Origin of the sequence: Pseudovibrio exalbescens DSM 16456, from assembly GCF_000422785.1 — a bacterium.
GTDB lineage: Bacteria > Pseudomonadota > Alphaproteobacteria > Rhizobiales > Stappiaceae > Pseudovibrio > Pseudovibrio exalbescens.
This window is the reverse complement of sequence record NZ_AUGS01000015.1, coordinates 1-111,291: the sequence shown is the minus strand read 5'-3', so window position 1 is coordinate 111,291 and position 111,291 is coordinate 1. Positions and strand designations below refer to the sequence as shown.

The 111,291-nt window shown below is 55.2% G+C and carries 113 protein-coding genes, 2 tRNA genes and 1 pseudogene; 78 read left to right on the top strand and 38 right to left on the bottom strand.

All coding sequences use genetic code 11. The annotated features are described in order from the left end of the window. Positions 1 to 159: 159 nt before the first annotated feature. Both msrB and msrA read left to right on the top strand, forming a co-directional pair. The gene (gene msrB / locus G512_RS0111470; RefSeq protein ID WP_028481844.1) at positions 160 to 606 is read left to right on the top strand and encodes a peptide-methionine (R)-S-oxide reductase MsrB; all 447 of its coding nucleotides are present in this window, start codon (positions 160 to 162) and stop codon (positions 604 to 606) included. After that, positions 603 to 1,109 carry a peptide-methionine (S)-S-oxide reductase MsrA gene (msrA, locus tag G512_RS0111465; RefSeq protein WP_028481843.1) on the top strand — a complete coding sequence of 169 codons (507 nt, stop codon included), beginning with the start codon at positions 603 to 605 and terminating at the stop codon, positions 1,107 to 1,109. The genes msrB and msrA overlap by 4 nt, the downstream gene beginning before the upstream one ends. 3 nt (positions 1,110 to 1,112) lie before the next feature. On the opposite strand, the gene G512_RS0111460 is transcribed toward msrA, so the two are convergent. The 3 genes from G512_RS0111460 to lepA all read right to left on the bottom strand — a co-directional run bounded on the left by G512_RS0111460 (position 1,113) and on the right by lepA (position 4,036). Then, positions 1,113 to 1,490, bottom strand: a complete 378-nt coding sequence (locus tag G512_RS0111460) for a DCC1-like thiol-disulfide oxidoreductase family protein (protein ID WP_028481842.1) — start codon at positions 1,488 to 1,490, stop codon at positions 1,113 to 1,115. Positions 1,491 to 1,515: 25 nt separating this feature from the next. Continuing rightward, positions 1,516 to 2,100 (bottom strand): PhnA domain-containing protein, encoded by a 585-nt coding sequence (locus tag G512_RS22975; protein ID WP_028481841.1) that lies wholly within the window; start codon positions 2,098 to 2,100, stop codon positions 1,516 to 1,518. A 130-nt stretch (positions 2,101 to 2,230) separates the two neighbouring features. Further along, positions 2,231 to 4,036, bottom strand: coding sequence for a translation elongation factor 4 (gene lepA / locus G512_RS0111445; RefSeq protein ID WP_028481840.1), 1,806 nt, complete (start codon positions 4,034 to 4,036; stop codon positions 2,231 to 2,233). A gap of 262 nt (positions 4,037 to 4,298) precedes the next feature. Here lepA and G512_RS0111440 point away from each other — a divergent pair, with 262 nt between their 5' ends. Further along, on the top strand, positions 4,299 to 4,829 hold the full coding sequence (locus G512_RS0111440; RefSeq protein ID WP_028481839.1) for a GNAT family N-acetyltransferase: 531 nt from the start codon (positions 4,299 to 4,301) through the stop codon (positions 4,827 to 4,829). A gap of 41 nt (positions 4,830 to 4,870) precedes the next feature. Here G512_RS0111440 and mepA read toward each other — a convergent pair whose 3' ends face one another. The 3 genes from mepA to G512_RS0111425 form a co-directional block, all read right to left on the bottom strand. Beyond that, positions 4,871 to 5,836, bottom strand: a complete 966-nt coding sequence (gene mepA, locus G512_RS0111435; RefSeq protein WP_028481838.1) for a penicillin-insensitive murein endopeptidase — start codon at positions 5,834 to 5,836, stop codon at positions 4,871 to 4,873. Between the two features lie 83 nt (positions 5,837 to 5,919). Next, positions 5,920 to 6,975, bottom strand: a complete 1,056-nt coding sequence (locus G512_RS0111430; protein ID WP_028481837.1) for a patatin-like phospholipase family protein — start codon at positions 6,973 to 6,975, stop codon at positions 5,920 to 5,922. Between the two features lie 456 nt (positions 6,976 to 7,431). Then, positions 7,432 to 8,232, bottom strand: coding sequence for an alpha/beta hydrolase (locus G512_RS0111425; protein WP_028481836.1), 801 nt, complete (start codon positions 8,230 to 8,232; stop codon positions 7,432 to 7,434). Between the two features lie 60 nt (positions 8,233 to 8,292). Between G512_RS0111425 and G512_RS20875 the strand changes: the two genes are divergently transcribed. From G512_RS20875 to G512_RS20870, 5 genes are all read left to right on the top strand, one after another. Beyond that, positions 8,293 to 9,519, top strand: a complete 1,227-nt coding sequence (locus G512_RS20875; protein WP_407636266.1) for a glycosyltransferase family 4 protein — start codon at positions 8,293 to 8,295, stop codon at positions 9,517 to 9,519. Positions 9,520 to 9,708: 189 nt separating this feature from the next. Further along, positions 9,709 to 10,251 carry a translation initiation factor IF-3 gene (infC, locus tag G512_RS0111415; RefSeq protein WP_073833084.1) on the top strand — a complete coding sequence of 181 codons (543 nt, stop codon included), beginning with the start codon at positions 9,709 to 9,711 and terminating at the stop codon, positions 10,249 to 10,251. 276 nt (positions 10,252 to 10,527) lie between these two features. Beyond that, positions 10,528 to 10,725 carry a 50S ribosomal protein L35 gene (gene rpmI / locus G512_RS0111410; protein WP_028481834.1) on the top strand — a complete coding sequence of 66 codons (198 nt, stop codon included), beginning with the start codon at positions 10,528 to 10,530 and terminating at the stop codon, positions 10,723 to 10,725. A gap of 29 nt (positions 10,726 to 10,754) precedes the next feature. Further along, a complete protein-coding gene (gene rplT, locus G512_RS0111405) occupies positions 10,755 to 11,111 on the top strand; it encodes a 50S ribosomal protein L20 (RefSeq protein WP_028481833.1) in 357 nt (118 codons plus the stop codon). Positions 11,112 to 11,367: 256 nt separating this feature from the next. After that, positions 11,368 to 12,846: a methyl-accepting chemotaxis protein gene (locus G512_RS20870; protein WP_051269245.1), complete on the top strand. Its 1,479-nt coding sequence runs from the start codon at positions 11,368 to 11,370 to the stop codon at positions 12,844 to 12,846. Positions 12,847 to 12,875: 29 nt separating this feature from the next. Here the strand turns inward: G512_RS20870 and G512_RS0111395 are convergent, their stop codons facing one another. The 6 genes from G512_RS0111395 to G512_RS0111370 form a co-directional block, all read right to left on the bottom strand. After that, positions 12,876 to 13,286, bottom strand: coding sequence for a GNAT family acetyltransferase (locus G512_RS0111395; protein ID WP_228130504.1), 411 nt, complete (start codon positions 13,284 to 13,286; stop codon positions 12,876 to 12,878). Between the two features lie 50 nt (positions 13,287 to 13,336). Continuing rightward, positions 13,337 to 13,795, bottom strand: coding sequence for a YtoQ family protein (locus G512_RS0111390; RefSeq protein WP_028481831.1), 459 nt, complete (start codon positions 13,793 to 13,795; stop codon positions 13,337 to 13,339). A gap of 31 nt (positions 13,796 to 13,826) precedes the next feature. After that, positions 13,827 to 14,480 (bottom strand): DUF2799 domain-containing protein, encoded by a 654-nt coding sequence (locus G512_RS22155; protein WP_051269244.1) that lies wholly within the window; start codon positions 14,478 to 14,480, stop codon positions 13,827 to 13,829. Positions 14,481 to 14,642: 162 nt separating this feature from the next. Continuing rightward, on the bottom strand, positions 14,643 to 15,506 hold the full coding sequence (locus G512_RS0111380; RefSeq protein WP_028481830.1) for an SDR family oxidoreductase: 864 nt from the start codon (positions 15,504 to 15,506) through the stop codon (positions 14,643 to 14,645). 26 nt (positions 15,507 to 15,532) lie between these two features. Further along, positions 15,533 to 16,372, bottom strand: coding sequence for a TrmH family RNA methyltransferase (locus tag G512_RS0111375; protein WP_028481829.1), 840 nt, complete (start codon positions 16,370 to 16,372; stop codon positions 15,533 to 15,535). Further along, positions 16,369 to 17,328 (bottom strand): class I SAM-dependent methyltransferase, encoded by a 960-nt coding sequence (locus G512_RS0111370; protein ID WP_028481828.1) that lies wholly within the window; start codon positions 17,326 to 17,328, stop codon positions 16,369 to 16,371. Before G512_RS0111370 ends, G512_RS0111375 begins: the two co-directional genes overlap by 4 nt. A 306-nt stretch (positions 17,329 to 17,634) precedes the next feature. Between G512_RS0111370 and G512_RS0111365 the strand changes: the two genes are divergently transcribed. The 4 genes from G512_RS0111365 (at position 17,635) to G512_RS0111350 (ending at position 22,344) form a co-directional block, all read left to right on the top strand. Beyond that, entirely contained in the window at positions 17,635 to 18,318 is a 684-nt protein-coding gene (locus G512_RS0111365; RefSeq protein WP_028481827.1) for an SRPBCC family protein, read from the top strand. A gap of 275 nt (positions 18,319 to 18,593) precedes the next feature. After that, entirely contained in the window at positions 18,594 to 19,082 is a 489-nt protein-coding gene (locus G512_RS0111360) for a (2Fe-2S)-binding protein (protein ID WP_028481826.1), read from the top strand. 84 nt (positions 19,083 to 19,166) lie between these two features. Further along, entirely contained in the window at positions 19,167 to 21,530 is a 2,364-nt protein-coding gene (locus G512_RS0111355; RefSeq protein ID WP_028481825.1) for a xanthine dehydrogenase family protein molybdopterin-binding subunit, read from the top strand. Between the two features lie 13 nt (positions 21,531 to 21,543). Continuing rightward, entirely contained in the window at positions 21,544 to 22,344 is an 801-nt protein-coding gene (locus tag G512_RS0111350) for an FAD binding domain-containing protein (protein ID WP_028481824.1), read from the top strand. Positions 22,345 to 22,419: 75 nt separating this feature from the next. On the opposite strand, the gene G512_RS22150 is transcribed toward G512_RS0111350, so the two are convergent. The 3 genes from G512_RS22150 to G512_RS0111335 all read right to left on the bottom strand — a co-directional run bounded on the left by G512_RS22150 (position 22,420) and on the right by G512_RS0111335 (position 28,086). Then, positions 22,420 to 24,444 (bottom strand): methyl-accepting chemotaxis protein, encoded by a 2,025-nt coding sequence (locus tag G512_RS22150; protein ID WP_051269243.1) that lies wholly within the window; start codon positions 24,442 to 24,444, stop codon positions 22,420 to 22,422. Between the two features lie 230 nt (positions 24,445 to 24,674). After that, positions 24,675 to 27,110 (bottom strand): methyl-accepting chemotaxis protein, encoded by a 2,436-nt coding sequence (locus tag G512_RS0111340; RefSeq protein WP_036489592.1) that lies wholly within the window; start codon positions 27,108 to 27,110, stop codon positions 24,675 to 24,677. Between the two features lie 214 nt (positions 27,111 to 27,324). Further along, positions 27,325 to 28,086 (bottom strand): SDR family NAD(P)-dependent oxidoreductase, encoded by a 762-nt coding sequence (locus tag G512_RS0111335; RefSeq protein ID WP_028481822.1) that lies wholly within the window; start codon positions 28,084 to 28,086, stop codon positions 27,325 to 27,327. Between the two features lie 115 nt (positions 28,087 to 28,201). On the opposite strand from G512_RS0111335, the gene G512_RS22415 reads away from it, so the two are divergent. Both G512_RS22415 and bfr read left to right on the top strand, forming a co-directional pair. After that, a complete protein-coding gene (locus G512_RS22415) occupies positions 28,202 to 28,411 on the top strand; it encodes a (2Fe-2S)-binding protein (RefSeq protein WP_073833082.1) in 210 nt (69 codons plus the stop codon). 54 nt (positions 28,412 to 28,465) lie between these two features. After that, positions 28,466 to 28,951 carry a bacterioferritin gene (gene bfr / locus G512_RS0111330; RefSeq protein ID WP_028481821.1) on the top strand — a complete coding sequence of 162 codons (486 nt, stop codon included), beginning with the start codon at positions 28,466 to 28,468 and terminating at the stop codon, positions 28,949 to 28,951. Between the two features lie 48 nt (positions 28,952 to 28,999). Here bfr and hrpB read toward each other — a convergent pair whose 3' ends face one another. The 4 genes from hrpB to G512_RS0111310 all read right to left on the bottom strand — a co-directional run bounded on the left by hrpB (position 29,000) and on the right by G512_RS0111310 (position 33,934). Continuing rightward, positions 29,000 to 31,459, bottom strand: a complete 2,460-nt coding sequence (gene hrpB / locus G512_RS0111325; protein ID WP_028481820.1) for an ATP-dependent helicase HrpB — start codon at positions 31,457 to 31,459, stop codon at positions 29,000 to 29,002. Positions 31,460 to 31,525: 66 nt separating this feature from the next. Further along, complete coding sequence (gene glk, locus G512_RS0111320; RefSeq protein ID WP_028481819.1) at positions 31,526 to 32,536, bottom strand: glucokinase; 1,011 nt, start codon at positions 32,534 to 32,536, stop codon at positions 31,526 to 31,528. A 30-nt stretch (positions 32,537 to 32,566) separates the two neighbouring features. Continuing rightward, entirely contained in the window at positions 32,567 to 32,989 is a 423-nt protein-coding gene (locus G512_RS0111315) for a methylglyoxal synthase (RefSeq protein ID WP_028481818.1), read from the bottom strand. A gap of 132 nt (positions 32,990 to 33,121) precedes the next feature. Then, entirely contained in the window at positions 33,122 to 33,934 is an 813-nt protein-coding gene (locus G512_RS0111310) for a DUF1194 domain-containing protein (protein WP_028481817.1), read from the bottom strand. Between the two features lie 616 nt (positions 33,935 to 34,550). On the opposite strand from G512_RS0111310, the gene G512_RS0111300 reads away from it, so the two are divergent. The 23 genes from G512_RS0111300 to G512_RS0111185 all read left to right on the top strand — a co-directional run bounded on the left by G512_RS0111300 (position 34,551) and on the right by G512_RS0111185 (position 57,567). After that, positions 34,551 to 35,534, top strand: a complete 984-nt coding sequence (locus G512_RS0111300; protein ID WP_028481816.1) for a sugar-binding transcriptional regulator — start codon at positions 34,551 to 34,553, stop codon at positions 35,532 to 35,534. Positions 35,535 to 35,592: 58 nt separating this feature from the next. Further along, the gene (locus G512_RS0111295; RefSeq protein ID WP_036489588.1) at positions 35,593 to 36,585 is read left to right on the top strand and encodes a BMP family lipoprotein; all 993 of its coding nucleotides are present in this window, start codon (positions 35,593 to 35,595) and stop codon (positions 36,583 to 36,585) included. A gap of 174 nt (positions 36,586 to 36,759) precedes the next feature. Beyond that, positions 36,760 to 38,334 (top strand): ABC transporter ATP-binding protein, encoded by a 1,575-nt coding sequence (locus tag G512_RS0111290; protein WP_228130502.1) that lies wholly within the window; start codon positions 36,760 to 36,762, stop codon positions 38,332 to 38,334. Positions 38,335 to 38,431: 97 nt separating this feature from the next. Continuing rightward, positions 38,432 to 39,535 carry an ABC transporter permease gene (locus G512_RS0111280; protein WP_028481813.1) on the top strand — a complete coding sequence of 368 codons (1,104 nt, stop codon included), beginning with the start codon at positions 38,432 to 38,434 and terminating at the stop codon, positions 39,533 to 39,535. A 10-nt stretch (positions 39,536 to 39,545) separates the two neighbouring features. Continuing rightward, positions 39,546 to 40,514, top strand: coding sequence for an ABC transporter permease (locus G512_RS0111275; RefSeq protein WP_028481812.1), 969 nt, complete (start codon positions 39,546 to 39,548; stop codon positions 40,512 to 40,514). Then, complete coding sequence (gene cdd / locus G512_RS0111270) at positions 40,514 to 40,909, top strand: cytidine deaminase (RefSeq protein ID WP_028481811.1); 396 nt, start codon at positions 40,514 to 40,516, stop codon at positions 40,907 to 40,909. The genes G512_RS0111275 and cdd overlap by 1 nt, the downstream gene beginning before the upstream one ends. A 10-nt stretch (positions 40,910 to 40,919) precedes the next feature. Further along, a complete protein-coding gene (locus G512_RS0111265) occupies positions 40,920 to 41,726 on the top strand; it encodes a purine-nucleoside phosphorylase (protein WP_028481810.1) in 807 nt (268 codons plus the stop codon). A 14-nt stretch (positions 41,727 to 41,740) separates the two neighbouring features. Continuing rightward, the gene (gene deoC / locus G512_RS0111260; protein WP_028481809.1) at positions 41,741 to 42,520 is read left to right on the top strand and encodes a deoxyribose-phosphate aldolase; all 780 of its coding nucleotides are present in this window, start codon (positions 41,741 to 41,743) and stop codon (positions 42,518 to 42,520) included. A 1-nt stretch (position 42,521) separates the two neighbouring features. Continuing rightward, complete coding sequence (deoA, locus tag G512_RS0111255; RefSeq protein ID WP_028481808.1) at positions 42,522 to 43,838, top strand: thymidine phosphorylase; 1,317 nt, start codon at positions 42,522 to 42,524, stop codon at positions 43,836 to 43,838. 103 nt (positions 43,839 to 43,941) lie between these two features. Continuing rightward, complete coding sequence (locus tag G512_RS0111250; protein WP_028481807.1) at positions 43,942 to 45,162, top strand: phosphopentomutase; 1,221 nt, start codon at positions 43,942 to 43,944, stop codon at positions 45,160 to 45,162. A gap of 145 nt (positions 45,163 to 45,307) precedes the next feature. After that, positions 45,308 to 46,312, top strand: a complete 1,005-nt coding sequence (locus G512_RS0111245) for an adenosine deaminase (RefSeq protein ID WP_028481806.1) — start codon at positions 45,308 to 45,310, stop codon at positions 46,310 to 46,312. A gap of 87 nt (positions 46,313 to 46,399) precedes the next feature. Continuing rightward, positions 46,400 to 47,662: a GTP cyclohydrolase II gene (locus G512_RS0111240; RefSeq protein WP_028481805.1), complete on the top strand. Its 1,263-nt coding sequence runs from the start codon at positions 46,400 to 46,402 to the stop codon at positions 47,660 to 47,662. Continuing rightward, positions 47,652 to 48,893 carry a URC4/urg3 family protein gene (locus tag G512_RS0111235; protein WP_028481804.1) on the top strand — a complete coding sequence of 414 codons (1,242 nt, stop codon included), beginning with the start codon at positions 47,652 to 47,654 and terminating at the stop codon, positions 48,891 to 48,893. Before G512_RS0111240 ends, G512_RS0111235 begins: the two co-directional genes overlap by 11 nt. 126 nt (positions 48,894 to 49,019) lie before the next feature. Further along, positions 49,020 to 49,649 (top strand): uracil phosphoribosyltransferase, encoded by a 630-nt coding sequence (gene upp, locus G512_RS0111230; RefSeq protein ID WP_028481803.1) that lies wholly within the window; start codon positions 49,020 to 49,022, stop codon positions 49,647 to 49,649. A gap of 104 nt (positions 49,650 to 49,753) precedes the next feature. Next, positions 49,754 to 50,419: a phosphoribosylanthranilate isomerase gene (locus G512_RS0111225; RefSeq protein ID WP_028481802.1), complete on the top strand. Its 666-nt coding sequence runs from the start codon at positions 49,754 to 49,756 to the stop codon at positions 50,417 to 50,419. Positions 50,420 to 50,552: 133 nt separating this feature from the next. Continuing rightward, positions 50,553 to 51,470: a ribokinase gene (locus G512_RS0111220; RefSeq protein ID WP_028481801.1), complete on the top strand. Its 918-nt coding sequence runs from the start codon at positions 50,553 to 50,555 to the stop codon at positions 51,468 to 51,470. Positions 51,471 to 51,499: 29 nt separating this feature from the next. After that, the gene (locus G512_RS0111215) at positions 51,500 to 52,006 is read left to right on the top strand and encodes a retropepsin-like aspartic protease family protein (protein WP_051269241.1); all 507 of its coding nucleotides are present in this window, start codon (positions 51,500 to 51,502) and stop codon (positions 52,004 to 52,006) included. Between the two features lie 128 nt (positions 52,007 to 52,134). After that, positions 52,135 to 53,070, top strand: a complete 936-nt coding sequence (locus G512_RS0111210) for an aldose epimerase family protein (protein ID WP_028481799.1) — start codon at positions 52,135 to 52,137, stop codon at positions 53,068 to 53,070. 69 nt (positions 53,071 to 53,139) lie between these two features. Continuing rightward, a complete protein-coding gene (locus tag G512_RS0111205; protein WP_028481798.1) occupies positions 53,140 to 54,174 on the top strand; it encodes a histone deacetylase family protein in 1,035 nt (344 codons plus the stop codon). A 164-nt stretch (positions 54,175 to 54,338) separates the two neighbouring features. Beyond that, positions 54,339 to 54,758: a DUF805 domain-containing protein gene (locus G512_RS20855; protein ID WP_028481797.1), complete on the top strand. Its 420-nt coding sequence runs from the start codon at positions 54,339 to 54,341 to the stop codon at positions 54,756 to 54,758. Between the two features lie 100 nt (positions 54,759 to 54,858). Then, a complete protein-coding gene (dapE, locus tag G512_RS0111195) occupies positions 54,859 to 56,028 on the top strand; it encodes a succinyl-diaminopimelate desuccinylase (RefSeq protein WP_028481796.1) in 1,170 nt (389 codons plus the stop codon). A 27-nt stretch (positions 56,029 to 56,055) separates the two neighbouring features. Continuing rightward, positions 56,056 to 56,646 carry a hypothetical protein gene (locus G512_RS0111190; protein WP_143181367.1) on the top strand — a complete coding sequence of 197 codons (591 nt, stop codon included), beginning with the start codon at positions 56,056 to 56,058 and terminating at the stop codon, positions 56,644 to 56,646. 93 nt (positions 56,647 to 56,739) lie between these two features. Continuing rightward, a complete protein-coding gene (locus G512_RS0111185) occupies positions 56,740 to 57,567 on the top strand; it encodes a DUF2189 domain-containing protein (protein WP_036489584.1) in 828 nt (275 codons plus the stop codon). Here G512_RS0111185 and truA read toward each other — a convergent pair. The 4 genes from truA to def form a co-directional block, all read right to left on the bottom strand. Next, positions 57,564 to 58,397, bottom strand: coding sequence for a tRNA pseudouridine(38-40) synthase TruA (gene truA / locus G512_RS0111180; protein ID WP_028481793.1), 834 nt, complete (start codon positions 58,395 to 58,397; stop codon positions 57,564 to 57,566). The two genes, G512_RS0111185 and truA, sit on opposite strands and share 4 nt — an antisense overlap. Positions 58,398 to 58,563: 166 nt before the next feature. After that, complete coding sequence (locus G512_RS0111175; protein ID WP_036489582.1) at positions 58,564 to 59,103, bottom strand: GNAT family N-acetyltransferase; 540 nt, start codon at positions 59,101 to 59,103, stop codon at positions 58,564 to 58,566. A 43-nt stretch (positions 59,104 to 59,146) separates the two neighbouring features. Further along, the gene (gene fmt / locus G512_RS0111170) at positions 59,147 to 60,088 is read right to left on the bottom strand and encodes a methionyl-tRNA formyltransferase (protein WP_028481791.1); all 942 of its coding nucleotides are present in this window, start codon (positions 60,086 to 60,088) and stop codon (positions 59,147 to 59,149) included. A gap of 156 nt (positions 60,089 to 60,244) precedes the next feature. Next, positions 60,245 to 60,769 (bottom strand): peptide deformylase, encoded by a 525-nt coding sequence (def, locus tag G512_RS0111165; RefSeq protein WP_028481790.1) that lies wholly within the window; start codon positions 60,767 to 60,769, stop codon positions 60,245 to 60,247. A gap of 160 nt (positions 60,770 to 60,929) precedes the next feature. Between def and G512_RS0111160 the strand changes: the two genes are divergently transcribed. The 14 genes from G512_RS0111160 to G512_RS0111095 all read left to right on the top strand — a co-directional run bounded on the left by G512_RS0111160 (position 60,930) and on the right by G512_RS0111095 (position 74,503). Beyond that, on the top strand, positions 60,930 to 61,679 hold the full coding sequence (locus G512_RS0111160) for an SDR family oxidoreductase (RefSeq protein ID WP_028481789.1): 750 nt from the start codon (positions 60,930 to 60,932) through the stop codon (positions 61,677 to 61,679). 68 nt (positions 61,680 to 61,747) lie between these two features. Continuing rightward, positions 61,748 to 63,022 (top strand): DNA recombination protein RmuC, encoded by a 1,275-nt coding sequence (locus G512_RS0111155; RefSeq protein WP_028481788.1) that lies wholly within the window; start codon positions 61,748 to 61,750, stop codon positions 63,020 to 63,022. Positions 63,023 to 63,131: 109 nt separating this feature from the next. Next, a complete protein-coding gene (locus tag G512_RS0111150; protein ID WP_028481787.1) occupies positions 63,132 to 63,557 on the top strand; it encodes a VOC family protein in 426 nt (141 codons plus the stop codon). 11 nt (positions 63,558 to 63,568) lie between these two features. Then, positions 63,569 to 64,561, top strand: coding sequence for a carbon-nitrogen hydrolase family protein (locus tag G512_RS0111145; protein WP_036489580.1), 993 nt, complete (start codon positions 63,569 to 63,571; stop codon positions 64,559 to 64,561). Between the two features lie 50 nt (positions 64,562 to 64,611). After that, positions 64,612 to 65,556, top strand: coding sequence for a 2-hydroxyacid dehydrogenase (locus G512_RS0111140; RefSeq protein WP_028481785.1), 945 nt, complete (start codon positions 64,612 to 64,614; stop codon positions 65,554 to 65,556). 98 nt (positions 65,557 to 65,654) lie between these two features. Further along, on the top strand, positions 65,655 to 65,861 hold the full coding sequence (locus tag G512_RS22970) for a Flp family type IVb pilin (RefSeq protein WP_036489577.1): 207 nt from the start codon (positions 65,655 to 65,657) through the stop codon (positions 65,859 to 65,861). Positions 65,862 to 65,952: 91 nt separating this feature from the next. Further along, positions 65,953 to 66,474, top strand: coding sequence for an A24 family peptidase (locus tag G512_RS0111130; RefSeq protein ID WP_028481784.1), 522 nt, complete (start codon positions 65,953 to 65,955; stop codon positions 66,472 to 66,474). A 210-nt stretch (positions 66,475 to 66,684) separates the two neighbouring features. After that, a complete protein-coding gene (cpaB, locus tag G512_RS0111125) occupies positions 66,685 to 67,461 on the top strand; it encodes a Flp pilus assembly protein CpaB (RefSeq protein ID WP_028481783.1) in 777 nt (258 codons plus the stop codon). A gap of 4 nt (positions 67,462 to 67,465) precedes the next feature. Next, a complete protein-coding gene (locus tag G512_RS0111120) occupies positions 67,466 to 68,914 on the top strand; it encodes a type II and III secretion system protein family protein (protein ID WP_081657456.1) in 1,449 nt (482 codons plus the stop codon). 13 nt (positions 68,915 to 68,927) lie between these two features. Continuing rightward, on the top strand, positions 68,928 to 69,662 hold the full coding sequence (locus G512_RS0111115) for a CpaD family pilus assembly protein (RefSeq protein ID WP_081657455.1): 735 nt from the start codon (positions 68,928 to 68,930) through the stop codon (positions 69,660 to 69,662). A 12-nt stretch (positions 69,663 to 69,674) separates the two neighbouring features. Then, positions 69,675 to 70,964, top strand: a complete 1,290-nt coding sequence (locus G512_RS20845) for an AAA family ATPase (RefSeq protein WP_143181365.1) — start codon at positions 69,675 to 69,677, stop codon at positions 70,962 to 70,964. A 31-nt stretch (positions 70,965 to 70,995) separates the two neighbouring features. Further along, positions 70,996 to 72,510: a CpaF family protein gene (locus G512_RS0111105; protein WP_028481780.1), complete on the top strand. Its 1,515-nt coding sequence runs from the start codon at positions 70,996 to 70,998 to the stop codon at positions 72,508 to 72,510. After that, on the top strand, positions 72,503 to 73,519 hold the full coding sequence (locus G512_RS0111100; protein WP_036489573.1) for a type II secretion system F family protein: 1,017 nt from the start codon (positions 72,503 to 72,505) through the stop codon (positions 73,517 to 73,519). Before G512_RS0111105 ends, G512_RS0111100 begins: the two co-directional genes overlap by 8 nt. A 9-nt stretch (positions 73,520 to 73,528) precedes the next feature. Continuing rightward, on the top strand, positions 73,529 to 74,503 hold the full coding sequence (locus G512_RS0111095) for a type II secretion system F family protein (RefSeq protein WP_028481778.1): 975 nt from the start codon (positions 73,529 to 73,531) through the stop codon (positions 74,501 to 74,503). Between the two features lie 3 nt (positions 74,504 to 74,506). Here the strand turns inward: G512_RS0111095 and G512_RS0111090 are convergent, their stop codons facing one another. Then, positions 74,507 to 75,310, bottom strand: a complete 804-nt coding sequence (locus G512_RS0111090) for a tetratricopeptide repeat protein (RefSeq protein ID WP_051269237.1) — start codon at positions 75,308 to 75,310, stop codon at positions 74,507 to 74,509. 232 nt (positions 75,311 to 75,542) lie between these two features. Between G512_RS0111090 and G512_RS0111085 the strand changes: the two genes are divergently transcribed. The 9 genes from G512_RS0111085 (at position 75,543) to G512_RS0111045 (ending at position 83,823) form a co-directional block, all read left to right on the top strand. Continuing rightward, the gene (locus G512_RS0111085) at positions 75,543 to 76,925 is read left to right on the top strand and encodes a leucyl aminopeptidase family protein (RefSeq protein WP_051269235.1); all 1,383 of its coding nucleotides are present in this window, start codon (positions 75,543 to 75,545) and stop codon (positions 76,923 to 76,925) included. Between the two features lie 109 nt (positions 76,926 to 77,034). Beyond that, the gene (locus G512_RS0111080) at positions 77,035 to 77,385 is read left to right on the top strand and encodes a MarR family transcriptional regulator (protein ID WP_028481775.1); all 351 of its coding nucleotides are present in this window, start codon (positions 77,035 to 77,037) and stop codon (positions 77,383 to 77,385) included. 26 nt (positions 77,386 to 77,411) lie between these two features. Next, positions 77,412 to 78,287 (top strand): C40 family peptidase, encoded by an 876-nt coding sequence (locus G512_RS0111075; RefSeq protein ID WP_036489569.1) that lies wholly within the window; start codon positions 77,412 to 77,414, stop codon positions 78,285 to 78,287. An 81-nt stretch (positions 78,288 to 78,368) separates the two neighbouring features. Beyond that, entirely contained in the window at positions 78,369 to 78,869 is a 501-nt protein-coding gene (locus G512_RS20840; protein WP_036489567.1) for a pilus assembly protein N-terminal domain-containing protein, read from the top strand. Between the two features lie 26 nt (positions 78,870 to 78,895). After that, positions 78,896 to 79,438 (top strand): TadE/TadG family type IV pilus assembly protein, encoded by a 543-nt coding sequence (locus G512_RS0111065; protein ID WP_028481773.1) that lies wholly within the window; start codon positions 78,896 to 78,898, stop codon positions 79,436 to 79,438. Positions 79,439 to 79,485: 47 nt separating this feature from the next. Next, complete coding sequence (locus G512_RS0111060; protein ID WP_143181364.1) at positions 79,486 to 80,112, top strand: TadE/TadG family type IV pilus assembly protein; 627 nt, start codon at positions 79,486 to 79,488, stop codon at positions 80,110 to 80,112. Between the two features lie 257 nt (positions 80,113 to 80,369). Further along, on the top strand, positions 80,370 to 81,788 hold the full coding sequence (locus G512_RS0111055) for a bifunctional enoyl-CoA hydratase/phosphate acetyltransferase (RefSeq protein ID WP_028481771.1): 1,419 nt from the start codon (positions 80,370 to 80,372) through the stop codon (positions 81,786 to 81,788). After that, positions 81,788 to 82,969, top strand: a complete 1,182-nt coding sequence (locus tag G512_RS0111050; protein WP_028481770.1) for an acetate/propionate family kinase — start codon at positions 81,788 to 81,790, stop codon at positions 82,967 to 82,969. Before G512_RS0111055 ends, G512_RS0111050 begins: the two co-directional genes overlap by 1 nt. Before the next feature lie 236 nt (positions 82,970 to 83,205). Continuing rightward, complete coding sequence (locus tag G512_RS0111045; protein ID WP_028481769.1) at positions 83,206 to 83,823, top strand: HAD family hydrolase; 618 nt, start codon at positions 83,206 to 83,208, stop codon at positions 83,821 to 83,823. Between the two features lie 54 nt (positions 83,824 to 83,877). Here the strand turns inward: G512_RS0111045 and G512_RS0111040 are convergent, their stop codons facing one another. The 11 genes from G512_RS0111040 to rpmH all read right to left on the bottom strand — a co-directional run bounded on the left by G512_RS0111040 (position 83,878) and on the right by rpmH (position 93,499). Next, a complete protein-coding gene (locus G512_RS0111040) occupies positions 83,878 to 84,351 on the bottom strand; it encodes a DUF4265 domain-containing protein (RefSeq protein WP_028481768.1) in 474 nt (157 codons plus the stop codon). A gap of 108 nt (positions 84,352 to 84,459) precedes the next feature. Then, on the bottom strand, positions 84,460 to 85,311 hold the full coding sequence (gene dapD / locus G512_RS0111035; RefSeq protein ID WP_028481767.1) for a 2,3,4,5-tetrahydropyridine-2,6-dicarboxylate N-succinyltransferase: 852 nt from the start codon (positions 85,309 to 85,311) through the stop codon (positions 84,460 to 84,462). Between the two features lie 115 nt (positions 85,312 to 85,426). Continuing rightward, complete coding sequence (locus G512_RS0111030; RefSeq protein ID WP_028481766.1) at positions 85,427 to 86,320, bottom strand: LysR substrate-binding domain-containing protein; 894 nt, start codon at positions 86,318 to 86,320, stop codon at positions 85,427 to 85,429. Positions 86,321 to 86,469: 149 nt separating this feature from the next. Then, on the bottom strand, positions 86,470 to 87,201 hold the full coding sequence (locus tag G512_RS0111025) for a pyrimidine 5'-nucleotidase (RefSeq protein WP_028481765.1): 732 nt from the start codon (positions 87,199 to 87,201) through the stop codon (positions 86,470 to 86,472). A gap of 90 nt (positions 87,202 to 87,291) precedes the next feature. Beyond that, complete coding sequence (argB, locus tag G512_RS0111020; RefSeq protein ID WP_028481764.1) at positions 87,292 to 88,179, bottom strand: acetylglutamate kinase; 888 nt, start codon at positions 88,177 to 88,179, stop codon at positions 87,292 to 87,294. A 135-nt stretch (positions 88,180 to 88,314) separates the two neighbouring features. Next, positions 88,315 to 89,253 carry an EAL domain-containing protein gene (locus tag G512_RS20835; protein ID WP_028481763.1) on the bottom strand — a complete coding sequence of 313 codons (939 nt, stop codon included), beginning with the start codon at positions 89,251 to 89,253 and terminating at the stop codon, positions 88,315 to 88,317. Positions 89,254 to 89,501: 248 nt separating this feature from the next. Next, positions 89,502 to 90,149 carry a ribosome biogenesis GTP-binding protein YihA/YsxC gene (yihA, locus tag G512_RS0111010; protein WP_036489563.1) on the bottom strand — a complete coding sequence of 216 codons (648 nt, stop codon included), beginning with the start codon at positions 90,147 to 90,149 and terminating at the stop codon, positions 89,502 to 89,504. A gap of 47 nt (positions 90,150 to 90,196) precedes the next feature. Next, on the bottom strand, positions 90,197 to 90,835 hold the full coding sequence (locus G512_RS0111005; protein WP_028481761.1) for a CatB-related O-acetyltransferase: 639 nt from the start codon (positions 90,833 to 90,835) through the stop codon (positions 90,197 to 90,199). Positions 90,836 to 91,054: 219 nt separating this feature from the next. Then, on the bottom strand, positions 91,055 to 92,866 hold the full coding sequence (gene yidC / locus G512_RS0111000; protein ID WP_028481760.1) for a membrane protein insertase YidC: 1,812 nt from the start codon (positions 92,864 to 92,866) through the stop codon (positions 91,055 to 91,057). Further along, the gene (gene rnpA, locus G512_RS20830; protein ID WP_081657454.1) at positions 92,856 to 93,299 is read right to left on the bottom strand and encodes a ribonuclease P protein component; all 444 of its coding nucleotides are present in this window, start codon (positions 93,297 to 93,299) and stop codon (positions 92,856 to 92,858) included. The genes yidC and rnpA overlap by 11 nt, the downstream gene beginning before the upstream one ends. A 65-nt stretch (positions 93,300 to 93,364) precedes the next feature. Then, the gene (rpmH, locus tag G512_RS22410) at positions 93,365 to 93,499 is read right to left on the bottom strand and encodes a 50S ribosomal protein L34 (RefSeq protein ID WP_073833078.1); all 135 of its coding nucleotides are present in this window, start codon (positions 93,497 to 93,499) and stop codon (positions 93,365 to 93,367) included. Positions 93,500 to 93,907: 408 nt separating this feature from the next. Between rpmH and G512_RS20825 the strand changes: the two genes are divergently transcribed. The 6 genes from G512_RS20825 to G512_RS20820 all read left to right on the top strand — a co-directional run bounded on the left by G512_RS20825 (position 93,908) and on the right by G512_RS20820 (position 98,907). Beyond that, complete coding sequence (locus G512_RS20825) at positions 93,908 to 94,741, top strand: TVP38/TMEM64 family protein (protein WP_051269233.1); 834 nt, start codon at positions 93,908 to 93,910, stop codon at positions 94,739 to 94,741. Positions 94,742 to 94,765: 24 nt separating this feature from the next. After that, a complete protein-coding gene (locus G512_RS0110985; protein ID WP_028481759.1) occupies positions 94,766 to 96,187 on the top strand; it encodes a dihydrolipoyl dehydrogenase family protein in 1,422 nt (473 codons plus the stop codon). Positions 96,188 to 96,267: 80 nt separating this feature from the next. Beyond that, complete coding sequence (locus G512_RS0110980; RefSeq protein WP_208975001.1) at positions 96,268 to 97,797, top strand: sensor histidine kinase; 1,530 nt, start codon at positions 96,268 to 96,270, stop codon at positions 97,795 to 97,797. 201 nt (positions 97,798 to 97,998) lie between these two features. Then, positions 97,999 to 98,075 (top strand) — tRNA-Arg (locus G512_RS0110975). An 80-nt stretch (positions 98,076 to 98,155) separates the two neighbouring features. Next, positions 98,156 to 98,232 (top strand) — tRNA-Arg (locus G512_RS0110970). Positions 98,233 to 98,310: 78 nt separating this feature from the next. Further along, positions 98,311 to 98,907, top strand: a complete 597-nt coding sequence (locus tag G512_RS20820) for a nitroreductase family protein (protein ID WP_051269231.1) — start codon at positions 98,311 to 98,313, stop codon at positions 98,905 to 98,907. A gap of 2 nt (positions 98,908 to 98,909) precedes the next feature. On the opposite strand, the gene mog is transcribed toward G512_RS20820, so the two are convergent. Beyond that, a complete protein-coding gene (gene mog / locus G512_RS0110960) occupies positions 98,910 to 99,434 on the bottom strand; it encodes a molybdopterin adenylyltransferase (protein WP_028481757.1) in 525 nt (174 codons plus the stop codon). A 272-nt stretch (positions 99,435 to 99,706) separates the two neighbouring features. Here mog and G512_RS0110955 point away from each other — a divergent pair, with 272 nt between their 5' ends. Continuing rightward, positions 99,707 to 100,258, top strand: a complete 552-nt coding sequence (locus G512_RS0110955) for a heme NO-binding domain-containing protein (protein WP_051269229.1) — start codon at positions 99,707 to 99,709, stop codon at positions 100,256 to 100,258. A 5-nt stretch (positions 100,259 to 100,263) separates the two neighbouring features. Then, complete coding sequence (locus tag G512_RS20815; protein WP_051269228.1) at positions 100,264 to 101,625, top strand: ATP-binding protein; 1,362 nt, start codon at positions 100,264 to 100,266, stop codon at positions 101,623 to 101,625. A 9-nt stretch (positions 101,626 to 101,634) separates the two neighbouring features. Here G512_RS20815 and G512_RS0110945 read toward each other — a convergent pair whose 3' ends face one another. Beyond that, entirely contained in the window at positions 101,635 to 102,093 is a 459-nt protein-coding gene (locus G512_RS0110945; RefSeq protein ID WP_081657453.1) for an NUDIX hydrolase, read from the bottom strand. A 350-nt stretch (positions 102,094 to 102,443) separates the two neighbouring features. Here G512_RS0110945 and kynU point away from each other — a divergent pair, with 350 nt between their 5' ends. The 6 genes from kynU to G512_RS0110915 all read left to right on the top strand — a co-directional run bounded on the left by kynU (position 102,444) and on the right by G512_RS0110915 (position 108,544). Next, complete coding sequence (gene kynU / locus G512_RS0110940; RefSeq protein WP_407636265.1) at positions 102,444 to 103,673, top strand: kynureninase; 1,230 nt, start codon at positions 102,444 to 102,446, stop codon at positions 103,671 to 103,673. Positions 103,674 to 103,918: 245 nt separating this feature from the next. After that, on the top strand, positions 103,919 to 104,692 hold the full coding sequence (locus tag G512_RS0110935) for an ABC transporter ATP-binding protein (RefSeq protein ID WP_028481753.1): 774 nt from the start codon (positions 103,919 to 103,921) through the stop codon (positions 104,690 to 104,692). After that, positions 104,689 to 105,414: an ABC transporter ATP-binding protein gene (locus G512_RS0110930; protein WP_228130501.1), complete on the top strand. Its 726-nt coding sequence runs from the start codon at positions 104,689 to 104,691 to the stop codon at positions 105,412 to 105,414. The genes G512_RS0110935 and G512_RS0110930 overlap by 4 nt, the downstream gene beginning before the upstream one ends. Before the next feature lie 4 nt (positions 105,415 to 105,418). Then, positions 105,419 to 106,291 (top strand): branched-chain amino acid ABC transporter permease, encoded by an 873-nt coding sequence (locus G512_RS0110925; protein WP_028481751.1) that lies wholly within the window; start codon positions 105,419 to 105,421, stop codon positions 106,289 to 106,291. Between the two features lie 11 nt (positions 106,292 to 106,302). Continuing rightward, a complete protein-coding gene (locus G512_RS20810; protein ID WP_081657451.1) occupies positions 106,303 to 107,295 on the top strand; it encodes a branched-chain amino acid ABC transporter permease in 993 nt (330 codons plus the stop codon). A 46-nt stretch (positions 107,296 to 107,341) separates the two neighbouring features. Next, entirely contained in the window at positions 107,342 to 108,544 is a 1,203-nt protein-coding gene (locus tag G512_RS0110915; protein ID WP_028481750.1) for an ABC transporter substrate-binding protein, read from the top strand. A 63-nt stretch (positions 108,545 to 108,607) separates the two neighbouring features. Here G512_RS0110915 and hemP read toward each other — a convergent pair whose 3' ends face one another. Beyond that, positions 108,608 to 108,766: a hemin uptake protein HemP gene (hemP, locus tag G512_RS22405; RefSeq protein WP_073833076.1), complete on the bottom strand. Its 159-nt coding sequence runs from the start codon at positions 108,764 to 108,766 to the stop codon at positions 108,608 to 108,610. A gap of 390 nt (positions 108,767 to 109,156) precedes the next feature. Between hemP and G512_RS0110905 the strand changes: the two genes are divergently transcribed. The 4 genes and pseudogenes from G512_RS0110905 to G512_RS22795 form a co-directional block, all read left to right on the top strand. Next, positions 109,157 to 109,873 carry a MotA/TolQ/ExbB proton channel family protein gene (locus G512_RS0110905; protein WP_051269226.1) on the top strand — a complete coding sequence of 239 codons (717 nt, stop codon included), beginning with the start codon at positions 109,157 to 109,159 and terminating at the stop codon, positions 109,871 to 109,873. Beyond that, positions 109,874 to 110,281 (top strand): ExbD/TolR family protein, encoded by a 408-nt coding sequence (locus G512_RS0110900; RefSeq protein ID WP_028481748.1) that lies wholly within the window; start codon positions 109,874 to 109,876, stop codon positions 110,279 to 110,281. It begins immediately after the preceding gene. Further along, on the top strand, positions 110,278 to 110,676 hold the full coding sequence (locus G512_RS0110895) for an ExbD/TolR family protein (protein WP_028481747.1): 399 nt from the start codon (positions 110,278 to 110,280) through the stop codon (positions 110,674 to 110,676). The genes G512_RS0110900 and G512_RS0110895 overlap by 4 nt, the downstream gene beginning before the upstream one ends. Next, positions 110,666 to 111,291, top strand: a pseudogene (locus G512_RS22795) (hypothetical protein); the annotation flags it as partial. The gene G512_RS0110895 and the pseudogene G512_RS22795, both read left to right, overlap by 11 nt.

Here is a 111,291-nt window from a genome sequence, read left to right as displayed (position 1 = left end):
TCGGTCCGCCTGCTGGATCCCGGCCCGGGGACCGGGATGACAGGGGCTGTGGAGGTTTTGTCTTTTCGAGGGCCCTCTTCACAACATTGTTTCTCCGCCAGCGTTTCCCCATATGGTATGGAACCACCGATGAGTTTCGCCCTAACGGATGGAGGGACGATGGCCTATACCAAGTCACCGGATGCGTTAAACAATTTGACGCCGGAGCAACACTATGTAACCCAGCAGAACGGCACGGAGCGGCCGTTTACGGGCAAGTATAACGACCACAAGGAGCCGGGCATCTACGTGGACATCGTGTCCGGCGAGCCGCTGTTTGCGTCCTCGGCCAAGTTCGAAAGCGGTTGCGGCTGGCCCAGCTTCACCAAGCCCATAGAACCCGCCCACATTCAGGAACTGAACGACACCAGCCATGGCATGGTGCGCACCGAGGTTCGCTCCACCCATGGAGACAGCCATCTGGGGCATGTGTTTCCTGATGGGCCGAAAGAGCATGGCGGCCTGCGTTATTGCATCAATTCGGCTTCATTGCGATTTATCCATCGTAACGACATGGAGGCCGAGGGCTACGGGGCCTATCTCGATCAAGTGGAGGACGTGACATGAGTGAACGAGCCGTATTGGCAGGCGGGTGCTTTTGGGGCATGCAGGATCTGATCCGCAAGTTGCCCGGTGTTGAAAAGACCCGCGTGGGCTACACCGGCGGCGATGTGCCAAACGCGACCTACCGCAACCATGGCACCCATGCCGAAGGTATCGAGATCATTTTTGATCCCGACAAGATCAGCTACCGGCAATTGCTGGAGTTCTTCTTTCAGATCCATGATCCGACCACGTTGAACCGGCAGGGCAACGACATCGGCCTGTCCTACCGCTCTGCGATTTACTACGTGGATGAAGCACAAAAGGAAACCGCACTGGACACCATCGCCGACGTGAACGCGTCCGGTTTATGGCCGGGCAAGGTGGTGACAGAAGTGGAGCCGGTGGGCGATTTTTGGGAAGCAGAGCCAGAGCATCAAGATTATCTGGAGCGCCTTCCAAACGGTTACACCTGCCACTATCCGCGCAAGGACTGGGTGTTGCCCAAGCGCAGTGCGGCTGAATAACCTTCAGTGCGGGCGGATGGGCTGGTGCCCCAGCACCTTCAGGGTGCCATTGCGCACCGCCCGCAATACAGGATAGGACAGCCTTGCCCGACGGGGCGAACGAAACAGCCAGCAAATGAGGCGATCTGTGAAGCTGGAGCCAGTAGAGAGCAAGGCCAACAGATGCAGGGCGTCCGCACCTGCATAGGTGCACCCCTGATAGTCAGCTACCATACCGTCATCAACGTTCAGGCCACGGGCGGCCAGGTCCGCCACCACTTGAGGGTGCTCGCGCGCGTCGAGCAGCTTCACGGTGCGGCCCGGACGGCGCAGGTCCAGCAAAGCCGTGTAGTGCTGACAAAACGGGCAGGCGCCATCGTAAACAAGCGTGAGCTGTTCCAACGCGTTGGCCTGCCCGCCTATGGCTTTATGCCTTTTTCACGAACTCGGTGAGCAGAACGAGAAGCTGGTTGTTCACCCGGCCTTCCAGCTGCGCCGGGTTGTCTGGCACCAGCGAAATGTTGCGCACCGCGGTGCCACGCTTTGCCGTAAAGCCCGCGCCTTTCACCTTCAGATCCTTGATCAGAATGACGGTGTCTCCGGGGCTCAAAACGGTGCCATGGGTGTCCTTGTGAACGATGGCATCGTCGTCTTCGCCCTCTGAGGTGGACAAACCGGCCTGAGCCCACGCCAGCGTGTCCTCGTCCAGATACAACATGTCCAGCAAATCCTGCGCCCATGTGTGGCTGGACAGGCGAGAGGCCATGCGCCATGCGGCGACTTGAACCGCAGGCTCCTGATTCCACGCGCTTTCGTTCAGGCACTGCCAGTGGGTCTCGTCGAGGGCAGCGTTCCCGCTCATCTGGTCCTCGCAGGTCTGGCAGGCCAGAAGGGCGCGCGCGGGTGTGTCATCCGCATCCGGACCGACGGGGACCACGCGCAAGGCGTCGGTGGCGCCGCACAACTCGCATTTGTCCTCAGCGCGGGCGCGCAGATCTGCTTCCAATGACATGACTTAAGTACCTTTCCCCATCTGAGCGGGCGTGAAACGAAAAGACCGGCCCAAAACGGGCCGGTCCGGTAACTCGGTTGCGCGGCGAAGGCGCTGGATCAGTTGATCCGGCAGATAGCCCTGCACGGCATCAATCATCCATCTTCAGGGCCTGAATGAAGGCTTCCTGCGGGATCTCCACCTTGCCGAACTGGCGCATCTTCTTCTTACCGGCCTTCTGCTTTTCCAGCAGTTTGCGCTTACGGGTGGCATCACCACCGTAACACTTGGCAGTCACGTCCTTGCGAAGCGCGGCGATGGTCTCGCGAGCAATCACGCGGCCTCCGATCGCTGCCTGCACGGGGATCTTGAACATGTGCCGGGGGATCAGATCCTTCAGCTTCTCGCACATGGCGCGGCCGCGACGCTCGGCCTGTGAACGGTGCACCAGAACGGAAAGGGCGTCCACCGGCTCCTCGTTCACCAGAATGGACATCTTCACCAGATCACCGGCGCGGTAGTCACTGATGGCATAGTCGAACGAGGCGTAGCCCTTGGAGATGGACTTGAGCCTGTCGTAAAAGTCGAACACCACTTCGTTGAGCGGCAGGTCGTAGGTGATCATGGCCCGCGAGCCCACATAGGACAGATCGACCTGAATGCCGCGCCGTTCCTGACACAGCTTGAGGATGGCGCCGAGATAATCATCCGGCGTCATGATGTTCGCACGGATCCATGGCTCGCGGATCTCGCTGATCTTCACCACATCCGGCATGTCCGCCGGGTTGTGCAGCTCGATCTCGGACCCGTCGGTCATTTCCATCTGGTAGACCACCGAGGGGGCGGTTGCGATCAGATCCAGATTGAACTCGCGATAGAGCCGCTCCTGAATGATCTCAAGATGCAACAGGCCCAGGAACCCGCAGCGGAAACCGAAGCCCAGAGCGGCAGAGGTTTCCATTTCATAGGAAAACGAGGCATCGTTCAGGCGCAGTTTGCCCATGGCAGCGCGCAGGTCTTCAAAGTCGTTGGCATCCACCGGGAACAGGCCACAGAAAACCACGGGCTGCGCCGGCTTGAAGCCCGGCAGCATGCCGTCGCATGGTTTTTTGTCGTGGGTAATGGTGTCGCCCACGCGAGTATCCGCCACTTCCTTGATTGAGGCGGTGATCACACCGATCTCGCCCGGTCCAAGACGGTCCACATTAAGGAACTTCGGGGTCATGGCGCCCACGCGGTCCACGTCATAAACAGCGCCCGTGCCCATCATCTTGATGCGGTCGCCTTTTTTCATCTCGCCGTCAATGATGCGTACCAGCACCATCACGCCCAGATAGGTGTCATACCAGCTGTCCACCAGCATTGCCTTTAGCGGCGCATCCGGATCCCCCTCGGGCGCAGGCAGGCGCTTGACGATGGCATCCAGCACGCTTTCGATGCCGATCCCTGTCTTGGCAGAAATCTCCAGCGCTTCCGACGCATCCAAACCGATCACATCTTCGATCTGTTCCTTGATCCGCTCTGGTTCAGCCGCGGGCAGGTCCACCTTGTTCAGAACCGGTACGATCTCGTGATCGTTTTCGATGGCCTGATACACGTTGGCAAGGGTTTGCGCTTCCACGCCCTGTGAGGCATCAACCACAAGCAGGGAGCCTTCAACAGCGGCCAGTGAGCGCGAAACCTCATAGGCGAAATCCACGTGGCCCGGCGTGTCAATGAGGTTCAGAATATATTCCTCATCCTCACTGGGGCGGTAAATCAACCGAACGGTCTGCGCCTTGATGGTAATCCCGCGCTCCCGCTCGATATCCATGGAATCGAGTACCTGCTCCTGCATCTCCCGGTCGGTCAGCGTACCGGTAGACTGGATCAGGCGGTCAGCCAGTGTGGATTTCCCGTGGTCGATGTGCGCCACAATGGAAAAATTTCGGATATTGGACAGGGTTTTCGTCGTCATGGCCGCTCAATTACCACTGCTTGTCAGGAAGGCAAAGCAGATAATAGGAAGTAGCTGCGTTTTTTCGAGAGTTTTTCAAGAGCCTGACATTGAAAACCCTGACGTCAGGGGCGGAAAAGGATAGCTGGGTCGAAGCGGCGCTCTCATTGGCGATTGCCCATGTCTCGCCTTGTGCGCTTTGCAAACGCGCGGAGTTCTTCTAAATAGGCGCGAATGTCGCTGAGACATGTTACAAAAACCTGCGCCAACGCTTGAGGGATAGATGAGAATTCGCCCAGCAATACATGACGACCTGCCCGCACTCCTGATGATCCACAACGATGCGGTTCGCAACTCGGCGGCCATCTGGTTGGTGGAGGAAGACACGCTGGACGACCGGCGCGCCTGGTTTGAAACGCGAACGAAGCAGGGCTTCCCGGTGTTTGTGGCCGAAGCAGCGGATGGTACGTTCCTCGGTTACGCTTCTTATGGACCGTATAAGGAAAAATCAGGGTACGACCTGACGGTGGAACACTCCGTCTATGTCATGCCGGAGGCCCATGGCAGCGGCGCTGGCTCGGCTTTGCTCAAGGCCTTGATCGCGCAGGCCAGAGAGGACGGCTATCATGTGATGATCGCAGGGATTGATAGCCTGAACGACGGCTCCATTCGTTTTCATGAACGCTTTGGGTTCAAAACATCCGGCGTGTTGCCGCAAGTCGGGTTCAAATATAACCGCTGGCTGGACTTGGTGATCATGACCCTCATTTTGAATGAGGGGGCAACGCCCCCTGCACACGTTTATCCCGACTAGGCCCGCAGGCTCTCATAGTCGCACACCCTTTCAGGGCTCGATCAGGGCTGGGCCAAAACACGGCGGCACGCGTTCGGCAGATCTTGAAGCAGCACGGGTGGTTTGGGCTTGGCTGGCTTGGCGTTGGGATCGGGTACCCATGGCTCATCGGAAAGCCACCAGTCCAATTCGGCCCCGCACCCATCTCCGCGCGGAGGTGCTGCCTGATTGCGGCACTGTGGACTGCCTTCCGGACACTTGAGCCGCACATGAAAGTGGTAGTGGTGGCCCCACCATGCCCGCACGGTGCGTAACCAGTCCCGATTGCCTGTTTCGAATTCGCACAGCGCCTTTTTAATGGCAGGGCTGACGAAAATACGGGCGACACGAGGGTCTTGAGCGGCGCGGCGGATGAGCCGGGCATGAGTGTCCGTCCAACGCTGCGGGTCAACGGAACGGTCAGCGCCGGGCAACTCCATGTTGCCTTTGAGCATGGAAATGGCGCTTACGTTTTCGCGCTCCCAGCGGCTGTAGCGTTTGTTGGGCATGGGACGCAACCAGATGTCCGCATCCAGTCCAATCTGGTGAGATGCGTGCCCTGAGGTCATGGGGCCGCCCCTCGGCTGGGCCAGATCACCCACCAACAAGCCGTTCCAGCCCAGTGCCGGAGCATCGTTGGCAAGGTCCTTTAAGTAGTCAACAAGTGCCGGGTGTCCCCAATTGCGATTGCGGGAGAGACGCATGACCTGCCATGTCGGGCCATTGATCGGCATCGCCTGAGCGCCTGCCACACAGCCCTTGCTGTAGGTGCCATATGCAGCGGCGGGCAGTTGCGCCGGGGTCGGTTTGGCACCGAACAGGGTTTTGGCGGGCTTCGTCAGCGCATCCGCCGGCAGGGAAGCAGGGGCTACGGAAAAGCTTTCTGGCTTGGCGATGGGCAGCGGGGATGCCGCCCACGCGGTTGAGGGTGCCAGCGCCACCCCGATTGCCAGTGTCAATGCTGCGGTAGCGCAGTTGTGCAGCCGCATGCGTGCTCCCTTCATATCGCTTGAGTTTGGCGAAGTGTAATCGCCCTTCAAGACGAAATGAACAAAGCAGATCGGGAAACCTGTTAGAAACCCGGTCCGTCCCGGCGTTCTTCCATCATGGACACCAGTGTGGTGAGGTCATCCTGATGGGCCGATATGATACTGTCCGCAACCTCGTGCAGTTGGCTCATGGTCTTGGGCCGTGTGTTGGTGGTGTCTTCCAGCCCGGCGGGCAGGTCTGCGTTGAGACGCAGGTAGGTCAGACCTTTGATATCATTAAAAATGGTATTGGCCTGTTTGGATATGGCCTGACTTTGTCCATTGCTCAACTCGGTCAAAAGCGGGGTGCCCTTGTCGGGAGACAGCCAGGTACTCGCCCCCCAGGCGGCCACTTCCTCAAAGGTGCGCGCCTGGGCAGCCAGTCGGCCCGTACCCAGTGACACGAGAATGATGTCTTCGGCTGCCCAACCACGGCGACGCCCTTCCGCGTAGGCGCTCAAGACAGGGTTGGTCAAAAACGCGCCGGCATCGATCATGAACCGCTCTTCACCAGTGCGCATGTTTTCCACGCGGGCCGGCTCCAACCAGCCGGGTGCTGAAATCGTGGCCCGCACGGCCTGCCAAAAATAAAAATCATCATGAGATCGATCGGGCGAAGGCATGTTGTCCGTCATCATGACCAAACGGCGGGCGTTCAGGTCATAGGCGGGCAGCATGATGCCCGTCAGACTGCTGGCCATGGAGGTCCAGCCGAGGGTATCTTTCAGGAGCTTTTCAAAGGGGCGTTCATGAACACCCTTGTTGTACTGACCGAAGGGTGCCAGAACCGCGCGACTGAACCGGTTGATTCGGTTGGCGTTGTAATACTCGCGCAAATCGTCTTCGAAAAAGGTGCGCAGCTCTTTGAGCGTCATGGCGTGAAGACCGCGCTCGCTGGCCTCGGGCTTGGGCGCTGCCAACCCGGCGGCGATGATGCCCCCACTGGCTGTGCCGCAGATGAGATCGAAATACTTGTTGAGCGGCTTGTCCTTGCCGTTCTGTTTCAATCTGCCGTCAATGGCATCCAGCAATCGAATGGGGATGATGCCGTGCGCGCCGCCACCGTCAATCGAAAGGATTAAGCGTTTTCTTTTGGTCATGGTATTCCCGGCCAGTTGATCAAAAAGCAAATTTCAGCGGTTCATTGTCCTTCTTAAATTAGCATTGCGGATATCAGATGGCAGAACCTGCAGAAAAATAACTGAAAATGTCGCTCTGCTAGTAAATGGTATGTAACCGATATATTTCAATCAGCATATGACCGTAGTAAGGTCATGACTATGCTGCGAAAAAGCCGAATTGCGAGTAACGGTTGCGTCTGCGACGCTGTCAGGCAGCAGAGTTCTCTGGTTCTTGCAGACTTGATGGTATGCGGTGTGGAGTTGCAGCCTTGGGCTGCAAGTGGGTGATCTTTAAGCCCTGGAAATGTGCAGCCTGTGCATTCACAGGTTGAAACGATGGCGCGCCTTTGTGGCTGGACCGAGGCGCACGCCGGCTCCCTTGCAGGAACCGGCAAGCCCAACCAGTAAAAAGGAAAATAAGGAATGAGGTGCGTTTCAGCTGTCTGACGGACCTTCGGTCAACTCGTCCAGCGCCTTCGTCAGGCGGGTGAGGTCTTCCGGTCGGGACAGGCGATGGTCGCCGTTCTTGATCAGGGTGAGGATGACATCGTCGCTGGCCATCGCTTCAACGAGGCGCAACGCATGATCCCACGGCACGGATTCATCATGCTGGCCTTGCAAGATGATGGTTTTGCAGCCGGTTTCAACAGTGCTGCCCAAAAGCAGGTTGTTGCGACCATCTTCGATCAGGTCCCGAGTGATGATGTAGGGGCTGTCGTCATATTCCGAAGGACGCTCGAACCGGCCGGTCTCCATGATCTCCTGTTTGATCTCATCGGTGAACTCCTGCTTCCACATCAGCTCTTCCGTGAAATCCGGCGCGGGTGCAATGAGTACCATGCCCGCCAGAAAGCCAGAAGTTTCGGTCTTGCGTTCGATCAGGGCCTTGGCGAGCAGAAGCGCCATCCAGCCGCCCATGGAAGAGCCGATGACGATTGTCGGGCCTTTGCAGAACTCGGTGAAAACAGCAAGTACCTCTTCGAGCCACTTGGAGATCGTGCCCTCGGTGAAGGCACCCCCTGATTCCCCATGTCCCGAATAATCCATCCGCGTGCAGGACAGGCCTTTTTGAGCAGCCCACTCAGAAACCACTTCCGCTTTGGTGCCAAGCATGTCCGACTTGAAGCCTGAAAGCCATAGAACCCCGGTATCGGCGCGCTGGTCGTGGCGCACAGCAATGCGACGCTCTTGCTCCCCTTTGCCAACTTGGATGAATTGCGTTATTGCAGCGCTCATACTCGACTGCCTCCAACTTCCTGTTTTCGGTTCTACCGGCGAGAGAAAGCGACGCCCCCTGTGCCTTACACTGCCTTGAACTCTTCTAATAATCCAACTAACGGCTCTTCGAATAACGATAGCCCGACAATTTTGCAACTTGTCCCAGATTTGCGCACGGGTGGGGCAGAGCGCACAACAGTGGACGTCGCCGAAGCAATTGTCAAAAGAGGGTGGAATTCCATCGTTCTATCTGAAGGTGGACGTCTTTTGCCCGAATTGGAAGCCACCGGTTCAACACATCTCCTTTTCCCTGCCGGGACAAAGAATCCTTGGAAAATGTGGCGGAACTCGCATGAGATTGCCCGCATATGCAAGGAACATGGTGTCTCGTTGATCCATGGCCGCAGTCGCGCGCCGGCGTGGTCGGGGTTCTGGGCTGCGCAGCGGTTGGGATTGCCGTTCGTGACGACCTATCACGGGATTTACAAGGAAACGAACCGACTCAAAGCCTTCTACAACTCCGTGATGACCAGGGCCGACGGTGTCATCGCCAACTCCCGCTATACTGCTGATCTGATCGCGGCGCGTGATCCTTCTGCAGTCGGTCGTATTACCGTGATCTATCGGGGTTCTGATCTGGATGCTTTGGCACCGGAGAATGTCTCGCAAGAGCGCCGCGAAAGCCTGCGTCAGGCCTGGGGGCTGAGTGGGCAGGAACGGGTCATTCTCAATCTGGCGCGTCTGACCACCTGGAAGGGGCAGGGCATTCTGATTGATGCATACAAGGCTCTGCTCAGTGATGGTGGTGCCTATGACGATACCGTGGTCATTCTGGCCGGTGATCATCAAGGACGTGAAGACTATAAGGCTCAGTTGGAAGATCGCATCGCGCAGGCCGGGCTGGAGAACAGGGTGCGGCTGGTGGGCCATTGTGCTGATGTAGGTGCTGCCCTTGCGTTGGCTGATGTTTCGGTCGTAGCTTCCATTGAGCCGGAAGCTTTCGGGCGTGCTGCTGTTGAGGCTCAGGCAGCAGAAGTGCCTGTGATCGTAAGTGACATTGGGGCAGTGCCCGAGACTGTTCTGGTGCCGCCTCATGTTGCCGAAGAGCAACGTACGGGCTGGCATTTTCCCAATCGGGACGTTTCTGCCCTTGCAAGTAGGCTAGGGGAGGCCTTATCTCTCACTGCAGAAGCCCGTTTGCATCTGGTCAAGACGGCTCGAGCCCATGTAGCCAGCAAGTTTTCAAAGAAGGCAATGTGTGACGCGACACTCGACTTTTATGAGGAACAGCTCAAAACGGCCTGAAAACTGCGGTTTTGTCGCTATCAAGAGGCAAAACAGATGTTGACTTATCCCGCATTTTTCCAGATCTTCTAGGGGAGCATCCACGATTTCTCACAGAGGGCTCGTTTATTTACTGGACGAGCGGCCTTTGGCGAGTCATGGACCTGCCCACTATCACATGTATCGGCATCTAAAGAGGAGAACTTTACCATTCGCCGTCCATTTCGCGCACCGCCCCCCACAAAGGAGGGGCCGCGTACCAACAAAGAAATTCGTGTTCGCGAAGTCCAGTTGATTAATGCCGAAGGTGAAAACCTCGGCCCGACACCAACCGAAGAAGCCATGGCCATGGCTATGGAACAAGGGTTGGACCTTGTAGAGATCGCACCAAATTCGAACCCGCCGGTTTGTAAAATCCTGGACTACGGTCGCTACAAGTATCAGGCGCAGAAGAAAGCCGCCGAAGCCCGCAAGAAGCAAAAGGTCGTTGAGATCAAGGAAGTCAAGATGCGACCGAACATCGACACCCATGACTATGAGGTGAAGATGAAAAACATGCGGCGCTTCTTTGAATCGGGAGACAAGGTCAAGGTGACCTTGCGGTTCCGCGGTCGTGAGATGGCGCACCAGGATCTGGGCATGAAACTGCTGATGAAAGTTAAGGATGAGACCGCCGAAATCGCGAAGGTGGAAACCCATCCGAAAATGGAAGGTCGGCAGATGATGATGGTACTGGCACCTATCAGCCGATGAGCTAAGCATCTGTATGTGTTACCCGGCGCGTATGCGTCGGGTAATTTTTTGCGCACACGGCAAATCTTCTGCCGTTTCTGCGGTTGGGGCCTTGCTTTTTTTCAGTGAGACGCCTATACCACCGCGGTTCAAAGTCGCCCGGCTACAAACGGGCAGATTCCCTTTCTTCATGAAAGTGTGAGCATGTTCGGTTCCATAGGGCATGCCGTGGCGACTTATGATGCATCCCAGATGTAATTTGGTCGGGCGACCGGCCATAAAAAGAAAGGACGCAAAATGCCCAAGTTGAAGACGAAGTCTGGAGCGAAAAAGCGCTTCTCACTGACTGCGACTGGCAAGGTAAAGACCGCTCAGGCCGGCAAGCGCCACGGCATGATCAAACGCACGACAAAGTTCATCCGCAAGGCACGTGGTACCACCACGCTGAGTGAGCAGGATGCTCGTATCGTGAAGAAGTTCCTGCCCTACGGCTAAGCCTAAGCAACTGAGACAAGGAGTTACCCATGTCGCGTGTAAAAAGAGGCGTCACCGCCCACGCTCGTCACAAAAAAGTTCTTAAGGCCGCCAAAGGTTACTACGGCCGTCGCAAGAATACCATTCGCGTCGCAAAGCAGGCTGTCGAAAAGGCAGCTCAGTACGCTTACCGCGACCGTAAAACGCGCAAGCGCAATTTCCGTTCGCTCTGGATCCAGCGTATCAACGCTGCTACCCGCGAGCACGGTATGACCTATGGTCGTTTCATCGACGGTCTGAACAAGGCTGGCATTGAAGTAGACCGCAAGGTTCTGTCTGACCTGGCAATCAACCAGCCTGATGCATTCAAGGCTCTGGTCGACAAGGCGCAGGCAGCTTCCTCTTAAGCGCCGCGCCGCTTACGAGACTTCAAAGGGTGGGTCCCGAAAGGGAGCCGCCCTTTTTTGTTGTGCATGTCGCATGGTCAGACTGCCCGGGTTTATTAGTGGTCAGACCGTGGCACATCGTGAGGCTGGGCGCGCTGCACGTTGAGTGCTGGGTCCGTAGAAATTCGTGATTACGCGATAAATCAATACATCCCTTAGGTTTAGTTAAGTCTTTTTAACAATTTGAAGGTGAAGGTTGCTCCATCAGGAGGAACACATGAGAGCTCTGTTCAATCAAACCATGGGGGATGGTGGGGTGCAGCCGTCGTCGGAGGAACGCCACCTGCAGCCATCCATCGCCGGTCATGAGACCGATCAACACCAGGTGGATCAGACCCGCCTGCTCACTCAACTCGACGCGCTGGGTCTGGACATCACCGAGGCCGCGGGACAGGTTGTGGCGGTCAGTGCCACGGCTGATGAGTTGAAACAGGCGATGGAAACGCTTCTGCATGCATCACACAGTGTAGAGGCCAGCAATGGCGAAGTTGGCCGCGCAGTGGACGCGACCGCGCAGCAAACCGATGGAGTCCGCCATACAGTGCGCGGCGCGCGCGATACGATCGAGGCGGCCGTTACCAGCATCAACTCGTTGTCTGATGCCATCAAGAGCATCAACAAGCAACTTGAGGGGCTGCAGGCTTCTTTTGCAAATGTGCGCCAGTTCTCCAGCTCGATTGATGCCATCGCGCGTCAAACCAACCTGCTGGCTCTGAACGCGACCATTGAAGCTGCGCGCGCCGGTGAAGCTGGCAAGGGCTTTGCCGTGGTGGCCAGCGAAGTCAAGCAACTGGCCACGCAGACCTCCAAGGCCACGGAGCAGATTGACGAAACAATCGGTCAGCTTGGCGCGGATGCCGATGCGTTGGTTGCGCTGGGCAACGACGCGCTGAATACCGTTGCGGACGCGGAAAACAACACCGCCTCCATCAACAATGTCTTTGCCGAGTTGGAAACCTCGTTTGACCAGATCGCATCTAACACCGATCAAATCCAGAATGCCTGCGCGTCCAATGATGAGGACACCCGTCAGTTGATGGAGAGCGGCAAGGTGCTTGAGGATATCATCTTGAGTAACCGCAGCAATCTGGACAATGCGGCCGGTCAGATGCAAGGGGCGGTTGAAAAGTCGGATCGGCTTTTGGGCGAACTGGCGCAAACGCTGAACAACGACATCACAGCGCTCATGATTGCCCAGGCAAAGCAGGTGGCCTCTGACCTTGGATCGGCGATGGAAACCGAAGTCGACCGCGGAGGAATAACTGAAGCGGCGTTGTTTGATCACTCCTATGAGCCCATTGCGGGGACCAACCCGCCGCAATACAAGGCACCATTTTCAGCCATGGCCGACCGCGTTTTCCCGAAAATCCAGGATCCCGTCGTCAAGAGCGACCCGAATATCTACAGCTGCGCGGCTGTCGACACCTGTGGTTACCTGCCTACCCACAACGAGCAATTCTCGAAGCCGCAAGGTAATGACCCGGCGTGGAACGCCGCACATTGCCGCAACCGCCGCATCTTCGATGACAAGGTCGGAATCAACGCCTGTCAGAACACCCGCGAGTTCATTATTCAGACAAGCCGCCGGGATATGGGCGGTGGTGAGTATGTGGTCATCAAGGAAGTGTCTGTACCCATCTGGGTACGCGGAAAACACTGGGGTGCAGTCCGGCTTGCCTATCACGGCGATCGCTAGATCCATCCGTCTGCGAGAGGGGGTGCCCCTTACGGGTCAATGACCTTTTGCAGGCAAACAGACCTCGTGTCCTCATAGCCAAGGCGTTCATAAAACGAGACCGCCTTGGCGTTGTCTGAACGAACGAGCAGCTGGACCTTCCACACGCCTCGGCTCTTCAGCCAGTCTTCCGCTGCCTGGGTTAGGCGTTGGCCCACCCGCTGCCCCCGGTGATCCGGGTGCGTTGCCAGATAGTAGACCCAGCCGCGATGTCCGTCCTCGCCGCACATCACGGAGCCGATGATCGTGCCCTCATCCTTGAAGACAAGCAGGGTGGAATGAGGGTCGCGCATGGCGAAGTCAATGTCACGATAGGGGTCGTTCCAAGGGCGGTACACCCCGGCATCTTTCCATAGCGCTACAACAGCATCCCGTTCATTTGGTTGAAGTGGCTCGATCACCGAACGCAGGGCCTCCACAGAGTATCATTGGTAGCAGCAACCGCCGCAGATCAGCGGTTCAGTGCGCCCCTAATGACGTATTTCAAAATGTTGACCACCTGTTCCGGGGTTTCGGCTGTGGCAAGCGCTGCAGCATCAATTTCCTTTAAGGGATGATTGAGCGCAGGGTCGTGCTGAACGATCAGGGACTTGCCCAGAGCTGCTGCCATGCCAGCGTCAAAAGCCGCATTCCACTGCTTGTACTTGTCACCAAATCGGACAACCACGATATCGGCATCTGCAATCAACGTCCGAGTGCGGATTGCATTTACCTTCGCGCCCTTGTGATCATACCAGAACTTGTCTTGTTCGTGACCGAGGATGACCGCGCCGCAGTCGTCGCTGGCGTCATGGTCTGTCACAGGTGCATCAAAGTGGACAGGCAGTTCGGCCTCACGAGCGCCGCTCTCAATCCGTTCTCGCCAATCCGTGTGAATCTCTCCAGAAAGGTATATTTTCCAAGTTTTCATGTGGCAGTCCCGTTTGTTCAACAAGTCGCAATTATTGATACCGGGCCTGAATGACATAGCCCGGCGCAATGTAGCCCATCTGTGATATAACATGGGCGCGTACTTGTTCCAGATTGGTTCGCGCCTGCAAGACTTCCAGACGGTCGAAGGTCAAATCTGCACGTCGGTCCGCAAGTTCATCCCGCATGTCCCGCAGTTTGCGCCGGCAATCGCGGCCTTTCTTGCCAGCAGCGCATGAGGTGCCGATGATGTCGTCGTGCAGATCGTCGATCCGTTGTTCAGCGTAGGAGATGCGGCTTTCAACCTCATCAAGTTTTTCATGCGCATTACGGAGCTGAGATCCGAGCGAATAGCCCTTTTGGAACGCAGGCGCTGTCGCACCGGAACAAACCCCCTGATAGGAGTTGCCAAGGCGCCCCTGCTGAAACCCTGAGGGAATGGTGCAGTAGCTTTTCAGGCCAATTCGACGTCCGGCCTGATACGCCGCCATGTCCGGTTCAATGCCATATTTGCCACAGGCTTTCTTGTGATCTTCAATGCGATTGACCGGCTTGCCAGCCTGCCCGTCCTGAACGCCAATGCCTTTCCAGTCTCCAGTTGTGCATTGTTCTTCTGATAGGGAAGCACAGCCGGCGAGCAGCAGTGAAGCAGTAACGGTAAGAAAAAGAACTCGGAAAACGGTCATAAGAAACGGGTCCGGGGAATGAGGTGAGCAGTATGCTTCGTGAGAAGTGGAAACGGGAGAACCCTACGGGGTTGTTGATGAACTCAGCCTGAATACAGTCGTCAGCTTGGTGGATCGCCCTGACCTCGTCAAATGAGGTTGGCCGGAGCGCAAAGCCATCGGTTACTTGTAGCCATCCCGCCAGAGCGCTTCCAGCGCAACCCGATAGGTGGGATAGGCAAAAGTATAGTTCATATCCCGTTTGACTTTGGTGTTGTCGATCCGTTTGACCTCACCGTAAAACGAGCGCGCCATCGGCGACATATCGGCCTTTTCAAAGGGGATTTCAGGCGGCGGCGTTACCCCCATCAGTTCAGCGGCGTAGGTCACAACATCCTGCGGTGCTGCTGGCTCGTCGTCGCTGCCGTTGTAGATGCCACATGCCTTCGTATCCAGAGATGCGCGCAAGATGCCCGCGATGTCCGTGACGTGAATTCGGTTGAATACCTGACCCGGTTTGATGACGCGTTTGGCTGTACCGCGTTCCAGATTGACGAAGGCGTTGCGTCCTTTGCCATAGATGCCTGAAAGCCGCAGAATGATAAGGCGGGAGGCCGTGTCATGAGCAAATTGCAGCCATTGACTTTCTGCGGCCAATCGTTGGCGTGACCGTAGTGAGGTGGGGTGGCACTCCGTTTCTTCCGAAACCCAGTCTCCGTCATGATTGCCATAAACGCCGACGGTCGACAGGTAGGCAATCCACTGCGGGCTTGCCTTCGCCAGATCGGCAAGAAAGGCATTCAGGACAGGGTCACCCTTTTCAGTCGGGGCGATGGAGATCAGCACATGAGTAGCGGATGCCAATGCGTCGCGAATGGCTGACGTTGGGGTTTCGCCGTCAAACACAAAAGGCTCGATACCGAGCTCGGACAGGTGGGCCGCCTTGTCGTGCGAGCGTGTGGTGCCGCCGATCCACTCGAACCGATCTCGGGCAGCCTCAACAAAGGCTTTGGATGAAAAACCGGTCCCGAAAATAAACAGCCGCATGGCTTCCCCCTGTAACGCTGGTGAACTCACAATTTCAGGTAATTGCGTCTGACTTCAAACAACATGACCGCGGTGGCAACCGCAAGGTTCAAGCTGTCCGCCTGGCCTTCCTGTGGGATTTTTACGAGGTCTGTGCATGCATCAGCCAGATCATCCGTCAGTCCGGACTGTTCATTGCCCATCATCAAGAGAACGGGTTCGCGATAGTCGACCTCACGATAGTCCTTGGTGCCGCGCAAGTGCGTGCCGACAACCGGTCCCGGCCAGGTTTCGCGAAATTTCAAGAAGGCGTCGGATGTACAGCGCACGAGAGGCATGTGAAACAGCGATCCCATGGTGGCGCGCACGGCCTCGACGGCAAATGGATCGGTTGTCTCGCCAATCAGGATGATCCCACTGGCCCCAACCGCATCCGCCGTGCGGATAACCGTGCCCAGATTGCCTGGATCGCGCACCCGGTCGAGGCAAACCCATGTCTTGGAGTGTGATGGATCGACCGCAGACAGGGGCACTGTCTTTTGTTCATATACGCCGACAACCATCTGCGGATTGTCGCGCCGGGTGATGGCGGAAAGGATGGCGTTGTTGACCTCAAGAATCAGGGCGCCGCGGGCCTTGGCTTTCGCGGCGGCCTCCAGCGCCATTTTGTTTTCTCGTCCTTCCGGTCCAATGGCCAGATATCTGACACCCCATCCTGCGTTCATAGCGTCCGTGGCCAGCTTGAGCCCCTCGGCCACAAACAGGCCACTCTCGCGTCGATGTTTGCGTTGCGCAACCAAGCCTTTGATCTCTTTGACGATCGGGTTGGAATGAGACGTGATTTGCTTCACGGAACCCTGACGGTGGGACTTGAACTCTGTGCTCATTTGTTCTGGGCCCCTTCTGGATTGCACCAGCGGCTGAAAAGAGAGGTGGACAGCAGTCGGGGACTGTCCTTTTCACGAATGGCCAATTCGCCGGACTCGATGCTGCCCGGCAAACCGCTCAAGTGTTCCTGCATCAGTTCATGGGAGGCCAGAAACGAGGCGCGAATGGCATAGGACGTGAGGATAAGGAACCGGGAGTCCTCTGTCAGGAGCTGACGCAAACACGCCATCATCTCGGGCATGCTGGTAAAGAAATCCCAGACTTCACCCTTGGTGCCACGGCCATATTTGGGGGGATCGAGAATGATGCCGTCATATGTGTTGCCCCGACGTACTTCGCGCTGAACGAATTTCAGGGCATCCTCGCAAATCCACCGTATCGGTTTGTCGCTTAGGCCGGACATTTCCTGGTTTTCTCGCGCCCAGCCGATGGCCTTTTTTGAGGCATCGACATGGGTTACATGCGCGCCAGCAGCGGCGGGCAGCAAAGAGGCCATGCCGGTGTAGCCAAACAGATTGAGAATTTTCAGCTGACGTCCGGACTGCTGAACTTGGTCCTGAACCCAGTCCCAGTGCGCTGCCTGTTCGGGAAAAACGCCCACGTGGCGAAAGGACATGAAACGTCCGTTGAAGGTTACGGGGCCATATTTCATTGGCCATGTTTCCGGAAGCTGTTTGTTGAAGCGCCACCGCCCAGGGCCCTCTTCTTCCACGTCGCCGGTAAATACAGCGTCGGCCCGGTCCCATTGCTTTTGCGGCAGACGAGGCTGGCCCATGGCCTGAGGTTCGGGACGTACGATGGTAAACCGCCCATAGCGCTCCAGCTTCAATCCATTGCCCATGTCAAGCAGCGCATAGTCACTCCAGCCCTGCATTTCCAAAAGAGTGGGCAGTATGGATTGAGGGGTTCGCCCGTCTTTTCGCGGGCTGGCGGGGGTGGCAGTGGTCACACTCATGGCCTTCGGTAAGTCTTGAAGTTGGTTGGCGCGCTCCTCGCAAGGGCGCGGCGTGCATTTGTCTTTGTCCTTCGATTAAGGCGGCACGGCTTGCGGGTCAACTTTTTCCCGCGTTCCGAACCGGGGAATGCGCAGGCAAACGCCAACCCACGGGCGCTGTTTAACCTTTATGGAGGCAAATTTTCGGTTTTTACGTCATGGCTGCTTGTCAATCGAGTGATATCTCTGACAATCTCTTGTTTAAGAGCATCGGACTTGCAGCCTTGAAGTGAGCCCGCTGCGACACGGTGAGTGGAGGATGCGACTATGGAAATGACTGGGGAACAACACATTCCCGCTTCACGCGAGAAGGTGTGGGAAGCATTGAACGACCCGGAGATTCTCAAGCAGTGCATTCCAGGCTGCGAGTCTTTGGAGAAGAAATCCGACCACGAGCTCAGCGCTGTTGTGCAAGCCAAGGTGGGTCCGGTGAAAGCCAAGTTCAACGGCGAGGTTACCCTGCAGGATCTCGATCCGCCGAACTCCTACAAGATTGTCGGAGAGGGCAAGGGCGGCGTGGCCGGCTTTGCAAAAGGCACGGCGGATGTTCACCTTGCTGAAGCTGAGGCCGGTACGCTTCTGACGTACAATGTGGACGCAAAGGTGGGTGGCAAACTTGCCCAGCTTGGAAGTCGCTTGGTTGATTCGACAGCACGAAAAATGGCGGAAGACTTTTTCACCCGCTTCAATGAAATCGTGGCTGGTCCAGCCGCAGCAACCAGTGGCAGGTCCGTGGATCAAGTGGAGCTGGATGCCGGGATGATGGAGGAAGCCAAGACGCTGGCCACAGAGCATGCCGTTGATGAGACGGTTCATGAAGTGGAGGAAGCCGTTAAACATGTGGAAGAGCAGGTTGAAGTGGCTGCGGCCAAAAACGTTTGGGGCGGCCCTGTGATGTGGGCGCTGGGCGCGCTGCTGGTTCTCATCCTTTACTTCCTGCTGTTCACTTAGGCTTCAAAGAACCTTTAGGGAAATTGATGAGCGGCGGCCACCCCGGTCGCCGCCAAACTGAGTGCGCGCGGTCCATAGACAGGCACCGGCATATGGCTTGCCAGGCGAGGTGTCACCGGTTGGGATCTCGGGGAACTTGGGGGCGTCTTCTCTCTTCGAAATGACCTAGAGTAATTCTAAGTTCTAGGTTACGTTGGGGCACGGTTATGGGCCACTGTAACCGGAGCCCGGCCTGTGACGCGCAATGCCGGGGCCTAGAGGGAGGAGAAAACTCGATGACAACTGTCACCATGACAGTCAATGGCAAGACTGTTTCTGGCGAGGTCGAAGACCGTACACTTCTCGTGGAGTTCATTCGGGAAAATCTGGAACTGACCGGCACTCATGTGGGCTGCGATACCTCGCAGTGCGGCGTCTGTGTCATTCACATGGATGGCAAGGCCATCAAATCCTGTACAACGTTGGCCGTTCAGGCCTCAGGATCGCAAATCACCACCATTGAAGGGTTGGCAACCGGCGATGAACTTCATCCGGTGCAAAAGGCCTTCAAGGAACACCATGGTCTGCAATGCGGCTTCTGCACGCCCGGCATGGTCATGGCGGCGGTGGATATGATCAACCGTCTGGGACCCAATCTGGACGAGGCGACCATCCGCCATGAACTGGAAGGGAACCTGTGCCGATGCACCGGCTACCACAACATCGTGAAGGCTATAAAAGCTGCTGCTGATGAAATGGCGGCGCTGCCCCAAGCTGCAGAGTGATCCCACGCCCGACCAGCACAACCGCCAGAACAACACAAGGGAACAGGGTGCTGGAGCGGGCCAGACTTTCTGGGAGGAAAGCCCATGTCCAATGAAGGAATTGGAGCACGCGTTTTACGCAAGGAAGACAAGCGATTTATTACCGGTGCCGGCCGCTACACTGACGATATGGTTTTGCCACGCACAGGCTATGCGGCTTTTGTCCGCTCTCCGCACGCGCATGCCCGCATCAAGGGGATTGATGCGTCGGCCGCACTGGCAATGCCAGGTGTGGATGCCGTTCTTGATGGCAATCAACTGGTGGGAGACGGAATCGGCAACATCATCTGCGGCTGGATGATCCATTCCAAGGATGGATCGCCCATGAAAATGGGAGCATGGCGCGCGCTGGAGCCGGAAGTTGTTCGGTTCGTTGGCCAGGCAGTGGCGGTGGTTGTCGCGGACACGCTGAAGCAGGCCCGCGATGCAGCTGAAGCAGTTGTGGTGGACTATGAAGAACTGCCAGCTGTAGTGGATAGTCTGGATGCGTTGAAGGAGGGGGCGCCCCAACTTCATCCCGAAGCGGAGAACAACCTGATTTTCGACTGGGAAATCGGCGACGAAGCGGCCACCAACGACGCGTTTTCCAAAGCTGCGCACATCACGCGTATGGACATTGACAACAACCGTCTTGTGCCCAACCCGATGGAACCGCGATCAGCCCTTGCCAGTTATGACAGGGCCGAGGAGCACTATACTCTCTATACCACATCGCAAAACCCGCATGTTGCACGTTTGGTTCTCTCGGCATTCTACAACGTGGCGCCGGAGCACAAGCTGCGGGTGATCGCCCCGGACGTGGGCGGCGGCTTTGGATCCAAGATCTATATATACCCAGAGGAAATTGTCTGCCTTTGGGCGTCCAAGCGTGTTGGTCGGCCGGTCAAGTGGACCAGCGACCGCACGGAGGCGTTCCTGACCGATGCCCACGGACGCGATCATCACTCTACGGCCGAGCTCGCACTGGATGCGGACCACAAGATCATTGGGTTCCGGGTCAATACAGTCGCCAATCTCGGGGCGTATATGTCCCTGTTTTCGTCATCTGTACCGACCTACCTCTATGCAACACTGCTTTCGGGCCAGTATGACATCCCCGCGATCTACGCGAATGTGAAGGCTGTTTATACAAATACCACACCGGTGGATGCCTATCGTGGGGCCGGGCGACCGGAAGCGACCTATCTGGTGGAACGCATGATGGAAACAGCGGCCAGAGAGCTGAACCTGTCTCCTGCTGAGTTCCGCCGCAAGAACTTTGTCCGCCAGTTCCCGCACCAAACGCCCGTCATCATGTGCTACGACGCGGGCGATTATGATGCCTCGTTGGATGCTGCCATGAAGGCCATCGACTACGAGGGGTTTCCGGCGCGCCGAGCTCAGTCCGAAGCGCAGGGCAAGCTGCGCGGTATCGGCATGTCCTGTTACATCGAGGCTTGCGGTATCGCGCCATCCAAAGCTGTCGGCTCGCTTGGTGCAGGGGTGGGCCTCTGGGAATCGGCTGAAGTGCGCGTGAATCCGGTGGGGACGGTCGAGGTGCTCACAGGCTCTCACAGCCACGGCCAGGGGCATGAGACAACTTTCGCCCAGTTGATCGCCGAGCGCTTCGGCTTGCCGACGGATAACGTCTCCATTGTCCATGGTGATACGGACAAGGTGCAGTTCGGTATGGGCACTTACGGGTCCCGGTCTGGCGCAGTCGGCATGTCCGCCATCGTCAAGGCGTTGGACAAGGTTGAAGCCAAGGCCAAGAAAATTGCCGCCCATCTGATGGAAGCCTCGGAAGGGGACATCACCATTGAAGACGGAGAGGTCAAGGTTGTTGGAACCGACAAGAAGCTCTCTTTCACGGAAGTGGCGTTGGCTGCGTACACTGGCCACAACTTGCCGGAGGGAATGGAGCCTGGCCTCAAGGAAGGGGCGTTCTACGATCCGACCAATTTCACCTTCCCGGCCGGAACGCACATCTGTGAGGTTGAAGTGGATCCCGACACGGGCAAGGTAACGGTAGTCGGCTTTGTTGCAGCGGATGACTTCGGCAAGATCATCAACCCGATGATTGTTGAAGGTCAGGTGCATGGCGGGCTGACCCAAGGCATTGGTCAGGCCTTGTTGGAAAACGCCAGCTACGATGAGGATGGCCAACTGTTGTCTGCCTCATACATGGATTACACCATGCCCCGGGCTGACGATGTTCCTTCTTATGTCGTTGAGACCACGGAAACCATTTGTCCAGGCAATCCGCTGGGCATGAAGGGTTGCGGCGAGGCAGGCGCAATTGGCGCTCCTCCAGCGGTGATCAACGCAGTTACGGACGCAATCGGAACCAATAACATGCAGATGCCCGCCAGCCCTGCGCGGGTGTGGATGGCTTTGCAAAGCGCCGGTCTGAAGCAGGCAGCCGAGTAAGGGAGGGCTGAAGATGTATGAAACGAGTTATCACCGCGCCGGGTCTGTTTCGGATGCTGAGGCAGCCATAGCCAATGCAGAAGACGGCAAGTTTCTGGCAGGGGGGCAGACCCTCATTGCCACGATGAAGCAACGCCTTGCCGCGCCGACTGACCTGATCGATCTGCGTCACATTGCGGATCTTAAAGGCATTGCCAAGCAGGCTGATGGTTCGATCCGTATCGGGGCGGCCACATGCCATGCGGATGTGGCTACCAACGAGGACGTTCGGACCTCAATTCCCGGCTTGGCCGATTTAGCCGGAAAAATCGGTGACCCGCATGTGCGTCACATGGGGACTTTGGGGGGCTCCATCGCCAACAATGACCCCGCAGCGGATTATCCGGCGGCACTCATGGCGCTGGGCGCGACGGTGGAAACCAACAAGCGGAGTCTCGCGGCAGAGGACTTTTTCACCGGCATGTTCGAGACGGCGCTTGAAGACGACGAGATTGTTGTTGCCGTGACCTTCCCGGAGTGTACCACATCCGCTTATGCCAAGTTCCCGAATCCGGCCTCTCGTTATTCCATGGCAGGCGTTTTTGTCGCCAAAGGAGACAGTGGCGTGCGCGTTGCGGTGTCGGGGGCAGGGCAGGATGGCGTGTTCCGGGTGCCTGAGATGGAAAAGGCGCTTGAGTCTCAGTGGTCGGCAGACGCTGTCGCGAATATCAAAGTGCCAGCCGAGGACATGCTCTCGGATATTCATGGCTCGTCAGAATATCGCGCCAATCTGGTGACTGTAATGGCCAAGAGGGCCGTGGCCGCACTGAGTTAGGTGTGCGGGGTATCCTAATGTGCGAAAGGGCCGGCCGGTCGTGGCCGGCCCTTCAAATTGTGAGCTGACAGGTGTTCAGCTGATCCGAGCGACCGCCGTCAGGAAACCGTCAACTTCCTGACGCAGAGCTTCTGACTTTTGGGTCACTTCTGAAGCGGCGGTCAGCACATTGTTGGAAACGCTGGTGGTTTCCTGAACCGATTGCGCGACCCGGACCATGCTTTGATTGGCTGTCACGGACCCATCGGCCGCTTCTTGAACGTTGCGGCTGATTTGTGACGTGGCCGCTCCCTGTTCTTCAACAGCAGCGGAAATAGCCGCAGTGTAGGAGGTAACCTCTCCCATTATTTTGGTGATCTCCTCAATGGAAGAGACTGCCTCATGAGTTGAGCTCTGAATCGCCGAGATCTGGGTGCTTATTTCCTCGGTTGCCTTCGAAGTCTGATTGGCCAGTTCTTTCACTTCCGCAGCCACCACCGCAAAGCCCTTGCCAGCTTCACCAGCGCGGGCGGCCTCAATGGTCGCGTTCAGTGCAAGCAGGTTGGTTTGTTCGGCAATTGCCTGAATCAGGCTGACAACCTCTCCAATTTTGCCAATCGCTTGAGCCAACTCGCCGATGCGCTCGTTGGAATGACTGGCGCCATCAGAGGCTTTTTCAACGACGTGGGTCGTTGTGCTTACTTGAGCGGCAATTTCCTCAATGGACTTGGCGAGTTGTTCTGCTGCTGCGGAGGCTTCCTGCACGTTGTTGGTCGCAGTGTCGAAGGCATGGGACGCCTGATCCGTTTGTACAGATGTGTCGCTTGCGCGCTCCGCCATGGTGCTTGCGGTTGCGCGCATATCCTGCATGCTGTCGTTGACCGAGTTCAGCAGGGTGCGTGCCGTGTCTCGGAAACCTTCAATCAATCGTTCGATTTCGGCCTGCTTGCGTTGTTGAGCCTCTTGAACCTCCGTCTGCTCCTGAGTCAGGCGATCCCGTTCGCGAGCGTTTGTCTCAAACACAGTCAGGGCGTGATGAAGATGTTTGAGCTCACTGATGGAACTTTTGGTTGTTTTCAGTTCAATGTGCTTGCCGGAAGCCTGCGCTTCCACGGCCATGATGGCGTAGCGCAACGGCCGCACGACACCTGCTGAAAGCCAGAGTGCGATACCAATACCCAATACCAACGACGCAATCCCGGCGACAATGGCGGATTGTGAGGTTTGGTGGCTTCGGGTTTGGATTGTGTTGATCAGATTTGTCTGGCCGTCGTTGATGCGGTTTCGCAAGGTCAAAATGGCGTCGTAGGCCGTGTTCAAACCTTCCCGAAACCGCTCCTCTTCGCGAACGGCGCCGCTCATGGCTCCATAGAACTGATTGGCATTTTGCACCAATTGATCGCGATCACGAGACGCGAAGGTATGAGCCCGGCGTTCACTGCGTTTCAGGCCACCCATCATGCCACGTATATCCCGCAGCTTGTTGCCCATTTCACTGACCGTGGATTGAAAAGCTTCGCGTGCTTCCTCGGTTGGTGTCAGTGCGAAATTCAGGGCTGCGGCAAGGGTCCCGTTGGAGATCGCAGTCAGCTGCTGGCCCGCTTTTTCCTGTTCATCTCCCAGTGTAGCGAGCAGCCTGCGCAACTCTGAAGTTGTGCCAGCTACGGCTGCCGCATTTTCCGCCAGAAAACCTTGAGCCACATCACGGGCCCGGTAGGCGGCCAACAGGGTGCGTACTTTTTCTGGCAGCGCATCGGCGAAAGCTTGGATTTGATCAGCGGTTTCTGTGTCTCCGCGGGCGATCAGCCACTCTGAAAGCGCCGCAGTGCCGGCTCGGGTATCCTTGAGGACCGTGTTGATGAGGGCGTCATCTTCACTGGCATATTCAGTTGCCTGCAAATTGGCGACATCGCCACCAAGCTGGCCATAGGCTTCAGCCAGCGCATTTACGCGTTTTACCCCGTCTTCCTGCACCGCAATACTCTGAATGTCACCGGTTATTTCCTGGGACTGGTAATAGGCAAACGCGGAAATGATACCTGTTAAAACGATTAGTAGAATAAGCCCAAAGCTCACCTGAGCTTTCAGCGTATTGGATTTTTTTAGTGCGCCACGCAACATTGTAAATCCTACCCCGTTAATTTGAGTGGGATAGTGCGGCTGATTAATTAACGCAGGTTAAACTATACGTGAAACTTTTATGACATCTGCATCTGTCGCAAATATTAGGTTTGCCACCCAATGAATTAGATATTTTAAGCTATGTATTGGTACCGCTATATGAAGTAACCCGTAAAAGAAAAAGGGGCCGCTTTGGCCCCTTCAACCTATGTAGATCTCTAGTAAAACAGTTATCCTGCTTTTGCCACTGCAGAGAGAAACTCGTCCACCTCGTGACGGAGCTGTTCTGCTTTTTCAATAACCTCTGCGGAAGAGCTCAGAACTTGACTTGAGGCAGCGCTGGTTTGTTGAACGGACTCTGCAACGCGGCTCATATTCTGGTTCACGTTTGCGGAACCGGCTGCTGCTTCCTGTACGTTACGGCTGATTTCAGTCGTCGCCGCACCTTGTTGCTCTACAGCTGTGGCAATCGCGTTGGTGTATTGTGAGACCTCATCCATGGTCTGGGTAATCCCGGAGATCGTATCCACAGCCTCGCCAGTAGAGGACTGGATGGCACTGATCTGCCCGCTAATTTCCTCGGTCGCCTTGGAGGTCTGGTTCGCAAGCTCCTTGACCTCGGCAGCAACGACGGCAAAGCCTTTACCCGCCTCACCCGCTCTTGCTGCTTCAATGGTTGCGTTCAGAGCAAGAAGGTTGGTCTGTTCGGCAATTGCCTGAATAAGCGTGATCACTTCACCAATCTTGTTGGTTGCGGTTGCCAGCTCCGTAATTCGCGCATTGGACTGGTGGGCACCATCCGTTGCCTTTTGTACCACGTTTGTCGCCGCGCTGACCTGCCGGGCGATTTCCTCGATGGAACTCGACAGTTCCTCTGCAGCGGAAGAAACCATCTGCACGTTGGACGCAGCCTCATTGGAAGAGCTCTGGGCCATAGTGGTTTCTTCGGTGGTGGCGCGAGCCGTGTCAGCCATGGCATTAGCGGTGGAACCCATTTCCTGCATGCTGGTATTCACGGCATTCAAGAGCATCTGAGATTTCTCTCGGAAGTCGGCAATCAGGCTTTCAACCTGTTGCTGCTTCTTCAAGTTCTGCTGTTGAGCTTCTTCTTGCTCCCGGCGCAACGCAAGGCGCTCAAGGGCGTTGTCGCGGAATACCTGAACGGTACGGCTCATTTCGCCGATCTCGTCCTTGCGCTGGGTGCCCTTGACCTCAACGTCCAGATCTCCGTCGGCCAAACGCGCCATGATGCTGTTCAGACGCTTGGTCGGTACCGTGATGGCAATGGAAAGAGCAATGGCTAGAGCCGCACCAATCAACACACAGATGCCGACCGTGGTGGCAATAGTCATCATCGCCACATCACTCTGCGCTGCCACCTTCTTGGCTTCGTCAGATGCGATCGTTCCGATGCCGGACTGCACCTTGGCTGACTGCGCGATGAAGGCAGTCAGCTGTGCGTCCTTGTTTGCCGTGGCTTCGGCCATTGTGGCGAAGTTGGCGCGGGCAGAGGTGATGTAGTCCACCATTCTGGCGCCTTCTTCACCGATTTTGCCCATGTCGCTGGCGCGGGCAGCGAAGTTCTTGGCTTCCTCCATAAGTCCTGCCATTTGAGCATCGACGGCCTCCGCCTTGATGCCGCTACCGGGGCGCAGATAGCCCAGAACCTGATTGGTTGTGGCCAACGCATAGCGGGAGAGATTGTTGGCGGAGTTGGCGATCTTTTCCAATTGGTCGCGGCGCTGGGACGCTTCCTCCTGCAAGCCACGAGCATCATCAATGGAGCGATAGGTCAAGCCGGTGACAAAACGGGTGGTTTTGTTCAACTGGCTGATGCTGTCGCGAATGTCAGCACGCAAAGTGTAGATTTTCGTGAAATCATCCGTCTCCATCATCTCCTGCATCTGCTGGATCAGGGCGTTGTTGATCTCGGCCAGTTTGTCGACGATGGAGCTGTCGAGATGTTGCAAGGTAATTCCCTGCAACTTCTCGATTTCCTTGCCAGCCTTGGCAGCGTTGATGACCACGTTGGACATCAGTTCGTCGTTCGAGGAGTTGTAAGCCAGTTGGAAGTCGTTCTGAAGCGTCAGCGCGAGCTTTTGCAGCTCGGCGACAATGCGTCCGGCCTTGTCGGCTTCCAGGAGTTCTGCATTGGCGTCTTTGTCCATCTGGTCGGCAATACGCATTGTGCGTGTGACTTCGAGCTGGACCGTGTCGCCGGCAAAGACGAGATCGTCGGATGTGGCCAGGAGCTCATTCAGAGCACTTTGTTGAACGTTCACCGATTCCAGAACACTCTCGAACTGTTGGTTCAGAGCTTCGGCCTGCGCCAGCGTTTCTTCAAAGTCCGTTGTGATCCGACCGTTGGCCTGCATCGTTTGAATGGTTTGTTTAACATCGGCCGTCAGTTGGGCGATTTCCTCGCTTGCCTTGGCTCCTTTATCGGGATCGAGGTCCCGCAAGAACGCCTGACCGGCAGAGGAGGCGGCCTGAAGCTGTTGCGTCAGGTCGGTTGTCGACTGCGTGATCTTGGTCTGTTCGGAAAGCTGGAAAATGGAAAAGATGCCCATGGCGCCAATCGCCAGGGACAAGAGCAGAACCACCACAAAGCCGCCACCAATCTTGAAGGACAGCTTGAGGTTGTTCAGGAATCTAAGTGCGCCCATGAAGAAATCCCCCGAATAAACTCGCGAAATACTATGGGTAATTTTGTCAATCAAAGGTAAATGGGGTCTTTAAAAGTCGCCGCTAATCTATGAAAAATTAGGGAATTCAGGGCAGTTTCGGGGAATGAGGAGGGTTTGACCAAGCGGGCGACTGTTTAATAAAACTCAACATGACGGGCGAGTCCGAAAACCCGCCCGACGTAGGGGATACAGCCTACACGTGTTGTCCGCCGTTGATGTGAATCTCTGCACCGTTTACGTATGTGGAAGGATCGGAGCAGAGGAAATAAATGGTCTCTGCAACTTCCGAGGTTGTCCCCAGACGCCGCAATGGGATGTTCTCGATCAGCTTTTCGGTTCCCGGAGACAATATCGATGTATCTATTTCCCCTGGGGCAATCGCATTGACGCGAATGCCATGCGGTCCGAAGTCTGCAGCCATTTCCCGAGTCAACGCGGCCAAGGCTGCTTTCGATGTCGCGTAGGCCGTGCCTGCGAACGGATGAACCCGGCTGCCAGCAATGGACGTTACATTCACCACAGACCCGCGAGCGGCTTGCAGTTCCTCAAATAATCCGCGGGCAAGCATGATTGGTGCAAAAAAATTCACCTGAAATACGGAGCGCCAAGCATCCATCGGCGTGGTGATGGAATCGAGCCGATTTCCACTTTCGTCTTTAGGGCTTATACCGGCATTATTCACAAGTGCATGGAGCTGTGAGCCATTCGCGACCAGACGCTCTTTGATTTGTCCAACTGCGTGCTCTAGGCTTTCAGGGTTGCCAAGATCGACCTCGATGTGGTCTTCAGGCCCTGATGGCCATGGACATTTGACCGAGAACGGGTGGCGGGAACAGGTAATGACCCGGTACCCTTCCTGAGAGAATTTCTTCACCGTTGCGTGGCCGATGCCACGGCTGGCTCCCGTCAGCACAATTGTTTTTCTGTCATCGGAAGGCGTCGGTGTTTGGGTCATAAGAGGATGTCCGTGATTATCAGAAAAATAAACTGGAACTTTAGGGTCTAGTTTTTATATGCATCAGAATATACACATTTCTGGCGGTTAAAAGAAGAGTTTCGGGGGACTCCCCATGATCATATGCCACTGCAATGTAATCAGCGACGAACAGTTCCGGCAGGCGGCTGAAGAACTCTGCGCCGCGCCGAACAGAACGGTACCAACGCCCGGGGAAGTCTTTAGAAAATTAGGGCACAGACCGAACTGCGGCGGTTGCTTTCCACGTATAATCGACGTTGTATATGAACTTGATAATAAACCGGACACTGAGTCTGGACAGTAAATTAGAATTGTTCTAAATAACTGGGCAACGCGGCAATCTAAGGAGTAGCCAAAAATGAAGGGCGAACCGAAAGTCATTGAGTATCTCAACAAAGCACTGCGCCATGAGCTTACCGCTGTGAATCAGTACTGGCTGCATTATCGCCTGTTGGAAGACTGGGGCTTTATCAAGCTTGCCAAGAAGGAGCGGGAAGAATCCATCGAGGAGATGCAGCACGCAGACAAGCTGATCGAGCGCATCATTTTTCTGGAAGGTCACCCAAACCTGCAGAGCCTTGATACCCTGCGCATTGGTCAGTCCCTGAAAGAAGTTGTCGAATGCGATCTGGCGGGCGAGTACTCGGCACGCTCACTCTACAAGGAAGCACGTGAAGTATGCCGCGATGAGGGCGACTACGTGACCATGAATCTCTTCCAAGACCTGATGGCCGACGAAGAAGGTCATATCGACTTTCTCGAAACCCAGCTTGAGCTCATCGAGAAAATCGGGATCGAGAAATACGGCATGTTGCAGGCCGCTTCTGCTGACGAAGCAGAATAAGCAGCGTCATTACGTTTTTTGGAGGAAGCCGGCCCTGTGCCGGCTTTTTCATTTTACGGACCGTGTCTTGGCTCGCCGAGTTGCTTCCGCGGTCAGAGGGTCATCAGGCCAGTGGTGTTTGGGATACCGTCCTCGCATGTCCGCCTTTACATCCGCCCACGAGCCTTTCCAGAAGCCGGGCAAGTCACCCGTCACCTGAATGGGACGATGAGCGGGGGAAAGCAGTTCCAAAAGCAAGGGTACTTTACCATCACAGATACTGGGGTGGTGTGCGAGACCAAACAGCTCTTGCACGCGGATGGACAGTACCGGCTGTTCTGGGTGGCTGAAGTCAATGGGAACTCGGGAGCCTGTGGGCGCTTCAAAGTGTGACGGTGCCAAATCGTCCAATTTCGTCATCAGGTTCCACGGCAGCATCATTGCCAGTGCATCCCCGAGCACTTTTGCCGAAATCTGGTCCACGGTTGTAAGGCCGATGATGAAGGGGCGTAGCCAATTCAGATCGGTCTGCAGCGCTTTGTCCGAAAGGTCGGGCCAATCGGTTCCTTGGGTGCGGCGTAGGTACCCCACCCGGTCACGCAGACGGATTTGCTCTTTCGACCAGCCAAGGCGGGCGACAGTTCTTTGTTGCACAACGTCGAGCAGGGCATCCGCAATTATCTCCGGGTCTGCGTTGCTCAGCTTGCGTTCATCCAACACCAGCTTGCCAAACCGGCGCTGCCGCGTCGCTTTTACGCCACCATCAGGAGTAATGGTGGCGTGATCGCTCTCGCGAATGTGGGCACCGTGCCGGGCTTCCAGATCCTTGCGGGAGTAGGGAGCACCCAGAAGAATTCTGCTCCGTGCTGCTGTTCCCTGCATTTCCGCAATCACAAGGAACTGATGGGCGGCAAGGGCTTCCTCGTGAGGCATTTCGGCCCCGCGGCCATTGGCAAGCCGATAACGTCCGGGGGCTCCGCGTTGTTGTGCAATACGATCCGGATAGGCAAGAGAAAGCATGTCCCCTGCTTCCTCCACATCTAAGCGGTGGATGTCCGCCTTGCCCACCAAGGAGGCCCAGCGTTTTGCTTGCGCTTTTGCTGCCGCAGCTCGGGGGCTGTTGTCACGCTTCAAGTTGGCAAGCCGGTCACGCAGATCGGGGCTGCGGCCGCCTAGTCCAGGCTCCGACAAGACTGCTGCGATGTGAGCGGCAAGTGCCTGCTTGTTTTCTTTGGCAGCCTCTCGAAGCATGTGCCCCAACCGGGGGTGAAGCGGCAGCCGGGCAAGGGCTGCTCCTTCCTTGGTCAGTGTACCGTCGTCGTTCAGCGCATCCAGTGCCTCGAGCAGGTCGCGGGCCTCTCGCCACGCTGGCTCTGGAGGTGGTGTCATGAAGGCCAGCTGGTTGGGATCTGTTACGCCCCAGTTCGCAACATCAAGCACTAGGCCGGACAGGTCACTCTCTAGAATTTGGGGTTTTTCATCACGGGGCAGTGCCTTCGTCTGCGCCTCTTCCCAAAGGCGATAGCACACGCCCGGCTCTGTGCGTCCTGCACGGCCGCGGCGTTGATCTGCTGTAGAAAGGGAGCATCGTGTTGTTACCAGCCGGCTCAGGCCAAACTGCGGGTCATATTGCGATACCCGCGACAGGCCGCTGTCCACTACAATGCGCACCCCTTCAATTGTGAGGGAAGTCTGGGCAATTGATGTGGCGAGCACCACCTTGCGGGTACCAGCCGCCGCCGGACGGATGGCTGCATCTTGTTGTCTGGCATCCAGCGCACCATAGAGCGGGCAAATCGTGACGGTAGCTGGAAGGCGCTTTTCCAGAAGGCGGGCCGTTTTGAGTATCTCGCCCTGACCCGGCAAGAATGCCAGAACCGATCCCGTCTCCTCCGCTAGCGCACGCCGAATGGCTTGCGACATCTGCTCTTCAAGCGGTTTTGAGCCGTCACGGCCTAAATACTGCGTTTCTACGGGAAACTGCCGTCCCTTGCTCTGGATTGTTGGTGCATCACCGAGCAAGGTGGATACGCCAGCATGGTCCAGTGTTGCGGACATGGGAACAAGGCGCAAATCCTCGCGAAGGGCGTGTTGGCAATCCAGCGCCAACGCCAGTCCCAAATCCGCCTCCAGCGACCGCTCATGGTACTCATCAAAAAGAACAGCGGCCACGCCGGATAGTTCCGGATCCTCCAATATCTGACGAGTGAATACCCCTTCGGTGACCACCTCAATGCGCGTCCGATCCGATATGGCGCTGTCCATGCGTACACGGTAGCCGACTGTCTCACCGGTTTTCTCGCCCAGTGTTTGGGCCATGCGCCGCGCTGCCGCGCGTGCAGCCAGTCGCCGGGGTTCCAATACTATGATCTTGCCGTCTCCGCGCCAGGGCGCGTCCAGCAACGCAAGCGGTATGCGCGTCGTTTTGCCTGCTCCGGGTTCGGCAACAACAACCGCATTCGGGCTTGCTGACAAGTGTTGCAGCAAAGCCGGGATAATATCGTCAATTGGAAGCTTGGGTGCAGTCATGGTTGCTGTTTAACGGGCACCGGACTCCAGATGCAAACACCTTTTGCATTCCCTTGAATCGAGGGTCTAGTTCTGCCAATAACGCCCATGCAAATCCACCAGATAGCTGTCTGGGGCTTTCGCGAAGGCGGTCAGACCGGCAAACGCTGGATTTTCGTGCGTGACAATGTATGTGGGGATCTGGGTCATCAGCTTGCCATGAGGGGCTTTGCTTTCAAAGCCTTCCCGAAAGCCGCCGTCTTTCAGCCATGAAGCAATGCGTGGCGGTATGCCCCCGGCCAGATATACACCGCCGCGTGCAAGGGTCACCAGTGCGAAATCGCCCGCCACTCTACCTAGTGCGCGGCAGAAAATTCTCAGGGTTTGGGCGCAGATGGCATCTCCTTGTTCAGCGCCCTCAGTAATTTGTGAGGCTTTGTCAAAGGTGCGCAAGTCACCTCGCGCGCGCGCCACGGCAGCGCCGAGAATTGGCAAGCCGGTGCCGGAAAGGATCTGTTCTGCGCCAATACGTCCGTGATTGCGTTCAATGAAAGGCCAAACCTGATAATCCTCTTCCGTGAGTGGTCCAATCTCCACATGTCCGCCTTCACCCGGGAGCGGTATCCATCGCCCGTTCGCCCGCGCCAAGGTCGCCGCCCCGAGGCCGGTGCCCGGCCCGAGAACAAACTTCCCTCCGTCTATTGGTGGAATGTCAGGCCCGATCACATCCAGACTTTCAGTATCCAGAACGGGCAGGGCGAAGGCCTGAGCTTCGAAGTCATTGACCAGCGCAATGCTGGAGAGCTCAAGCGCTGAGACGATGTCCCGCGGCTTAACCACCCATTTGGCATTGGTGAGCGGTATTTCCTCACCCACCACGGGGCCCGCAATGGCAACGACTGCAGAGCGCGGAGCACTGGCGGTGTCACCGGCGCCAAGGCAAGCCTTTGCAGCTGCTTCCAGCGTTTCATAGTCTGCTGTGGGGACCTGTCCCAAAGGTGATAATTCAGCATCGGCATGAGCCACCAATGCAAAGCGTGCGTTGGTGCCGCCTATGTCGGCAATCAGAACGGGAAATTCGAAATGCGGTGAGGTCATGGATCTACGATCTACGGTCTGACGGTTTTATCACTCAGGCGTCTCGGGGGTCGATGACGAAGTAGACAGCCCCTGAAGGCGTGTCGACCGAAGCAGAATTCCAGCCGTTGAACGGTTCAGGGCCATCGGCAGGTCATAAACGAGAGCAAGGCGCATCAGAGCCTTTACATCCACGTCGTGGGGCATTGGAGACAGGGGGTCGACAAAAAAGATCAGGCCGCTGAGTTGCTGTTCTGCGATCATGGCACCAATTTGCTGGTCGCCGCCTAGAGGACCGCTTTTGCGCCGGTGGACGTTCAGGTCTGGACAGGCTTCCAGAATGCGGGCTCCGGTCGTGCCGGTAGTATAGAGCTCGTAGTTGGCCAGTTTTTCTCTGTGAGCCAGAGCGAAGTCGACCATTTCATCTTTTTTTGCGTCGTGTGCAATCAGTGCCAGGCTTTTGCGCGCGCTCATGCGTTCCCCCAATGAGGCGTTTTGGTGTGAGGTCAGTGCGCCCAAGAGCAGACTGACCTGTCGCGACAGGCCCGGCGGCCTGTGGCTGCCGGGCCAACACCCCGTAGTTTATAGGGAGCTTTGTCTTATACGCTAGTCGAATAATGAACAGCGCACGGGTTCGCGGGTGTTTGCCCGCACAATTCTTGCGCGTTCCTGCGTCAAACCTGCAATTTCCAGAACCAGCTTCATCCGTACTGCATCACCGAAGGTTTTCTTGGAACGTACGGGAATCGAAAATGCACCAGGCCCGCCGATGACACAGTCCTCGTAGTAGTGATCCAAATGCAGCATGGATTGCCATGAAATGCTTTCTGCCTTGAGCATGAGTGGCAGCCCGTTGATGGTCACGCCCGCAGACAACGCTGCATCTCTTGCTCGTGTCACCGCGCCGCCTTGGTTGTTGGGGCCGTCGCCGGAAATATCAATGACCTGGCGGGTTCCATGATAGGGATTGTTCAACACCATGGCGACGGCTTGTCCCAGCGCGGAGGAAATGGACGTGCGCTGGACACGGCGCAAGGGCGCTTCGGCAATCTTGGCTGCAAACGTGTGAGCGGATGCCTGATCCGAAATGATGGCCCAGTCTGCTACGATGAAATGCTCTCCTTCACCACCCCATTCCAGATAGGTTATCGCGATGCGGCCTTTGGGGCCATATTGGATGGCGTCAATCACCTCATCAGAAGTCAGGGCAGCTACATAACCCTCCCGTTGTACCTCCTGCTCGTCGGTGTCCATGGATTGCGAGATGTCGACCGCCAGTACCAGCTCCAGATCCACGTTGGCTTTTTGATGGGGGAATGCGGGGGATGCCTGCGCGTGGGCTGCGGTGCTTGTGCCCCAGCCCAACAGGGCAGCAAGGGCGAGCGGTGAGAGCTGGCGAAAGAAGCGCGTAAATCGCATAGGGCGAGCCTCCTTGGTCAAGTTCTGCGCAAAACGCAGTCTTGTTTCTTCTTATTTCGCTGACCCGTCGTTTTCATGCGTGAACGCAGGATTTTTCGAAGTACGGGTCATGGTGATACGCATTTATGTTCTGTATCACTCATTGAAATAGTAGAGCATTAAAGTGGATATCGGCAATTTATTTGCAAAATTAACGCAGAGGTAGATAATGAAAATCGACGCACGCGCTACCGGTATTGTTTTGGTATCTGCGGCTTGGGTGAAGTGACGCCCCGTTGTTCTTGTGAAGAGGCGTCGCTGAAGGAAGGGTGCGAGCGCGGGAAGGTACATTGTTTTTGCGATTTGCAAGCCTTTGCAACAGGAATGCCGAGGATGAAGTTTTCGTCTCATTTATGGAATGGTGTTGACGAATACGCAGCGCGTAAGAACGGATTTGTTTTCATCTTCAATTGCTTCCTCTGATATTACAGGCTGGTTGTCACAAACTTGTAAAAAATAATTCTTCAAACACTGCAAAATTTCTTGACCGCAAACGCGGGCTGAGGCATGAAAGATGAAATATTTCACGCGCTCTGAATTTTTATTCGCGAGTGGCTGAGAATACCGAGGTATGCGCATGGCGGCGGAAGATTGGACAACATCCCTGGCGATCCGGGCGGCGTGGTTGTCATTCATTGGTCGCCGCACGCAAGGCGAGATTGCGGAAATTTTAGGTGTTTCGGCCGCCAAGGTTCATCGCCTGATCGCTCAAGCGCAGCGTGATGGTCTCATTAAGTTTTTTGTAGAGGCGCGTCCGGCTGATTGCATCGAGCTGGAAAACACGCTCGTTGATCTGTTGGGTCTGCAACACTGTTTTATTGCTCCCGATCTCAGCTACAAAGGTCAGCGGGATCCGTTTGGCGCGGTGGCCTCATTCGCGGGTCAATTCATTCACGGTCTGTTGGCAAACGGAAGCGCGGCTTGCATCGGCGTTGGTATGGGTCGCACATTGTCAGCCACCGTGGCGGCCATGCCCAAAATGCAGCGCCCGGATCTTGCTATAGTCTCCATTGCCGGCTCATTGACGCGGCGTCTTTCTGCAAACCCTTATGATGTTGTTCAGCCCTTGCAGGCCGCGACAGGTGGTGAAGGGTTTTATCTGCCGGTGCCCTATCTTGCAGAAACAATCGAGGAAAAGGAAACCTTCCATGGCCAGCGCTCGGTGCAGGACCTTATCGCGCGCGCTGAAGGAGCCGATCTGTTTGTTGTCGGAATTGGGTCGGTCAGTGCGGATGGCCACCTTCTGCAGCGCAAGCTGGTAACGCGCGAGGAGGCGGATGAGCTGGCGTCAAGCCGAGCCTGTGTGGATCTTATGGGACGTTTTTACGACCGCGAGGGCGATATGGTGAGTGTCAGCCTGAATGAGAAAGCGGTCGGCTTGCATCCCGAAAAAACGAGAGGCTCTCGGGTTATCGCGGTGGTCGGTGGACCCGGGAAAGCGGAGGCGACACTTGGTGCTGTTCGTACCGGTGTCATATCGGATCTGATTATTGATGAGGCGCTGGCGCGGGAATTGTTGAGTCTCGCCCAGACCAAAGAGCTGGCCGAAGTGGCGAAATAAGTCACCGATCGCTGGTTAAAACCTGAAATGTCCGTGAGCGGAGGACTGTTCTGTGAAGATGAAAACAACGATCTGTGCAACCTTTATGGCGGCTTTGATGTCAACGGCAGCGTTTGCTGATGATATCAAGCCCGGTGTTGTCTACGACTTTGGTGGCCGCAATGACCGGTCCTTTAACGAAGCAGCGTTCAATGGCGCTGAAATGTTCAAGGAACGCACTGGCATCAACTACCGCGACTTCGAAATCCAGAACCCTTCCCAGCGTGAGCAGGCGCTGCGCAACTTTGCGCGTCGTGGGTTGGATCCAATCATTACCATTGGCTTTGCGCAGGCGGCTGCCCTTGAAAAGGTTGCCAAAGAGTTCCCGGAGACCCGGTTCGCGATTGTGGACTCAGTGGTCGATCTGCCCAACGTACGCTCCATTGTCTTCCGTGAGGAGCAGGGCTCGTATCTCGTTGGTATGTTGGCAGCGATGGCAACCGAAACGGACACCATCAGCTTTGTGGGCGGTATGGATATTCCGCTGATCCGGAAGTTTGCTTGCGGGTACAAGCAGGGTGCGCACGCCGTGAATCCCGATATCGAGATCATCGAAAACATGACCGGAACCACCGGTGCGGCTTGGACCGATCCTGTGAAGGGTGGTGAGCTGGCCCGTTCCCAGTTTGCGCGTGATTCCGACGTAGTGTTCCATGCTGCTGGTGCAACGGGCATGGGCGTTCTGCAAGCTGCCGCCGACGAAGGTAAGCTCGGCATCGGTGTGGATTCCAACCAGAACCATCTGCACCCGGGTCAGGTGCTCACCTCCATGGTGAAGGCGGTGGACGTTGCCGTTGATACGGCATTGGAAGATGCCCGCACTGACCAGTGGAGCAACGGCGTTCAAGTCATGGGCCTGGCCGAGGATGGCGTCTCTTGGGCGCTTGATGAGCACAATCAGGACCTGATTTCCGAAGACATGAAGACAGCTGTCGATGCGGCCAAGCAGGACATCATCTCCGGCAAGATCGAAGTCCACGACTACATGGTCGACAACACCTGCCCGTTTTAAGGAATTTGGCCCGCGGACACTGTTCGCGGGCCTTTTCTAGTTATTTGACCCGCCAGCACTGACATATCCAAGGGATGGGCGCTGGATGGCGGGTAAGGGGGAGACGGCCATTGGCCGCAAGCCGGCATGGACCCGCTGGTTTGAAGACGGAACACGAAACGCGGAGATGCGCAGGTGACCATCAGCTTGGACAAACAGAGTGTGGCGGACGTTACCACGCAGGGCGTTGCGGCGATTGAGCTCAGGGGTATCAACAAGAGCTTTGGCCCGGTTCACGCTAACAAGGACATTGATCTCGTGGTTGGCAAGGGGTCTATCCACGGTATCGTTGGCGAGAACGGTGCTGGCAAGTCAACGCTCATGTCCATTCTCTATGGCTTCTACTCGGCTGATACCGGCGACATTATCGTCGATGGCAAGAAGACCGAAATTCCTGACTCCAAGGCTGCCATTGAATCAGGCATCGGCATGGTTCACCAGCACTTCATGCTGGTTGATCCGTTTACGGTCGTTGAAAATGTAATGCTTGGCGCAGAAGGTGGAGCCATGCTCTCGGAAGGCATTGCTCGAGTTCGTAAAGAGCTTGGCCGCCTCGCGAACGAGTATGACATGAAGGTTGATCTCGATGCGGTTGTTGGTGACCTGCCAGTGGGGTTGCAGCAGCGCGTGGAAATTTTGAAAGCGCTGTACCGCGGCGCCGACATCCTTATTCTGGATGAGCCAACCGGCGTTCTTACGCCAGCAGAAGCTGATCACCTGTTTCGGATTCTGCGTGTGTTGCGAGATGAAGGGAAAACCATCCTTCTCATAACCCACAAACTGCGCGAAATCATGGATGTCACCGACATGGTTTCGGTGATGAGGCGCGGTGAGATGGTCGCCAGCCGCAAGACTGCCGAAACTTCCATGGCCGAACTGGCGGAACTGATGGTTGGGCGTAGCGTTTTGCTGGAGGTCAACAAACAACCGGCCGCTCCCAAGGCTCCGCTATTGTCCGTGCGTGATTTGAACGTCAAGGACGAACGTGGGGTCATGCGGGTGAAGAATGTCTCGCTGGACGTAAAGGCCGGTGAAATCCTTGGCATCGCGGGTGTTTCCGGCAATGGTCAGTCCGAGCTGCTCAAAGCGCTCTCCGGCATCATGCAGGCTGAAACGGGCACGATGGATCTGGTTGGCCATACCATAGACTTGAGCAAGAAGCACACCGCAGCGGACTTCCGGGAATATGGCATGAGTCATGTACCGGAAGACCGTCACCGCATGGGGTTGGTGAACAGCTTCGCCGAGTACGAGAATTCCATTCTTGGGTATCACCGAGACGAGGCCTACTCGAAAGGCATGTTGCTGGACGTTGCGAAAGTGCGGGCTGAGGCGTTGGAGCGGATGGACAAGTATGACATTCGACCCAATAATCCGGACCTTCAGGTGGCCAAGTTCTCTGGTGGTAACCAACAGAAGATCGTACTCGCTCGTGAGATCGAGCGAGATCCGGATGTGCTGCTCATTGGCCAGCCAACGCGTGGTGTCGATATCGGTGCGATCGAATACATTCACAAGCGCATCATTGAAATGCGGGATGCCGGCAAGGCGGTGCTGTTGGTGTCGGTTGAGCTTGATGAAATTCGGTCCCTCGCTGACAGAATTCTTGTGATGTTTGACGGAAACATTGTTGGTGAGCGTACACCTGATGCATCCGAACAGGAGCTGGGGCTGCTCATGGCCGGTGTCACGGATGAGGCGGCACAATGATGGACCATCCTCACCAACAACGCTGTTTTCTTGAAGAAGTGATTTCCCGTGATGACTATGATTTTCGGGCGCCTGTGCCAGCTGAGGGGGGCGAGCAATGACTAAGGGGCAACTCCCGAATTGGGTAGAATATGGGGTTCTGCCAGCGATCAATCTTATTGCGGCGTTTCTGGTCTCAGGCGCCGTGGTTTTGCTGATCGGTGAAAACCCCCTTGAGGCCGTCAAATGGCTTGTATGGGGCGCGCTGGGGTACGGCGAGGGTGTTGGGTTCACCCTGTTCTATGCCACGAACTTCATATTCACCGGACTTGCAGTGGCAGTGGCTTTTCATGCGGGGCTGTTTAACATCGGCGGTGAAGGTCAGGCATATGTTGGCGGTCTCGGCGTGGCATTGGCGTGTCTGGCCATGGACCAATATGTGCCATGGTACGTAACCATGCCTTTTGCCATATTGGGCGGTGCCGCTTTTGGAGCGGGCTGGGCCCTCATTCCCGGCTATCTGCAGGCAAAACGTGGTTCGCACATCGTGATCACAACGATCATGTTCAACTTTATTGCGTCCTCGTTGATGGTTTACCTGCTCGCGAACGTCCTGCGCCCGCAAGGGTCCATGCAGCCTTCCACGCGGGGTTTCGAAGAGGGCGGTCAGCTTCCGCTTTTGCGCCACATGTTCCCGGGCTTCGACTTGGGTCAGTCTCCCGTCAACTTGGCGTTGTTCATCTCATTGGTTGCGTGTGTTCTGGTGTGGCTGCTGATTTGGCGAACGAAACTTGGTTATGAAATCCGCACCTTTGGCCAGAACCCCTCCGCCGCTGTATATGCTGGCATTTCGCCCGTTCGGATTACGGTGATCACCATGCTGATTTCCGGAGCTCTGGCCGGCATGATGGGGATTAATGAGGTCATGGGCGCGCAGGCGCGCCTCCTGCTGGATTTCACCGCTGGCTATGGGTTCGTGGGTATCGCCGTGGCACTCATGGGGCGAGGGCACCCAATCGGGATCATCCTAGCATCTGTTCTGTTCGGTATGCTCTATCAGGGTGGCGCCGAACTGGCTTTTGAAATTCCAACCATCACCCGTGACATGATTGTGGTCATTCAAGCGCTGGTGATCCTGTTTGCCGGGGCGCTGGAATATATGTTCCGGCCAGCAGTCGTCGCCTTTTTCAACCAGTTCGCTGGCGAAAAAGCGGTAGCGTGAGGAGGCGGAAATGTTTGATGTAATTATTCTCGTACTCGACAGTACTCTCCGCCTGTCCACGCCATTGCTTTTTGCATGTTTGGCTGGTCTGTTTTCCGAAAGGTCCGGTGTGGTTGACATCGGTCTTGAGGGAAAGATGCTCGGCGGCGCGTTCGCTGCGGGCACAGTGGCTTACTTGACAGGAAATCCCTGGGCTGGACTTCTTGCCGCCATTTGCATCTCCATCGTCCTGTCTCTGATTCACGGATTTGCCTCCATTACCAATCGAGGAAACCAGATCGTATCGGGCGTTGCCATCAACTTTCTTGCGGCCGGTTTGAGTGTGCTGCTTGGGCAGGCCTGGTTTGGTCAAGGTGGACGGACACCGCAGCTCGAAATCGAGGCACGCTTTGCGCCCATTACGCTGCCGTTCGCTGACAGTGTGCGGGATGTGCCATTCTTGGGACCGATCTATGCGGACCTTATCTCCGGGCATAACATCCTCGTTTATGCGGCGTTTCTCACCGTGCCCCTGACGTGGTGGATCGTTTTCCGCACCCGGTTTGGTCTCCGGTTGCGGGCCGTTGGCGAGAGCCCGCATGCGGTAGATACCGCTGGCATTTCCGTTGTCTGGCTTCGGTATCGGGCCGTCATCATCTGCGGCGCTCTTTGTGGTTTTGCCGGTGCCTATCTGGCCATTGCTCAGTCTGCCGGCTTCATCAAGGACATGAGCGCGGGTAAAGGCTTTATCGCGCTTGCGGCGCTAATCTTCGCCAAATGGCGGCCGGTAAGCGCCATGTTCGCTTGTCTGCTCTTCGGCTTTCTCGATGCCATAGCCAACTTGATGCAAGGGCAGGAAGTGCCGGGCATTGGCGAGGTTCCGGTACAGTTCTTCCAGGCGCTGCCGTACATTCTGACCGTCGTGCTGTTGGCAGGTTTTATTGGGCGCGCAATCCCGCCAAAGAATGTAGGTGTGCCTTACGTCAAGGAGCGGACATGATGAGTGCTTTCGACAAACTCTTTGAAGAAGCCAAGGCGGCACATGCCACTGCCTACGCGCCCTATTCCAACTTCAACGTGGGCGCGGCCTTGCTGACAGATGATGGCAAGGTGATCTCGGGGTGTAATGTCGAGAATGGCGCCTATCCCGAGGGGACCTGCGCAGAGGCAGGTGCGATCGCGACCATGGTGCGCGCCGGCAGTACGCGGATTGTGGAAGTAGTTGTGGTTGCTGATGCGGCCTTGTGCACGCCCTGTGGAGGTTGTCGCCAGAAGCTCAAGGAATTTGCTGCCGGCAATACACCTGTGCACGTGGCAGATCTGAAGGGTCTGCGTAGAACATTCACCGTTGACGAGCTTCTGCCCGCCGGGTTTGAGCTTGAACGCAGCGAATAAAGGAAAAAAGATGAGCGGATTTGGTAAGGAATGTGCGGAAGTTGTCCGTGCAGCCCGGTCGGGAAGCTACAAACTGGGCCTCATCCTCGGTTCCGGTCTCGGATCGCTGGCGGAAGAAGTGGAAGATGCCGTGCGCATTCCTTATACGCGCCTTCCCGAGTTTCCCGTTTCTTCCGTCACGGCCCATGCCAGTGAGCTTGTTGCAGGGCATCTTGAGGGTGTGCCTGTGGTCATTCTTTCCGGTCGCGCGCACTACTACGAGGGCGGCAATCCATCGGTCATGCGCACCCCATTGGAGACACTCAAGGAATTGGGCTGTGACACGCTCATCGCCACCAATGCGGCGGGGTCTTTACGCGAGCGCATAAAGCCCGGCAATCCCATGCTCATTAATGATCACATTAACTGGTCGGGCTTGAACCCGCTTATTGGAGAAGAGGACGAACGCCGCTTTCTGGATATGTCTGAAGCATATGACCCGGACGTCCGTGCGGCGTTGAAAAACGCGGCTGCTGAAGTGGGCGAGGATCTGGAAGAAGGTGTTTACATGTGGTTCTCCGGCCCGTCATTCGAAACGCCCTCGGAAATACGCATGGCGCAGACCTTGGGTGCCGACGCGGTGGGCATGTCGACCGTGCCTGAAGTGATCATGGCGCGCTTTCTGGGCATGAAGGTGGGGGCTATCTCCACAATCACGAACATGGGAGCCGGGTTGCAGGCTCATGGCCTTTCTCATGACGAGACGAAGCAGATGGCCCCGCTGGGGGCTGCCAAGATCAAGAAGATTTTGCGCGCTTATATGCAATCAATTGCCTGAGGACATGTTGACCAATGAGTGAAATGACAATGAAACAGGCTGCCGAACGCGCGTTGGGTCTTATCGATTTGACCAACCTGAATGATGACTGCACGCCCGCCGATATTGAAACGCTGGCAGCCAGATCGTCGACGCCCCATGGCCATGTCGCAGCCATTTGCATCTATCCTCGGTTCATCAAGCAGGCGGTGGGCTTGTTAAAGGACTCTCCGGTACGCATCGCGACAGTTGTGAACTTTCCGGAAGGTGGAGAAGATACCCGTGACGTGGTTCGGCAAACCGAGGCCGCGTTGGCGGACGGAGCTGATGAGATTGACCTTGTCATGCCTTACCGCGCCTTTATGGACGGTCGTCGAGGATTTGCAGAAACCCAGATTGCAGAGGTTCGCAAGGTGATCGCGGAGCCGGCCCAACTCAAGGTCATTCTTGAAACGGGTGAGTTGAAGGATCCCCGGCTGATCCACCTGGCATCTGAAACTGCGATTGCCCAAGGAGCCGATTTCATCAAGACCTCCACTGGTAAAGTGGCTGAAAATGCAACGTTGGAAGCGGCTGAAATCATGCTCAATGTAATCCGGGAAACCGGCATTGAGAACCATCGTCCGGTGGGTTTCAAACCCGCAGGCGGCATTCGGACTGTGGCCGAATCGCAGGCTTATCTTGCGCTTGCTGACAAACTGATGGGCCAGAACTGGATCTCATCCGCCACCTTCCGTTTTGGTGCCAGCGGTTTGCTTGATGCCGTATTGGCCGAGATTGAAGGTCGATCAAACGTGAGCACGGAGAGCTATTGATATGCTGCCTCAGGAAATCGTTCGCAAGAAGCGTGATGGCGGTGTGCTGTCACCAGAAGAGATACAGCTTTTTGTCACCGGGCTTACTGACGGCAGTGTGACAGAGGGACAGGTCGCGGCGCTGGCTATGGCCATTTTTTTCCAAGGCTTGAGCGTTGATGAACGCGTTGCCCTTACCCTTGCCATGCGTGATAGCGGTGCTGTTCTGGATTGGTCGGATATCGATGCGCCTATCGTGGACAAGCATTCCACCGGCGGGGTAGGTGACAATGTCTCCCTCATGCTGGCTCCGGCTCTGGCCGTATGCGGCGCAGCTGTGCCCATGATCTCAGGGCGTGGGTTGGGCCACACAGGCGGAACGCTGGACAAGTTGGAGAGCATTCCCGGGTATCAGGCCAAACCGGACAATGCGCTGTTCCGAAAGGTCGTGAAAGATGTGGGCTGTGCTATTATCGGCCAGACCGCTGACCTTGCTCCGGCTGACAAGCGGTTTTATGGCATTCGTGATGTCACTGGTACGGTGGAAAGCATTGATCTGATAACAGCATCGATCTTGTCCAAAAAGCTGTCTGCCGGGCTTCAAACCCTTGTTCTCGATGTGAAATGGGGAACGGGGGCATTCATGGGCTCGTATGATGATGCCAAGGCACTCGCGGAAAGCCTCGTGCTTGTAGCCAATGGTGCCGGTTTGAAGACCACTGCGTTGCTGACAGACATGAACGAGTCACTGGCCTCTGCAGCTGGTAACGCAGTTGAAGTGCAAAACGCGGTCGACTTCCTCAAGGGGACGCATGTCGACAACCGCTTGTGGGATGTGACTGTTGCCATCGGTGGTGAAGCTTTGGCAACCGCTGGGCTGGCAAAAAAACCGGATGTCGGCCGCGAGATGATGCAGCAGGCGTTTGAGAGCGGCAAGGCGGCAGAAGCATTCGGCCAAATGGTCACAGCGTTGGGCGGGCCTGCTGACTTCATGGAAAAGCCTGAAGTCTATCTGCCGAAAGCACCGTTGGAGGTGCCGGTATATGCCCCTGAAGCCGGATTGGTAACCAAAGTGGATGCACGCACTGTGGGGCTGGCTGTCGTTGAGCTTGGCGGTGGCAGGACGGCACCGGAAGATGAAGTGGATCCAGCCGTGGGGCTTGTGCACTTGGCCGGTGTGGGATCGCCGGTCGACAGCGATAACCCACTCGCGATTATTCATGCTCGCAACGACGATCAGGTGCGCCGTGCACAGGATGTCCTGCTGAAAGCCTATTCAATCGGCGAGGCCAAGGACGTTGCGGACTACGATACGATCCGGGATCGAATTGCCCCCTGACCGTGATCGCGGATTTTGCATAAACAAAGGTGTTGTTCGGCGGTGATCGGGTGCCAATCCCGATACTGCCGGACGAAAACACGAAGAACCTGAAGGAAAACAAATGCCCCGCGCTATCCTGTGTGTATTAGACAGCTTTGGTATTGGCGCTGCAGAGGATGCAGAGCAGTTTGGTGACTTTGGCTCGGACACTCTTGGACACATCGCCGCCGCATGTGCCGCAGGCAAAGGCGATCGGGAGGGCTTGCGCTCGGGACCATTGAGTTTGCCGAACATGGACCGTCTCGGGTTGGGGGCAGCTGCGCGCGCGTCAACGGGCAAGGATGTTCCCGGTCTGAGCTTTGATGGTGCACCGCAAGGGCTTTGGGGCTATGCGCAGGAGCTGTCACGTGGCAAAGATACCCCTTCGGGCCACTGGGAAATAGCTGGCGTTCCAGTTGAGTTTGAATGGGGGTATTTCCCTGATGAGGTGCCCTGTTTCCCTCAGGAGTTGCTCGACAAGATCTACCAGCGCAACAATCTTGAAGGCGCTCTTTGTTTGGCACATGGATCTGGCACAGTCGTGATCGAGCAATTTGGCGAAGAGCACGTTAAAACAGGCAAGCCCATCTTCTACACGTCAGCCGACAGCGTGTTCCAGATTGCTGCGCATGAAGAGTATTTTGGTCTGGATCGGCTCCTGGCGCTATGTGAAGACGTCAGAACGTTGCTTGATGACTATAATATCGGCCGTGTCATTGCCCGACCGTTCGTCGGAACAGCAGATAAGGGCTTTGAACGGACAGCCAACCGCCGTGACTACTCGGTTCTACCGCCTGCGCCGACGGTGTTGGACCGATTGAAAAGCGCTGGTCGGCAGGTGTTGGGCGTTGGCAAGATTTCAGACATTTTTGCGCATCAAGGTGTCACGAAGGTCCTGAAAGGGGCTGGTAACGATCAACTCTTCGATAAGACGCTGGATGCGATGCAACAGGCTGGGGATGGTGATCTTGTGTTCTCCAACTTCGTTGACTTTGACATGCTGTACGGACATCGGCGCGATGTGGCCGGCTATGCCGCGGCGCTGGAGCATTTCGATCGTCGTCTACCGGAGATGATTGAAGCGATGAAGGATGGCGATTTGCTCATTCTGACCGCAGATCATGGCTGCGACCCCACCTGGAAGGGCACGGATCATACCCGCGAGCATGTTCCCGTGATTGCTTTGGTAAAGGGGCAGGGTGGCCGTGAGATCGGTTTCCGCAGGAGCTTTGCAGATATTGGTGAGACGGTTGCCAAGTTCTTGAAGGTGGAGCAGGGTCAGGTCGGCACATCGTTTCTCTGAAAGTGTTGTGACAGGGTGAATGGATCGGGTTGAACCTGAATTCAATCCGATCATCGTTGCCAACTCAATAAGGTGTAGATCCCGACGGGTCGCCGAAAACTGCATAATATGTGCCCCAGATCACCCACAAAGAGGTTCTTATATAATGTTCCCCAAGCCACCTGTTGTTCCACGCGCCGAGCTTCATTGTCATATGGAAGGCGCCGCGCCGCCGTCCTTGGTAATCAAGTTGGCCGAACGCTACGGGGTGGCATTGGACGGATTGCTGGACGCAAATGGCAACTACAGTTGGCATGACTTCACAACATTCTTGAAAACATATGATGTGGCCAGCTCCTTGTTCAGATCGCAGGATGACTTTGTTCTGCTTGCTGAGACTTATTTCAATATGTTGGCCGCCGAGGGCGCGATCTACGGCGAAGTCTTCATTTCGCCGGATCACGCCGTGCGCTCGGGTATGAGCTATAAAAGCTATATGGATGCTATCGGAGAGGGCATTGCTCGCGCTCATGCAGCCAGCGGCATTGAAGGACGCATGATTGCGACAGGGGTTCGTCATTTTGGGGCCAAGTCAGTGGAACTGGCGGCCAAGGAGGCCGTCATGAACCCGCACCCCCTGATGACGGGGTTTGGTTTGGCTGGTGATGAACGTGAGGGACATCCGGCCAACTTCCAACGTGCATTTCGTTTGGCCGAAGAGGCTGGGCTCGGCCTGACAGCGCACGCGGGGGAGTTTGGAGGGCCTGAGAGTGTCAAGGCCGTGCTGGATTTCTTGAAGGTGAAACGCTTGGGGCATGGTGTTCGTGCTGTTGAAGACGATGCTGTGGTAGATCGGATTGTCGATAAGGGGATAACCCTTGAGGTTTGCCCCGGCTCTAACGTTGCTTTGGGCCTCTATGAAAACCTGAGGTTTCATCCGGTGAACATTTTGCGCCAGAAAGGAGCGCGGATCACGATCAGTTCGGACGATCCGCCGTTCTTCCGAACGACGTTGGGTCATGAGTATGCGGAAGCATCGCGCGTGTTTGGTTGGACACGAGAGGTGCAGCGTGAGTTGACAGCCAACGCAATACGGGCGGCATTTTGTGATGAGGCCACCAAAAACGCATTGATGACCCGGCTTGATGCTGCAATGCAGAATACGAGATAACCCGTAGAAAATACTTTTCAACGCCGCCCAAACAACGCAAACTGCTCTTTTCCGTAACGGTAAGGAGCGGCTCGCCGCTGGTGGTCAATGGAAAGTGGACTTAAACGACCTTCGCACATTCGTCTCTCAACCCATCCGGGTGCGCAAGACCCTTCACCCTTCAAGATTCAGTGGGGAGAGCAAGATCCGCTCAAGCGTGGGCCTGTGATTGCCAGTCCGAACCAGCCGGAAAATAGAAATACCATTGGTGTCCATGGTGGGTCATATTCGCTCTACAAAGCGCTTGCCGTCTCTTCCGGGAGTTTGGATCCTGACAGGCGCCCAGACTACAACAACACACACCCGATGGTAGAGATCGGACCGCATCCGCAGTGGTGGAGCCCTGGAAAGATTGTGTCTCTGGACCCTTTCGGCGCGATGACGGCACAAGCTTTTCGTGAACTCATCCAGCGCGGTATCGATATCCGTCCGACCATTGCTGTTACCAAAGCCAAACTTGACATGCCGGAGCTGAGAGCTGCTGTCGAAGCTGGCAGGCTTCGTGCCGACAATCGCGTTGTCACACCTGATGGTGAAGTGACGGTCACGAAGGTGGCATTGGATCCCGTTTGGTACCTTCCTGGTATTGCGCAACGATTTGGCGTGTCTGAGGGAGCTTTGCGGCGAAATCTGTTCGAGCAAACAGGTGGCATGTATCCTGATTTGGTGACACGGCCAGACCTGAAGGTGTTCCTTCCGCCGATCGGCGGCACCACTGTTTACATCTTCGGTGATGCGGCCGGGCTGGCCGCAACGGATGGGTCCGTCAGTTGCAGAGTGCATGATGAATGCAATGGATCGGATGTATTCGGTTCGGACATTTGTACCTGTCGCCCCTATCTCTTGCATGGATTGGAGGAGGGCGTGCGTGCGGCCCAAGCCGGCGGGACAGGGCTTGTCATTTACAACCGAAAGGAAGGCCGGGCTTTGGGTGAAGTAACAAAATTCCTCGTCTACAACGCCCGAAAACGTCAGGAAGGCGGAGACACGGCTGCAACTTATTTTGCCCGAACGGAGTGTGTCGCCGGCGTTCAGGACGCGCGTTTCCAGGAATTGATGCCTGATGTCTTGCACTGGCTCGGGATAACGCGGATTGGGCGGTTCATTTCAATGTCGGACATGAAGTACAATGCCCTTGTTGAATCCGGTATTTCTATCGATGAGCGTATCGCATTGCCCGATGAGCTGATCCCAGCCGATGCTCAGGTGGAAATGGAGGCCAAGAAGGCGGCGGGGTATTATAGTGATGCGCCACCGGTTGTTGGTGATGAACTGAAAAACATCCACGGTCGGTCAATCGATGACTACTGAAACACAAGAGTCCGAGGCTCTCTCTCTACTTAACGCCTCAGCCGTGCGAGAACGTGCGCATGAAATGCTCACGCTCGGCCTTGAGGGAAAACTCGATCATTTTGCAGTTGATTTGAGTAAACTGGCAGAAGCTGCCCGCCGCACCCTGGCTGCTACGCGGGCTGCTTATCCGGATCTTCAGATCCCATTCCACGCCCGATGGCGCCATTTTGAGGCTGGAGGGGTTGATCGTTGGGCGATGCTGGCGGGGGCGAGACGGTTCTCCGACGTTCACGGCATGGGGCGCGCTGCCTTCGATCTGGCAATCCTGTCTGTGCTGTTGGATGCAGGGGCCGGGCCGGAGTGGAAATTTCATGAAGGCGTTACAGGGGAAACATTCAGCCGTTCTGAAGGACTGGCAATTGCATCCCTTTTGATGTTTTCCGGCGGTACTTTCTCCGGCAGCCCACTGGATCCTTTCCGAGCCGATGCCGGAGAGCTTTTTCGCATTGATCCTGATGAAGTGCGAGAAGGCTTGCAGGCCGGCCCAGATAATCCCATCGTCGGCTTGAAGGAACGGGCCGACCTGTTGCGTCGGTTGGGGGAGGCCGTGTCATTACGGCCGGACCTTTTCGGGACCAAGGATGAGCCACGGCCGGGTGGTCTGTTTGATCTGCTTTATGATGAAGGGCAAAGCGCCCCGGTGCCTGCGCCGCGCATACTGGAGTTGTTGTTGGACGGGTTGGGCCCAATCTGGCCTGGACGAGAAGAGATTGATGGAGTGGGGCTGGGTGATACCTGGCGACATACAAAAATCGAACGCACCAACAAAACCAACGGTTTGATCCCGTTCCACAAACTGAGCCAATGGATGGCATATTCATTGGTTGAACCGCTGGCGTGGGCGGGTGTCGAGGTGAGTGATCTGGATGGGCTGACAGGTCTGGCGGAGTATCGCAACGGAGGCCTGTTCTTGGATACTGGCGTTCTGTCTCTACGCAATCCGCAAGAGGCTTTGGGCAATCATGACATCAGCAGCGAGTTGGTTGTAGAGTGGCGAGCTCTCACGGTCGCTCTTTTGGACAAGTTGGCCGATTGGATCCGGGCGGATCTTGGCGTATCGGCTGATCAATTGCCGTTGGCCTGTGTGTTGGAAGGGGGATCTTGGTCCGCGGGTCGCCAGATAGCCTTTGAAAAAAGGCCCGGCGGGGAACCGCCCTTGACCATTATCAGTGATGCCACCGTTTTTTGATGGCAGAGACTGGACAGCAGCGTGATGGTGAGTCACAAGCCTGTCTGAATTATGAGAATTGACCCGTCTCTCGAGGTGATGCCGGATGGTAAGGTCAGCCGCGAGAGGGAGAATAAAGAGGTAAAGATGCCTGGCGCAACTGTAATCGACCACCCACTCGTCCAGCACAAGATGACACACATGCGGATGAAGGACACCTCGACGCAAGGCTTCCGTCGCCTGCTCCGGGAAATTTCTCTACTTCTTTGCTATGAGGTGACGCGCGACCTGAAGCTGGTGGACACGTCAATTGAAACACCTGTCTCCGAGATGAATGCGCCAGTTCTCGCAGGCAAAAAGCTGGTGTTCGCCTCCATCCTGCGCGCTGGGAACGGCCTGCTGGAAGGGATGCTGGAGCTTATTCCATCTGCACGAGTTGCACATATCGGTCTTTATCGTGATCCGGAAACGCTGGAAGCTATTGAGTACTATTTCAAGGCGCCGGCAGATATGAATGAGCGCCGCATCATTGTTGTTGATCCCATGTTGGCCACCGCCAATTCCGCAATTGCAGCGGTTGAGCGCTTGAAGCAGCGCGGAGCCAACAACATGTGCTTCGTGTGTTTGCTCGCGGCACCTGAAGGTGTGCAGCGCTTCAATGAAGCCCATCCGGACGTGCCGATCTATACCGCCGCAGTGGACGAAAAGCTTAACGAGAAAGGCTATATCGTCCCCGGCCTCGGTGATGCCGGCGATCGTATGTATGGTACAAAATAAACATTGGACGAAAGAACCCGGTCATCGCACCGGGTTTTCTTTTGTCTTTCAAAGGCACCTAGATAACAGTACCTTAATCCCACTTATATTTGATGGGGCATACCATGGATAGCTACGCAGGACGGACCCGTATGAAGGTCTGCTGTATTTCTTCGTTTGAAGAAGCCCAGATCGCTGTGGCCTATGGCGCTGATGCGCTGGGGCTGGTCTCCAAAATGCCGAGTGGGCCGGGCGTCATTAGTGACAGCCTGATCTACGAGATCGCTCAGATGATTTCACCCCCTGTGGCCTCTGTTCTGCTTACCTCAGAAGTCAAGGCCGATGCTATCGCGGATCATCTGGTGCATTCGGGTGCGAACACGGTCCAGATTGTCAATCACATTGATCCTACGGAACACGAGCGGTTGCGCAAGAAGCTTCCTCGCGGCCTCAAGGTCATTCAGGTCATCCACGTGGAAGACGAGCATGCGGTGGAGATGGCACAGGACTATGCTCCTTATGTGGACGCGCTTCTTCTCGATTCCGGCAAACCTTCAGAGGATCAACTTGGAGGGACAGGCCGCACTCATGACTGGACACATAGCAAGGCCATTGTCGACAGCGCAGCAGCACCGGTTTTTCTGGCGGGGGGGCTGACACCTGACAATATCACTGAAGCGATCCAGACCGTACGGCCGTTTGCGGTGGATGTCTGCTCGGGTGTGCGCACCAATGGTAAACTGGATCGGGCCAAGCTGGCAGCGTTTTTTGATGCCGTATCAACTGCCTGAGGTGCGGATGAAAAAGACGATTTGCACCAGTTAGTGAATTGGTGTTACTCAGGAAAATTCGAGCGGTCGCATAACACGGTTGCTTATGGTTGGGTAGCTGAAGATACCCGTTGAAGTCTGAGGGCGTGGTCGGATGATAGTTGTTCTGGGGTCCATTAATCTTGACATCGTGGTAGCTGTGGATCGATTGCCGGCTGCGGGCGAAACGGTTGTTGGTCCGGATCATCAATATTTTGCTGGTGGCAAGGGCGGCAATCAGGCGTTTGCTGCCAAGATGGCAGGGGCAGATGTTCGCCTCATTGGTGCCGTCGGCTCGGATCTGTTTGGTGAACCTGCACTTGTGAACCTGAAATCCGTTGGTGTGGATCTTAGTGGCGTTCGGGTCCTTGATGGGGCAACCGGTCTGGCCATGATCGGAGTTGACGCTGGCGGTGAAAACCAGATCCTTGTTGCAAGCGGGGTGAATACACGTATCGACGCCGCTTGGCTTGAAGAGTGCCTGACCTCGGAAGACACGTTGCTTTTGCAGATGGAGGTGCCCTCTCATGTTGTGGCTCGGGCAATTCAGATTGCCAAAGCAAAAGGTGCGCGCGTTGTTCTGAACCCGGATCCAGCCACCAACCCGGCCGTAGCTGAACTGGTCGAGGCTGCCGATGTGATTGTCGCCAGCCGTAAGGAAGCGGCTGCACTGGCTGACCTGAATGGTTACCCGAAAGATCCGGAAGATTTTATAAGTGCTTTGGCGCGTCCCGGACGTGCCGTCGTGCTGACAATGGGGCGGAATGGAGCAATGGCTCATGATGGCCAACAGTCTTTGGGCCATGTGCCGCCTGCGCCGATTGAACCGATTGATACCACTGGCGCCGGGGATGCCTTCGTTGGAGCGCTTGTGGTTGCGTTAGACCGGGGCGCAAACTTGAAGCGGGCGCTTTATGAAGCCAACGCTGCTGGCGGGCTGGCATGTACGCGCACTGGGGCTCAAACGAGCGCACCAACCGGTGATGAAATCGCCCGTCTGGCGGATGCACTAGAGCAGGGCACCGCGACTTAGGTCGATGCGGGAGAACGGGAGAGCAGGGCGTGATACGGTATCTGGCCATTTTGGCTATCGCATGCGCCCTCGCGGTGTTCGTTCCGCGCGTGCTCCAAGGATATATGGAGCGTCAGGAACGCCAGACATTGGCTGCTGCGGAGCCGTCAGGAACCACTTCTCGCAGCATTGTATTGTCAGCGGATCGACAGGGGCGCTTCAAGGTATCCTTGCGTGTCAACGGCTATTCTATCGTGGGTGTTCTGGATACAGGGGCGACCATGGTAGCGCTCCCCCAAAGTATCGCAAAGCGTGCAGGCATTCACGTCAGTCCAAATGATTTTACGAAGGTAGCGGTCACCGCGAACGGCGAGGTTGATTTCGCGCCTGTCACATTGGATCGACTTGATATCGAGGGCTTGCGTCTGCGCGATGTTCATGCTGCCGTTCTTCCTGATGAGGCTTTGAGCGAAGTGTTGCTGGGAATGACCGCAATGAATCGCCTTGGGTCGGTTCAATTTGAGCCTGATCGACTTGTTATTCGTTATCCGAAATAGGTGCATGACCCGAAAACCTAGGAATTATCCATAGGTTGCACTTGTGCACCATGTGTTTTCAAGAGACCCTGAACATGACTTGAAACAGACTTGAGAGGAGGGCAGGTCTCAAAGCTGGGAGTAGGGTCATGGTATTGCGAAAATTTGGGCATCTTGCCAACAAACAGGAAGTGCAGGAAATCATTTTGCGCCGCGGGCAACTCACTGCGAGCGTCCTCACCTACGGTGCAGCAATACGAAGCTTGACCTTTGAAGGCCGGGAGATTGCACTGGGGTTTGACAGTATTGAAGACTACCTCCGGTATGCACCGGATCTGGGTGCCATATTGTCAACGGAAGAAGACCCGGATCAATCCCCCACCAAAATGCAATCTTGGAACAATTGGCCCGATCTTCATTTGTGGACTCTGGAGGAGGCTGCCGCCGATCGTGTCCGCCTGTCTTTGAGTGTGCCTATCGGTGCAGCAGACAAGGGGGAACGGGCCGAACTCATTTGCCAGTACATCTTGATGCCCAACAACACGCTGCGCATCGAACTTGAGGGGCATAGTGATAAGGAAGCGTATTTTAATCCCAGATTTCACGGTGTTTTTAATCTGAGCCCCACTCAGAAGCTTGAGACACATTGTGTTTCCATCCCCGCCAGTGGCTATTCCTCCCCCGTATCTGGCAAGGCCGCCTGGTTGCAGATCGCAGATGTTGAAGGAACACGCTATGATCTGCGTAATGCGCATCGAATGGCGTCAGATGCGGGACGTCCCCTCGATGTGACCTACTACATGCGATTGAACCGCCTGACGGTTCCAGAGCTTTCGGCAGTTGTTCAGGAAGACACAACCGGAACCAAGATGGAGGTCTGGTCCACGGAGCCAGGTCTTGTCTACCGGGAGGGGCTGAGTATTAGGCCCGGCAGTCATTGTCGAGCGCCCAACCAGCCAGCGCGCCAAGGCTTCTCCATAGAGCCGCAGGGTTGGCCGCGAACTAAGGAAAAGCACGAATTTTCCAATGTAATTCTGAAGCCGGGTGAGGTATACAAGCAACGCACAGAATTCAGATTTTCATAGGGCCATGTTCGGGGGCAAACGGGGATAAGCCGGTCACCGGGGTGGCTGGATTTTCCAAGGGAGCCCGATTTGAAAACCATATTTTCCCCGGACCAAATGCTGCATGCGCCTCAATTCGAGGTATCGGATGGCAAGCTGGAACCTGCCAAGGAAATACCATCGCGTGCGCAAATGGTGCTGGATCGGCTCAAGGCGGTTCAGTTTGGCGAGATCATTGAACCGCGTTCTTTCTCTCTGGATCCGATCCTGAAAATTCATGCATCTGACTACATCGAGTTCTTGAGTGATTTTTGGCGCTTATGGACTGAAGAAGGCCGCACCGAACAAGAGGCCTTTCCCTTTGTATGGCCTGTAAGACAATTGCGTACCGACATCGTTCCCGATCAGATTGATGGGAAGCTGGGTCACTATTCGTTTGATGCAGGCACCCCCATGGGACCGCATACTTGGACGGCGGTTCGCCGCAGCGCTGAAACTGCACTTACTGGTGCTGCGATGATGGCGGAGGGAGCACGTAGTGCATTTGCCCTGTGTCGTCCGCCGGGACATCATGCACATAAGAGTTTTTTTGGCGGCTACTGTTTCATCAACAATGCGGCCGTGGCGGCGCAATATCTGCGTGATCATGGTGCAAAACGCGTCAGCGTATTTGACGTTGACTATCACCACGGCAATGGCACGCAAGCGATTTTCTATGATCGCGCGGATGTTCAGTTCCTGTCGATACACGCTGATCCCAAAGTTGAATTTCCCTACTACCTTGGCCATGCGGACGAAAAGGGGGTGGGGGAAGGCGAAGAGTTCAATCTGAACTACCCGCTCCCCCATGGCACTCCTTGGGAGGTCTGGTCCCGGGCGTTAGAGGAGGGCTGCGCAAGCATTGAGGCTTACAAGCCGGATGTTCTTGTTGTCTCGCTGGGTATGGATACGTTCGAAAAGGATCCAATATCCCAGTTCAAACTGAAGTCGGAAGAGTTCAACCTTATCGGAGAGCGCCTCGCCAAATTGGGCTTGCCGACCTTGTTTATCATGGAAGGTGGTTACGCGGTGGAGGACTTGGGCGTGAACTGTGTCAACACACTGACCGGGTTCAGGCAACGCTGAACCCTCTCTGAACCAGCTCCTTGACATGGCAGGGCCGCGGCCCTGCCGTGCTAACCAACTGTTATGGCTTGCTGCTGGGCTCGTTTCTTGTGTAAAGCCTCTTGAATACACGCTCACGAGCACGTACATCACAGCACAATGTGATCCGAACGAAGTGATAGGTAATGGCGAAGGCATCAAGCCAAAAACTGGGCGTGTTCTGGCTGTTTTTCAGTCCTGTCGGGCGTGTTTCCCGCGAGCCATTCTGGCTGGCAATGGCGCTGATGTGGACAGTCATGTTTCTTGCCTTCTATGTTACGGCTGGCAACGTCATGTCTGCTGCTTCACCAGATACGCCACCGGGTGAGCTGATCAACATGGTCATGCAAGCCAACGCCATTCTGCCGATGATGGTCTTCATTTCAAAATGGTTTGAGGTCGCCTTGATCACCAAGCGCTTGCATGACCGCGGGTGGAGTGGCTTTTTCGTGCTTCTGGTTTTTGTGCCGCTTCTCAGCATACCGGTCACGCTGTTTGTTGGCTTGCAGCCCAGTGAGCAGGGACCCAACAAATATGGCCCGCGGCCTAACAGTGTGCCCGCTTGATGCGGCTGTAGGACTGCCAAACGGTGGGTATTGAGAATAGTTCATTGTATGGCAGCCAGCGATGATTGACCGCGCTCGGGCATAGGGCTACATCAAGCTTATGACAAAACAGCTTTCCCCTGCGGTTTCCATATGCCGCGATCTTATCCGTTGCCCTTCCGTAACACCTGCAGAAGCTGGTGCCTTGAAGGTGCTCGAAGACCTTCTCAAGCCAGCTGGGTTTGAGGTGCATCGGGTCGTTTTTTCCGAGGAAGGCACGCCGGACGTTGAAAACCTGTTTGCCACAATTGGCTCAGGTGGTCCGCATTTTGTCTTCGCAGGTCATACTGATGTTGTTCCGGCAGGCGACGAGGCTGCCTGGACCCACGCGCCGTTCGAAGGCACGATTTCTGATGGCATGATCCACGGACGTGGAACGGCAGACATGAAGGGTGGTGTGGCTGCCTTTGCGGCGGCTGCTCTGGCGTTTGTGAAGGCTCATCCTGCGGGTCCTCAGGGCCGCATTTCTTTCTTGATCACCGGAGATGAAGAAGGCCCTGCGGTCAATGGCACAGCAAAACTACTTCAATGGGCCAAGGATCAGGGCTATACATTTGATGCCTGCATTGTCGGCGAGCCGACAAATCCTGAGCAGTTGGGCGATGCCATCAAGGTAGGTCGTCGCGGGTCTCTGTCAGGGGCTCTTCAGGTGCGCGGGACACAAGGTCATGTCGCCTATCAACATTTGGCAGACAATCCGATTCCGGGCATGCTCAAATTGCTCGGCGCACTGGCCAGCATTGAGCTGGATCGTGGAAACGAGCGCTTCCTGCCGTCCAACCTGGAAATCACCAGTGTGGATGTGGGCAATACAGCCTACAACATCATTCCGGCCAAAGTTGAAGCGCGCTTCAACGTTCGCTTCAATGACACTTGGTCACTGGATAGCCTGAAAGCCTATCTGGAAGCGCTCCTGAAGGAGGCGGCGCCAAACGGATTGGATTGGACGCTTGAGTTCAAGCCGGACAACAGCGAGAGCTTCCTTACCCATGATGAAGATCTCATTGCAACGTTGTCAGCGGCTGTTGCAACGGTGACGGGCCGCACACCTGAACTGTCTACGGGAGGCGGAACCTCGGATGCCCGGTTCATCAAAAACTATTGTCCAGTCGTGGAGTTCGGCTTGGTAGGCCAGACCATGCATAAGGTTGATGAGCAGGTTGCTGTGGCAGATCTGGATCAGTTGAGCGAGATCTACCTTCAGTTCCTGAAGAGCTATTTCATCAAGTAGCAGGCAGATTGGCCGGGAGCCCGTAAGATGTTGCCTTCACTGCAGGAAGTAAGAAGTTCGGCACAGGGCTCGTGGATGATGATCTGCGGCCGACCCGAGGGTATGCGCTATTATGATCTGTCGGTTGAGGGCTTTTGGCGGTCCTTTGCCGTGCTGATTTATGTACTGCCATTTTATGTTCTCGGCAATCTGACGGAAACTCGGCTCGCCGCTGAGTTGGGTGAACAATTGGCTTCTGGTGGCGGCTGGATGCCGCTGCCGAAGCTACTGACCATTGTGGCGGATTGGGTCGCGTTCCCCATTCTCTTGGCATTTTTGGCATCCATGCTGGATATACGGTCCACTTATGGGGCCTATGTCACGGTACGCAATTGGATCACGATGCTTCTGGTGTTGCCGCACGCTGTTTTGAACACCCTGTTCTTGCTTGGCATCATCAACGCCGACATCTTGCTGACGTTGAGTTTGTTCATCGTGGGTTGGTTTTTGTGGGTGCATTTCACTGTAACCCGCATCGCATTGGCGGTAAGTGCAGGTCTGGCTATCGGTCTCGTTGTGCTGGATTTCATATTGAGCCTGTTTATCGTGCAGATAATCGACGGCTTGTGGGCTCTGTAACTAAATAATAAGAGAAACTACTTTAAGTGATCTAGCGTCCAGCTCCATTTAACGGCACTCTACATTCGGGAGAAAACGTAGAGGGAGTTTGATATGGTTGCGGAGCATGAAAGTCCTGCCTCAGGTATAACCGAAACATCTCAGCGGCAAGTGCCTGTTGTGAACCAACTGGATGTGGAGGATATCAAACAAGCAGTGCGCCTTGGTTTGAAAGACTTTTACCGCCAGCCTTTGTACGGCCTGTTCTTTGGCGTGTTCTTTGCCATAGGCGGAAATGTCGTTGTGCTCATGAGCTTTATCTTTAATCAAAGCCATTTGAGCTATCCCTTGGCGGTTGGTTTTTGGCTCATTGGGCCTTTCATCGCTGTGGGGCTCTATGAAGTCTCAAGGCGTCTTGAGCAGGGGGAGCCATTGAGTTGGCGCGCGGTTCTTGGTGTCATGTGGGACCAGCATCGACGAGAACTTGCATGGATGGCATTCGTCGTCATGTTCATCCTGCTGATGTGGATGTTCGAGGTGCGTTTGCTGCTGGCCTTGTTCCTTGGCTTCAGCGGTTTCGCCACGTTCGGGGATTTCTTGCGCGTTTTGTTTACAACCCCGGAAGGTTTGCTGTTCCTGTTTGTGGGCAACATCGTTGGAGCGTTGATCTCGCTGATCCTGTTCTCACTGACCGTAGTGTCCTTTCCGCTCCTGTTGGATAAGGACTACGACTTCATCACCGCCATGATCACAAGCGTAAAGGTGGTGCTTGCAAGTCCTGTCGTCATGGTTGGATGGGGATTGACCATTACACTGGTTCTGTTGGCATCGATGGCGCCGGCCTTCATCGGATTGGTCTTCACGCTTCCGGTTCTGGGCCACACGACATGGCACCTCTATCGAAAGGCAGTCAGTTTCGAGGATAAACCCGCCGACCTTTAGGTCGACGATGCTTCGTCCGACAAGGATGCGGGCTGCGCTTCGTTCAGGCTGGCTTGGTAGTCTGCAAGCGCAGCGGCATCTTCCGCCGGGCTTCGATAGTCCACCTGAGTAAGATAAAGGCCTTCGGCCACGGCCACCGGACCACATGCCTTGCGATCACGTGCTTCCAGTGCCTTTTTCACATCTGCTCTTGTCCAGCGGCCTTCGCCAACGAGCTTCAGTGTGCCCACCATTGAACGCACCTGATTATGCAGGAATGAGCGAGACGAACACTCCAAGTACACGGAGTCGTTTTGTCGGTAGACCGCAATGCGTTCCATGGTTTTCCAAGGGCTTTTGGCCTGACACCGTGTGTGGCGGAATGTGGTGAAGTCGTGATGGCCAACAAGCTCCTGCGCAGCATCGTGCATGGCCTCCGCATCCAGAGGCGGCTTGACGTGCCAAGCCAGCCCCTTGTCATAGGTCAATGGGTGAGGGCGATTGACAATGCGATACAGGTAATGTCGTCGAATGGCAGAAAACCGGGCATCAAAACCGGGGCCGGTTGTTTCACACGCGAGAATGGCTACTGGATCCGGCTGGCAATGAAAATTCAGGGCATTCATCACGGTTTTGGCGGGCCACTCTCTTTCCAGATCGATATGAGCAACTTGGCCTGTGGCATGAACCCCTGAATCCGTGCGCCCTGCGCCGCCAATCGTGACCGTTTCGCCGCTGAAAGACTTTACAGCGCGTTCAATGACCGCTTGAACTGTTGGACCGTTATCCTGACGCTGCCATCCAACGAAAGGGCGGCCATCATATTCAATTGTTATCTTGTAGCGTGGCATTGTATGTCCCGAAAAGTGGCGTTTGGTGCGCATCTGGCGGCATCAGGGTCGTTAGCGTAGGGCCTGTTAACGCCAAAATTTCTCAAACGCAACCCGTAGGCCGTTCGAGCACTTGCCAGCTTGTTTGCGGGAAGACCTTGCAGCTCGGTGCCAAAGCGAGGCCATCTCACCCCAGCTTTTGGAAGGGAGTGGCGTAAGAGACCTCTATGGGCAGTCCTTCACGCCCCAACTGGGTGAGGGGGAGCGCCATGAAGATTGGTCCGGCGAATGGCGCTCGCACTTTTTTTGCTACTTCGGCGTCAAAACCAAAGCGCGGGTAATAATTGGGATCGCCCAACACAAGGACGAGATCCTCGCCCATGCCTTGCAGATCATCAATTGTCTCACGGATCATCTGAGCCCCGATGCCATGACGTTGAAGCTTGGGTTCGACACAAACAGGAGCAAGGCACGTGATGTTCAGCCGGTGCCCGGCTCCTGCTCCTGTCACGCGTGAATATGCAATATGTCCGACGATCGTACCGCTCTCAACCACCGCTACCCGTTCCAGAACCAACATGCCGCAATCACGCAGATCGTCAACGAGCTGTGCTTCAACGTCACGCCCGAAGCTTCGTTCCACCAACTTGCGGATCGTTGTTGCGTCGCGTTCTTCCTCCACGGGTCGCACCGTGATCGGGTTTGTCGAAACGTCTCTGGGCTGCATGGTGTTCAGTTTCTCCGATGGTCCTGCCAAGACTTACCTTAAGTTAGCTTGGTAGCGTGCCAACCTCAAGATGTCCTCCGCGCAGCAACTCCTCTGCGGACATGGCTTTTTTCCCTGCGCGTTGCACCTGTGTGAGTTCAACCGCTCCATCGCCGCAGGCGATAAGAAGCTTCTTGCCGCTTGCGGCCAGGATCTCACCCGGCTGTCCAGAGCCTTCTGCCAGTATGGAGCGTAACACTTTAACCCGCTCTGGCTTGCCGCCGAAGTTCATTTCAGTCCATGCGCCCGGAAAAGAAGATAGCCCCCTGATATGGTTGTGAACCTCAGTGGCAGGTTTTGTCCAATCTATTCGCGTTTCCGTTTTTTCGATCTTCGAGGCATAGGTGATGCCCTCGTCACTTTGAGGGGTTTCGGTCAAGCCCCCACGCGACAGGGCTGAGAGTGCACGAACCATCACATCACCGCACAAGGGCGACAAGTGGTCATGGAGTTCGCCCGCCGTCATGTTTGGCGTAATGGCGACTGTCTCGCTCATGCACACTGGGCCGGTGTCCAATCCCGCTTCCATGCGCATGACCTGAATGCCCGTTTCCGTATCACCTGCCATGATCGCACGGTTGATCGGGGCTGCACCGCGCCAACGTGGCAACAGCGAGGCATGTCCATTCAAACAACCAAACTCCGGGGCCTCAAGAATGGGCCGCGGTAGAAGCAGGCCGTAGGCCACAACCACAGCAACGTCTGCTTCCAGTGCACGAAAGCGTTCCTGTTCTTCTTCGGATTTCAAGGAGGTGGGGGTGAACACTGGAATGCCAAGACTTTCCGCTGCTTCATGAACGGGCGTTTTGTGCAACTCCATGCCACGGCCAGATTTACGCGGAGGCTGACTGTAGCAGGCGACGACGTCCCATCCCTGTCCAACAACCTCCATCAATGTAGGAACGGAAAACTCCGGGGTGCCCATGAAAACGATGCGAAGTGTCATGATGATCCTGTTGTGTTTCAGTCGCTTGGTTGTGTGCCCAGTCTTAACGGGGATCAGGTTTGAAGGAAACCGCTGATATCAAACTGTCAAACACGCATGCCAACAAAAAAACGGCGCCAAAGGCGCCGTGGGACACGTCTGCAATGGTGGAGGTGTTTAGGCGCGAATTTTCGCAGCCTTTTGAAACTTTTTCATGATCCGCCCCTTCTTGAGGCGGGAGAGATAGTCAATGAAAAGTACACCGTCCAAATGGTCAAGCTCGTGTTGAATGCAAGTCGCCATCAAGCCATTGGCGTTGAGTTCGCACTGTTTCCCATCCCGGTCGAGATACTTGACCGTAATAGCCGTGGGCCGTTCCACTTCCTCGTACACATCAGGAATGGAAAGGCAGCCTTCCTGATAGGGCGCCTTTTCCTCTGAGAACCAGGTAATCTCGGGGTTGATGAAAACCATGGGTTCCTTTTTGTCTTCCTCACCCTCGGCGCGCTCGGCTACATCCATCACAAAGATGCGTTTAAGCACACCAATCTGGCTTGCGGCCAAACCGATACCCGGTGCCGCATACATGGTCTCTAGCATATCGTCCGCCAGCTTGCGGACCTCATCGTCGACCTCCTCGATCGGGAGGCATTTTTGGCGCAGAACAGAGTCTGGCAGAATAACTATCTCGCGTGTCGTCATAGCTTTCAGATATGGGATTAACCTTTGCTCGTCAACGAGACATTTGGCGAGCTGAGAAGATAAATATTGGGTCAAACCATGGACATAGAACGGTGTGTTGGCCACACTGCGTCCGCCCGAAGGGCTCCCAAATCAAAAACAACAGGAGGATAAGATACATATGTCTTTAGGAACTGTCGTCGTTACGGGTGCAAGTCGGGGGATTGGCGCAGCAACAGCTTTGGAGGCTGCAAAGCGCGGATACCATGTATGTGTAAACTATACGGCCAACGAAGAAGCAGCCGAACAAGTTGTTGCAAAAATTCGCGAAAACGGCGGTATGGCCATTGCTTTCCAGGCGGATGTCAGTCGGGAAGACGAGGTCTCCCGTATGTTCGATCGCTGTGAACAGGAACTGGGTCCGATCACGGGACTGGTGAATTGTGCTGGCATCATGAGCGCGAACATGCGTCTTGAAAGCATGGAATTTGCTCGCCTTGAACGAGTGTTCCGCATCAATGTTCTCGGCTCGATTCTCTGTGCAAAGGAAGCCGTACGCCGAATGTCGCGGACCAACGGTGGCCATGGTGGTTCCATCGTCAATTTAAGTTCCGTCGCGTCGGTTCATGGCGCACCGGGTGAAAACGTCGATTATGCGGCCAGCAAGGGCGCAATCGACTCTTTTACCAAAGGTTTGGCGAAGGAAGTGGCCTCAGATGGCATCCGCGTGAACTGCGTGCGTCCCGGTTTGACGGACACGGATCTGCATGCAAGTACCGGGGATCCAGAGCGTATTGTCACTCTCGCCCCCACGGTTCCCATCAACCGGGTTGCTGAGCCCAACGAAATTGCGGAAGCAATTTTGTGGTTCCTGTCAGAGCAGTCCTCGTATTGTGTTGGTGCCATCCTGGATGTGTCGGGCGGGCGATAGGCTCTCCTGCATATTGGAAAATGCCATTGCTGATCTGTGCGTGACCGAAGGTTCTGCCAGATCAGCGAATGGTTCTTGCAGCAGAATCGTTCTATGTTTGTTTCATGCTGCACGACATCGTTACGAGCCTTGCCTCCCTGCCTGTTTCTTTTGAGCAACTTGTTGCCACAGCGGTCTTTTTTGGCGGTCTTTTGGCGCTATGGGCTGCCTTTCGTGCGCGTCGTAGAGCTGGTTTGGCCGAGCGTGAAAGCGCCTTGGCAACACGGCGGGCAGAGGAGATGGAGGCCATGCTGGCACAATTGGCCAAAAGCCAGTCAGAGATGACTGGTCGCATGCAGACTATGGCTGAGATCTTCGGATCCCGTCAGGCCGACCTGTTGCGGGTGGTGAATGAACGTCTGGACGGCGTTGGCAAGAGTCTCGGCTCGTCCATGTTGCAAAGCTCCAAACACACACACGAGAGCCTTCAAGCAGTTCATGAACGTCTCGCTCTTTTAGACCAAGCGCAAAAAACAATGGGTGACCTGGCTGGCGAAGTGACCGGATTGCGGCAGGTGCTTTCTGACAAACAGTCTCGCGGGGCCTTCGGACAAGGGCGTATGGAAGCCATCATTGAAGATGCCTTGGCACCCTCCAACTATTCGTTCCAAGCTGTTCTGAGCAATAATGCCCGCCCCGACTGTCTGATCCACATGCCGTCAGGTGCCCCGCCCCTGGTCATTGATGCCAAGTTTCCATTGGAGGCTTTCGAGGCGTTGCAACAGGCGAACAGCGTGGAAGAGAACAAGCAAGCTGCGGCTCGGTTCAGAAAGGATATCGCCAAGCATATTGACGATATCAGTCAAAAATACCTCATCAATGGCGAGACACAGGAAACGGCGCTGATGTTTGTGCCGTCGGAGAGCGTTTTCGCGCACATTTATGAGCATTTTGAGGATTTAGTGCAACGAGCCTACAAAGCGCGTGTGGTGATCGTCTCGCCGTCATTGCTCATGCTGTCTGTTCAAGTTGTTCAGTCCGTATTGCGCGATGCGCGTATGCGCGAGCAGGCACACGTCATTCAAAAAGAGGTGGCGCGGCTGATGGAAGATGTCGGCCGACTGACCGAGCGCGCAGGAAAACTCCAGAGCCATTTCAGTCAAACAAGTCGGGATCTCGATCAGGTCATGATTTCCAGCGACAAAATTCAAAAGCGTGGCCAAGTGATTGTGGATCTGGGTTTGGGAGCCGGGGATGACACCGCAAACAGCGAAGGCTCTGTGAAGCCACAGCGCGGTTCGGTAGCTGGCAGACCTCTGGATGAGGATGAACTCCCGTCCTTTTTCGAGAGCTATCGAACATAAAGTCTCCGTTCGGGTCGCCGCGTTTTGAGGCATCGCACGCACAAAATACCCGCTTACACCTATGAAGCGAACCATATAAGGTGTTCCCCATAGATTTGTGGAGGAATTTATGGTTCAGCCTTTCCATCTGGCTTTCCCGGTGACTGATCTGGAGGCCACCAAGCAGTTTTATCAAAGGTGCCTTGGATGTCGGATCGGTCGTGAAAGCCCCGGTGCATGGGTCGACCTCGATTTGTATGGGCATCAGCTCTCGGCGCATCTGCGTCCCAAAACCACTGGAGAGTTGTCGAATTCGGGTCAGGTGGATGGCGATGCGGTACCCATCCCGCATTTCGGGGTGGTGTTGACCATGGATCAATGGCAGCAATTGGCCACGCGCCTTCAGTCCCATGAGGAAGTTCAGTGGATCATGCAGCCGAAAACGCGGTTTGCAGGTGAGCCGGGCGAGCAGGGAACATTTTTCATTATGGATCCGTCTGGAAATGCTCTTGAATTCAAGGGTTTCAAATCCAGCGAAGCATTGTTTGCAGTGTAAGGGCAGTTTTCATGCAACTTATCGACAAGACACATTTGACCGAAAGTGGCCGCTCTGCGGATCAACTGACTGTCGGTCTGGCTCAGATTGCACCCATATGGCTGGATCGTGCCGGCACACTGGACAAGGTCATCGACGGTATCGATCAAGCCGCCGAGCAGAATTGCCAGTTGACGGTATTTGGCGAGGCATTGGTGCCGGGATATCCGTTTTGGGTGGAACGTACGGACGGCGCCCGGTTCAATGATGCAAAGCAAAAAGCGCTTTACGCCAACTACGTGGATCAAGCCGTGGTGATTGAACGTGGCGATCTCGATGGCGTTTGCGATGCCGCTCGGTCTGGCGGAACCGCCGTTTATCTTGGCATAATGGAGCGTGCTCCAGACCGCAGCGGGCACAGTCTTTATTGCTCCCTCGTCTACATCAATCGTGACGGACAGATCAGATCTGTCCATCGCAAGTTGCAGCCGACCTATGAAGAGCGGTTGGTGTGGGCCCAAGGGGATGGCAACGGCCTTCAGGTGCACGACCTGGCTCCGTTTACGGTAGGGGGGCTGAATTGCTACGAGAATTGGATGCCTCTGTCACGGTCAGCCCTTTACGCTCAAGGAGAAGACCTGCATGTGGCCGTTTGGCCGGGTGGCCTTCACAATACTGAGGATACGACACGTTTCATCGCCAAGGAAAGCCGGAGCTACGTCCTGTCGGTATCCGGTTTGATGCGCCCGGAAGACTGTCCCGAGAAAACGCCCGCCCGTGAGGAGATACTGGCCGACGGTGAGCCGTTCATGGCCAACGGTGGCTCCTGTATTGCCGCGCCGGATGGGACATGGCTTGTTGAACCGCAAGTGGGCGAAGAGGTTCTTGTCACCGCTGTTCTGGATCATGCCAAGGTGCGTGGAGAGCGGCAGAACCTTGATTTGGCCGGCCACTACTGTCGCCCCGATGTTACGCGTCTGGTGGTGAACCGCCATCGCCAATCCATGGCTCAATTTGAGGATTAGAACTTGGTCAGTCCAGCGACACCTCTCCAACCACACTAGGAATACACGTAATGTCGATAGTCATCGCTGTAACCAACTTCAACGCGGAAGCGTGGGCAGACCGAATGAAGGTCCGCTTGCCAGACCATTCCGTCCAGATTTGGAAGAAGGGGGAACCTTTGGACGGCAAGGTAGACTATATGCTTGCTTGGAAGCCGGACCCCTCAGCTTTCGATGAGGTGCCGCAGCCGAAGGTTGTGTTCTCACTGGGTGCGGGTGTGGATCACCTGATCAAGATGCCTAACCTACCAGAGGCCCCTTTGGTGCGCATTGTTGATCCAAGCCTGACCACACGCATGACAGAGTGGGTCGTTTTTCAGGTGCTTCTACATCATCGCAATCACTTGACCTACGATGCACAGCAAGCCGAGCACTTGTGGAAGGCTCATGCTCAGCCTCAAGCCTCGAAAGTGCGTGTCGGCCTTCTGGGACTTGGTGAACTCGGTGGGGACGCGGCGCGCGCACTAGCCCGTATTGGTTTTCAGGTTGCTGGTTGGTCGCGTCGCTCCAAGGTGATCGAAGGCGTCAAGTGTTATGCAGGTGAAGATCGGTTTGAGGAGTTTTTGCAAGGTACCGACATTTTGGTGAACTTGTTGCCTCTAACGCCCGATACCAAGGGTCTTGTTGATCGAGCCGTGTTGAGCAAGTTGGCCAAGAACGGTGTTCATGGAGCGCCCGTCTACATCAACGCCGGTCGAGGTGCAACGCAAAATGAAGCAGACATTGCGGAGATGCTGACATCCGGCGCGCTTCGCGGCGCAAGCCTTGACGTGTTCGAGACGGAGCCTCTCGCCGAAGACAGCCCCTTATGGGATGCGCCGGGCTGTGTGATCACTCCCCACGTAGCGGCTGAAAGTGACCCCGAAGCTTTGTCAGACTACATTGCTGGCCAAATTCGAGGATACGAGCAGGGCCTTCCGCTTCAAAACGTCGTCGATCGCAAAACCGGTTATTAAGCGAGACCAACGAAAAACAGACCTGTCCTTTACATCCCCGAGGGATTTTTACAGGCTGCTAACACTCAAAACGCATGCTCTCCATAAAACGGTGCAGCATGCGTTTAAACCTCAAAGCATTCCTGAAAGATCGTCGTGGGAGCAGCCCCATTGAGTATGCGCTCATTGGTGGTGTCATCGCACTTGCACTCATCACAATGACTGGGCTCAATCAACAAGGCCCACATGAGTCCCGACCTGTCGCTTCAGATACGATACAACAATCCACCGATAGTCTGGATGCGATGTTGGCGCCCGATCGCTGACACGGCGAACGCAAGACGCTGCAACGTTAATCCGATATTTGCAATTTTACCCATTAGTTGTTTATGGGCTTTTTCTGCAATGGATTCATCGATGCTTGCTGCTGCTTTGTTGGTTTTCTTTCCCCTTCTCATGATTTTCGCTGCGATCAGCGATCTGTTCACGATGACGATACCAAACTACCTATCGATCATTCTGGTTGCTGGTTTCGCCGTCATGGCGTTGGCCATTGGCATGCCCTTAACGGCGATCGGGGCCCATATCCTGACCGCTCTGGTTGTTCTTGCTGCAGGGTTCGGCCTGTTCGCGCTGGGCGTAATGGGGGGAGGCGATGCCAAATTTGCGGCATGCGTTGCGCTTTGGCTCGGTTACTCGGTTGCTTCTGTTGAGTTTCTGCTTTTGATGGCGGTCTATGGTGGTGTGCTGACGCTTGCCGTCCTTGCCTTTCGATCCTGGCCCATGTTGCCCTTGGCTTTGGAGCGGCAAACATGGATTTCCAGGCTCCATAGACGGGAATCCGGCGTGCCCTATGGCATTGCAATCGCGATTGCGGCCCTTCAGGTTTATGGCTCCAGTTTTTGGTTTGAGCAGATCTCTCAGCTTTCAGGGATGTGAAATCGCCTCTCAAGTATTAACGAATAGTAAAATGCCGCAGTTTTGTGCGCGCTGCATGTTTTGTCAGCCTGTGTACTGCCGTGAGTAGTGGCCTATACATTCCACCCTCTCTACAAATACTAGATAAAATTAACCATGTCTTGACCATTTTGAAGTAGCTTACAGTTAACCAATTGCGAAAATTTCCCTGTTGGAAAGGGCTGGTCGAACATGAGTAAGGCGCGAGTAATAGTCCTCTGTATCGCGTTGATTGCAGGCATTCTGGCGTCAATGTTGGTGCTCAGCATGACGTCTTCCCAGGAACCGGCACCTGTTGTCACTGAAACAAAACCCGTTGAAACGGAAGAGGTGCTTGTTGCGGTGACCGACCTGCAGTTGGGACAGAAAATCAAGGTTGACCAACTTGAATGGGTGCATTGGCCGAAACAGGCGGTTTCAGATGGCACCATTCGCCGGAGCGCGAGACCCAATGCGCTTGAGGACATGGTAGGGCACATTACCCGCTCAGCGATCTTTGCGGGCGAGCCAGTACGCACCGAGCGGATCATTGATACTGAAAGCGGCTTTCTTTCTGCCATCCTGCCAAAAGGAAAGCGCGCGGTTGCTGTATCGGTAGAAGCGGTCAATACAGCCGGTGGCTTCATTCTACCCGGTGACAAGGTGGACCTCATACTAACCCGCGAGTCGAGTTCTCGTGAGCAGTTTTTAAGTGAGACCATTTTAGAGAATATTCGCGTGCTTGCCATTGATACGACCACCGAAGGTGAACGTGAGGACAAGGCGATGACACCGGATAATACCGCAACGCTCGAGTTGACACCTTATCAGGCGGAGATCGTGACGCGTGCTCAACAAGTCGGCAGCCTCTCATTGGCGCTGCGCAGTGCACGAGACGTCTATGGGGAAGGCGAGGAGCCTCCACGGAAACGGGGCGCGATCAACTTCGTCAAATTCGGCGTCACCTCACAGTCTTCCAGTGGGCAGTAAGAGCATGACCAGAGTGTTGGACATACTTCAGAAATTTAACAGGAAAGCGCGCCTATTAGGCTGGGCGGTTGTTGCATGCTGGGCGCTTCTGGGGATTGGTGCCGTTGGTGGTGTCAATGGACAGGCCCATGCGCAAACAGTCTTCCCCTCGGAGGTCTCCATTGACGGCCTGTCCCGGCAAGAGCAATTGTTGCCGGTTGGGGTAGGCAGATCTGTGGTGGTCAACTCGGCCCGGATCGTGCGGGATGTTCTCGTTTCCAGCCCCGAGTTTGTCGATGCGGTCGTTCGCACGGACAAGAAGGTCTACATCTTTGGTAACCAGCCAGGGCAGGGCACTGTTGTTCTTTTTGGAGAGGGCGGACGCCAGATTGCCACCTTCAAGGTCCGTGTTGAGCAGGATTCGACCGACTTGGCGCAGCTCATTTCTCGCTTGCTTCCAAATTCTGATATCGAGGTTGAGTCCCTCAACAGCAATATCATTCTCTCCGGCGTCGCGCTGAACGCTCAAGAAGCTCAGATGGCAGTTGATATTGCCGAGCGTTTCGCCGGTTCTCCAGAAAACGTCGTATCCGCTGTTACTATCGCTGAACGGGATCAGGTGCAGTTGCGGGTGACGGTGGCAGAAGTCAACCGAACGGTTTTGAAGCAGCTTGGCGTCAATTTGTCGGGGGCCATCAATACCGGTAACTTTGGTGTCGGCTTCAACACCGAACCTGGGTTCAATGTCAATCCATCTGCGGTTAATCAGAGCAGTCTTGTCGGGGGCTTCTTGGCGGGCGGTTCGTCTGTGTCAGCGGAAGTACGCGCCCTACAGCGCGATGGGATAGCACGTACGCTGGCGGAACCAACGCTTGTGGCTGTCTCCGGGGAGAACGCTAGCTTTCTTGCTGGTGGTGAATTTCCCATTCCAACAGGTTATGAGGATGGCAAGGTCAGCTTGGAGTTCAAACCCTATGGGGTGGGTCTCGACTTTACACCCGTAGTCCTGGCTGAAGGCCGTATTCGTCTGCGTGTCAAGACAGAGGTCAGTGAACTGTCAACCGACGGTGCTGTAAGCATCACCAATGGTATCGCTGTGTCAGCACTAAAGGTGCGTCGGGCCGAGTCGACTGTGGAGCTGCCATCAGGTGGCACGCTCGTGATGGCGGGCCTGCTGCAAGAGGACTACAAACAGGAAATTGATGCAACGCCAGGCCTGAAGAACCTGCCGATCCTCGGCCCGCTCTTTAAAAGCCGTGATTTCCGTAACAACCAGACCGAATTGGTGGTGTTCGTGACACCTTATGTTGTGCGACCGGTGGCCACTGCCGATCTATCGCGCCCGACAGACAATCTGGCACCACCCAGCGATGCGTCAACCGTGTTCCTCAATCAGCTGAACCGCATTTACAACACCAAGGAAGTGCCTTTGAAGGGCGGGTACCATGGCGACATCGGCTACATCTATGAGTAGGGAGCAGGGCCTCATGAACGCTTTTATTGCGAGCACAAAAAGCGCATTGGCGCGCGGTGTAGCAGTACGTATCGGTATCCTGTGCCTGGTGGGGGGAGTGCTGGCCGCATGTCAGGGCACAACAGCAGATCAGGAGCGGTTGACGCTGGCTGATTTTGACTACCAGAAGCGACATCCGATTATTCTCAGTGAAGAGCCCGAGAATTTCGATATTCCACTGGCCGGTGGAACGAGAAATCTAAACCGTCAGGTTTCCTCGACCATTCTGGCGTTTGGTCAGCAGGCGCGCGAGGAGGGCAACGGGTATGTTGAGGTGTTGGTGCCACGGGGCTCTGCCAACGAGGCCGCGGCCAAGGCAGTAACCCCGCAGATACGATCGGCATTGAAAAAGGGCGGGGTCTCTCCGTCAAAGGTAGTTGTGCGCACCTACCCGGTCAATGACAGCTATGTGTCAGCACCGATACGCCTGTCATTTGCTCGCATGAAGGCGAAGGTACCGCATAGGTGCGGGCAATGGCCGGAGAATGTGGTGTCTGGCCCCGAAAACACGGATATGGACAACTTTGGTTGCGCGACCCAGGCCAATCTGGCTGCCATGGTGGACAATCCGGCTGACCTTCTGACGCCACGTGCCGAATCGCCAGTCGATGCCGAGCAGCGTCGCAGCCTGAACGAGAAGTATCGGACGGGCGCGATCACTGCAGGTGACTACAAAGAGGGTGTCGGCGCACGAGTCTCTTCTTTTTAAAGGCATGAGTTAATGGCAGATCTTGCATCAGAACAAAAATTGGCGGAAGCGCCGCAAACGCCAGTAACGACCAATCCGATTGCGAGTTACGAGAGTGCATCGGTGCCGCGTATCTCCATTGCTGCGTTCTGTGAAACTGAGGACGCAGCGCAGGTTGTCGAAAAAGCAGCCAGTGATCGGCGAATGAGCAAAGCCCATGTGGATGTTCATCACGGCACACTGGCGGCGGCTGTCGAGCTTTTCCAGAATGCGCCAACGCCAAACCTGTTGATCATTGAAAGCTTGCGAGACAGCGCAACGCTGCTGGACGAACTGGACCAGTTGGCCGATGTTTGTGATGCCGGTACCCGTGTGATGGTCATTGGCCAGATCAATGATGTCGAGTTGTACCGAGCGTTGATTTCACGTGGGATCAGTGAGTACCTCTTGGGGCCCGTTGGTGTGCATCAGTTGATCGCCACGGTGAGCAGCTTCTACACTGAACCGGGAACCGAACCTCTGGGCAAAACGGTGGCTCTGATCGGGTCAAAGGGAGGATGTGGCGCGTCCACGATCGCTCACAACCTCTCCTGGGTTATTTCCAAAACCCTTGAAACGGACGTGGCGCTGGCGGATTGCGATTTGCCGTTTGGTACTGCGGGTTTGGACTTCAATCAGGATCCTCTCCAGGGGATTTGGGAGGCGGTGTCTGCGCCCGAACGGCTCGATCAAACATTCTTGGATCGTCTGCTTGCCAAGTGTAATGATCGGCTGAGTTTTCTGGCTGCTCCAGCTTCTCTGGACAAACCCTATGACTTTTCTGAGAGCCATTTCGATCAGCTTGTAGAAACCATGCGCACTGGTACGCCCATGGTGGTACTGGATCTGCCGCATACCTGGAATGCGTGGGTCCGGCGGGTGCTTGCTACTGTTGATATCATCATTGTTGTTGCCGAACCGGATCTGGCGAACCTGCGCAATGCCAAGAATCTGGTTGATGCACTGGTGCAGTTGCGGCCCAATGATGCGCGGCCCTACCTGGTGCTGAACAAGGTCAACATGCCCAAGCGACCGGAAATAAAGCCGGACGAGTTCAGCAAGGCGCTCGATGTGCAAAATCTCGCGAGTGTTCCGTTCGAGCCCGGTTTGTTTGGCACAGCTTCCAACAATGGTCAGATGATCGGTGAATACGATCGCAAACACGCCGTGGGTGGGTTGTTTGAAGATATCGCGCGCTCTGTGACGGGCCGAGGCGATGCGCGTGCGAGAAAGGCGTCACCGCTTACGTCGTTGATCGGCAAGTTGAAGCGAAAGGCCGAATAATCTGATGTCTCATAGAGGGGAGCGCGAATAAATGTTCGGACGCCGTGGATCCAGCGCGGATCAATCGCGCAAGGCGCCGGCCAAGTCGTCGATCGGGTCGGACGCACAAGGTGTCACGTCAGTTGATACCGTTGAGCCGCCAGCCCCATCGGCTGCGCCAGTCTCTCCCGAGCCTTCCTACGAGCCAGCGACACCAACGCCTGTTAATCCGGCGCCGCAGCCTGAACCTGAGGTGCGCAACAGCACACGGCGCTCACCGGATTACTACGCGACGAAAGCGTCGATCTTCAACGCGCTGGTAGAGGCGATCGATCTCTCGCAATTGTCGCGGCTTGGCCCAGAAGACGCACGCGATGAAATTCGTGACGTCGTCAACGACATCATTGCGCTCAAGAACGTGGTCATGTCCATTGCTGAGCAGGAAGACCTGCTGGAGGACATCTGTAACGACGTTCTCGGATATGGTCCATTGGAACCGCTTCTGGCGCGCGACGACATTGCCGACATCATGGTCAATGGGGCGGATACGGTTTACATCGAAACCGAGGGTAAGGTCGAAAAGACCGAAATTCAGTTCCGCGACAACAAACAGTTGATGAATATCTGCCAGCGCATCGTTTCGCAGGTGGGTCGCCGGGTGGATGAGTCCAGCCCCATCTGTGATGCGCGTCTTCCCGATGGTTCGCGTGTCAACGTCATCGCGCCGCCGTTGTCATTGGACGGGCCAAGCCTGACAATCCGAAAGTTCAAGAAAGACAAGCTGACGCTTGAGCAGTTGGTGCGGTACGGCAGTATTTCTCGCGAGGGCGCCGGACTTTTGGAGATCATAGGACGCGTTCGGTGTAATGTGATCATTTCCGGTGGTACCGGCTCGGGTAAGACAACACTGCTGAATTGTTTGACCCGGTATATCGACAAGTCCGAACGTATCATCACCTGCGAAGACAGCGCCGAGCTTCAATTGCAGCAGCCGCATGTTGTGCGCCTTGAAACCCGTCCTCCAAACCTTGAAGGTGAGGGGCAGGTGACCATGCGCGACCTTGTGAAAAACTGTCTGCGTATGCGTCCGGAACGCATCATCGTGGGTGAGGTTCGTGGACCGGAGGTTTTCGATCTGCTTCAGGCCATGAACACCGGTCATGACGGTTCGATGGGTACGATCCACTCGAACTCGCCGCGCGAGTGCCTCAAGCGTATGGAATCCATGATTGCCATGGGGGGATACAGTCTGCCAGCACGCACGGTGCGTGAGATGATTGTCGGGTCTGTCGACCTGATCATTCAGGCGGCGCGGCTACGCGACGGATCCAGGCGCATAACCCACGTTACAGAAGTGGTTGGCATGGAAGGCGATGTCATCACCACTCAGGATATTTTCCTTTACGATATGCTTGGGGAAGATGCCCAGGGTCGCATCATGGGACGTCACCGTTCCACTGGTATTGGGCGGCCGCAGATGTGGGAACGTGCGCGCTACTTTGGCGAGGAGGAGCGATTGGCCAAGATGCTGGACGCTTCAGACGTCGGGGAGGGCTTGAATGGCTGAGTTTGTCGCGCGTCCCGAGGTGTTGGGTCTTGTTGTCGCCGTGCTTGTGATGCTGGCAGTCGGAGGACTGCTCTACGCATTACTTCTACCTCTTTTTTCAGGGGAACGATGCAGAGAGCAGCGCTTGGACCGGGTTATACGCACAGACCAGCGCATGGCGGCAGCCGCTCAAGCCAAAACGGATAGTGCGTTGCGACGCAAATCGGTCCAGGAGCAATTGAAGGCGCACGAACAGAAGCTACAGGAAAAGAAAAAACATGCCGACAAGCCCGCGTTCGGGGAATGGATGGCACAAGCAGGCCTGCATCTGAGCAAGAAGCAGTTTTATCTCTACAGCATCGTGTTCGGGTTGGGCGTTGGGTTCTTGACCTACAGCCTCGGGCAATCCTTGCTGATCGTCATTGCGCTCACGTTTACTGGTCTCTTTGGTGTGCCGCGCTGGGTAGTTGGCTACTTGCGCAAGCGCCGCTTGCAGAAATTCCTCGACGAGTTTCCTAACGCCATTGACGTCATCGTGCGCGGTGTCAAGGCCGGTTTGCCGTTAAGTGACTGTATCCGCCTGATCGCTTCCGATGGGCAGGAACCGATCAAGACGGAGTTCGCGCGTATGGTCGACGCCCAGCAAATGGGGATTCCTGTATCTGAAGCGGTTCATTCGTTGGCGAAGCGAGTGCCGGTGGCCGAGGCGAATTTTTTCGCAATTGTCATCACAATCCAATCTCAGGCCGGGGGCGGTTTGTCAGAAGCATTGGGCAACCTGTCGAAGGTGCTGCGTGATCGCAAGGCGATGAAGGGCAAGATCAAGGCGGTCAGTTCGGAAGCCAAGGCGTCTGCGGGCATTATCGGTTCATTGCCGATTATTGTCGCCGGTCTGGTCTACATTCTCAGTCCCGAGTACATCATGGTGCTGTTTCAGACATTTGCTGGAAACGTCATCATTGCAGGTTCGTTGATCTGGATGTCCCTCGGCGTGTTCGTCATGCGCGGCATGATCAACTTCGACATATAGGGGATGGATATGAGTCTGACTGCGCTAGCCAATCAGGAAACCCTTATTGCTCTTCTTGTCCTGGTGGCCGTTGCGGGAACGGTATTCACACTGGTCGTTCCGCTTCTTGAGCGCGATCACCTCAAGTCGCGAATGAAATCTGTTGCCTTGGAGCGCGAGCAACTACGCGCCAAGGAGCGAGCCAGATTGGCAGCAGAAAAGGAAACACAGCGCGTAAGCCTGCGTAACCAACCCAAACAGACCGTGAAGGAGTTCGTTGACAAGTATCGGCTGCGGGATCTCCTTTCCAATGAAGAGACAATCGCCAAATTGCGGATGGCCGGTTTTCGCGGCTCGGGACCACTCTACACGTTCCTGTTCATGCGCATCGTCATGCCTATCCTCTTGTTGCTTGTGGCCATGCTCTACACAATGGTCCTTCTCAAGGGGCAGTTGTCCTTCGGCGCTGCGCTTCTTATTTCGATGGTTGTTGCCGCCATTGGTTTTTATGGGCCCAACATTTACGTTCAAAACAAGATCACCAACCGCCAGACATCTATCCGCCGGGCCTGGCCAGATGCCCTAGATTTGATGCTGATCTGTGTTGAATCGGGCATGTCGATTGAAGCCGCTTTCAAGCGCGTATCCGAGGAAATCGGCATTCAGTCCGTTGAGCTTTCTGAGGAGCTGGCCCTTGCGAACGCCGAGCTTTCTTACCTGCAGGACCGATCGGTTGCTTATCAGAACCTGGCGGACAGAACTGGATTGGATGCGGTCAAGAATGCTGTTCTTGCGCTCAATCAGGCCGAGCGGTACGGGACCTCGCTTGGCTATGCACTTCGGGTCATGGCAGAGGAAAATCGCCTACAACGTATGCAGCTCGCCGAGAAGAAGGCAGCTTCCCTGCCGCCAAAGCTCACCGTTCCCATGATCGTGTTCTTTTTGCCGGTATTGTTCTGCGTCATCATGGGACCAGCGATCATTCAGGTACTTGATACCTTTTAGATCTTAACCGGCCTGTTGTTTTTGAAGCCGCTTTTGCAACATGGCTTGCAGATAGGCGATATTGGCCTGAGCTTGAGCCGGGTCCAGTTCCGCTTCGGCGACAGCGATAGCTTGGTCGAATTTTCCCTGCAGTCCCATGGCAAGAGCAAGATTCTGGCGCACTCTGCTTGTTGCGCCCGGTTTTTCAAGCGCAAGGCGCAAGGCTTGTTCTGCTTTGGGAAGTTCTTCGGTCAGAATGTAAGACATGCCAAGATTGTTCAGGATACTTGGCTCATTCGGCGCGATCTGGAGCGCTTGGGTGTAGAGCTTGCGTGCTTGTTCCGGCTGACCCAGTTGATCATGAATGGCCCCTTTGGCAGACAGCATCCGCCAATCCGGATTGGCTGGGTCAATGGCTGTATCCAGAACGCCAAGAGCTTCCTGAAGTTTGCCGTTCTCTGCCAGAACCTTGCCATAGGCCGCTGCGATTTCCGGATCACCTTGATGAGCAATGACGGACTTGCGCAGTACCGCCTCGGCTTGAGTGCCCTGATTGTTGATACGCAATGCGGCAGCGTAGTTCATGGAGGCCGACTTGTCCGCCGGATTACGCTCGTAGCTGTTGCCCCAGTATGACAAGGCCTTCTGTAGTTCAGGGGTTCCCGGCTGGAGGGGTTTGGTGGCGTGTGTTGCCGAAACCTGCGCATTGCGGGTGGTGTTGCACCCGGCCACGATCGACAAGCCAAGGCATAGCGCCGTCAACGTGACAATGGTCTGCCGACGCGGCTTTGATATCGCGGATTGCCCCTTGCGCGTTATCCTGATCATGGTCAGCCCCTAAAATAAGCATGATTTGAAATTACCACTAATTAGTGAAGCATTAACCCTAATCACCCGTTAACACCCAGATGCCGAACTGTTCTGCAACAAGTTAGTATCGGACTATTCTTGTGCCTGTCTTGCCGGGCGGATCGTGGCGAATTAGTGTGCTCACGCTCACCGAAACCGCCCAAGCCGCGGACCCGTACAAAAGAAATGTTCCAGAAACAGGAGAAAAACGGTGCTTAATGCAATTCTGCCACCAGAAAGTAAGGGAACAACAATTCCAGTTGTTGGCGTTACAAGTGAAACGCTCAACGCCAAACTGACTGAACTCGGGGACGTCGCCGAAAAATGGACGGCATTGCAAGGCTTTAACGGGGCTGTCGATAGTTTGTGTATTGTGCCCGGCTCTGATGGTGGGTCAGCCATTGCGCTTTTGGGATTGGGCGACCGGGACAATAACGCCATGAAGGCTGGCGCTGCTTTGGCGCGCCAGGCTCCCGCTACTGCATTTCATTTGGAAGGTGGGGTTGAAGACGAGGCCGGCTTTGCTCTCGGTTTTGCTTTGGCTTCCTACAGCTTCAATTCCTATCAGAACAAGGAGACCAAGCGTGCTCAGTTGAAACAACCAAAGTCAGTACCGCTTGACGTTTTGTCGCCGATTCTGAATGGGGTGCAACTCGCGCGTGATCTCATCAATACGCCTGCAAATGACATGGGACCGGCGGAACTCGCCTCAGCCGCCGAAAATCTGTTTGCCAAATTCTCGGGTCACACTCAGGTAATCTCTGGATCTGATCTTGAGGAGGGCTTTCCCCTCATTCATGCGGTGGGCAAGGCCAGTGACCGCGCGCCAAGGCTGATTGATTGCCGTTGGGGTGCGGATGATGCTCCCAAGATTACCTTGGTAGGCAAGGGGGTCGTGTTTGATACCGGCGGACTGGACCTGAAACCGGCATCAGGCATGCTGTTGATGAAGAAAGATATGGGTGGAGCAGCCAATGTGCTGGGATTGGCCGCCATGATCATGGAAGCCGACCTGCCTGTGCGGTTGCGGGTGTTGGTTCCTGCCGTGGAAAATGCAGTATCGAGCAATGCCTTCAGACCATCCGATGTGTTGCGCAGTCGCCGCGGACTTACTGTTGAAGTGGGCAATACCGACGCTGAAGGTCGGCTGGTTCTGGCCGATGCACTCACGTATGCGGATGAAGAAAAACCCGATTTGCTGATTGATATGGCAACCCTGACCGGCGCTGCTCGTGTGGCTCTTGGGCCCGATTTGCCACCATTTTACACCGACGATGAGGAACTGGCAGAAACGATTGCCGTTCACAGCGAGGCGGTGAACGATCCATTGTGGCGCATGCCTCTCTGGGAGCCCTATCGCGAATACATTTCGTCTCGGGTGGCCGACATCTGCAATATGAATACATCTGGCGCAGGCTTTGCGGGATCCACCACTGCGGCCTTGTTCCTCAAGGAGTTTTCGGAGCACCGCCAGAGTTGGGTTCATTTTGACATTTATGGCTGGACACCAATTGAAAAGGATATCAAGCCTCAAGGCGGTGAAGCACAGGGAATTCGAGCCCTTTTTGATCTTTTGCAGGCCCGTTTCAAGTAATCTGCACAGCTACATGAGAAAGCCGGTTGTTGAACCGGCTTTCCTCTGCCATAACGGAACCGAAACAAGCCCTTATGGTCAACTTTCTGAGTAAGCGAGATCTCTTGGAATGCCGATTGAGATGCGCCCATCACATGCCTTGAAACTCTGGCAGGATGTGACACTGTCCTTGGTGCGCGGTGAAGATGAGGATCTTTCAGCTCGTCAGCTTGCCATCTTGTTGAGCGTTTACATGGAACCACCACCCCATACGGTGCGTGGACTTGCGGAAAAACTCGGTGTTACAAAGCCGGCGATCACGCGCGCACTTGATACCCTGGGCAGCAAGAAACTCTTGTCTCGCCGCCGCGACGACGCCGATCGACGCAATGTTATCATTACCCGGACGTTGGAAGGCGCCTTGTACCTTGAGCGGCTGGGCGATCTCGTTGTCGACAAAGCGGCTGCACTGCCTCGCTGAACAACAAACAAATCACTGGAAATAGCATGTCCCAATTCGACCGTCGTCTGCATCCCGTGCGCCCCGATGTTGCTGCCCGTGAGTATGAAGGTAAATGCTCTGCAGCTCGCTTCGTTGATGGGCAGCTTCATGCCATCGGTGCGGATCGCGTTGCGCTTCGGGCAGAACCCTCTCAAAGCGCCGGTGTTGATACTGAACTGCTTTATGGTGAAACATTTGAAGCGTTTGATGAACGCGAGGGGTGGACTTGGGGACGCAACAAGACCGACGGGTATGTTGGTTGGTTGCCGTCTGCGGCACTTTCCACGCCGTTCGAGCCGACGCATCGTGTGTTGGCCTTGCGAACCTACCGATATCCGGCGGCAGAACTGAAACACCCGCCAGTCGGTTTGATCTCTCTTGGCTCTCAGGTTCGGGTAACCCGCATGCACGTCAACCGCGATCTGGCGTATGCCGAACTGCATGATGGAACATTTGTTGTTGCCAAGCATCTGACTGAAATAACTGCACGCCAGGATGATTGGGTGTCGACGGCGGAAGCCCTGCTTGGCATTCCGTACCTTTGGGGCGGACGCTCGTCACTCGGGTTGGATTGCTCTGGGCTGGTTCAACTCAGTGCGGCAACAGGGGGGCACCTCTTGTTGCGGGATGCGGATATGCAAGAGGCAACGGCTGGGCGTGCACTGGACATCAGTGCAGGGCTGCCCGAGTTGCAAAGAGGCGACCTTCTGTTCTGGAAGGGGCATGTGGGTGTCTTATCTGATCCACAAACACTTCTGCATGCTAATGGCTATACCATGACAGTGGCCTATGAGCCGTTGGATGCGGCGCTGGAACGAATTGCCAAGAATGAGTTTGGCCAGCTAACGGCTGTACGACGGCTGCCTGCGCTTCTGGATTGAGAGGAGAGCAAGCACGATTGTTAGCGCTTCCTTCACTAAATACCTAGTAAAATCCAACGGATTTAAGATCGTGGGGGATCAATGCGCTACAAACATGTGAAGACAGGCTGGCTTTCAGCCCTCATCATTGGTGTTGGATTGGCCGGCATTGGCGGAATCACGAGTTCAGCCCATGCAAAGGAAGTGTCGGTCTTCTTGGACCAAGCCAAGGTTTTCCGTATTGAGGAGCCAGCCGGTACGGTAATTCTGGGCAATCCGGCCATTGCTGATGTTACCTTACATGACCGCATGACGATCGTTGTGACCGGAAAATCCTATGGCGTTACCAATCTGATCGTTTTGAACGAGCAGTCAGAGCCTATTGTTGATGACCAGATTGTTGTTCGCAGCCTTGTAGACAATATGGTGACAGTTCAGCGCAATACCAACCGCTTCTCGTATTCTTGCGAGCCCGATTGTGAGCCGCTGATGCGGGTTGGCGACCAAAAAGACTTTTACGAAAACACCGCCAAACAGGTCGAAATGCGCAACACACTAGGCGAGAACGGAAGCCTGCCGAGATCATCGGATGAGGACGAATAGCGCTCAATCGCGTCAGGAGCAGGCAAATGAAAGCGTACGGGCAAAGGTTTGTACGGCGGCTGCGCGGCTTTAGCAAAGACAACAGGGGCGTAACTGCCGTTGAATTTGCAATGATCGCGATGCCGTTTTTCATCCTTATCTCTGCTATACTTGAGCTCGGTGTCATTTTCTTCGCTGGCCAATTGCTGGATAACGCGACCTTTGATGCGGCCCGTATGGTGCGCACCGGCCAAGCTCAGGTTTCGAGTATGTCCAAGAGTAAAATTGAAGATCTCATATGCGACCGCATGTCTGGCTTGTTATGCACCGATCGTGATCGTTTGTTTGTCGAAGTCAAGAATTATCCTTCGTTTAAAGATTTAGCCAGTGCACCGCCGCTTGTGGACAGCAATAAGAAATTCCAACCACCTACGACGTTCAATTTGGGGAGCCGTTCTTCGGTCATGATGGTTCGAGTGGTCTACAAATGGCCCATGGTCACCAACTGGATCAAGGATGCCATGCAAGATACCGCCGATGGAGACAGGCTCATTATCTCGACAGCAATTTTTCGGAATGAGCCGTATTGAGAACAGCGTTGAAACGCGTTCAAGGCTTTGAAACAGGGCAAAAGGTAATGCGGGCACGGCAAAAAGAGCATGGAGTGCGCACAGGTGCATTGTGGTCGTGGCTGCGCCGTTTTGGTGACGATCGCAACGGTGTGGCTGCGGTGGAGTTTGCCGTCATTCTGCCCGTCTTTCTGATTCTGCTGGTTGGTATGATCGAGCTCACGACGGTGTTGAGCGTCGACAGAAAAGTCGGACGGATCGGCTCGTCCGTCGCAGATCTGATCGCTCGTGAAACCGAAGTCAACTCAGCAATGATGAATGATTTGTTTTCGGCATCGGAGCAGATCATGACACCTTACAACGCAACTGGCACCGTTATTGAGTCGGGTGTTGTGGAGTTCGAGAAAAAGTCTGGCAACACCTTCACGACAGAAGTCCTGTGGAGCGCTGGAAAGGTGCTTGGAAATTCCGGAACCACGGAGCCGTGGAGCAAAGGTAGCCCTCTTCCGAAGGGGATAAATATCCCCAATACTATTAAAACGGACGGCGCATGCCTTGTGATCACTCAGGTGACACATGTCTATGAGCCCATATTGGGCGAGGTTATGGATACCTTACTTGGGATTGGCACGATCACATTGGAGGATCTGTATTTTTCCGAGCCTCGCCAGACAAACTGTATTCAGTATAGATAGTGTCTGATAGCTTTCCGGTAGGGTAGATAGGAACACTGTGGCATAATCCCGCAGAGCGGAAAATCAGTCCTAAAATTTCTTTGTAAATGACAAGGATCAATGGCAGGACTACTCAAAAAGTAGAATAAGGCAACCAAGCCCGGCGATATGTATACACTCGAGTGCTGACAATGTGGGTCGAAGACGCGACGTCAAATCCTCCCGGCGAAGCGCAGTGACAACCTTCAGGATCAGCACCTCACAACGAAGAGGCCCCAATGGCAACTAACCGGACATACGACCAAATTCAGGTTGGTGACACCGTGACTCGTTCCCGTATTTGTACGGCGAATGATCTGTTTGTATTTGCTCATGCTTCCGGCAACATCAACCCGCTTCATCTGCCAAACGCAGAGTGGGAAGGCGAAAAGGACGGCGATGGCCCTTCCGCTCCCTTCATGTGGGGTGGTACGCTGATTTCCGCAGTCATCGGCAACGTTCTGCCTGGTCCAGGCAGTGTGTACCGTGACCAGACCCTGAAGTTCCACGAAAAGGTGAAGGTTGATCAGGTTCTTGATGTAACCGTAACCGTTCTGGAAAAGCTGGCAGACCGTCATGTGCGCCTGTCCACCGTTGTCAAGCGCGACGACGGAACCCTGGTTGCAGAAGGCGAAGCAATCGTTATTGCGCCTGAAAAGACCATCAGCTACGACCCGGAAAAGCTGCCGAGCCTTCTCATGAAGCGCCATCAGCATTTTGACCGTCTGGTTGCTTTGGCAAAACAGCTGCCAGCAATTCCGACTTCCGTTGTTTGCCCTGACGATGCCAACTCTTTGGGTGGCACTGTAATGGCAGCCGAAGCTGGCCTCATCGTACCGATTCTCTGTGGTCCTGCTGCACGTATCCAGGCAGCAGCCGAAAAGATTGGGGTCGATATCTCCGGTTACGAGCTCATCGACTGTGAAGACGAAAACTCTTCCGCAGCTCGCGCCGTTGCGCTGGTTCACGAAGGCCGTGTACGTTCTGTGATGAAGGGGCACCTGCACACCGACGACCTGCTGCGCCACGTTGTGAAGCGCGAAGGCGGCCTGCGCACCAAGCGTCGTATCTCCCATGCGTTCGTCATGGACGTACCGGGTCGCTCCACTCCGGTTATCATTTCTGATGCGGCGATCAACATCGCGCCAGATCTGCCAACCAAGGTGGACATCACTCAGAATGCCATCAACGTTGCGCGTTCTATCGGCATTGAGCCTCCAAAGGTCGGCGTACTTTCCGCTCTGGAAACAGTAAACCCGGCAATTCCATCCACAATTGACGCTGCGGTTCTGTCCAAGATGGCTGATCGTGGTCAGATCAAGGGTGGTATCGTGGATGGCCCACTGGCCATGGACAACGCGATCGATCTTGAAGCAGCCCGCACGAAGGGTATCGACTCCCTCGTTGCTGGTCGCGCGGAAGTGCTGATCGTACCGAACCTCGAAGCTGGTAACATGATCGCGAAGGAACTGACCTTCGTGGCCCATGCTGAAACCGCTGGTCTGGTCATCGGTGCACGTTGCCCTGTTATTCTGACCAGCCGTGCCGACAACGATCGTGCACGTCTCGTATCTTGCGCTCTTGCAAGCCTTTACGACTACTACAGCCGTAACAAAACCGCATTCAACGGCGAAGACATTGCTAAGGCAGCTGAATAATGACAATTGAAACTATTCTGGTACTGAACGCAGGTTCTTCCTCCATCAAGTTCCAGCTGTTCCAAGGCGAAGAGTCCGTGCTGTCCGGTCAGATCGATGGTCTGGGTGCGTCCGCTTGGGTGAAGGGCAAAACCGCAGAAGGCAAGGTTCTGATGGACCGCGCCCTTTCTGAGGAAGAAGCCAAGGATCACACTGCTGCACTGCAGGTCATTCTGGCTCTGCTCAAGGAATTTGATGCGAATCTTGAAGTGGACGCTATCGGGCACCGGGTTGTCCATGGCTCCACCAACTTCTCCGCACCGGTTCTGGTGACCGAAGAAGTGGACAAGGAGCTGGAAGGCATCAATCACCTTGCACCGCTCCACAACCCGCATAACCTGGCGGGTATCCGCGGTGCAAAGGCAGCCTTCCCAGGTAAGCCGAACGTTGCTTGCTTCGATACTGCGTTCCACCGGACGCAGGAATTCAAGAACGAAGCCTACGCAATTCCGCTGAAGTACTACGAAGAGGGCGTTCGCCGCTACGGCATGCACGGCCAGTCGTTCCACTACATTTCAGAGGAGTTGCATAATGTGGCTCCGGAAGTAGCTAACGGCAAGGTTGTGGTTGCTCACCTGGGCAATGGCGCTTCCATGTGCGCGATCGATAATGGCAAGTGCGTCACCACCACCATGGGCTTTACCCCATTGGACGGTTTGGCAATGGGCACTCGCTGTGGCCTTATCGATCCGGGTGTCATCTTCTACCTGATGGAAGAGAAGGGCATGACTTCGAAGGAAGTTGCGCACCTGCTCAACAAGGAATCCGGTATGAAGGGTCTTTCCGGCATCTCGCAGGACATGCGTGACCTGGAGCAGTCCGAAGATCCGCGCGCCAAACAGGCACTTGAGTACTACGACAACCGCGTCAAGCGCGAGTTGGGTGCTCTGGTTGCTGTCATGGGCGGTATCGACGCGCTGGTATTCACCGGTGGTATTGGCGAAAACTCCGCCAAGACCCGCGCTGGTGTGTGTAAGGGCCTGGAATTCCTTGGAATCGAAATTGACGAGGAAGCCAATGGCGCTCGTGCCAAGGAAGCAATCACGATTTCCAAGCCATCTTCCAAGGTTAAGATCATGGCGATCCCAACCAATGAAGAAGCGATGATTGCACGCCAGACACGTGAAATCTGCGAAGCGTAATCACTCGGCAAATGCCGTGTTCGATCAGGGCCGCCTCATTCGAGGTGGCCCTTTTTGCTTGTTGGGATCAAGAGACCTTGCTGGTTCGGGTGATGGTCATTGTGTTGCCACGACCGCTGCTTATTCAATCAGCCATTGCAAGCCATAGTTAAAGCCTGTGTTGAGCTGGCCGTGCCTATGCTAAATGTCCAGCTGTTCTTCACCCTCGACTCTCGCTGATGAAACGGATCAGATTCATGACAAGCAAAGTTACCACAGTCGTTTTTGATGTAGGCAATGTCCTTATTCACTGGGACCCGCACAATCTTTACCGCAAGCTCATTCCAGACGACACGGAACGTGATTATTTTTTGAATACTGTTTGTCACTACGACTGGAATCTGGAACAGGACAAAGGGCGTGGATGGCAGGAAGCACTTGAGGAGCGAATTGGCCAGTTCCCTCATCATGAGGACTTGATCCGGGCCTACTACGACCGCTGGGAAGAAATGCTGGATGGCCATGTTGAAGGAACGGTCAAGCTTCTGAAAGAGCTTAAGGATGGCGGCGTACCGCTTTATGCGATCACCAATTTCTCCTCGGAGAAGTTCGAGGTTGCAAAGCAGATTTTTCCTTTCCTCGCCGATTCATTCCGCGACACTGTCGTTTCTGCTGAAGAAAAGCTCTTGAAACCAGATCGCCGGATCTATGAAATCCTCATTGAACGAAACAACTTGAACCCGAGTGAGTTGGTCTTTGTCGACGACACTTACAAGAACGTTTTAGGAGCTCAGGCTGTTGGAATGCAGGCCCTGCACTTTGAAACACCGGAAAAGTTGCGCGCTGATCTGAAAACTCTAGGGCTTCAATGGTAGCTTTTTGAACTGCATCAGATGCCGTCGTAGTGGGCGGGCAGGTGTGTTGTCCGCTTACCGGTCGTTGTCGGCAAGGGTATGTCCGATGTGGCCTTCGTCATAGGTCCAGATCCCCATGTCATATCCTTCGTCCAGAATTTTCAGCGCGGTTTGCAGCTTTACCTGTGGGGGGATGTCAACACTGAACAAAGGAATGTCACCGTCTGCATCTTCGCATGTACACCCGAGTTTTTCCAGTTTGAGCCATTGTTGCTGAAACTCGGCCGGACTGGCGCTTTCGTCCACTAGAATACGCAGTGTGGAATGTCCGGAGTGCTTGAGAACCTCTGAAAGCACCAGCCCACGTTTGCTGCGCACGGCGGCTACTTCATCACCCAAGCTCACACCCTTGGCAAGAAAAGGGGTGTTTTCAATCCGATAACGGTTATTGCCAAGAGTGGTCGCAAAAACCGTCTCGCGTAACATGCCATGCCAGTCGTCGGGGTTTAGTTTGATTTCCATTTTTGTGACGGCGGACTGCTTGCTCATGATCTCTCTCGCTTGAAGTGGCGGCACTATAGACCGTATGGGGCAGGACGCAATAGAAAGCCGGAGCGCATGGCCCCGGCTTGCACATCTCATGAATGCATGAGCGAATTAGTCGCGAAGCAGATCGTTGACAGAGGTCTTTGCGCGGGTTTGGGCATCCACACGCTTTACGATCACGGCGCAGGCCAGGCTGGGGCCAGGGGTGCCATCCGGGAGTGGCTTGCCCGGCATCGCGCCTGGGACAACAACCGAGTATGGCGGGACTTCGCCAACGAATACCTCACCCGTGTTTCGGTCGATGATCTTGGTAGTTGCCGAAATGAACACGCCCATCGCAAGCACTGCGCCTTCACGGACGATGACACCTTCAACGACCTCGGACCGCGCACCGATAAAGCAATTGTCTTCGATGATGACCGGACCTGCTTGCAGGGGCTCCAAAACGCCGCCAATACCGACGCCACCGGACAGGTGAACGTTCTTGCCAATTTGCGCACAAGATCCCACGGTCACCCATGTATCGACCATGGAGCCTTCGTCAACATAGGCACCCAAGTTCACGAATGAGGGCATTAATACTGCCGACTTGCCAATGAACGCTGACCGGCGAACAATGCTTCCTGGAACGGCACGAAAGCCGGCATCCTTGAACTGCTCGTCGCTCCAGCCCAGAAACTTGGATGGGACTTTGTCCCACCATGTTGCGCCATCCGGTCCGCCTTTGATGATCTCCATCGGATTGAGGCGGAACGACAGCAGCACAGCTTTCTTGGCCCACTGGTTGACGACCCATTCACCTGAGGATTTATCAGCAACACGCAAAATGCCTTTATCCATCAGATCCAGGGCCTTCTCGACGGCGTCGCGCACGTCCCCTGTGGTCTCGGTTGTAATCGCATCACGGTTGTCGAAGGCCGCGTCGATGGTTGCTTCGAGAGCTGCAAGATCTGTCTGGCTCATGCGGGATGGGTCCTCTGTGTGAAGTCCATGGAAAGAAGAGATGATCGAAAGAGGAGGTACCCACATGGGCAGGGCAAGTCAATACAAACCAGCCCTGCGCACGGCGGGAAGCTTGTTATTCTGCGGCTTCGGAGGCAATGCCGTCGTTGGACTGCTCCAGCAACCAGTCACGAAAGGCGGCGACTGGACGGGTCAGCGGTCGACCGGCGTTGCGAACGAACCAGTACCCTGTTTCCAGCGATGTCTTCGGCCAGTCCGGTACCATCAGATGACCAGCCTCGACCTCCTGCTTCACGAAATGGGTGTCGATGGCAATCGCTCCCATTCCAGCAACAGCACCCTGAATGGCCATGTTGCGGCTTTCGAACATGGCTCCGGATGAAGGGTCTATGTGCTCGATCTCTGCAGCCTTCAACCACACCGGCCAGTCGTCGCGGCGAGTGGATGTGTGAAGCAATTTCAGCTCATCAAGAAAGCTGATGTCCGGATTGGGATTGTTGGGGCTGAGCTGAGGTGCAAATGCCACCACGAGGTCTTCTTGCCACAGCTTCTGCGTTTCAACGTTGGGCCATCCGCCCTTTCCAAGCCGAATGGCGCAGTCATAAGCTTCTCGATCCAGGTCGACGACACGCATGCTCGTCGAAATGAGCAGCTCGATATCCGGGTGTTTCTGCTGGAAATCAGGCAGGCGCGGAATAAGCCAACGCGTTGCGACCGTTGACAGTGTTGAGATGCGAAGTTCCGTTCGGCTGCGCCTTCGAAAGGCCTCTACGGCGTGCTCAATCTGATCAAATGAATTGCCTAAATTGGAGGAAAGGCGTTGTCCTTCCTCGGTCAGAACAAGCCCGCGACCATCGCGAATGACAAGGGCTGCGCCCAGTTCGCTCTCCAGCGAACGCAACAAGTGCGTCAGCGCAGATGGTGTCACGCCCAAGTCTTCAGCCGCGCGCGCTGCACGACCGTGTTTTGCAAGCAGAGAGAACGCATGCAACGCCCGCAAGGAAACCATTCGTCTTCACCCAGATCTGTTTATTCGTTAGCTATTGAATTCAACTCAATAAAGCATTGCTTTTTTCTCGTCTACTGCGTCAACCCTTAGGCCCACTATCTTGTGGGGACTTGAGGCAACAGAACGGGTGAAGAGGGGCGGTTCAGGCGTCAGGAGGGATGACGACCGGCCTTAACCGAAAGGATGTGAGAGAGAAACTCTCCCAAATGGTCGGTGATAAACTCAACGTGCGGTGCTGCTGCACCTTCCAGTTCCCAGTTTTCCCGAAATACTTCGCGTGTGCCTTGAGGCACGACCAATACCGTGCGCATGCCCAGTTGATGAGGCACCTGCAGGTTACGGGCCAGATCCTCGAACATGACCGCGGAGGTCGGGTCTACGCCGTACTTCTTGATGAACTTGTCATAGTTCTCCTGGGCGGGTTTGGGTACCAGATCGGCTTCAACAATGCCGAAAATGTCTTCGAAGTGCTCGGTAATGCCCAAAACTCCTGCCACAGCCTCGGCGTGCTTGCGTGTGCCATTCGTCAGAATGAAACGCCGTCCAGGGAGTTGGCGAATGGCGTCACCTAATTGTGGGTCCGGATCGAGGCAGGAATGATCGATGTCATGTACAAACTCCAGAAATTCATCTGGCATGATGTCATGTTCCATCATCAGGCCGCGCAATGTGGTGCCGTAGGTTTTGTAATACTCTTTTTGGATCAGACGCGCCTCTTCCTGCGGCTTGCCCGTCAACATCTGAACATACGCATTGATCTTTTGGTTGATCTGCGGGAACAGGTCCGAGTGTGCCGGATACAGAGTATTGTCGAGATCAAATATCCAAGTATCGATCTCGTCAAACGAGGAGAAGTCTAATCGACCGTTTTGCTTAATCATGGTGTCAAGATAGGGAACCGCTGTGATCGTTGGAAGCTCTTGAATTAAAAAAGGTCCCGGGAAGGACCTTTTTATCAGACCAGTCTGGAGTTAAGGAACGATGAGCGTTCCGGCTCCATGGTCTGTAAACAGCTCAAGCAGGACAGAATGGGGTACCTTTCCGTCAACGATTACCACTCCCTCGACGCCGCGGTCGAGGGCTTCCATGCATGTTTCAACTTTCGGGATCATGCCGCCAGAAATGGTGCCGTCGGCTATAAGGGCGCGGGCACCGGCCACGGTGAGCTGCTTTATGAGCTTGCCGTCCTTGTCCAGAACGCCCGGTACGTCCGTTAGGAACAACAGGCGTTTGGCGTTCAAGGAGCCTGCGATGGCGCCTGCGAAGGTATCCGCATTGATATTGTAGGTCTCGCCATCCCGGCCCGGGGCCACCGGCGCGACCACCGGAATCAGATCTTTCTCAAGGATGAGCTCCAGCACCTTCGGGTTCACAACATCCGGCTCGCCGACGAAACCGAGATCCAGAATCTCCTCGATTTTGGAATCCGGATCCCGGAACTTGCGGTGCAGCTTGCGGGCCAGAAGCATGTCGCCATCCTTGCCGCTCAACCCGATTGCGCGTCCTCCTTCGTAGTTGATGTTTTGAACGATGCTCTTGTTGATTGAGCCGCTCAAAACCATCTCGACCACTTCTACAGTCGCGCGGTCGGTAACGCGCAATCCGCCTTTGAACTCCGATTGAATGTTCAGGCGTTTAAGCATGCTGCCGATTTGAGGCCCTCCGCCGTGCACCACCACTGGGTGAACGCCGGACTGTCGCAGCAACGTGATGTCACGCGCAAATGCTCGGGACAATTCTTCGTCCCCCATGGCGTTGCCGCCGTATTTGACCACGACTTTTGTCTTGTCGTAGCGCTGCATGTAAGGAAGGGCCTGGGCAATGATCCGGGCGCGGGAGGCGGACTCAAGAGAACTCATCGTCGATATTCACCTAGTTAAGATGAAAGGTGCTCATCAAAATTAACGCCAAACCAGGCGCACAAAATTACTTATGCGCTTATAACGTGTTTCTTGAGTTTTCTCAAACTACTTGGCGCCGTCCTTTCGTCGTTGTCACGCTGGTGCGAATGCAAAACCGTTGATCAGGAGCCGTTCAAACTGGGCTGCTGGTATCGGACGAGAGTATAAAAAACCCTGCACTTCAGTACATCCGATGGCTTTCAACACACGGAGCTGCTCTTGCGTCTCGACGCCTTCCACAGTGACGTCGACGCCAAGTTTTGTGGCCATCTCAACGATACTGGCACAAGTTCTCATCGTTTGGGATGGCTTATCCAGTGATGCAACGAACAGACGATCAATCTTCAAGCGCGAAATCGGGTAATTCAAAACATGTTTGAGTGAGGCAAATCCGGTTCCAAAATCGTCAACAGCAATGCCCACTTCCATGTCGCGCAACTGGTCCAAGTTGCGTGGCAAGTTGGGCAGTCCGTCCAGATCATGGTCTTCCGTCAGTTCCAGTTCCAGAGCAGTAGGTGGAAGCCCGGTGAGTGAAAGGATGCTGGCAACTCGTGCCGGCATGTCACGGCAGGATAGCTGGGCCGCGCATGTGTTTACGCTGACCACAAAATCTGGGGCATGGTCGCACCGCCAGCTTGCAGCCTGCTTACATGCTGTTTCAAGACACCAGTAGCTGACAGAACGACCCAACTCGCCATGGTACAGATGATGTCCAAAAGACTGCGGCGCGAGAATGCCAAGGTCGGGGTGGTTCCATCGGATCAATGCTTCGGCGCCAATGATTTCGTGATCGCTGACGCGAACCTTGGGTTGGTAGAAGACTTCGAACTCTTTCCGGCGGTAGGCTCCTACCAGCTGTGAACTGAACTGATGTTCTTCAAGGCGGAGAGGTGGATTGTCATTTGCCTGCGGAAGCAATCCTGCTTTGCCTGTTGCCTCACCAGAAGGCAGCCTGTCGTCTGCTCTAGACGCTGGAAGGTTTGACGGAATGGCTCCGTAATCCTGCACAGGGATCTGGCTTTTAGGCAGCATGGTTTCGCCTTGTAAATGCACGAAAGTGAACGATCAAATACTATTACTTGATAAGAATGGAGCCCCGAATTGCCCCTAAAGTGTCATGAGGCCACACAGTTTCCGTTGCGTCAATATCTAATTATTAACCACGTTGCTGCATGTGTGCCGGTTCGAAAGCTTAGTCACAACACGGAAAGGGGAATTGTTCTCAGAAGCTGCCCGGATCTGAGAACGTTTGCTCGTATACAGTGGCGAAAGAGATGACTTTATTGCGTGGCCAACTTGTAAATCTCTGCACGGACTTCCGGCAGCCCCCATCCTTTTTCGGAGGAAGTGGCAATCACTTCAGGATAGGCTGCAGGTCGTTTTGAAAGCTTCTCAAGCGTTTCGGTCTTGACGCGTTCAAGTTGTCCGGGCTTGATTTTATCAGCCTTCGTCAAGACCACCTGATAGGCCACCGCAGCCTTGTCGAGAACTTCCATTGCTTCAAGGTCGTTCTTCTTCAATCCGTGGCGGCTATCAATGAGCGTGAAGACCCGGCGCAACGTCGAGCGGCCTTTGAGGTAGTCGAAAACCAGATCAGTCCATGCATCGACCAGCCCCTTCGGTGCTTGGGCGTAGCCATAGCCGGGCATGTCGACAATGGTGATGGGGCTGTCTGGTGCGCCGAAGAAATTCAGCATCTGGGTGCGGCCCGGCGTATTGGACGTGCGGGCGAGCCCCTTGCGTCCTGTAAGGGCGTTGATCAAACTGGACTTGCCAACGTTTGAACGGCCAGCAAATGCGATTTCCGGTTGGCGAAGCGGAGGCAACTGTCCCAGCTCCGCCACCGATGTGATGAAGTCCCACTCCTGCGAAAACAGAAGACGGCCTGCCTCGAGCAGTTCTTTTTGCTTTTCTTCTTCAGGTGTCATGAGACTTTCCAGTTAGATCCGAGCCCGCTTTCATTTCGTCTGTGCTGTTACACTGCGCGCTCCAAAGCCGCAAGATCTGCACCGCGAATTGCGTTGAGGTTTCGTGTTATTTTTTCGATTGGCCAATTCCACCAGGCGATCTCCAACAAACGGCTCGCTTCGTCCGGATGAAAACGCTGCTTGACTACCTTCGCAGGATTGCCCGCGGCAATGGTATAGGCTGGCACATCTTTGGTCACAACCGAATAGGCGCCAATAATGGCACCGCTGCCGATCCGAACCCCCGGCATGATTGTCGCTCCCCGACCAATCCAAACATCGTGTTCGACAATCGTGTCGCCTTTTTGCGAGGTAAGAAAGGTGGACAGGTCCATCCCTTCTTCCCATCCATGACCGAAAATGTTGAACGGATAGGTGGAGATGCCGCCGAGCGCGTGCGTGGCACCGTTCATGATGAACTGAACATCGGTTGCGAGCGCGCAGAACCTGCCTATTTCCAGAGCGTCGCCGATAAAATCAAAATGATAGAGTACGTTTCGCTCCTCGAAGGCGGTGGCGTGCTCCGGGTCGTTATAATAGGTGAAGTCGCCCACTCGAATGGTGGGTCGCGAAATGACGTTTTTCAGAAAAACGGTATGGCTCTCCCCATTCATGGGGAACAGTGCATCAGGGTCTGGGCAAGGCATGACGCCTCCTCAAGATAAGCTGCGATAGTGGTAATTGGCCGCGCGGACTAGGCCCGTGCGGAGCTTGAGATCGGCAGCTTACTTGTTCATTGCCCCAGACTCCTCTTTGGTGGTGGTTAGGTATCGTTCGTGCCACAGGTCAGGCGTTCAGACAAGCCCATCAGGCAAAAAGAGCGCGGCCAACTGACCGCGCTCTCTTTTCATCATTTGATAGATGTCTTACTTCGCATCCCCTCCTTGGGAGGATTTGCGGCCAAACATGTTCTTCAGGTTGTCGAACAGCTCCAGCTTGACACCCTGGCGGCGCATGATGACGCCCTGCTGCAGGATGGACAGGAAGTTGTTCCACGCCCAGTAGATCACCAGACCAGCCGGGAATGTGGCCAGCATAAAGGTGAACAGTACCGGCATCCAGTTGAATATCATCTGCTGTGCCGGTTCGGCTGGTGCAGGGTTCATCTTCATTTGCAGGAACATGGTGACACCCATGATCAGCGGCCAGACGCCAATCATCAACATCGCTGGCGGATCCCACGGGATCATACCGAACAGATTGAAGATGGTTGTCGGATCAGGCGCCGACAAATCCTGAATCCAGCCAAAGAACGGCGCATGGCGCATTTCAATGGTGACGAACAGCACCTTGTACAGCGAGAAGAAGACCGGGATCTGGATCACGACTGGCAAACAACCGGCCAGTGGATTGATTTTCTCGGTCTTGTAAAGCTCCATGAGAGCTTGCTGCTGCTTTTGCTTGTCGTCCTTGTACTTTTCCCGGATCTCGTTCATCTGCGGCTGCACGAGCTTCATTTTGCTCATGGAGACGTAGGATTTGTTGGCGAGCGGGAAGAACAGTGCCTTTACGAGGACGGTCACCAGCAGGATGGCAACGCCAAAGTTGCCTACCAGTGTGTACAGCGCATCAATCAACCAGAACATCGGCTTGGTGATGAAGTAGAACCATCCCCAGTCGATCATGAGATCGAAGTTCAAGATGTTCTTGGTTTCTTCATAGCCGTCAATCAGGCTCGATACCTTTGCGCCGGCGAACAGGTCAGCTGTTGTTTCAGCAACGCCACCGGCGGGAATGGTTACGCCATCGCCCAGATAGTCAGCCTGAAAGTTGTCACTGGCTGGAGAATAGGAAAAGCTCGGCTGGAACTCGGTGCCAGGCGTTGGAATGAGGGTCGCAGCCCAGTACTTGTCGGTAAATCCGAGCCACCCCTGGGCAGCCTTAGCTGGGCGAATGGCACCTTCTTCAGCCAGATCGCTGTAGTCGATTTCTTTCAGGCCTTCTTCGCCAATAACGCCCAGCAGGCCTTCGTGCAGTACGAAGTAGCCGGTTGTTTTGGGTTCGCCTGTACGAACCACCAAGCCGTAAGGATACAGCTTTACATCGCTGTCGGTCGCATTCTCAACGGTCTGGTTGACGGTGAACATGTAGTTCTCGTCAACGCTGATTGTGCGCTTGAAGGCTAAGCCTTCGCCGTTGTCCCATGTCAGGGTCAGTGGGGTTTCAGGCGTGAGTTCCGCGCCATCCTCTACATTCCACAATGTTTCGGATGTCGGCAAGGTCACTTCTGCGCCCGGATCGGCCACCCAGCCATACTCGGCATAGTAAGGTTTGGGGCTGCCCTTGGGAGACAGCAAGATGACCGTATCGCTGGTTGGATCCGTGGTCTGACGGTAATCCTTCAGGTGGAGGTCATCAAAACGACCGCCCAGGAGATTGATGGAACCGGAAAGCCGCGGCGTGTTCAGCTTGACGCGCTCGGACTGGCTGAGGGCCGCATCACGGTTCAGAACCTGTGACGCTGCCTGTTGGGTGCCTGGTCCTGCAGGTGTTGCGGTAGAGCCATCTGGATTCACGACCGGCGTGGACGAGCCGCTCTGCTGCTCTGTTTCTGCAAGCTGAGCCTGCTGTTCGGCCTGCTGGCGTTCGAGTTGTGGGCCGGCGTAAAAAAACTGCCATGCGAGCAGCACGCCGAGCGACAACACAATCGCCAGAATCATATTGCGATTATCGTTCATCGACTAGATCACTCGTGTTTGAACTGGTGAATGTTTGCACCCGCGTCCGCGATGAGGAGCGGGTCGCGCCTGTTGCGGCTCGCTCACCTCCACCCTTACGCGGTTTCGGTTTCTTGAATGCGTTATATATGCTGCCGGAGAGGTCTTGAACCAGTTTGTCGAAGGGTTGTGACAACGCACCGCGCCGCCCAATGAGCACATAGTCCGCCCCATCTTCTGCTGCCCTTGGGCCTGCAATGGCAATGGCGGCTCTCAATCGGCGCTTAATCCGATTCCGCTCGACAGCATTTCCGGTCTTTTTCGTGACCGTGTAACCGACCCGTGGGTCGCCGCAGCCCCTTGTTTTGGCTGCTTGAAGCACAAAAGCACGCCGAGTTGTCCTTCCGCCTTTGGCAACGGTTAGAAACTCGGAGCGCTTTTTGAGTGTTTTCATTTTGTTAACTGCGGCGGTTGGACTCGAGTAAATACAGGTCATGCCGCCGCTTAGCGTCGCCGAGATTAAGCGCTCAGACGCTTACGGCCCTTGGCACGACGACGAGAAAGCACCTGACGACCGCTCTTGGTTGCCATGCGTGCGCGGAACCCATGACGCCGCTTGCGAACGAGGCGGCTTGGTTGATAAGTACGCTTCATTTTTTTCTACCCAGTGTTCAGGGCTATGGCCCCGAAAAATCTTTCAGTTAGTGCGCACCCCTCAATGCAGCCTTTTCAGGCCGGGTCATCAGTCAAGTGACGGCGAGGGATGTGCATCCTAGTCGAGCGCGCTTATATTAGCCGGAGCCGGTCAAGTCAATATTGAGCCGGACGGAAAATGCGCATTTTGGCGCAGTTCAAGCGTTGTTCTTTGCGCAGGCGCAGGCGGAATTGCGGGAATGGGCATGGACTCGCGTATTTCACAAAAGCCCACGAACCTGTGATTATCCCGGACCCGATAAAAACGCTAGGACTGATGGTAGAGGCAGGCTGGGGGATTCGCTGCGCCGGGTAATCGTCGTCCTGCAGCACTGCACAAGCGAAAGGTGTAAGCGGAAAGGGGCGAGTGTGTCCAACCAGAAAGACAAGGAAAAGGCTGCCAAGGCGGCGGGCGGGCGTAAGGGACGTATGTTGCGATGGATGCCGCTCGGCCTGCTCCTGGTGCTTTTGATACTCGGAGTGTCCCAAGGTTGGCATCATCATTTGTCTCTTAGTGAGATCATTCGGAACAAACAGCTACTGCAAGATTGGGTGGTGAACCATCCGGTACGTATCGCTGTTGTCTACATGACTATTTATATTGTTGCTGTCGCTGTGTCGTTTCCGGGAGCTTCACTTATTACCATTGCCGGTGGCTTCATGTTCGGGTGGCTGTTCGGTGGCATGATGACGATAGTCAGCGCCACAATTGGTGCGACGGTTCTTTTTATTGCCGCACGATCTTCCTTGGGAGCAACGCTGAAGGAACGTGCTGGGCCCTTTATAGGGAAGATGGCCTCCGGGTTCCGCCAGAACGCCTTCAGCTACCTCTTGTTCCTGCGTCTCACGCCCGTTTTTCCGTTTTGGTTGGTGAATATCGCGCCGGCTTTGTTCAATGTGAGTCTACCGACCTATCTGATGGCAACCTTCATCGGCATCTTGCCCGGAACCTTTGCGTATACATTTGTTGGTGCAGGGCTTGGCAGTGTTGTCGAGGCTCAGGAAGCGCTCAATCCCGGCTGCGCTGCCGCAGGGACCTGCGAGATCGAGTTGCGTGCTCTCATTACGCCGGAGATTGTCTGGGCGTTGATTGCATTGGGCATTGTGGCTTTGATACCGGCGTTAACCAATCATTTGCGCCAAAGGCTTGCCGCGCAGGGTGGAGCCGGTGAACCTCATGTTAATCGCGATAATAACCGATAGATTGTATCGGCATCAGGAAAAGGCATGGCAACAAACACTCTCACCCCGGACATTTGTGTCATTGGAGCAGGGTCTGCCGGTCTGACGGTCGCAGCTGCTGCCGCGGCATTTGGGGTCGACGTTGTCCTGATCGAGAAGGGCAAAATGGGCGGCGACTGCCTTAACTATGGATGCGTGCCATCGAAAGCTCTGATTGCGGCTGGCAAGGCAGCGCAGGCTCATAGAACCTCCGAGAAGTATGGTGTTGAGGCGAACGAACCCTCGATCGATTTCTCAAAGGCCAACGCTCATCTTCGCAGTGTCATCGCTGCCATTGAGCCACACGATTCCGAAGAACGTTTTGAAGGATTGGGTGTAACCGTCATCAAGGCTGAAGCACGTTTTGTCGATGCGAATACGGTCGAGGCTGGCGAGGTAGCAATACGGGCCCGGCGTTTTGTTATCGCCACGGGATCATCCGCATTTGTGCCTCCGCTTCCCGGTTTGGAGACGCTGCCTTACCTTACCAATGAAACGCTCTTTGAGCTGACGCGAACTCCGGAGCATTTGTTGATTGTTGGCGGTGGACCGATTGGTATGGAAATGGCTCAGGCTCATCGACGGCTCGGCGCGAAGGTCACGGTGGTGGAAGCGGCTCGCGCGCTTGGGGCGGCCGATCCTGAGTTTGCCTCTCTGGTTCTGGATAAACTGCGTGCAGAAGGGGTGGCTATAATGGAGGGCGTGAAGGTAAAGCGCCTGGAGAAAGTGAATGGGGGCGTGCGTGCTTTTCTTGACGCCACACGCACACTTGACGCTTCCCACATTCTCATCGCGGCAGGACGAGTTGCAAATACAAAAGGGCTTGGCCTTGAGGCTGCCGGCATTGCGACCCATGCCAACGGCATCAAGGTTGATGATAGGCTGAGGACTTCCAACAAAAAGGTATATGCCATTGGTGATGTCATCGGCGGACAGCAGTTCACCCATTTGGCTGGCGCACACGCGTCGTTGGTGGTTCGCTCGCTGCTTTTCCGGTTGCCCGTCAACCATCACCGCCTTGTCGTGCCGGCTGTTACCTACACGGACCCGGAGCTTGCGCATATTGGAATGCAAGAGGCTGAGGCACGCGAGGCTCATGGCAATAAACTTAAGGTCTTGACCGCAGAGTTCTCCGGCAATGACAGGGCCCTCACAGAGGGACAGGCTGAAGGCAAGGTCAAGCTTTTGGTCGGCAAAGGCGGCAGGTTGGTGGGAGCTGATATCGTCGGGCCCCACGCGGGAGAGCTTCTTGCTCCTCTTGCGCTGATGATATCGCGGCGGCTTCACATCAAGGCGCTTCTGGATTTGACGTTACCATACCCAACGCTGTCTGAAGTTCTCAAGCGGGCTGCGCTTTCCTACTATGCTGGAGCTGCGGAAAAACCGTGGATCCGCCGGGTCCTCGCTTTACTTCGCAAATTCGGTTGAAGGTCAAAGATTTGGCAAGTTGCGGTGTTACGGTTATCTGGTAGAACTGACAAGCCAAGCCTCAGAATGAAGTGGGAACCGTGCAGGACCGGCATCGCATCGAAGCAGACAAGCAGGCGCACCAAACTGTGCAACGTCCATCTGGACGGCGCATGGGCTTTGGGTTGTCCAGCAAGCTGCTGGTGCTGACCATTTTGTTTGTGATGCTCAGCGAAGTGCTGATCTTTGTTCCGTCCATTGCCAACTTTCGCAATACGTGGCTGCAGGATAAACTGGCGGTTGCTGGCGTTGCAGGTGCATTGATTGAGGATGCCGGTTCGGTCTCTGCCGGGGTGCAGCAAGAACTGCTTGATGCCACAGGCGCTGTGGCGATCTCCCTCAATCACGAGGGTATGCGACGACTGATCGCCATGAACGAGCCTCCGGAAGGCATTGCAGACACGATTGTCATGGAGAATGAGACGCCGTGGTCCGCCATCGCCTGCAGCTTTCAGACGTTGATTGGCGTGAAAACCGGCAATCTTCGTGTAATTGGTGATGTGCGAATGGGCGGCGGGCAGGTGGATATGGTCATTCCGATCGCCAACATGCGACGAGATCTGTTGGCCTATTCGCTCAACATTCTACAGCTATCGCTGGTTATTTCCATTATTACCGCAACTTTGGTGTATTCATCGCTGCGCTGGCTATTCCTTCGGCCCATGCAGCGCCTGACCGCATCAATGGCGCGATTTGCGCGTGAACCCGAGGACAAGGTTGCGATCATCCAGCCAAGTGGGAGAGCAGACGAACTGGGCGAAGCCGAGCGTCAATTGGCCGAGATGGAAACCAAGCTCAATCAGGCCCTCAAGCAGCAACGAAAACTTGCAGATCTTGGCCTTGCGGTTTCAAAGATCAACCATGACTTGCGCAACATTCTCTCCTCAGCACAGCTGTTCATCGAGCGCCTGGAGGGCTTGCCGGACCCAACGGTACAACGTATCGCGCCCAAGCTTTTGGCCACTCTGGACCGAGCAACGGGCTATACCAAAGCGGTTATGTCCTATGGCAAGGCTCAGGAAGCAGCCCCCAACATTCGGGTAATTCGTCTGGCGGATATCATCTCGGATGTGGAGGATGTGTTGGGGATCGGCACCAACTCTGATATTCGCTTTGAAAGTGCGATCTCGCAGGACTTCGAAATTGACGCCGACCCTGAGCAGATTTTCCGCGTGATCATGAACCTGTGTCGCAATGCCTTGCAGGCCATGCAAGAAGACAAGACCGTCGACATCTCTGTCATCAAACGCATATCGATCGCGGCAGAGGAAAAAGGCAATACGGTCGAAATCATTGTGTGTGATACGGGGCCGGGAGTGCCTGATCACCTGCGTGAGAACCTGTTTCGGGCATTCCACACCGCCGGAAAATCAGGCGGAACCGGTTTGGGGCTCGCGATCGCCGCGGAAATCGTCAAGGCCCATGAAGGCACACTCACCTTGCGCGACCAGGCCGGTCCCGGGGCCTGTTTTGTCATCACGCTGCCACACCATCAACGCCCCACACAGAAGAGCAAGATTGCCCGGCTGTTTCCCAAGGATGCAAATGGCCGCCTACGGAAAGAGCCGTAGACGAGGCCGGGATTCCTCTTAAATAACAAGCAATAAGCCGCGTGGTCCGAGGATGGCTCGCCAAATGCCCACAGGTTCGCCAGCTCCGATAGTCGTTTTTCCCCAAAACGAGTGGAGTGACAAAAAAAAGATACAAAAGCGCTTGCCAACCGTCGGTATCGGGGATAGATAGAGCCCCGTTCCGCACGGAACACACGGCCTGCACCGGTAGCTCAGCTGGATAGAGCACCAGACTACGAATCTGGGGGTCGGGGGTTCGAATCCTCCCCGGTGCGCCATTTCTTCAAGTCTTCTTTCTCAAGTTGTCTTGTTGAAGCGTCGCATAGCCATTAAGGTCGGGCGCAACACATTGTTATATGCACCGGTAGCTCAGCTGGATAGAGCACCAGACTACGAATCTGGGGGTCGGGGGTTCGAATCCTCCCCGGTGCGCCACTTCCCCAAAAATCAAAATTGGTTAAAAAGCTTGCATGTAGCGTTTATGGCTGCCCTATTGCGTGGCAAAGTGCTGGCATGACAGCAAAAAACCCAAGCGATCTCTTTTTGAATCTCATGAACTGCATGGCGCGACGTCGCTCGGCATCGCTTAAATCCATGAGGCCGCCGGGGCTCTCGCCCGATCAAGTGCACCAGTTGATATGTGCCGCAAGCACGGCGCCTGATCATGGAGGCCTCAAGCCCTTCAGATTCATCGAGGTAACGCCGAAAGGCCGCCAGCGCCTGGCGGAGCTGTTCGAAGCGGTCGAGCACCAAAACAATCCGGACGTCACGCCGGATCGGATTGCTCGTGTCCGTGAGAAGGCCTTCCGAGGTCCAACACTTCTTATCATGATTGGTGCTGTCAAGGACGATCTGGAAACCGGTATTCCGCAGGATGAGCAATTGATCGCCGCAGGTGCGGCGTTGCAAAACATGCTCCTGACCGCAACCGCATTGGGGTTTTCAAGTCGCATAACCACAGGCCGGGCCGCGCGCTCCGATATTTTCCGCAACGGCCTTGAACTGGGGCCTCATGAGAGGTTTCTCTGCTTCATCTCACTTGGAATGAGTGACAATCCCAAACCAGCGCGAGAGCTGGACGCACCTCAGGGTGCGCTGTCTTTTTTCTGAGGTTATTTCGCTTTCGGTCGAAAGACGTCAATAACATCCGGGTTCGTTTCGATCCGTCCGGCGCCAATGAGATCAAGACAATAGGGTACGGCAGGGAACACGGCATCAAGACAGGTTTTGATTGCTGAAGGTTTGCCCGGTAAATTAATGATGAGGCTCTTGCCGCGAATTCCGGCGGTTTGCCGTGACAGAATCGCTGTGGGGACTTCCTCAAGGCTTACACGCCGCATCAACTCGCCAAAGCCAGCCAGTTCGCGCTCCATGACCAGTGCCATGGCTTCAGGTGTGAGGTCGCGCGGGGCCGGACCAGTGCCGCCCGTGGTAAGGATCAAGTCCGCACCGACCTCATCGCACAACTCTGTCAGGCAGTCACGCACACTTTCAATCCCATCGGGAATGACGCGGGCGATTGGCTCCCAAGGCACTGTCACGGCGGCTTTCATGTAGTCCAGAATGGCTGGGCCGCTCTTGTCCTCATATTCTCCAGAGGTGGCCCGGTCTGAAATGGTTACGGCTGCAATCTTCACTCCATCCTCCGTTTGGTTCGCTTTTCGCCTTGCACTTCCATGCAGTTGACTTGGGTGTTGAGCAGTGTTCTCAAACCTAGGCAGGCGTGACAGGGAGCGCCAGTGATAATCTGTTGATTCCTCTGAAAATCCTCGGGGCGTCCAAACGGGTGCAAGAATTGTGTTTGCCTTCATTCATTTAAAAAACACGCTGTTCGTTAAGGGGATTTTCTCTTTCCTTCCCTAAGGTCATGCCAGAAGCAACGCCCAACCAATAAAAACGAGAGAGGCGGATGATGCTCGGAGTGGTCTTTGCCGAATTCATCGAGATGGTGGAGGAGGAGTTCTCACCTGATGTTGCAGACCAGGTTTTCGAAGCGGTGGAAGATGCCCTGCCCAGTGGAGGCGCGTACACAGCGGTTGGTGAGTACCATCACAGCGAGATCCTCACGCTGATAGCGCAGCTCAGCCAGCAAACCGGAGTACCTGCTGATGAGCTTGTCCAGCGGTTCGGGCAGTATCTGTTTGGTCGCTTTACAGTGCTTTATCCTGAGTTTTTCACGGATGCAGACGATACATTCGCGTTTCTTGCCTCCATCGAAAACTACATTCACCGTGAAGTGCGAAAGTTGTATCCGCATGCCGAGTTGCCGCGTTTCAACTGTTCGGCTCCGGATGAGCGCACACTCATTATGCACTACGAGTCCAAACGACCGTTTGCCAGCCTTGCACATGGTCTCATCCTTGGGTGCATAGATCACTTCGGCCAAAAGGTGGAAGTAGACCTGTTTCAACCAAAGGATCGGCACGGCAGTTCGGCAACTTTTACGCTCAGACGGATCTGATTTTCATGGACGCATACAGGTTCCAGCGCCGACTTGAGCGCGAGCGCAAGGCTCGCAAGGAAGCCGAGCGGCTGTTGGAGGATAAATCACGCGAACTGTATATGGCCAATCAGGCGCTTTCGCACACTCTGGAAGAGCTGGAAGTGCGCATTCTCAAACGCACGGAAGAACTGCGGGAGGCGACCCGCCTCGCTGAAAGCGCCAGTCGTGCAAAGTCTGAATTTCTGGCTAACATGAGCCATGAAATCCGAACCCCGCTGAACGGCATCATTGGTATCAGTCAGTTATTGCTCGAAACCCATCTGGACACGCGCCAACACCAGTTTGCTCAAATGATTCAGGATTCCTCCGGCGCACTGTTGGAGATCATCAACGACATCCTTGATTTCTCGAAGATCGAGGCGGGTCAGATGACCGTTCATGTGGACTATTTCGATCTAAAGGCGTTGCTGCAATCGGTGTTCAACATCAACTACCATCGCGCGGCTACCAAGTGCCTTGAGCTGGACTTGATATATCCAGAGACGCTCCCCACACGCTATATTTCAGATCCCGCCTTGATCCGGCAGATCTTCTCCAACCTTGTCAGCAACGCCGTCAAGTTTACCGAGGAAGGTCGCGTTACAGTAACCGTGGATGACACAACTGAAGTGCTGCTGCGTGGCATCCGGATACAAGTCTCGGACACTGGGATTGGTCTGTCGGAAGACCAATTGCCGTTGATATTTGAAAAGTTCCGGCAAGTGGAGACAGGGTCTGTGCGTCGATACGCTGGCACGGGGCTGGGTCTGGCCATCACCAACTCCCTTGTCGATTTGCTGGACGGGGAGATTAGTGTTGTCTCTGCCCTCGGAGAAGGGACCACCTTTTCCGTTGAATTGCCATTGGTGCCTGATGACCAACGCCGAACCGTGATCGAACATGAGCCACAGACGGCTGCCAGTCGAAATAAAGAGAAGCTGACCATTCCAGAGGGCGCGCGTGTGCTATTGGTTGAAGATACACCGACAAATCAACTGGTGATGAAAGCCTACCTCGACACGGAGCCAGTGGACGTGGTGCTGGCTGGCGATGGCAAATCCGCCGTTGAGGTGTTTCGCCACTACCAGCCAGACTTGATCTTCATGGACGTATCCATGCCGGAAATGGATGGATATGAGGCCACGCGTTTGATTCGTGACATAGAGCGGGATGAAAAGCGCGCGCCTTGCCACATCATCGCTTTGACAGCAAATGCCACAGAGGAACATCGCCGCAAATGCATTGCGGCAGGTATGGATGACTATTTGGCCAAACCAGTTGCAAAGGGAAGCATTATGCAAAAATTACATGAGTGGCTTGGTCAGGACGCCGCAAACCAAGGTTGACGCCAAGGGTCAACTGGTCAGGATGTCTTCCCATTCCAATAGCAGCTCTTTCAAACCGTCCTCGTCAACCAGATCTACGGCCTCGGTAAACGAAAACCACTGACGGCATCTCTCGTCTTTTTCGGGCCACTTCTTGACTTCGCCTTTTACCTTCAAAGGAAAAACGCTCACCTCGCACAGAACTGGATCTCGGTCACTGCGCAGTTTCAGGTAGTGGTAGCTGCCGATTTTTCTGGTGCCGATCTTGCCCTTGATGCCAGCTTCTTCAAAAGCTTCCTGCTCCGCCGCTTCAGGGTCCGACTTACCCTTCATGGGCCAGCCTTTGGGAATGATCCAGCGTTTTGTTTCCCGCGAGGTGATAAGCATGATCTCAGGCCGCCCCTTCTTGCCCATGCGGAAAGGCAGCGCGGCGCACTGTTCCCCTTCTTCGAAAAATGGGCGTTTTGAATGGGCGATGGGTTTGCTCATCCCTTGTATTCCTCATCAGACCCGTTTCCCGGCGTCTGGGTTATTAGTGAATAATATTTGTCTAGATATCTGGCCAAATACTATTTTTCTCAAGTGCGGTAAAACACGGAAATATATCAAAAAACCAAAAATTTCCGCAGCGTACAGGCTGTCCACAAGGTTTCTGAGGCGACAAATTCCAAAAACGGCAGGTGGATTGAGGCCACCTATTTTTCTTGAGAATTTCTCGCCAACGTCCCCTTAAAATGTACTTGCCCTCACCAACGTATACCGGAAAACTGCTTACAAATGCAAATTTGCCGCAGGTGGGTGGCTTGTTGCTAGCTATAAATAACGGGGAACTATCGACGGTGAGTAGTCAAAAGAACGTGACTGTGCGTCCAACCAAAACGGACTTTACGGCAACCAAGACCCGGTTCAATCTTCCGGAAAATGTCATTTATCTGGATGGAAACTCTTTGGGCGCCTTGCCAAAAGGAGTGGCTGAGCGGGTTCAGCGTGTGGTCAATGACCAGTGGGGCACAAGTCTCATCCGTGGGTGGAATGATCATGGATGGATTCACACTCCAAGCACCATTGGGGACCGTATTGGTCAACTGATCGGCGCTGCGCCGGGTACGGTGCTATGTACAGACAACACCTCCATCAACGTGTTCAAGGTTTTGGGGGCTGCACTGAAACTGCGTCCAGACCGCAAAGTAATTCTCTCTGATACCGGGAATTTCCCCACGGACCTCTACATGGCGCAGGGATTGAACCAGCTATTGGATGCAGGGCACGAATTGAAGCTGGTCGCGCCCGAAGAGGTAGAGGCGGCGCTCGATGACACCATCGCGGTCATGATGGTGACGGAGGTTGACTATCGCACAGGCCGTCGTCATGACATGAAGCACCTCACAAAAGCTGCACACGACGCTGGAGCTTTGGCGATTTGGGACCTTGCCCATTCCGCAGGTGCCTTTCCAGTCAAATTGGACGCATGTGATGCGGATTTTGCCATTGGCTGTGGCTACAAATACCTCAATGGCGGTCCTGGGGCGCCTGCCTTTGTTTACGCCAACAAGAAACATCATGAAACCATGCGCACCCCTCTCGCTGGATGGTGGGGGCATGCAGCGCCGTTTGATTTTGACCTGAACTATCGACCTGCCTCCGGCATTGACCAGATGCGGGTAGGTACAGCGCCTATTCTGGCAATGGCTGCTATGGATGCAGCTTTGGATCTTTGGGATGATGTGGATCTGGAAGACATTCGCACGCGTTCCGTCGATCTGTGTGAGTTGTTCATCGCTGAAGTGGAAGCGCGTTGTCCGGAGCTTGAGCTTGCAAGTCCACGAGACGCGAATGTGCGCGGCTCCCAGGTGTCTTTCCGCTCGCAGAACGGGTACGCCGTCATGCAGGCGTTGATCGCAGCGGGTGTGATTGGTGATTTCCGGGCGCCAGATATCATCCGTTTCGGCTTCACGCCACTTTACATCTCGCTCGAAGATGTTGTGCGAGCTGCTGAAATTCTTGAAGATACGCTCAAGTTCCGCAAATGGGACAAGCCGGAATACAGTGTTCGGGCTGCGGTGACCTAACGGCCTGAACGGCTTGTCTGGTGTGGGACAAGAACATAGCCAATGGAACTAGGCGGCCAGCCGCCGGTTTCGCTGGCAACGCTACGCAAAAACCGTTAGAAATTCGAATACTACTATAAATTCAGAGGAAACATTCGGGCTTTGGCTGGGCGATCGGCATTTCAGGTCATCAGGCAGAGGATCGAGTGGGGGAACAGGGGCAGAGCCAATAACAAAATACGGCCTGCCTCGCATGGGGAGACAAGATGCTGGACGTCAAGGAGCTGACGATGAGCTTCGGCGGCTTTCGGGCTGTCGATCACTGTTCGTTTTCAGTGGACGCGGGAACCATCACCGGTCTTGTTGGGCCGAATGGGGCAGGCAAGACAACACTGTTCAATCTGATTGCTGGTGCATTTCAACCTTCGTCGGGGACGATCCGCTTTCAAGGCGAGGACGTTACCAAACTCAGCACAGACGAGCTGTTTCATCGCGGCTTGGTGCGTACCTTTCAAATCCCGCATGAATTTCATCGACTCTCCACGCTCGAGAATCTGATGCTGGTGCCGCCCAAACAATCAGGTGAAAGCCTTTTGTCCAACTGGTTGCGTTTCGGCGCGGTGCGTGCGCAGGAAGAGGTGGTGCGTCAACGGGCCATGGAAACGCTTGAGTTTCTGGAGTTGACCCACGTTGCCACGGAACGGGCCGGGAATCTGTCCGGGGGGCAGAAGAAGTTGCTGGAGTTGGGTCGAACGATGATGACCGACGCCAAGCTTGTGTTGCTTGATGAGCCTGCCGCAGGGGTTAACCGCACATTGCTTAGAAAACTGGAAGAGAAAATCCAGATCCTCAATCAGGAGCGTGGCTACACGTTCATTCTGATTGAGCATGACATGGAAATGATCGAAAAGCTTTGCGACCCGGTGATTTGTATGGCTGAAGGGCAGGTGCTGATTTCTGGCGACTTCCAGACGGTTCGTTCAGATCCGCGAGTTCTGGAAGCCTATCTGGGCGAAGTCGCATACGGGGAGACAGCATGATGCTGCATACTCCCGTAACGGATATTCTGTCCATGAGCGACGTGCGAGGGGGGTATGGCGATGCTGATGTGCTCCACGGCGTGTCGTTGAATGTGGCTGACAAGGAAATTGTTGTCATCGTTGGACCGAACGGCGCCGGTAAATCAACGGCGATGAAAGCCATCTTCGGCTTGCTGAAGGTGCGTGGTGGAACCATTCTTTTCAACGGGACTGATATTGCCGGGTGGAAACCTAACCGCATTGTCCAGCATGGCGTTTGTTATGTGCCTCAGGTCAATAACGTTTTCCGCGAAATGACGGTTCATGAAAACCTTGAGATGGGCGGCTTTCTGTCAAAGGGTGATCTGTCAGCGGCCTATGATCGCGTTTACGGGTTGTTTCCGGACTTACGCGAACGGCGCCGGGCTTTGGCGGGCAATCTCTCTGGTGGTCAACGGCAGATGGTTGCCATGGGCCGGGCGTTGATGTTGGATCCGAAGCTTTTGTTGCTGGATGAGCCCACGGCTGGCTTGTCTCCCAAGTACATGGAACAGATTTTCGAGATCGCGCGCGGTGTACGCGATGCGGGCGTCTCCATTCTCTTGGTTGAACAACACGCCAAACAGGCATTGGCTTTCGCTGATCGCGGATATGTCCTTGCGGCCGGTCAAAACCGGCACGAGGGACGCGCGGCAGATCTTCTGGCCGACCGTGAAGTCGCTGAAATGTTCCTGGGTGGGTGATCACATGACTTTCATGGACCTCATAAATTTCTATTTTGTGCCGGGGGTCGTTCTGGGCTCCATTTACGCGTTGGGCGCTGTCGGGATTACACTGGTTTTTGGTATCTTGCGCTTTGCTCATCTTGCACACGGCGATCTGGCAACTTTTGGTGCGTTTGCAGCCTTGGCCTTTGTCACAGCTTTAGGGGTGAGCGTTTGGGTGGCCCTCCCGCTTGCGATGGTTGCAGCGGGTGCCGTCGCGATTGGCCTTGACCGTTATTTCTACGACTATCTGCGGGAGCGGCCCAAAATCCTGACTGTGATGGCCTCGCTTGGTATTGCACTGATGTTGCGCGCCATCGTTCAGGTGTTTTGGGGCGTGGATACGGAAACCTACACGCGCGGCATTGTGCGCCCCGAAAGCTATTGGGGACTGCGCATTCGGGATCGCGAGCTCTACACATTCGTGGCCATGTTCGCGATTGTTGGTGTGCTCTGGGTGTTTTTGCAAAACACCAAGTGGGGCAAGGCCATGCGTGCCATGTCCGATAATCCGGATTTGGCTCTTCTGTCCGGCGTCGATAACCGCAAGGTGACCATGCTGACATGGGCCATTGTCGGAATGTTGTGTGCGGCGGCGGGTTTCTTCCTTGGCTTGAACACTGAGCTCAAGGCGTTGATGGGCTGGACGATGCTGCTCCCCATGTTTGCCGCTGCCATTCTGGGCGGTGTGGGGCGCGTGGAAGGTGCCGTTATCGGCGGACTCATCATCGGTGTGGTGGAAGAAATGTCGGTTCTTGTCATTCCAAGCGAATACAAGGCGGCGCTGGCCTTCGCTATTCTGTTGCTCATTCTGCTTGTGCGCCCCACCGGGCTGCTCAAAGGCAAGGTCCTTTAGGGAGGTCGCTCATGGAACTCATCGGACTTGCCAACTATGCAGTGTACATGGCGATATTCATCGGCATATACGCCATCCTGGCCTTGGGGCTGAACATTCAATGGGGCTTTACCGGCCTGTTCAATGCCGGCATTGCGGGGTTCTTTGCGGTCGGGGCGTATGCGTCGTCTGTTTTTACCTCGCCCGCCGCTGATGGTCGGTTGGGTGGATATGATCTGCCCATCGTCGTTGGGTGGATTGGGGCCATGGTGTGTGCGGCGTTGATTGCATGGCCCATCGGGAAGGTATGTCTGCGTTTTCGCTCGGATTATCTTGCCATTGCCACGATCGGTGTAGCGGAAATCATCCGCCTTGTCGTGAAATCGGAAGGCTGGATGACAGGTGGCGCGCGCGGCATCAACAACGTGCCAAGGCCGTTTGGCGAGTTGCCGTACTTCCAATCCCAATTGGCCTATTTGGCACTGATCATCGCCGTGGTTGGCTTGGTGTACTTTCTCGTCGAACGTCAGATCAAGGCCCCGTGGGGACGCATGATGCGCGCCATTCGCGACAACGAGGCCGCTGCCGCCGCCATGGGCAAAGATATAGAACAACGCCGCCTTGAAGCCTTTGTGTTCGGGGCCGCGTTGATGGGGTTGGGAGGTGCATTGTTTGCCCACTTCAATCGCTCGATAACGCCCGAAGCCATTGATCCCATGGTTGCGACTTTTCTGATCTGGATCATGTTGATTTTGGGAGGCTCTGGAAACAATCGGGGGGCCATTCTCGGGGTGGCGGTTGTCTGGATTATCTGGTCCATGTCCGAGCTGGTAACAGATCAACTACCTCAGGAATACGCCATCAAGGCCAAGTATATGCGCATCTTCATCATCGGTTTGATGCTTCAGCTGGTGCTGCGCTTTCGGCCGGAGGGCATCCTGCCCGAACCCGATTACAGCAATCACGAAAAAAAGAAGAAGGTGCCTGATGCCAACAAGGCGTCTGATGCATCCGCCGCAGAATAATCCCCGTCTGTGGGGGGAGAATGATACCAATCGGAGGTTAGTGAACATGAAGCTTACGCATCTTGCATTTGCAGCTACTCTTGCCGGTGCTACGGCGCTAACGGCACAATCCGCGCTTGCGGACGTGAAGGTCGGCCTTCTTGGGGGCGTGTCGGGTCCGATCGCCGCCATGGCTCCGCCCATGCTGGACGCTGCTCAGCTGGCCTTTCAGCAGGTGAACGACCAAGGGGGCATTCTGGGTGGACAGTCCATCGAGGCCGTTGTTGGCGACAGCGCCTGCAATCCGCAAAACGGTGTGGATAGCGCGACCAAGCTGGTGAATGTGGAGCAGGTGATCGGCCTTGTTGGTCCTCATTGTTCCGGCGCCGTGTTGGCCGTTGCAAATTCCGTATCGGTTCCGGCGGGCGTTACACTCCTGACGCCATCTGGCACATCCCCGGAAATTACCGGCCTTCAAGACAACGACACTGTCATGCGAACGGTCCCGTCCGATGACTATCAGGGCCGCGCGCTGGCACGTGCGCTTCTCGAGCGTGGCACCAGCAAGGTTGCTGTTGCGTATCTGAACAACGACTATGGCACCGGACTTGCGGAATCCTTCAAGGATGAGTTCGAAGCCAATGGCGGTGCAGTTGCAGGCTACGCCGCGCATGAAGAAGGCAAGGCGTCTTACCGCTCCAACCTAGCCGAGTTGTCTCGTGGTGGTGCCGATACACTTGTAATCTTCGATTATGGAGATGGCACGGGTCTCACCATTTTGCGTCAGGCTTTGGAAAACGGCTTCTTCGAGAACTTCGTTGGCGGTGATGGCATGAAGTCTGAAGCTGTCATCAACGAGCTGGGTGCGGAAAATCTGACGACTTTCGTTGCGTCCTCTCCAGTTGGTACAGCCTCCACCAGCCTTGATCTGTTCCGTGACGCGTTTACCAATGTGGGCGGTGACCCGGATGCCATCTTCGTGACAACATCTTACGACGCAGGTTTCCTGATGGCGCTCGCAATTGAGAAGGCAGGTGGCGACAAGGCCGGAATCGCGACCGCTTTGCGCGAAGTTTCCAATGGCGAGGGAGAGCCGATTCTGCCTGGTGAATGGGAAAAGGCGGTAGGCCTGATCGCTGAAGGCACTGCGATTGATTACAAAGGGGCCTCGGGTGATCTGGACTTCGATGAAAATGGCGATGTGCCGGGCGCATATGCGTTGTTCGAAGTCTCGGAAGACACCTTCAAGTCCATTGGTGAGATCAAGTAGGATCACATCCGCAAGGTGACGAAAGGCCGGTTTCAACAAATGTTGGACCGGCCTTTTTCGTAGCTACTTGGTCAGAATCAGCTTCCCAAGTTTGGTGATGGTCAAGCGATACTCTTCATCGTTATGTGCGATCTTCACTTCGCGCGTTCCTTTGAAAAGTGCCTTACTATCAATCTTTTGAGTGCCATCTGCGCCAGAGTCCTGATGTACGATCTTGTTCACTTATAGCCCCCGCTTCTACGACAAGTTTTAGCGCACCCGGATGCCTCCGGTGATTTATAACTTGACTTTAATAGTCATATTTAAGTACAAAAGCAATGGCTGTTTGCCATTGAGTGTCATTCGCGTCTGGCACTTGGCAACCTTAGTCATGCCCGAACTACGTAGCAAGCCAACCCGCTCCTCCCTCGACGGCCAGCCAGCTACATTTTTCCAGGAACCGCGCTGCCCCTATGAAGCAGCCTGCAAATTGCTGTATTGATTTGCTATGGGTGGACCCTAGCCCTCAAAAGGGCAGGTGCCTTGAAGAGGCAAAGGGCTGCGTTGTTATCCTGAATGGGTATTGAATCGCTGCGTAATGCAAAATGCAAAGAGATCAAAAAGGACTGATCCGTGTTGTCATCTATCACACCGACCGAAACGGCACCCTATCTCGAGCCGATTATCAACTTGCTGGACAAGGGCGGGTTTGTTGTCGGCTTGCTGCTGGTGTTGAGTGTTGCAGCCCTGACATTGATCGTTGCAAAGATGATCCAGTTTCTGCGTGCCGGGCTTGGTCGCCACAAAACCGCCAAGACGGCCGTTGAGCTGTGGCGCAAGGGATACCGCGAGGAAGCCTACAAGTCCGTTCAGCGCCATCGCTCTCCTGTGTCAAACGCTGCGGCGCATACCATGCGCGGTTTGCAGAACAATGCACTGGAGCAATCTCTGGTACGAGAGGATGTGGAGCGGGTTTGCTTGCTGCATTTGAATAGCCTGCGCAGCCATTTCCGGGCTTTGGAAATGATTGCTCAGATTGCACCTCTCCTTGGTCTGTTTGGTACTGTTTTGGGTATGATCGCCGCCTTTCAGGCCATGGCTGATGCAGGTGCGCAGGTCAATCCGTCGGATCTGGCGAGCGGTATATGGGTCGCACTGTTAACAACAGCGGTGGGTCTTGCCGTTGCCATTCCAACTTCCGTCATGCTCACCTTTTTCGAAAGTCGAGTGGAGCGTGAGCAAGCCGCGATGGAAGTCATCGTGACCCATCTGTTCACTGGCGCTGCGACGGAAGACGACCGCGCGGTGGTGTCTGTTCGCAATCGCAAGGCCAAGCTCGAGGTCGCCTGAATGCAACTCGGATCGACCCGGCGGCGCAGCCGAGCACCGTCTCTGACATCGCTGATTGATGTAATTTTTCTTCTGTTGATGTTCTTCATGCTGGCGTCAACCTTTTCAGTCTACCAGCGTATGAATGTCTCCTCGGGAGCAAAGGAGTCCTCCAGTGAAGCCTTGGCTCCCATTGTGGTCATGGTCGCAGGTGATGAACTGGTGATTATAGAAGGTGCCAATGTGTCACTTGATGAGATGGTGTCCGTTATCACTCAAGCTGACACGTCACAGGCACGACCTGTCGCCGTCCTGCCGGGTCCCAAATCCCTTCTTCAAGATGTAATCACAGTGCTTGAACGCCTGTCGGACGCAGGCTTTTCCCCCACATTGGTTGGGTCGGCGCAGACGGCGGGGAGCAGCGAATGAGGCTGAGGACTACCCGCAAAAAAAGTGCTTTCGAAAGCACGATACCGTTGATCAACATCGTATTCTTGATGCTGATCTTTTTTATGGTTGCAGGAACGATCGACAGTGACGTGGCACGAGATATCGACCCACCACAGGTTAGCGCCGAGGATGAACGAGATCGTATCGCGAACGCCCTGGTCGTGGATGAAGCCGGTGTCTTTCACTATCAGGATCAGGTGATTGAGGAGGCCGCTCTGCCTGAAACCGTGCGCCCTGAAGAGGGGGAGCCTCTATTGATCGTAGCCGACCGCAATCTGAAAGGGGCCCAACTGACAGCTATTTTGAAAAAGCTGCAGGCATCCGGGATTGAGCAAATTGAAATCGTCACCGTGAGGGCGGCGAATGAAGGATAAGACACCAGGCCTCGGGTGGGGCGTATTGACAGTGGGACTGATGGTTTCCGTCGGGGCGCATGCGCTGCTTTTATCGCGTTGGCCTGAGGACGAGAAGACCGCAGAAATGCGCGGTGCCGCTGGTATGACCGTGGCATTGGCGGGATCGGTTGAGGATCTGATTGCAGGTCAGGACCAGAACCTTGAGCCGACCGTGAATGAAGAGCCTGCCCCCTTGGAGGAGAAGCAAAGAAAGCCGGATCCAGAGCCAGAGCCCAAAAAACACCAAGAGGATGTCTTGGTGCGTCAATCGGATCCCGATCCGATTGACCTGATCAAACCGGAGCAAAGCCCGGAACCTGATGCCATTGTTGAATCTGTTGAACAGTCAGTCCAGGCGGAGCACTCCGTACCCGAGGCAGAGCAAATAGAAACGCTTCAACTGGGCGATGAAACCGTGGCTTTGGCCTTGCCAGATCCGGTTCATGAACAGGAAAAAGTGCCCGAGAAGCAGACAGAACAGGAAAAACAGAACACTCTTCCAGAGCCAGAGCCAGAGCCAGAGCCAGAGCCAGAGCCAGAGCCAGAGCCAGAGCCAGAGCCAGAGCCAGAGCCAGAGCCAGAGCCAGAGCCAGA

What these genes read in the sequence shown, in the direction of transcription:
- msrB (WP_028481844.1), top strand. Translation starts at nt 160, where the DNA reads ATGGCCTATACCAAGTCACCGGATGCGTTAAACAATTTGACGCCGGAG.
- msrA (WP_028481843.1), top strand. Translation starts at nt 603, where the DNA reads ATGAGTGAACGAGCCGTATTGGCAGGCGGGTGCTTTTGGGGCATGCAG.
- G512_RS22975 (WP_028481841.1), bottom strand. Translation starts at nt 2,100, where the DNA reads ATGTCATTGGAAGCAGATCTGCGCGCCCGCGCTGAGGACAAATGCGAG.
- lepA (WP_028481840.1), bottom strand. Translation starts at nt 4,036, where the DNA reads ATGACGACGAAAACCCTGTCCAATATCCGAAATTTTTCCATTGTGGCG.
- G512_RS0111440 (WP_028481839.1), top strand. Translation starts at nt 4,299, where the DNA reads ATGAGAATTCGCCCAGCAATACATGACGACCTGCCCGCACTCCTGATG.
- mepA (WP_028481838.1), bottom strand. Translation starts at nt 5,836, where the DNA reads ATGCGGCTGCACAACTGCGCTACCGCAGCATTGACACTGGCAATCGGG.
- G512_RS0111430 (WP_028481837.1), bottom strand. Translation starts at nt 6,975, where the DNA reads ATGACCAAAAGAAAACGCTTAATCCTTTCGATTGACGGTGGCGGCGCG.
- G512_RS0111425 (WP_028481836.1), bottom strand. Translation starts at nt 8,232, where the DNA reads ATGAGCGCTGCAATAACGCAATTCATCCAAGTTGGCAAAGGGGAGCAA.
- rpmI (WP_028481834.1), top strand. Translation starts at nt 10,528, where the DNA reads ATGCCCAAGTTGAAGACGAAGTCTGGAGCGAAAAAGCGCTTCTCACTG.
- rplT (WP_028481833.1), top strand. Translation starts at nt 10,755, where the DNA reads ATGTCGCGTGTAAAAAGAGGCGTCACCGCCCACGCTCGTCACAAAAAA.
- G512_RS20870 (WP_051269245.1), top strand. Translation starts at nt 11,368, where the DNA reads ATGAGAGCTCTGTTCAATCAAACCATGGGGGATGGTGGGGTGCAGCCG.
- G512_RS0111390 (WP_028481831.1), bottom strand. Translation starts at nt 13,795, where the DNA reads ATGAAAACTTGGAAAATATACCTTTCTGGAGAGATTCACACGGATTGG.
- G512_RS22155 (WP_051269244.1), bottom strand. Translation starts at nt 14,480, where the DNA reads ATGACCGTTTTCCGAGTTCTTTTTCTTACCGTTACTGCTTCACTGCTG.
- G512_RS0111380 (WP_028481830.1), bottom strand. Translation starts at nt 15,506, where the DNA reads ATGCGGCTGTTTATTTTCGGGACCGGTTTTTCATCCAAAGCCTTTGTT.
- G512_RS0111375 (WP_028481829.1), bottom strand. Translation starts at nt 16,372, where the DNA reads ATGAGCACAGAGTTCAAGTCCCACCGTCAGGGTTCCGTGAAGCAAATC.
- G512_RS0111370 (WP_028481828.1), bottom strand. Translation starts at nt 17,328, where the DNA reads ATGAGTGTGACCACTGCCACCCCCGCCAGCCCGCGAAAAGACGGGCGA.
- G512_RS0111365 (WP_028481827.1), top strand. Translation starts at nt 17,635, where the DNA reads ATGGAAATGACTGGGGAACAACACATTCCCGCTTCACGCGAGAAGGTG.
- G512_RS0111360 (WP_028481826.1), top strand. Translation starts at nt 18,594, where the DNA reads ATGACAACTGTCACCATGACAGTCAATGGCAAGACTGTTTCTGGCGAG.
- G512_RS0111355 (WP_028481825.1), top strand. Translation starts at nt 19,167, where the DNA reads ATGTCCAATGAAGGAATTGGAGCACGCGTTTTACGCAAGGAAGACAAG.
- G512_RS0111350 (WP_028481824.1), top strand. Translation starts at nt 21,544, where the DNA reads ATGTATGAAACGAGTTATCACCGCGCCGGGTCTGTTTCGGATGCTGAG.
- G512_RS22150 (WP_051269243.1), bottom strand. Translation starts at nt 24,444, where the DNA reads ATGTTGCGTGGCGCACTAAAAAAATCCAATACGCTGAAAGCTCAGGTG.
- G512_RS0111340 (WP_036489592.1), bottom strand. Translation starts at nt 27,110, where the DNA reads ATGGGCGCACTTAGATTCCTGAACAACCTCAAGCTGTCCTTCAAGATT.
- G512_RS0111335 (WP_028481822.1), bottom strand. Translation starts at nt 28,086, where the DNA reads ATGACCCAAACACCGACGCCTTCCGATGACAGAAAAACAATTGTGCTG.
- G512_RS22415 (WP_073833082.1), top strand. Translation starts at nt 28,202, where the DNA reads ATGATCATATGCCACTGCAATGTAATCAGCGACGAACAGTTCCGGCAG.
- bfr (WP_028481821.1), top strand. Translation starts at nt 28,466, where the DNA reads ATGAAGGGCGAACCGAAAGTCATTGAGTATCTCAACAAAGCACTGCGC.
- hrpB (WP_028481820.1), bottom strand. Translation starts at nt 31,459, where the DNA reads ATGACTGCACCCAAGCTTCCAATTGACGATATTATCCCGGCTTTGCTG.
- glk (WP_028481819.1), bottom strand. Translation starts at nt 32,536, where the DNA reads ATGACCTCACCGCATTTCGAATTTCCCGTTCTGATTGCCGACATAGGC.
- G512_RS0111315 (WP_028481818.1), bottom strand. Translation starts at nt 32,989, where the DNA reads ATGAGCGCGCGCAAAAGCCTGGCACTGATTGCACACGACGCAAAAAAA.
- G512_RS0111310 (WP_028481817.1), bottom strand. Translation starts at nt 33,934, where the DNA reads ATGCGATTTACGCGCTTCTTTCGCCAGCTCTCACCGCTCGCCCTTGCT.
- G512_RS0111300 (WP_028481816.1), top strand. Translation starts at nt 34,551, where the DNA reads ATGGCGGCGGAAGATTGGACAACATCCCTGGCGATCCGGGCGGCGTGG.
- G512_RS0111295 (WP_036489588.1), top strand. Translation starts at nt 35,593, where the DNA reads ATGAAAACAACGATCTGTGCAACCTTTATGGCGGCTTTGATGTCAACG.
- G512_RS0111280 (WP_028481813.1), top strand. Translation starts at nt 38,432, where the DNA reads ATGACTAAGGGGCAACTCCCGAATTGGGTAGAATATGGGGTTCTGCCA.
- G512_RS0111275 (WP_028481812.1), top strand. Translation starts at nt 39,546, where the DNA reads ATGTTTGATGTAATTATTCTCGTACTCGACAGTACTCTCCGCCTGTCC.
- cdd (WP_028481811.1), top strand. Translation starts at nt 40,514, where the DNA reads ATGAGTGCTTTCGACAAACTCTTTGAAGAAGCCAAGGCGGCACATGCC.
- G512_RS0111265 (WP_028481810.1), top strand. Translation starts at nt 40,920, where the DNA reads ATGAGCGGATTTGGTAAGGAATGTGCGGAAGTTGTCCGTGCAGCCCGG.
- deoC (WP_028481809.1), top strand. Translation starts at nt 41,741, where the DNA reads ATGAGTGAAATGACAATGAAACAGGCTGCCGAACGCGCGTTGGGTCTT.
- deoA (WP_028481808.1), top strand. Translation starts at nt 42,522, where the DNA reads ATGCTGCCTCAGGAAATCGTTCGCAAGAAGCGTGATGGCGGTGTGCTG.
- G512_RS0111250 (WP_028481807.1), top strand. Translation starts at nt 43,942, where the DNA reads ATGCCCCGCGCTATCCTGTGTGTATTAGACAGCTTTGGTATTGGCGCT.
- G512_RS0111245 (WP_028481806.1), top strand. Translation starts at nt 45,308, where the DNA reads ATGTTCCCCAAGCCACCTGTTGTTCCACGCGCCGAGCTTCATTGTCAT.
- G512_RS0111240 (WP_028481805.1), top strand. Translation starts at nt 46,400, where the DNA reads ATGGAAAGTGGACTTAAACGACCTTCGCACATTCGTCTCTCAACCCAT.
- G512_RS0111235 (WP_028481804.1), top strand. Translation starts at nt 47,652, where the DNA reads ATGACTACTGAAACACAAGAGTCCGAGGCTCTCTCTCTACTTAACGCC.
- upp (WP_028481803.1), top strand. Translation starts at nt 49,020, where the DNA reads ATGCCTGGCGCAACTGTAATCGACCACCCACTCGTCCAGCACAAGATG.
- G512_RS0111225 (WP_028481802.1), top strand. Translation starts at nt 49,754, where the DNA reads ATGGATAGCTACGCAGGACGGACCCGTATGAAGGTCTGCTGTATTTCT.
- G512_RS0111220 (WP_028481801.1), top strand. Translation starts at nt 50,553, where the DNA reads ATGATAGTTGTTCTGGGGTCCATTAATCTTGACATCGTGGTAGCTGTG.
- G512_RS0111210 (WP_028481799.1), top strand. Translation starts at nt 52,135, where the DNA reads ATGGTATTGCGAAAATTTGGGCATCTTGCCAACAAACAGGAAGTGCAG.
- G512_RS20855 (WP_028481797.1), top strand. Translation starts at nt 54,339, where the DNA reads ATGGCGAAGGCATCAAGCCAAAAACTGGGCGTGTTCTGGCTGTTTTTC.
- dapE (WP_028481796.1), top strand. Translation starts at nt 54,859, where the DNA reads ATGACAAAACAGCTTTCCCCTGCGGTTTCCATATGCCGCGATCTTATC.
- G512_RS0111190 (WP_143181367.1), top strand. Translation starts at nt 56,056, where the DNA reads ATGTTGCCTTCACTGCAGGAAGTAAGAAGTTCGGCACAGGGCTCGTGG.
- G512_RS0111185 (WP_036489584.1), top strand. Translation starts at nt 56,740, where the DNA reads ATGGTTGCGGAGCATGAAAGTCCTGCCTCAGGTATAACCGAAACATCT.
- truA (WP_028481793.1), bottom strand. Translation starts at nt 58,397, where the DNA reads ATGCCACGCTACAAGATAACAATTGAATATGATGGCCGCCCTTTCGTT.
- G512_RS0111175 (WP_036489582.1), bottom strand. Translation starts at nt 59,103, where the DNA reads ATGCAGCCCAGAGACGTTTCGACAAACCCGATCACGGTGCGACCCGTG.
- fmt (WP_028481791.1), bottom strand. Translation starts at nt 60,088, where the DNA reads ATGACACTTCGCATCGTTTTCATGGGCACCCCGGAGTTTTCCGTTCCT.
- def (WP_028481790.1), bottom strand. Translation starts at nt 60,769, where the DNA reads ATGACGACACGCGAGATAGTTATTCTGCCAGACTCTGTTCTGCGCCAA.
- G512_RS0111160 (WP_028481789.1), top strand. Translation starts at nt 60,930, where the DNA reads ATGTCTTTAGGAACTGTCGTCGTTACGGGTGCAAGTCGGGGGATTGGC.
- G512_RS0111155 (WP_028481788.1), top strand. Translation starts at nt 61,748, where the DNA reads ATGGTTCTTGCAGCAGAATCGTTCTATGTTTGTTTCATGCTGCACGAC.
- G512_RS0111150 (WP_028481787.1), top strand. Translation starts at nt 63,132, where the DNA reads ATGGTTCAGCCTTTCCATCTGGCTTTCCCGGTGACTGATCTGGAGGCC.
- G512_RS0111145 (WP_036489580.1), top strand. Translation starts at nt 63,569, where the DNA reads ATGCAACTTATCGACAAGACACATTTGACCGAAAGTGGCCGCTCTGCG.
- G512_RS0111140 (WP_028481785.1), top strand. Translation starts at nt 64,612, where the DNA reads ATGTCGATAGTCATCGCTGTAACCAACTTCAACGCGGAAGCGTGGGCA.
- G512_RS22970 (WP_036489577.1), top strand. Translation starts at nt 65,655, where the DNA reads ATGCGTTTAAACCTCAAAGCATTCCTGAAAGATCGTCGTGGGAGCAGC.
- G512_RS0111130 (WP_028481784.1), top strand. Translation starts at nt 65,953, where the DNA reads ATGCTTGCTGCTGCTTTGTTGGTTTTCTTTCCCCTTCTCATGATTTTC.
- cpaB (WP_028481783.1), top strand. Translation starts at nt 66,685, where the DNA reads ATGAGTAAGGCGCGAGTAATAGTCCTCTGTATCGCGTTGATTGCAGGC.
- G512_RS0111120 (WP_081657456.1), top strand. Translation starts at nt 67,466, where the DNA reads ATGACCAGAGTGTTGGACATACTTCAGAAATTTAACAGGAAAGCGCGC.
- G512_RS0111115 (WP_081657455.1), top strand. Translation starts at nt 68,928, where the DNA reads ATGAACGCTTTTATTGCGAGCACAAAAAGCGCATTGGCGCGCGGTGTA.
- G512_RS20845 (WP_143181365.1), top strand. Translation starts at nt 69,675, where the DNA reads ATGGCAGATCTTGCATCAGAACAAAAATTGGCGGAAGCGCCGCAAACG.
- G512_RS0111105 (WP_028481780.1), top strand. Translation starts at nt 70,996, where the DNA reads ATGTTCGGACGCCGTGGATCCAGCGCGGATCAATCGCGCAAGGCGCCG.
- G512_RS0111100 (WP_036489573.1), top strand. Translation starts at nt 72,503, where the DNA reads ATGGCTGAGTTTGTCGCGCGTCCCGAGGTGTTGGGTCTTGTTGTCGCC.
- G512_RS0111095 (WP_028481778.1), top strand. Translation starts at nt 73,529, where the DNA reads ATGAGTCTGACTGCGCTAGCCAATCAGGAAACCCTTATTGCTCTTCTT.
- G512_RS0111090 (WP_051269237.1), bottom strand. Translation starts at nt 75,310, where the DNA reads ATGATCAGGATAACGCGCAAGGGGCAATCCGCGATATCAAAGCCGCGT.
- G512_RS0111080 (WP_028481775.1), top strand. Translation starts at nt 77,035, where the DNA reads ATGCCGATTGAGATGCGCCCATCACATGCCTTGAAACTCTGGCAGGAT.
- G512_RS0111075 (WP_036489569.1), top strand. Translation starts at nt 77,412, where the DNA reads ATGTCCCAATTCGACCGTCGTCTGCATCCCGTGCGCCCCGATGTTGCT.
- G512_RS20840 (WP_036489567.1), top strand. Translation starts at nt 78,369, where the DNA reads ATGCGCTACAAACATGTGAAGACAGGCTGGCTTTCAGCCCTCATCATT.
- G512_RS0111065 (WP_028481773.1), top strand. Translation starts at nt 78,896, where the DNA reads ATGAAAGCGTACGGGCAAAGGTTTGTACGGCGGCTGCGCGGCTTTAGC.
- G512_RS0111060 (WP_143181364.1), top strand. Translation starts at nt 79,486, where the DNA reads ATGCGGGCACGGCAAAAAGAGCATGGAGTGCGCACAGGTGCATTGTGG.
- G512_RS0111055 (WP_028481771.1), top strand. Translation starts at nt 80,370, where the DNA reads ATGGCAACTAACCGGACATACGACCAAATTCAGGTTGGTGACACCGTG.
- G512_RS0111050 (WP_028481770.1), top strand. Translation starts at nt 81,788, where the DNA reads ATGACAATTGAAACTATTCTGGTACTGAACGCAGGTTCTTCCTCCATC.
- G512_RS0111045 (WP_028481769.1), top strand. Translation starts at nt 83,206, where the DNA reads ATGACAAGCAAAGTTACCACAGTCGTTTTTGATGTAGGCAATGTCCTT.
- G512_RS0111040 (WP_028481768.1), bottom strand. Translation starts at nt 84,351, where the DNA reads ATGAGCAAGCAGTCCGCCGTCACAAAAATGGAAATCAAACTAAACCCC.
- dapD (WP_028481767.1), bottom strand. Translation starts at nt 85,311, where the DNA reads ATGAGCCAGACAGATCTTGCAGCTCTCGAAGCAACCATCGACGCGGCC.
- G512_RS0111030 (WP_028481766.1), bottom strand. Translation starts at nt 86,320, where the DNA reads ATGGTTTCCTTGCGGGCGTTGCATGCGTTCTCTCTGCTTGCAAAACAC.
- G512_RS0111025 (WP_028481765.1), bottom strand. Translation starts at nt 87,201, where the DNA reads ATGATTAAGCAAAACGGTCGATTAGACTTCTCCTCGTTTGACGAGATC.
- argB (WP_028481764.1), bottom strand. Translation starts at nt 88,179, where the DNA reads ATGAGTTCTCTTGAGTCCGCCTCCCGCGCCCGGATCATTGCCCAGGCC.
- G512_RS20835 (WP_028481763.1), bottom strand. Translation starts at nt 89,253, where the DNA reads ATGCTGCCTAAAAGCCAGATCCCTGTGCAGGATTACGGAGCCATTCCG.
- yihA (WP_036489563.1), bottom strand. Translation starts at nt 90,149, where the DNA reads ATGACACCTGAAGAAGAAAAGCAAAAAGAACTGCTCGAGGCAGGCCGT.
- G512_RS0111005 (WP_028481761.1), bottom strand. Translation starts at nt 90,835, where the DNA reads ATGCCTTGCCCAGACCCTGATGCACTGTTCCCCATGAATGGGGAGAGC.
- yidC (WP_028481760.1), bottom strand. Translation starts at nt 92,866, where the DNA reads ATGAACGATAATCGCAATATGATTCTGGCGATTGTGTTGTCGCTCGGC.
- rnpA (WP_081657454.1), bottom strand. Translation starts at nt 93,299, where the DNA reads ATGAAAACACTCAAAAAGCGCTCCGAGTTTCTAACCGTTGCCAAAGGC.
- rpmH (WP_073833078.1), bottom strand. Translation starts at nt 93,499, where the DNA reads ATGAAGCGTACTTATCAACCAAGCCGCCTCGTTCGCAAGCGGCGTCAT.
- G512_RS0110985 (WP_028481759.1), top strand. Translation starts at nt 94,766, where the DNA reads ATGGCAACAAACACTCTCACCCCGGACATTTGTGTCATTGGAGCAGGG.
- G512_RS20820 (WP_051269231.1), top strand. Translation starts at nt 98,311, where the DNA reads ATGACAGCAAAAAACCCAAGCGATCTCTTTTTGAATCTCATGAACTGC.
- G512_RS0110955 (WP_051269229.1), top strand. Translation starts at nt 99,707, where the DNA reads ATGATGCTCGGAGTGGTCTTTGCCGAATTCATCGAGATGGTGGAGGAG.
- G512_RS20815 (WP_051269228.1), top strand. Translation starts at nt 100,264, where the DNA reads ATGGACGCATACAGGTTCCAGCGCCGACTTGAGCGCGAGCGCAAGGCT.
- G512_RS0110945 (WP_081657453.1), bottom strand. Translation starts at nt 102,093, where the DNA reads ATGAGCAAACCCATCGCCCATTCAAAACGCCCATTTTTCGAAGAAGGG.
- G512_RS0110935 (WP_028481753.1), top strand. Translation starts at nt 103,919, where the DNA reads ATGCTGGACGTCAAGGAGCTGACGATGAGCTTCGGCGGCTTTCGGGCT.
- G512_RS0110930 (WP_228130501.1), top strand. Translation starts at nt 104,689, where the DNA reads ATGATGCTGCATACTCCCGTAACGGATATTCTGTCCATGAGCGACGTG.
- G512_RS0110925 (WP_028481751.1), top strand. Translation starts at nt 105,419, where the DNA reads ATGACTTTCATGGACCTCATAAATTTCTATTTTGTGCCGGGGGTCGTT.
- G512_RS20810 (WP_081657451.1), top strand. Translation starts at nt 106,303, where the DNA reads ATGGAACTCATCGGACTTGCCAACTATGCAGTGTACATGGCGATATTC.
- G512_RS0110915 (WP_028481750.1), top strand. Translation starts at nt 107,342, where the DNA reads ATGAAGCTTACGCATCTTGCATTTGCAGCTACTCTTGCCGGTGCTACG.
- G512_RS0110900 (WP_028481748.1), top strand. Translation starts at nt 109,874, where the DNA reads ATGCAACTCGGATCGACCCGGCGGCGCAGCCGAGCACCGTCTCTGACA.
- G512_RS0110895 (WP_028481747.1), top strand. Translation starts at nt 110,278, where the DNA reads ATGAGGCTGAGGACTACCCGCAAAAAAAGTGCTTTCGAAAGCACGATA.